This is a genomic window from Nocardioides sp. Root151 (genome assembly GCF_001427925.1).
GTDB lineage: Bacteria > Actinomycetota > Actinomycetes > Propionibacteriales > Nocardioidaceae > Nocardioides.
The window spans coordinates 957,874-1,073,216 of sequence record NZ_LMGG01000004.1; the positions used below are offsets into that span (position 1 = coordinate 957,874).

104 protein-coding genes, 1 pseudogene and 1 riboswitch are annotated in these 115,343 nt (G+C 69.4%); of the genes and pseudogenes, 54 read left to right on the forward strand and 51 right to left on the reverse strand.

Features of this window, described 5'->3' with window-relative positions; genetic code table 11:
• Positions 1-196: hypothetical protein (locus ASD66_RS25260; RefSeq protein WP_235530082.1), on the forward strand; the 196-nt coding region annotated here is incomplete at its 5' end.
• Between the two features lie 378 nt (positions 197-574).
• Here the strand turns inward: ASD66_RS25260 and ASD66_RS13200 are convergent.
• Complete coding sequence (locus ASD66_RS13200; RefSeq protein WP_007079305.1) at positions 575-1,516, reverse strand: GlxA family transcriptional regulator; 942 nt, start codon at positions 1,514-1,516, stop codon at positions 575-577.
• Positions 1,517-1,623: 107 nt separating this feature from the next.
• Here ASD66_RS13200 and ASD66_RS13205 point away from each other — a divergent pair, with 107 nt between their 5' ends.
• On the forward strand, positions 1,624-1,935 hold the full coding sequence (locus ASD66_RS13205) for a putative quinol monooxygenase (RefSeq protein ID WP_006247389.1): 312 nt from the start codon (positions 1,624-1,626) through the stop codon (positions 1,933-1,935).
• A gap of 993 nt (positions 1,936-2,928) precedes the next feature.
• Positions 2,929-4,254: an ISL3-like element ISPfr2 family transposase gene (locus ASD66_RS13210; RefSeq protein ID WP_056891177.1), complete on the forward strand. Its 1,326-nt coding sequence runs from the start codon at positions 2,929-2,931 to the stop codon at positions 4,252-4,254.
• A gap of 102 nt (positions 4,255-4,356) precedes the next feature.
• Here the strand turns inward: ASD66_RS13210 and ASD66_RS13215 are convergent, their stop codons facing one another.
• The 6 genes from ASD66_RS13215 to ASD66_RS13240 form a co-directional block, all read right to left on the reverse strand.
• Positions 4,357-9,573 (reverse strand): ExeM/NucH family extracellular endonuclease, encoded by a 5,217-nt coding sequence (locus ASD66_RS13215; RefSeq protein WP_156388660.1) that lies wholly within the window; start codon positions 9,571-9,573, stop codon positions 4,357-4,359.
• Between the two features lie 231 nt (positions 9,574-9,804).
• Entirely contained in the window at positions 9,805-10,407 is a 603-nt protein-coding gene (pgsA, locus tag ASD66_RS13220; protein ID WP_056678404.1) for a CDP-diacylglycerol--glycerol-3-phosphate 3-phosphatidyltransferase, read from the reverse strand.
• Positions 10,407-11,906 carry a 30S ribosomal protein S12 methylthiotransferase RimO gene (gene rimO, locus ASD66_RS13225; RefSeq protein WP_056891179.1) on the reverse strand — a complete coding sequence of 500 codons (1,500 nt, stop codon included), beginning with the start codon at positions 11,904-11,906 and terminating at the stop codon, positions 10,407-10,409. The genes pgsA and rimO overlap by 1 nt, the downstream gene beginning before the upstream one ends.
• Positions 11,907-12,021: 115 nt before the next feature.
• The gene (locus ASD66_RS13230) at positions 12,022-13,635 is read right to left on the reverse strand and encodes an AMP-binding protein (protein WP_056891180.1); all 1,614 of its coding nucleotides are present in this window, start codon (positions 13,633-13,635) and stop codon (positions 12,022-12,024) included.
• Between the two features lie 100 nt (positions 13,636-13,735).
• Entirely contained in the window at positions 13,736-15,589 is a 1,854-nt protein-coding gene (locus tag ASD66_RS13235; protein ID WP_056891181.1) for a helix-turn-helix domain-containing protein, read from the reverse strand.
• A gap of 26 nt (positions 15,590-15,615) precedes the next feature.
• Positions 15,616-18,192 (reverse strand): DNA translocase FtsK, encoded by a 2,577-nt coding sequence (locus ASD66_RS13240; RefSeq protein WP_082599481.1) that lies wholly within the window; start codon positions 18,190-18,192, stop codon positions 15,616-15,618.
• A gap of 168 nt (positions 18,193-18,360) precedes the next feature.
• On the opposite strand from ASD66_RS13240, the gene ASD66_RS25635 reads away from it, so the two are divergent.
• Both ASD66_RS25635 and ASD66_RS13250 read left to right on the forward strand, forming a co-directional pair.
• Complete coding sequence (locus ASD66_RS25635) at positions 18,361-21,213, forward strand: M4 family metallopeptidase (protein ID WP_056891183.1); 2,853 nt, start codon at positions 18,361-18,363, stop codon at positions 21,211-21,213.
• Positions 21,214-21,441: 228 nt separating this feature from the next.
• On the forward strand, positions 21,442-24,831 hold the full coding sequence (locus ASD66_RS13250; RefSeq protein WP_156388661.1) for an Ig-like domain repeat protein: 3,390 nt from the start codon (positions 21,442-21,444) through the stop codon (positions 24,829-24,831).
• A gap of 67 nt (positions 24,832-24,898) precedes the next feature.
• Here the strand turns inward: ASD66_RS13250 and ASD66_RS13255 are convergent, their stop codons facing one another.
• Together ASD66_RS13255 and ASD66_RS13260 are read right to left on the reverse strand one after the other, a co-directional pair.
• Complete coding sequence (locus ASD66_RS13255) at positions 24,899-25,795, reverse strand: M56 family metallopeptidase (RefSeq protein ID WP_056678428.1); 897 nt, start codon at positions 25,793-25,795, stop codon at positions 24,899-24,901.
• A gap of 1 nt (position 25,796) precedes the next feature.
• Positions 25,797-26,261, reverse strand: a complete 465-nt coding sequence (locus tag ASD66_RS13260; RefSeq protein WP_082599482.1) for a BlaI/MecI/CopY family transcriptional regulator — start codon at positions 26,259-26,261, stop codon at positions 25,797-25,799.
• A gap of 83 nt (positions 26,262-26,344) precedes the next feature.
• On the opposite strand from ASD66_RS13260, the gene ASD66_RS13265 reads away from it, so the two are divergent.
• From ASD66_RS13265 to ASD66_RS13285, 5 genes are all read left to right on the forward strand, one after another.
• Entirely contained in the window at positions 26,345-27,814 is a 1,470-nt protein-coding gene (locus tag ASD66_RS13265) for a cytochrome ubiquinol oxidase subunit I (protein WP_056678435.1), read from the forward strand.
• Between the two features lie 9 nt (positions 27,815-27,823).
• Entirely contained in the window at positions 27,824-28,843 is a 1,020-nt protein-coding gene (gene cydB / locus ASD66_RS13270) for a cytochrome d ubiquinol oxidase subunit II (RefSeq protein WP_056891186.1), read from the forward strand.
• The gene (gene cydD, locus ASD66_RS13275; protein WP_056891187.1) at positions 28,840-32,253 is read left to right on the forward strand and encodes a thiol reductant ABC exporter subunit CydD; all 3,414 of its coding nucleotides are present in this window, start codon (positions 28,840-28,842) and stop codon (positions 32,251-32,253) included. The genes cydB and cydD overlap by 4 nt, the downstream gene beginning before the upstream one ends.
• Before the next feature lie 80 nt (positions 32,254-32,333).
• Complete coding sequence (locus ASD66_RS13280) at positions 32,334-33,137, forward strand: class I SAM-dependent methyltransferase (RefSeq protein WP_056891188.1); 804 nt, start codon at positions 32,334-32,336, stop codon at positions 33,135-33,137.
• Entirely contained in the window at positions 33,134-33,571 is a 438-nt protein-coding gene (locus tag ASD66_RS13285) for a GNAT family N-acetyltransferase (protein WP_056891189.1), read from the forward strand. The genes ASD66_RS13280 and ASD66_RS13285 overlap by 4 nt, the downstream gene beginning before the upstream one ends.
• 87 nt (positions 33,572-33,658) lie before the next feature.
• Here the strand turns inward: ASD66_RS13285 and ASD66_RS13290 are convergent, their stop codons facing one another.
• From ASD66_RS13290 to ASD66_RS13310, 5 genes are all read right to left on the reverse strand, one after another.
• Complete coding sequence (locus tag ASD66_RS13290) at positions 33,659-35,347, reverse strand: ribonuclease J (RefSeq protein ID WP_056678455.1); 1,689 nt, start codon at positions 35,345-35,347, stop codon at positions 33,659-33,661.
• Between the two features lie 10 nt (positions 35,348-35,357).
• Positions 35,358-36,257 carry a 4-hydroxy-tetrahydrodipicolinate synthase gene (dapA, locus tag ASD66_RS13295; RefSeq protein ID WP_056891190.1) on the reverse strand — a complete coding sequence of 300 codons (900 nt, stop codon included), beginning with the start codon at positions 36,255-36,257 and terminating at the stop codon, positions 35,358-35,360.
• 79 nt (positions 36,258-36,336) lie between these two features.
• The gene (locus ASD66_RS13300) at positions 36,337-37,260 is read right to left on the reverse strand and encodes an LLM class F420-dependent oxidoreductase (protein ID WP_056891191.1); all 924 of its coding nucleotides are present in this window, start codon (positions 37,258-37,260) and stop codon (positions 36,337-36,339) included.
• A 41-nt stretch (positions 37,261-37,301) separates the two neighbouring features.
• Positions 37,302-38,198, reverse strand: coding sequence for a dihydrofolate reductase (locus ASD66_RS25280; RefSeq protein ID WP_235530083.1), 897 nt, complete (start codon positions 38,196-38,198; stop codon positions 37,302-37,304).
• Positions 38,199-38,280: 82 nt separating this feature from the next.
• Positions 38,281-39,090 (reverse strand): thymidylate synthase, encoded by an 810-nt coding sequence (locus ASD66_RS13310; protein ID WP_056678465.1) that lies wholly within the window; start codon positions 39,088-39,090, stop codon positions 38,281-38,283.
• Between the two features lie 34 nt (positions 39,091-39,124).
• Here ASD66_RS13310 and ASD66_RS13315 point away from each other — a divergent pair, with 34 nt between their 5' ends.
• A complete protein-coding gene (locus tag ASD66_RS13315) occupies positions 39,125-39,892 on the forward strand; it encodes an acyl-CoA thioester hydrolase/BAAT C-terminal domain-containing protein (protein ID WP_056891192.1) in 768 nt (255 codons plus the stop codon).
• A 472-nt stretch (positions 39,893-40,364) separates the two neighbouring features.
• Here the strand turns inward: ASD66_RS13315 and ASD66_RS13320 are convergent, their stop codons facing one another.
• The gene (locus tag ASD66_RS13320; RefSeq protein WP_056891193.1) at positions 40,365-40,625 is read right to left on the reverse strand and encodes a hypothetical protein; all 261 of its coding nucleotides are present in this window, start codon (positions 40,623-40,625) and stop codon (positions 40,365-40,367) included.
• A 101-nt stretch (positions 40,626-40,726) separates the two neighbouring features.
• Positions 40,727-40,778: riboswitch (cobalamin riboswitch) on the forward strand.
• 105 nt (positions 40,779-40,883) lie between these two features.
• Here ASD66_RS13320 and ASD66_RS13325 point away from each other — a divergent pair.
• From ASD66_RS13325 to ASD66_RS13350, 6 genes are read left to right on the forward strand one after another with little or no spacing between them, the layout of a single operon-like run.
• Positions 40,884-41,615, forward strand: a complete 732-nt coding sequence (locus ASD66_RS13325; RefSeq protein ID WP_056678474.1) for an SCO2322 family protein — start codon at positions 40,884-40,886, stop codon at positions 41,613-41,615.
• 10 nt (positions 41,616-41,625) lie between these two features.
• Positions 41,626-42,750, forward strand: a complete 1,125-nt coding sequence (locus tag ASD66_RS13330; RefSeq protein ID WP_056891194.1) for an energy-coupling factor transporter transmembrane component T — start codon at positions 41,626-41,628, stop codon at positions 42,748-42,750.
• On the forward strand, positions 42,747-44,315 hold the full coding sequence (locus ASD66_RS13335; RefSeq protein WP_056891195.1) for an ABC transporter ATP-binding protein: 1,569 nt from the start codon (positions 42,747-42,749) through the stop codon (positions 44,313-44,315). The genes ASD66_RS13330 and ASD66_RS13335 overlap by 4 nt, the downstream gene beginning before the upstream one ends.
• Positions 44,312-45,112, forward strand: a complete 801-nt coding sequence (locus ASD66_RS13340; protein WP_056678481.1) for an ECF transporter S component — start codon at positions 44,312-44,314, stop codon at positions 45,110-45,112. The genes ASD66_RS13335 and ASD66_RS13340 overlap by 4 nt, the downstream gene beginning before the upstream one ends.
• A complete protein-coding gene (locus ASD66_RS25285) occupies positions 45,109-46,509 on the forward strand; it encodes a bifunctional adenosylcobinamide kinase/adenosylcobinamide-phosphate guanylyltransferase (RefSeq protein ID WP_056891196.1) in 1,401 nt (466 codons plus the stop codon). Before ASD66_RS13340 ends, ASD66_RS25285 begins: the two co-directional genes overlap by 4 nt.
• The gene (locus tag ASD66_RS13350; RefSeq protein WP_056891197.1) at positions 46,506-47,321 is read left to right on the forward strand and encodes an adenosylcobinamide-GDP ribazoletransferase; all 816 of its coding nucleotides are present in this window, start codon (positions 46,506-46,508) and stop codon (positions 47,319-47,321) included. The genes ASD66_RS25285 and ASD66_RS13350 overlap by 4 nt, the downstream gene beginning before the upstream one ends.
• Before the next feature lie 138 nt (positions 47,322-47,459).
• Here ASD66_RS13350 and gcvT read toward each other — a convergent pair whose 3' ends face one another.
• The gene (gene gcvT / locus ASD66_RS13355; protein ID WP_056891198.1) at positions 47,460-48,587 is read right to left on the reverse strand and encodes a glycine cleavage system aminomethyltransferase GcvT; all 1,128 of its coding nucleotides are present in this window, start codon (positions 48,585-48,587) and stop codon (positions 47,460-47,462) included.
• 32 nt (positions 48,588-48,619) lie between these two features.
• Here gcvT and ASD66_RS13360 point away from each other — a divergent pair, with 32 nt between their 5' ends.
• The gene (locus ASD66_RS13360; protein WP_056891465.1) at positions 48,620-50,161 is read left to right on the forward strand and encodes a leucyl aminopeptidase; all 1,542 of its coding nucleotides are present in this window, start codon (positions 48,620-48,622) and stop codon (positions 50,159-50,161) included.
• Positions 50,162-50,216: 55 nt separating this feature from the next.
• Here the strand turns inward: ASD66_RS13360 and ASD66_RS13365 are convergent, their stop codons facing one another.
• Together ASD66_RS13365 and ASD66_RS13370 are read right to left on the reverse strand one after the other, a co-directional pair.
• A complete protein-coding gene (locus tag ASD66_RS13365; protein WP_056891199.1) occupies positions 50,217-51,023 on the reverse strand; it encodes an NYN domain-containing protein in 807 nt (268 codons plus the stop codon).
• A complete protein-coding gene (locus ASD66_RS13370; protein WP_056678488.1) occupies positions 51,020-51,370 on the reverse strand; it encodes a hypothetical protein in 351 nt (116 codons plus the stop codon). The genes ASD66_RS13365 and ASD66_RS13370 overlap by 4 nt, the downstream gene beginning before the upstream one ends.
• Before the next feature lie 76 nt (positions 51,371-51,446).
• Between ASD66_RS13370 and lpdA the strand changes: the two genes are divergently transcribed.
• The 3 genes from lpdA to ASD66_RS13385 all read left to right on the forward strand — a co-directional run bounded on the left by lpdA (position 51,447) and on the right by ASD66_RS13385 (position 55,794).
• Entirely contained in the window at positions 51,447-52,877 is a 1,431-nt protein-coding gene (gene lpdA / locus ASD66_RS13375) for a dihydrolipoyl dehydrogenase (protein ID WP_082599485.1), read from the forward strand.
• Between the two features lie 50 nt (positions 52,878-52,927).
• Positions 52,928-54,757: a 2-oxoglutarate dehydrogenase, E2 component, dihydrolipoamide succinyltransferase gene (gene sucB / locus ASD66_RS13380; RefSeq protein ID WP_056891201.1), complete on the forward strand. Its 1,830-nt coding sequence runs from the start codon at positions 52,928-52,930 to the stop codon at positions 54,755-54,757.
• A 134-nt stretch (positions 54,758-54,891) separates the two neighbouring features.
• The gene (locus ASD66_RS13385) at positions 54,892-55,794 is read left to right on the forward strand and encodes a TIGR01777 family oxidoreductase (RefSeq protein ID WP_056891202.1); all 903 of its coding nucleotides are present in this window, start codon (positions 54,892-54,894) and stop codon (positions 55,792-55,794) included.
• 31 nt (positions 55,795-55,825) lie between these two features.
• On the opposite strand, the gene ASD66_RS13390 is transcribed toward ASD66_RS13385, so the two are convergent.
• Positions 55,826-56,365, reverse strand: coding sequence for a hypothetical protein (locus ASD66_RS13390; RefSeq protein WP_156388662.1), 540 nt, complete (start codon positions 56,363-56,365; stop codon positions 55,826-55,828).
• 106 nt (positions 56,366-56,471) lie between these two features.
• Here ASD66_RS13390 and lipB point away from each other — a divergent pair, with 106 nt between their 5' ends.
• The 5 genes from lipB (at position 56,472) to ASD66_RS13415 (ending at position 61,088) form a co-directional block, all read left to right on the forward strand.
• Positions 56,472-57,188, forward strand: coding sequence for a lipoyl(octanoyl) transferase LipB (gene lipB / locus ASD66_RS13395; protein ID WP_082599486.1), 717 nt, complete (start codon positions 56,472-56,474; stop codon positions 57,186-57,188).
• A gap of 138 nt (positions 57,189-57,326) precedes the next feature.
• Entirely contained in the window at positions 57,327-58,304 is a 978-nt protein-coding gene (locus ASD66_RS13400; RefSeq protein ID WP_082599487.1) for an ABC transporter ATP-binding protein, read from the forward strand.
• Positions 58,301-59,278 carry an ABC transporter permease subunit gene (locus ASD66_RS13405; protein WP_056891204.1) on the forward strand — a complete coding sequence of 326 codons (978 nt, stop codon included), beginning with the start codon at positions 58,301-58,303 and terminating at the stop codon, positions 59,276-59,278. Before ASD66_RS13400 ends, ASD66_RS13405 begins: the two co-directional genes overlap by 4 nt.
• A gap of 90 nt (positions 59,279-59,368) precedes the next feature.
• The gene (gene lipA / locus ASD66_RS13410; RefSeq protein WP_056678508.1) at positions 59,369-60,325 is read left to right on the forward strand and encodes a lipoyl synthase; all 957 of its coding nucleotides are present in this window, start codon (positions 59,369-59,371) and stop codon (positions 60,323-60,325) included.
• A 55-nt stretch (positions 60,326-60,380) separates the two neighbouring features.
• Positions 60,381-61,088: a DUF4191 domain-containing protein gene (locus ASD66_RS13415; RefSeq protein WP_056678511.1), complete on the forward strand. Its 708-nt coding sequence runs from the start codon at positions 60,381-60,383 to the stop codon at positions 61,086-61,088.
• Positions 61,089-61,120: 32 nt separating this feature from the next.
• Here the strand turns inward: ASD66_RS13415 and ASD66_RS13420 are convergent, their stop codons facing one another.
• The 3 genes from ASD66_RS13420 to ASD66_RS13430 all read right to left on the reverse strand — a co-directional run bounded on the left by ASD66_RS13420 (position 61,121) and on the right by ASD66_RS13430 (position 62,944).
• Positions 61,121-61,549: a hypothetical protein gene (locus ASD66_RS13420; protein WP_056891205.1), complete on the reverse strand. Its 429-nt coding sequence runs from the start codon at positions 61,547-61,549 to the stop codon at positions 61,121-61,123.
• A gap of 122 nt (positions 61,550-61,671) precedes the next feature.
• Positions 61,672-62,532: an LppX_LprAFG lipoprotein gene (locus tag ASD66_RS13425; protein ID WP_156388663.1), complete on the reverse strand. Its 861-nt coding sequence runs from the start codon at positions 62,530-62,532 to the stop codon at positions 61,672-61,674.
• Between the two features lie 10 nt (positions 62,533-62,542).
• Positions 62,543-62,944 carry an RDD family protein gene (locus tag ASD66_RS13430; protein ID WP_056891207.1) on the reverse strand — a complete coding sequence of 134 codons (402 nt, stop codon included), beginning with the start codon at positions 62,942-62,944 and terminating at the stop codon, positions 62,543-62,545.
• A gap of 198 nt (positions 62,945-63,142) precedes the next feature.
• Between ASD66_RS13430 and glnA the strand changes: the two genes are divergently transcribed.
• Positions 63,143-64,573: a type I glutamate--ammonia ligase gene (glnA, locus tag ASD66_RS13435; protein WP_056678523.1), complete on the forward strand. Its 1,431-nt coding sequence runs from the start codon at positions 63,143-63,145 to the stop codon at positions 64,571-64,573.
• A gap of 504 nt (positions 64,574-65,077) precedes the next feature.
• On the opposite strand, the gene ASD66_RS13440 is transcribed toward glnA, so the two are convergent.
• A complete protein-coding gene (locus tag ASD66_RS13440) occupies positions 65,078-65,884 on the reverse strand; it encodes a helix-turn-helix domain-containing protein (RefSeq protein ID WP_056680403.1) in 807 nt (268 codons plus the stop codon).
• A gap of 114 nt (positions 65,885-65,998) precedes the next feature.
• On the opposite strand from ASD66_RS13440, the gene ASD66_RS13445 reads away from it, so the two are divergent.
• Together ASD66_RS13445 and ASD66_RS25695 are read left to right on the forward strand one after the other, a co-directional pair.
• Positions 65,999-66,418, forward strand: coding sequence for a nuclear transport factor 2 family protein (locus ASD66_RS13445; RefSeq protein ID WP_082563712.1), 420 nt, complete (start codon positions 65,999-66,001; stop codon positions 66,416-66,418).
• A gap of 148 nt (positions 66,419-66,566) precedes the next feature.
• Positions 66,567-67,100 (forward strand): annotated as a pseudogene (locus ASD66_RS25695) (TIGR03086 family metal-binding protein); the annotation flags it as partial.
• Between the two features lie 69 nt (positions 67,101-67,169).
• On the opposite strand, the gene ASD66_RS25700 reads toward ASD66_RS25695, so the two are convergent.
• A complete protein-coding gene (locus ASD66_RS25700) occupies positions 67,170-68,108 on the reverse strand; it encodes a GlxA family transcriptional regulator (RefSeq protein ID WP_056680397.1) in 939 nt (312 codons plus the stop codon).
• A gap of 114 nt (positions 68,109-68,222) precedes the next feature.
• Between ASD66_RS25700 and ASD66_RS13460 the strand changes: the two genes are divergently transcribed.
• The 7 genes from ASD66_RS13460 to ASD66_RS13490 all read left to right on the forward strand — a co-directional run bounded on the left by ASD66_RS13460 (position 68,223) and on the right by ASD66_RS13490 (position 75,364).
• Positions 68,223-69,062: a dienelactone hydrolase family protein gene (locus tag ASD66_RS13460; protein ID WP_056680396.1), complete on the forward strand. Its 840-nt coding sequence runs from the start codon at positions 68,223-68,225 to the stop codon at positions 69,060-69,062.
• Between the two features lie 39 nt (positions 69,063-69,101).
• On the forward strand, positions 69,102-69,323 hold the full coding sequence (locus ASD66_RS25295; protein WP_235530086.1) for a DUF1330 domain-containing protein: 222 nt from the start codon (positions 69,102-69,104) through the stop codon (positions 69,321-69,323).
• 181 nt (positions 69,324-69,504) lie between these two features.
• Entirely contained in the window at positions 69,505-70,113 is a 609-nt protein-coding gene (locus ASD66_RS13470) for a TetR/AcrR family transcriptional regulator (RefSeq protein WP_056680390.1), read from the forward strand.
• Positions 70,110-72,431, forward strand: coding sequence for an ABC transporter ATP-binding protein (locus ASD66_RS13475; protein WP_200950030.1), 2,322 nt, complete (start codon positions 70,110-70,112; stop codon positions 72,429-72,431). Before ASD66_RS13470 ends, ASD66_RS13475 begins: the two co-directional genes overlap by 4 nt.
• Positions 72,428-74,200: an ABC transporter ATP-binding protein gene (locus ASD66_RS13480; protein ID WP_056680388.1), complete on the forward strand. Its 1,773-nt coding sequence runs from the start codon at positions 72,428-72,430 to the stop codon at positions 74,198-74,200. Before ASD66_RS13475 ends, ASD66_RS13480 begins: the two co-directional genes overlap by 4 nt.
• Positions 74,193-74,981 carry an SDR family oxidoreductase gene (locus ASD66_RS13485; RefSeq protein ID WP_056680385.1) on the forward strand — a complete coding sequence of 263 codons (789 nt, stop codon included), beginning with the start codon at positions 74,193-74,195 and terminating at the stop codon, positions 74,979-74,981. Before ASD66_RS13480 ends, ASD66_RS13485 begins: the two co-directional genes overlap by 8 nt.
• A complete protein-coding gene (locus tag ASD66_RS13490) occupies positions 74,978-75,364 on the forward strand; it encodes a nuclear transport factor 2 family protein (RefSeq protein WP_056680383.1) in 387 nt (128 codons plus the stop codon). The genes ASD66_RS13485 and ASD66_RS13490 overlap by 4 nt, the downstream gene beginning before the upstream one ends.
• Positions 75,365-75,525: 161 nt before the next feature.
• On the opposite strand, the gene ASD66_RS13495 is transcribed toward ASD66_RS13490, so the two are convergent.
• Both ASD66_RS13495 and ASD66_RS13500 read right to left on the reverse strand, forming a co-directional pair.
• On the reverse strand, positions 75,526-76,353 hold the full coding sequence (locus ASD66_RS13495) for an alpha/beta fold hydrolase (protein WP_082563711.1): 828 nt from the start codon (positions 76,351-76,353) through the stop codon (positions 75,526-75,528).
• Positions 76,353-76,772, reverse strand: a complete 420-nt coding sequence (locus tag ASD66_RS13500) for a MarR family winged helix-turn-helix transcriptional regulator (RefSeq protein ID WP_162250934.1) — start codon at positions 76,770-76,772, stop codon at positions 76,353-76,355. Before ASD66_RS13500 ends, ASD66_RS13495 begins: the two co-directional genes overlap by 1 nt.
• 239 nt (positions 76,773-77,011) lie before the next feature.
• On the opposite strand from ASD66_RS13500, the gene ASD66_RS13505 reads away from it, so the two are divergent.
• Positions 77,012-77,503, forward strand: a complete 492-nt coding sequence (locus ASD66_RS13505) for a GNAT family N-acetyltransferase (protein WP_235530087.1) — start codon at positions 77,012-77,014, stop codon at positions 77,501-77,503.
• 183 nt (positions 77,504-77,686) lie between these two features.
• Here ASD66_RS13505 and ASD66_RS24450 read toward each other — a convergent pair whose 3' ends face one another.
• A complete protein-coding gene (locus ASD66_RS24450) occupies positions 77,687-78,346 on the reverse strand; it encodes a TetR/AcrR family transcriptional regulator (protein ID WP_056680374.1) in 660 nt (219 codons plus the stop codon).
• A 184-nt stretch (positions 78,347-78,530) separates the two neighbouring features.
• On the opposite strand from ASD66_RS24450, the gene ASD66_RS13515 reads away from it, so the two are divergent.
• The 3 genes from ASD66_RS13515 (at position 78,531) to ASD66_RS24455 (ending at position 80,850) form a co-directional block, all read left to right on the forward strand.
• Positions 78,531-79,379: an alpha/beta fold hydrolase gene (locus tag ASD66_RS13515; protein WP_200950031.1), complete on the forward strand. Its 849-nt coding sequence runs from the start codon at positions 78,531-78,533 to the stop codon at positions 79,377-79,379.
• 103 nt (positions 79,380-79,482) lie between these two features.
• Entirely contained in the window at positions 79,483-80,343 is an 861-nt protein-coding gene (locus ASD66_RS13520) for a hypothetical protein (RefSeq protein WP_156388665.1), read from the forward strand.
• 330 nt (positions 80,344-80,673) lie between these two features.
• Entirely contained in the window at positions 80,674-80,850 is a 177-nt protein-coding gene (locus ASD66_RS24455) for a hypothetical protein (protein WP_156388666.1), read from the forward strand.
• Between the two features lie 45 nt (positions 80,851-80,895).
• On the opposite strand, the gene ASD66_RS13525 is transcribed toward ASD66_RS24455, so the two are convergent.
• A complete protein-coding gene (locus ASD66_RS13525) occupies positions 80,896-81,162 on the reverse strand; it encodes a metal-sensitive transcriptional regulator (protein WP_010833475.1) in 267 nt (88 codons plus the stop codon).
• Positions 81,162-81,566, reverse strand: coding sequence for a DUF302 domain-containing protein (locus ASD66_RS13530; protein WP_056680366.1), 405 nt, complete (start codon positions 81,564-81,566; stop codon positions 81,162-81,164). Before ASD66_RS13530 ends, ASD66_RS13525 begins: the two co-directional genes overlap by 1 nt.
• 153 nt (positions 81,567-81,719) lie before the next feature.
• Between ASD66_RS13530 and ASD66_RS13535 the strand changes: the two genes are divergently transcribed.
• From ASD66_RS13535 to ASD66_RS13570, 9 genes are all read left to right on the forward strand, one after another.
• The gene (locus tag ASD66_RS13535) at positions 81,720-82,022 is read left to right on the forward strand and encodes a rhodanese-like domain-containing protein (RefSeq protein WP_056680363.1); all 303 of its coding nucleotides are present in this window, start codon (positions 81,720-81,722) and stop codon (positions 82,020-82,022) included.
• A gap of 7 nt (positions 82,023-82,029) precedes the next feature.
• On the forward strand, positions 82,030-83,520 hold the full coding sequence (locus tag ASD66_RS13540; protein ID WP_082563708.1) for an MBL fold metallo-hydrolase: 1,491 nt from the start codon (positions 82,030-82,032) through the stop codon (positions 83,518-83,520).
• A gap of 1 nt (position 83,521) precedes the next feature.
• Complete coding sequence (locus ASD66_RS13545) at positions 83,522-84,346, forward strand: sulfite exporter TauE/SafE family protein (protein WP_056680360.1); 825 nt, start codon at positions 83,522-83,524, stop codon at positions 84,344-84,346.
• A 38-nt stretch (positions 84,347-84,384) separates the two neighbouring features.
• Positions 84,385-86,550: an MMPL family transporter gene (locus tag ASD66_RS13550; protein ID WP_056680356.1), complete on the forward strand. Its 2,166-nt coding sequence runs from the start codon at positions 84,385-84,387 to the stop codon at positions 86,548-86,550.
• Between the two features lie 148 nt (positions 86,551-86,698).
• Positions 86,699-86,866 carry a hypothetical protein gene (locus ASD66_RS24985; protein ID WP_156388667.1) on the forward strand — a complete coding sequence of 56 codons (168 nt, stop codon included), beginning with the start codon at positions 86,699-86,701 and terminating at the stop codon, positions 86,864-86,866.
• Positions 86,863-87,066, forward strand: a complete 204-nt coding sequence (locus tag ASD66_RS13555; protein ID WP_030485876.1) for a DUF2892 domain-containing protein — start codon at positions 86,863-86,865, stop codon at positions 87,064-87,066. The genes ASD66_RS24985 and ASD66_RS13555 overlap by 4 nt, the downstream gene beginning before the upstream one ends.
• Positions 87,063-87,671, forward strand: coding sequence for a class I SAM-dependent methyltransferase (locus ASD66_RS13560; RefSeq protein WP_056680353.1), 609 nt, complete (start codon positions 87,063-87,065; stop codon positions 87,669-87,671). Before ASD66_RS13555 ends, ASD66_RS13560 begins: the two co-directional genes overlap by 4 nt.
• 320 nt (positions 87,672-87,991) lie before the next feature.
• Positions 87,992-88,690 carry a DUF6629 family protein gene (locus ASD66_RS13565; protein WP_056680348.1) on the forward strand — a complete coding sequence of 233 codons (699 nt, stop codon included), beginning with the start codon at positions 87,992-87,994 and terminating at the stop codon, positions 88,688-88,690.
• A gap of 65 nt (positions 88,691-88,755) precedes the next feature.
• Positions 88,756-89,922: a PQQ-dependent sugar dehydrogenase gene (locus ASD66_RS13570; RefSeq protein WP_056891208.1), complete on the forward strand. Its 1,167-nt coding sequence runs from the start codon at positions 88,756-88,758 to the stop codon at positions 89,920-89,922.
• 36 nt (positions 89,923-89,958) lie between these two features.
• On the opposite strand, the gene ASD66_RS13575 is transcribed toward ASD66_RS13570, so the two are convergent.
• Complete coding sequence (locus ASD66_RS13575) at positions 89,959-90,363, reverse strand: MarR family winged helix-turn-helix transcriptional regulator (protein ID WP_056680342.1); 405 nt, start codon at positions 90,361-90,363, stop codon at positions 89,959-89,961.
• 40 nt (positions 90,364-90,403) lie between these two features.
• Here ASD66_RS13575 and ASD66_RS13580 point away from each other — a divergent pair, with 40 nt between their 5' ends.
• On the forward strand, positions 90,404-92,206 hold the full coding sequence (locus ASD66_RS13580) for a chloride channel protein (RefSeq protein ID WP_200950034.1): 1,803 nt from the start codon (positions 90,404-90,406) through the stop codon (positions 92,204-92,206).
• A gap of 36 nt (positions 92,207-92,242) precedes the next feature.
• On the opposite strand, the gene ASD66_RS13585 is transcribed toward ASD66_RS13580, so the two are convergent.
• From ASD66_RS13585 to ASD66_RS13630, 10 genes are all read right to left on the reverse strand, one after another.
• Positions 92,243-92,869: a TetR/AcrR family transcriptional regulator gene (locus ASD66_RS13585; RefSeq protein ID WP_200950036.1), complete on the reverse strand. Its 627-nt coding sequence runs from the start codon at positions 92,867-92,869 to the stop codon at positions 92,243-92,245.
• A gap of 7 nt (positions 92,870-92,876) precedes the next feature.
• Entirely contained in the window at positions 92,877-93,335 is a 459-nt protein-coding gene (locus tag ASD66_RS13590; protein WP_200950037.1) for a hypothetical protein, read from the reverse strand.
• Positions 93,335-94,768, reverse strand: a complete 1,434-nt coding sequence (locus ASD66_RS13595; RefSeq protein WP_056680336.1) for an MFS transporter — start codon at positions 94,766-94,768, stop codon at positions 93,335-93,337. Before ASD66_RS13595 ends, ASD66_RS13590 begins: the two co-directional genes overlap by 1 nt.
• A 96-nt stretch (positions 94,769-94,864) precedes the next feature.
• The gene (locus tag ASD66_RS13600; protein WP_056680321.1) at positions 94,865-96,007 is read right to left on the reverse strand and encodes a sensor histidine kinase; all 1,143 of its coding nucleotides are present in this window, start codon (positions 96,005-96,007) and stop codon (positions 94,865-94,867) included.
• Positions 96,004-96,696 (reverse strand): response regulator transcription factor, encoded by a 693-nt coding sequence (locus ASD66_RS13605; protein WP_056680318.1) that lies wholly within the window; start codon positions 96,694-96,696, stop codon positions 96,004-96,006. The genes ASD66_RS13600 and ASD66_RS13605 overlap by 4 nt, the downstream gene beginning before the upstream one ends.
• The gene (locus ASD66_RS13610; protein WP_156388668.1) at positions 96,671-97,168 is read right to left on the reverse strand and encodes a hypothetical protein; all 498 of its coding nucleotides are present in this window, start codon (positions 97,166-97,168) and stop codon (positions 96,671-96,673) included. Before ASD66_RS13610 ends, ASD66_RS13605 begins: the two co-directional genes overlap by 26 nt.
• Positions 97,165-98,316, reverse strand: a complete 1,152-nt coding sequence (locus ASD66_RS13615) for a molybdopterin-dependent oxidoreductase (protein WP_056891210.1) — start codon at positions 98,314-98,316, stop codon at positions 97,165-97,167. Before ASD66_RS13615 ends, ASD66_RS13610 begins: the two co-directional genes overlap by 4 nt.
• Positions 98,313-98,966, reverse strand: coding sequence for a class I SAM-dependent methyltransferase (locus ASD66_RS13620; protein ID WP_056891211.1), 654 nt, complete (start codon positions 98,964-98,966; stop codon positions 98,313-98,315). Before ASD66_RS13620 ends, ASD66_RS13615 begins: the two co-directional genes overlap by 4 nt.
• The gene (locus tag ASD66_RS13625; RefSeq protein ID WP_056891212.1) at positions 98,963-99,619 is read right to left on the reverse strand and encodes a DUF2064 domain-containing protein; all 657 of its coding nucleotides are present in this window, start codon (positions 99,617-99,619) and stop codon (positions 98,963-98,965) included. Before ASD66_RS13625 ends, ASD66_RS13620 begins: the two co-directional genes overlap by 4 nt.
• Complete coding sequence (locus ASD66_RS13630; RefSeq protein ID WP_082599488.1) at positions 99,616-100,362, reverse strand: glycosyltransferase family 2 protein; 747 nt, start codon at positions 100,360-100,362, stop codon at positions 99,616-99,618. The genes ASD66_RS13625 and ASD66_RS13630 overlap by 4 nt, the downstream gene beginning before the upstream one ends.
• 180 nt (positions 100,363-100,542) lie before the next feature.
• Here ASD66_RS13630 and ASD66_RS13635 point away from each other — a divergent pair, with 180 nt between their 5' ends.
• Complete coding sequence (locus ASD66_RS13635) at positions 100,543-101,841, forward strand: hypothetical protein (RefSeq protein ID WP_056891213.1); 1,299 nt, start codon at positions 100,543-100,545, stop codon at positions 101,839-101,841.
• A 38-nt stretch (positions 101,842-101,879) separates the two neighbouring features.
• Here the strand turns inward: ASD66_RS13635 and ASD66_RS13640 are convergent, their stop codons facing one another.
• From ASD66_RS13640 to ASD66_RS13655, 4 genes are all read right to left on the reverse strand, one after another.
• Positions 101,880-102,914 carry an NAD-dependent epimerase/dehydratase family protein gene (locus tag ASD66_RS13640; protein ID WP_056891214.1) on the reverse strand — a complete coding sequence of 345 codons (1,035 nt, stop codon included), beginning with the start codon at positions 102,912-102,914 and terminating at the stop codon, positions 101,880-101,882.
• Entirely contained in the window at positions 102,911-103,720 is an 810-nt protein-coding gene (locus ASD66_RS13645; protein WP_056891215.1) for an S-methyl-5'-thioadenosine phosphorylase, read from the reverse strand. The genes ASD66_RS13640 and ASD66_RS13645 overlap by 4 nt, the downstream gene beginning before the upstream one ends.
• Positions 103,721-103,798: 78 nt before the next feature.
• Positions 103,799-104,269, reverse strand: coding sequence for a DUF1772 domain-containing protein (locus tag ASD66_RS13650; RefSeq protein ID WP_056891216.1), 471 nt, complete (start codon positions 104,267-104,269; stop codon positions 103,799-103,801).
• On the reverse strand, positions 104,266-105,102 hold the full coding sequence (locus ASD66_RS13655; protein ID WP_056891217.1) for a hypothetical protein: 837 nt from the start codon (positions 105,100-105,102) through the stop codon (positions 104,266-104,268). Before ASD66_RS13655 ends, ASD66_RS13650 begins: the two co-directional genes overlap by 4 nt.
• Positions 105,103-105,185: 83 nt before the next feature.
• Between ASD66_RS13655 and ASD66_RS13660 the strand changes: the two genes are divergently transcribed.
• The 3 genes from ASD66_RS13660 to ASD66_RS13670 all read left to right on the forward strand — a co-directional run bounded on the left by ASD66_RS13660 (position 105,186) and on the right by ASD66_RS13670 (position 107,905).
• On the forward strand, positions 105,186-106,151 hold the full coding sequence (locus ASD66_RS13660) for an AraC family transcriptional regulator (protein ID WP_056891467.1): 966 nt from the start codon (positions 105,186-105,188) through the stop codon (positions 106,149-106,151).
• 102 nt (positions 106,152-106,253) lie between these two features.
• Entirely contained in the window at positions 106,254-107,378 is a 1,125-nt protein-coding gene (gene ald, locus ASD66_RS13665) for an alanine dehydrogenase (protein WP_056891218.1), read from the forward strand.
• Between the two features lie 80 nt (positions 107,379-107,458).
• Entirely contained in the window at positions 107,459-107,905 is a 447-nt protein-coding gene (locus ASD66_RS13670; RefSeq protein WP_056680285.1) for a DUF1801 domain-containing protein, read from the forward strand.
• A 6-nt stretch (positions 107,906-107,911) separates the two neighbouring features.
• Here the strand turns inward: ASD66_RS13670 and fdhD are convergent, their stop codons facing one another.
• From fdhD to ASD66_RS13705, 7 genes are all read right to left on the reverse strand, one after another.
• The gene (gene fdhD / locus ASD66_RS13675) at positions 107,912-108,736 is read right to left on the reverse strand and encodes a formate dehydrogenase accessory sulfurtransferase FdhD (RefSeq protein WP_056680282.1); all 825 of its coding nucleotides are present in this window, start codon (positions 108,734-108,736) and stop codon (positions 107,912-107,914) included.
• Positions 108,737-108,738: 2 nt separating this feature from the next.
• A complete protein-coding gene (locus tag ASD66_RS13680) occupies positions 108,739-111,015 on the reverse strand; it encodes an FdhF/YdeP family oxidoreductase (protein WP_056891219.1) in 2,277 nt (758 codons plus the stop codon).
• A 14-nt stretch (positions 111,016-111,029) separates the two neighbouring features.
• The gene (locus ASD66_RS13685; RefSeq protein WP_056680275.1) at positions 111,030-111,371 is read right to left on the reverse strand and encodes a DUF1801 domain-containing protein; all 342 of its coding nucleotides are present in this window, start codon (positions 111,369-111,371) and stop codon (positions 111,030-111,032) included.
• A gap of 70 nt (positions 111,372-111,441) precedes the next feature.
• Positions 111,442-112,443, reverse strand: coding sequence for a glycine betaine ABC transporter substrate-binding protein (locus ASD66_RS13690; protein ID WP_082599489.1), 1,002 nt, complete (start codon positions 112,441-112,443; stop codon positions 111,442-111,444).
• 1 nt (position 112,444) lies between these two features.
• A complete protein-coding gene (locus ASD66_RS13695; RefSeq protein WP_235530088.1) occupies positions 112,445-113,359 on the reverse strand; it encodes an ABC transporter permease in 915 nt (304 codons plus the stop codon).
• Positions 113,352-114,584: an ABC transporter ATP-binding protein gene (locus tag ASD66_RS13700; protein WP_056891220.1), complete on the reverse strand. Its 1,233-nt coding sequence runs from the start codon at positions 114,582-114,584 to the stop codon at positions 113,352-113,354. The genes ASD66_RS13695 and ASD66_RS13700 overlap by 8 nt, the downstream gene beginning before the upstream one ends.
• Positions 114,581-115,222, reverse strand: a complete 642-nt coding sequence (locus ASD66_RS13705) for an ABC transporter permease (protein WP_056891221.1) — start codon at positions 115,220-115,222, stop codon at positions 114,581-114,583. Before ASD66_RS13705 ends, ASD66_RS13700 begins: the two co-directional genes overlap by 4 nt.
• Positions 115,223-115,343: the final 121 nt, after the last annotated feature.

Sequence of the window (115,343 nt, forward strand, 5' to 3'; positions counted from 1 at the left end):
GTGGGTGGTGTCGAGACAGTCGCAGAGCGACTTCCTCAACCAGCGAAGGGTGCCGGGTGGGGTGGTTTCGAGACGGACGCTGAGCGACTTCCTCAACCACCGAGCCACCAAGGATCCGGTGTTCGCGCATCAAGAACACGCGGTTCGCGCATCAAGAATGCACGGTTCGCGCATCAAAAAGGCTCTTCCCAGATGAGGGTGTAGGTCGGCCGGGCGCGTCGGTCCGCAGATAGACGTCGAGGTCTCCCGACGATGGAGGTTCCTACGCCATCCATCCGAAAGACCTCGACGTGACCGACGCTACCCCGCAGGCCGGCTTCGGCCGCCCTGACCTGACCGCCTTCGCGTCTCATCCCAATCGACCCTGATCGGGTCTGCTGACCCCCTCGACGAGAACGCAGCGACATCACAGCCACCCAACCCCGACCGGCCGGGAAGCCGGGGCACGTCACATGGCCTGTGCTGCGGGCGTGTCGAGTGGGTCGTCCAGGGGCGACGCAGGAGCGTCGACGCGACGTGCTGAGAGGTGGTTCCAACCGGGCGCTAGGACACCGGCTACAGGCATGGCGATAGGTCAGGAACGGCGTCGCTCCCTGCGCAGGAGGGAGCGCAGAGTCTCGGCGTTCGCGTAGCCGACCCGTAGCGCGATCTCGGCGGAGGTGAGGTCCGTGGTTGCTGAGAGGTGCCGAGCTCGTTCGATGCGAAGCCGTTGGACGAAGCCGAGCGGAGTGAGGTTGAGCGCCGCACGGACTCGTCGTTCGAGGGTGCGCCGGCTGGTGCCGAGCGACTGCGCGACGAAGGCGACGTTGAACGGTTCGTCCAGGCGGGCGCGCACGAAGCGTTCGAACTCGACGACGATCGGGTCCTCGTGCCGGAGATGTTCGTAGGCGACGAAGGCCGCCTGCGACGGACGCTCGTCGATGATGAGGAGCTTGGCGACATGTTGGGCCAGGTCGGGGCTGATCGATCGCACGAGTGAGAGCGCGAGGTCGATGTGGGCGAACGCGGCGCCGGCGGTGACGAGGTTCCCGTCCACGACGACCATGGTGTCGAGATCGAGGGCGACGGTCGGATAGCGCTTCAGGAACTCCGGCCCCAGGAACCAGCTGGTCGTCGCCCGCCGATGATGCATCCGTCCGGTCTCGGCGACGGCGAACACGCCGGTGCACGCCGCGGCGATTCGGGTGGTCGCGTCGTCGAGGCGCCCGAGCGAGGCGATGACCGAACGAGCATCTCGGCTCTGGAGGGCGTCGTTGGTAGCGGCGGCCGTGAGGGTTCCAAGCGCAGGGACGACGACCACGTCGAACTCTCCGGACTCCGACAGCGGGTGGTCAACCGACAGGGTCATCGATGCCGTCGTGGTCACTCGCCGTTTCGGTCCGAGGATGGCGAGTTCGATCGGGTCGATCCGCGGGTCGATATCGCCGCGGGCTCCGTCGGCCACCCGCACGATGTCGATGACCGACGCGACAGCCGAACCGAAGCAGCCGTCGATCGCGATCAGTCCGATACGCATGGCGCGAACAATAGCAATACTGTCGTATACGCCACTCCCCATCGGCCCTCGCTCGTCATACGCTGAACTCGCCCCACGAAGAACCCCGACTTCAAGGAGAACCCCTCATGTCCACACCCGCATCACTTCCGTATGCCTTCGTCGCCAAGATCGTCGCGGCCGATGGACAGCACGACGCGCTCGCCGATCTGCTCGCCGGCGCTGTCGCACTCGCCAACGAAGAAGTGGGAACGATTGTCTGGTTCGCGGCTAGAACCCACGCCGACACCTTTTGGATCTTCGATGCATTCCCCGACGAGGCCGCTCGCGACGCCCACGCCAACGGCGCCATCGTCGCAGCCCTGATGGCCAACCAGCACCTCCTCGGCGCAGCACCCGAGATCCTGGCGGCCGACGTCCTCGCGTCCAAGCTCCCGTAGTCCGCCAACGCACGAGACGATCGCGCCCCGCCGAGCCGTCGGACCCGACCGCCTCGACACCCGCACCACGTTGACGATCCCCGACGGGCCGATCACGAGGGGGGCCAGGCAACACCAGGCGCAAGCCTGGAGCGGCACTGGTTCACCGGTGGTCATCGAGAGAGCCAGCGCGGTTCCATGGCAGCGCAACTGTGTCAACTTGCCCTCCGTCCCGCTAGGCGCCGTGGGCGGGTCTTGGTTGCGATCCGTTGCCGTGACGGGAGACGCGTTGCGCGTCGCAGCGATGACGGGTCGTTGGCGTTCCGGGGCGTTGCGTTCGTGCGCGTCGCCCGTGCGGCATGGAACATCTCGCTGCGCACACAACGATCGCTGCGCCGACGCACCGTTGACACCTCGCACGTCCAGGTCGCGACACAACGCCACGCCGCGTTGCCGAGCGGAGCGAGGCCTATCGGCACACGGACAGGATGCCGGCCGCGAGCGCTCAGCCGGCGAGGGGTCCGTCGCAGAGGAGAGCGACGTCGGTGTCGGGCAGAGCCGTGAGGCCAGCGCGTCGCGCGACCACCAGAACCGAACCGCCCCTGCCCTGCGTTTCCGCAGGTCAGGGGCTGTTCGCCAGAGCCGCCTGTCGGAATCGAACCGACGACCTAATCACGTCGGCTTTGCGTCTATCGCTTGATGCGCCCACTGGGCGAACGAGCCGCTGACCTGCGCAAACGCCGAGAGTGGGGGGGCGCCGCCATCCGGTGGTGACCGACGACGACCGACCAGTACCGACCGTTTCACCGGAGCTTGCGGCGGCGTCGAAGCCGAGCAAGCTCCATTCTTTTAGCTCACCGCGCCCTCCTCCTAGCCGGTCCCGTCGTCGTCGAAGACGTTTCAGGGGTCTTCCCAGATGACGGTGTAGGTCGGCCGGGCGCGTCGGTCCGCAGATAGACGTCGAGGTCTCCCGACGACGGAGGTTCCTACGCCATCCATCCGAAAGACCTCGACGTGTTCGACGCTACCCCGCAGGCCGGCTTCGGCCGCCCTGACCTGACCGCCTTCGCTCGACTCGACGGCCTCGGTCTGAGCGTGACCGGGCAACGACTTGAACCGGATCGTGCGGTCCTCGCGTGCCGCGTGGTGGAACCAGATCAGTGGTGCCGACGGTGCGGCAGCGAAGGCGCTGCTCGTGACACCGTGATCCGGCGGTTGGCCCACGAGCCGCTGGGCTGGCGACCGACCGTGCTGGAAGTTGTAGTGCGCCGCTACCGCTGTGCCGACTGCGGACACGTGTGGCGCCAAGACACCAGCGCCGCGGCGGAGCCACGCGCGAAGCTCTCGCGCACCGGGCTGCGGTGGGCGCTGGAAGGGATCGTGGTCGCACACCTCACCGTCGCCCGTGTCGCCGAGGGACTCGGGGTCGCGTGGGACACCGCCAACAACGCGGTCCTGGCCGAAGGCAAGCGGCTGCTGATCAACGACCCCACGCGGTTCGAGGGCGTGAAGGTCATTGGCGTCGATGAGCACGTCTGGCGCCACACCAGGCGTGGCGACAAGTACGTCACCGTGATCATCGACCTCACCCCGGTCCGCGATGGCGCCGGCCCAGCAAGGCTGCTGGACATGGTCGAGGGCCGGTCGAAGGCGGCGTTCAAGACCTGGCTCGCCGACCGCGACGACGCCTTCCGTGACGCGGTCGAGGTGGTCGCGATGGACGGCTTCACCGGGTTCAAGACCGCCGCTGCAGAGGAGATCCCGGACGCGGTCACGGTGATGGATCCCTTCCACGTCGTGCGCTTGGCCGGTGACGCCCTCGACAGGTGCCGGCGCCGGGTCCAACTCGCGATCCACGGGCACCGTGGGTTCAGGGACGACCCGCTCTACAAGTCGCGGCGCACGCTGCACACCGGCGCGGACCTGCTCACCGACAAGCAGAGCGACAGGCTACGCGCGCTGTTCGTTGATGACGCTCACGTCGAGGTCGAGGCGACCTGGGGTGTCTACCAGCGCATGATCGCCGCCTATCGCCACGAGGACCGGCAACGTGGCCGCGAGCTCATGGAGAAGCTGATCACCGACCTCAGCGCCGGCGTCCCCAAGGTGCTCACCGAGCTCACAGCCCTGGGCCGGACCCTGAAGAAGCGAGCCGCTGACGTGCTCGCCTACTTCGAACGACCCGGCACCAGCAACGGGCCGACCGAGGCGCTCAACGGACGGCTCGAACACCTGCGCGGCTCCGCACTCGGGTTCCGCAACCTGACCAACTACATCGCCCGAAGCCTGCTCGAGACCGGCGGCTTCAGACCCCAACTTCTACACCCCCGATTGGGATGAGCCATCAAAAACACACGGTTCGCGCAGAAGACAGCCGGCGCCCGGGAGAGGAGATCCCCCGGACGCCGGCTGGGTGGTGCTACAGCGTGACCATCTGCGTGACTACTTCACGACCCGGATCGTGACCGTCTTGCTCACCGGGTTGTTGAGTGCGTTGCCGGCGTACTTCACGACCGCCTTCTTCGCACCCGTGGTCGGGAACTTCGCCAGCGTGATCGTGGCCCGGCCGCCGGAGAGCGACCTGGCGTACGTCCTGCCGCCGACCTTGACCGTCACCTTGCCGGCCACGACCTGCCCGGCCGCCTTCAGCGTCACGGTGACGTTGGCCGCCGTCCTCTTCGCGTGGATCACGCGAGGCCCGACGGTGACGGTCATCCTGGGCGTGGCCTTCACGACGGTGACCTCGTGCAGGGTGTACGCCGACTTGGTGTGGTCGTCGCCGATGTAGAGCACGTGGATCGTGTGCTTGCCGACCGTGTTGAACGGGTTGACCGCCAGGCGCGCCTTGCCGTTGACCAGTTCGGCCGCCGTGGTGAGCTCACCGTCGACGTACACACCCACGTAGCCGGTCGGCGTGAAGCCGAGCGCCGTGACCGTAGTGTCGATGATGATGCGACCCGACTTGACCACCGGCTTGGTGGTGCTCAGCTTGCTGGTCACCAACGGAACGGCCTTGGTGACCTTCACCTGGATCGTGGTCTCGGAGGCCAGGTTCTGCTCGTCACCCGCGAAGCGGACGGTGAGCGTGTTGTTGCCCATGTCGAGACCCAGGGTGTCGAACTGCACCGTGGCCGAGCCGTCGGTCAACGTGCCGGTTCCGATGACCTCGTCGTCGAACAGCACCTCGACCTCGCCGGTCGTGGGGTTGGCGGAGGTCAGTTCGGCGACCACCTCACCCGTGCTGCCGTAGGCGACGTCGTCGGCCTCTGCCGTGATGCTGGTCGGCGTGGGAGCCAACGGCAGACCGACCTGGGTCAGCGTCGGGTCGGCAACCGCGCCGACCGTCCACGTGCCCTGGAGGTCGGCCGGAGCGGTGAACGCCACCGTGGCCGAACCATCGGTCACCGGGAACGTGCCCATCGGCACCGAGTCGGTGTCGTTGCGCAGGAACACGCGCAGCTCGGTGTTGTCCGGGCTGCCACCCGACGTCAGGTCGAGGTTCGACAGCGTGAACGAGACCTCGTCACCGGCCGAGACGCTGGCGGGGAGGCCGCTCTCGACGACCTGCTGACGCGCGAAGTCCGGGGCGACCGGCTTGTGGCCCTGGAGGTAGCTGATCCACAGGTCGCGGTCGACCAGGCCGGTGTCGCTGGCCTGACCGTCGGTGAAGGCGAAGAAGTTGTCTCCACCTGCCGCCAGGAACGAGAACGTCGACACGGTGTACGTCGCCGTGGGGTCGAGTGCCACACCGTCGATGATCACCGACGTGATGCGCGAGCCTCGCGGCTTGGTGGCGTCCTGCGTGACCCGGACGTTGTCCGAGAGGCCCAGCGCCAGGAACGGACGCGAGGCGCCGTCGGGCTGCCACTGCTGCTCGAGGATCTCCTTCAGCTGTGCACCGGTCACGTCGACCAGCGACACGTTGTTGACGAACGGCAGCACGGCGTTGGCCTCGGCGTAGGTGACCACGCCATCGGTGTTGGCCGGGTTGCCCGCCGTGTTGCCGGCGTACGTCATGTCGGCACGCAGGCCACCCGGGTTGACGATGCCGAGGTCGGCCTCGAAGTCCGAGGGCAGGCCGTCGCGCAGGGCGTTGCCGACCAGGCCACCGAGCGTCGACTCAGCGGCACGGTCCTCGGCCCCCGCCGGGGTCTTGGCCCGGGTGATGTCGGCGGTCACCTCACCGACCGGCTGGTTGCCGATCTCGGCGGCGTGCGCGATGGCGGCGTCGACGATCGTCTTGACCTGGGCCACTCGCGGGTACGCCGCGACCAGATCGGCGTCCGGCACGGTCGTGCGGGCCACGTTGCGCGACTGGTAGGAGACGACGTCGCCGGTCACGGAGTCCACCGTGAGCGAGACCTGGCCCACGTTGTCGGCGTACTGCCCGGTCTGGATGATCGGGCGGGTGACACCGGCCTGGCCGGGGACCGGAGCGTCCCAGGCGTAGGTCTGGTGCGTGTGGCCGTTGAAGATCACGTCGACGGACGCGTCGAGGTTGGCCATCTCGGCGAACTCGCCGCCCTTGGCGATCTCGTCCTCGTAGCTGGAACCGACACCCTGCGTGGCGCCCGCGTGGAAGCTGGCGATGATCACGTCGGCCTCCCCGTTGGCGTCGTCGCCGTCGCTGAGCTCACCGGCGACCCGGTTGACCGCCTCGACGGGGTCGCCGAAGTCGATGTCGACGATGCCGGCGGGGCTGACCAGCGAAGAGGTCTCCTCGGTCACGGCACCGACCACGGCGACGGTGACACCGTCGACCTCGAAGGTGGCGTACTCCGGGAGCACCGGGTCGGTCGTGCCCTTGGCGTAGACGTTGGCGCCGAGGTAGTCCCAGTTGGCGTTGCGGGCGTTGTCCGGACCAATAACCCGGTCGCGCAGGTCGGGCCAGCCCTTGTCGAACTCGTGGTTGCCGACTGCCGAGGCGTCGAGGCCGAGCGCGTTCATCACGTCGATGGTCGGCTGGTCGCCGTCCACCGCCGACGCGAACTCGGAGGCACCGATGAGGTCACCGGCACCCACCATCAGCGTGCTGTCGGCACCGCCCTGCTCGGTCAGCTGCTCGACCGTGCCGGCCCACTTCACCGTGTTGGCGTTGATGCGGCCGTGGAAGTCGTTGACCCCCAGCAGGTTGAGCGTGACCTCGCCCGCGACCGGGGTGTCGTCGGCGGAGATGCCGACGATCTCGGGGTCGTGGTCGGAGCTGCGGTAGACGTTGGGCTCGTAGAAGTCCGTCACGTTGTAGTTGTGACGGCTGTACTCGAAGGCCACCGACTCGCCGGAGTTGATGTTCCAGACGTCGGCGCCCTGGACGGTCGCGAGAGCGGCGTCGTTGGCGAGCACGTGGTCCAACGAGCCGGAGAGCCCGCTGAAGCTGTACGTCGACTCACCGGGGGTGTTCGACTCGACGTTGGTGAACCCGCCGTCGTACAGCACGTGCATCGGGTCTTCTTCGGTGTAGGAGTTGAAGTCTCCGGTGAGGAAGACCTTCTCCGTGCCGCGGGCGGCCGCGAACTCGTCGGCGAACGTCAACAGCGACGCGGCCTGACGGGTGCGGTCGCCGTTCCAGCCGCCCTGGCCGTCACCGGAGTCGGCGTTGTCGCCAGTGCCGGGGCTGCCCTTGGACTTGAAGTGGTTGACGATCACCGCGAACGCGGCGGAGTCTGCAGCGCCGGCGGGCTTGAAGGCCTGGCCCATGGGCTCACGAGCGTTGGCGAAGTCGGCGTTGCCGACCAGCACCTCGGAGGCACCGACCAGGTCGACGCTCGCGGGCTTGTAGATGAACGCCGTGCGGATCACGTCCTGCTCGGCGGTCGGCGGCAGGTCGGCCGCCGCGGGCGACGGGGCGAAGGCCCAGACGTCGGAACCGGCGGCGGCGTTCAGCGCGTCGACCAGGGTGGAGAGGGCGTCGTCACGGTCGGCCTCGCCGAGGGCGACCGAGTTCTCGATCTCCTCCAGTGACACGACGTCGGCGCCGAGGGCGTTGATGGCGGCGACGATCTTCGTCTGCTGGCGCTCGAGGTCCTCGGCCTCGGCGGCACCACGCGGACCGTTGTTGGCGCAGGTGTTGTCGGTGACGGGGTCACCGGCGCGGTCGTTGTAGTAGGTGCAGCCGGGAGCCCAGTCGACACCGAGCGTGTTGAAGTAGTTCAGCACGTTGAAGGTGGCGATGTGCAGGTCGCCGTCGACGGCCTCGGGGGCCGGCGTACGCGTGTTGGTGAAGGTCGCCGTGGAGGCACCGTTGTCGGTGACCTGTGCGGTCGGCTGGAACTTCCACACGTTGTTGCGGTACTCGAGGATCACCGGGCCGGTCAGGGTCGCGGTCGCGCCGACCCGTACCGGGTTCGCCTTCGAGATCCACGGCAGGGCGGTCCCCTGGTTCTCCGCGCTGAAGAAGTTCAGGCTCGCTCCGTCGTCGAGCACGACACCGCGGGCGAGGTTGTCGGCCTTGACGGCGTCAGCCTCCGGGGTGCCCGGGCGGGCGACGTCGGTCCACTGGATCAGCGGCTTGGTGCCGGTGGCCAGGCCGAGCTCGCCGTACTGGTTGGAGGAGTAGGTGTTGGAGACCGTGAACGTGTCGGTGGGAGCGAGCAGCTCGCCCTCGTGTGCCTCGCGGTCGGCCTCCGTGGTCGGGTACGCCGCGGCGAGCGGGGTGACCGGGTCGTGTGCGTCGGGCAGCACCGTCACGTCGGCCGCAGCCGCCGGGGTGATCTCGGTCGTGCCGCTGAACTCGGAGACCAGGCCCTTGACCTCGACCAGGTCGCCCACGGCGAGCGTGGACTCGTCGACGTTGGGCCCGTAGACGAAGACCGCGTCGGAGGCGCCCGGGGTGGCGTCGGTGGCGCCTCCGGTGCCGGCGGTCTGGATGTAGAAGCCGTTCAGGCCGCCCGCGGGGTACGTCGCGGTGACGACGCCCCGCGTGGTGGCGATGTCGCCGACGTGCGGCGAGGTGGCCGTCGTGCCCTGGACCTCGGCGATGCTGGCGTCGACCTCGGCCGGCGGCTCGGGCTCGACGTAGACCGTGCCCGGCGTCGGGACCGAAGCGATGAAGTCAGCCGAGTTGTCGTTGGTGTCGGCGTTCTCAGCGCCGCGGGTGGCGGACGTGCCGTTTGCCGTGGCCGGCGCCTTCGCGGTCTCGAAGCTCGTGGTCGTGCTCCCCCAGCCGAGGAAGTCGACGACCGCCGGGTTCGTGACGTTGCCGGTACCGGGATCGATGCCCGTGGTTCCGTCAGCGAGGAAGACCTGCCCGCCGGTGCCGGAGAGGTTCAGCGTCGACGTGGCATCGGGAGTGTTGGGCAGGGCGACGCCGTTGGCGCCACCGCCTCCTTGAACCACGTAGTACCCGCCCGCGGGGACGTTCGCTCCCGCGGGGAAGGGGAAGACATTGCCCGAAGCCGTCGTGCTGGTGGCGGAACGGTACTGAAGGCTCTTGCCGGTCAGCACGATCGGTTCGGCGGTCGGGTTGTGGATCTCGATGAAGTCGACGTTGTAGGCGGCGCCGGAGTTGCCGCCTCCGCCGTACGCCTCGCTGATGACGAGGCCGCTGCCGTCGGGGGCGGCGGATGCGGACGGGGCAATGGCAAGCGTCGTACCCACCAGTGCGAACGCGGAAATGGCAGCCAGCGCAGATATGCGCGGCCGCCGGGTCAGGCCAGACAATGGGACTCCCAGGAACGTCTCGGACAGAACGGTCAGGGGAAGTGCCAGCCCGAACTGGCATATGACCGGGATTGGTCATGTTGCCCCATCATCCGCAACGTGACCAGCGTTACCGGCAAACTTTCGGTAACACCCTGATGCACGATCAATCTTCCGGGACCGGCCTGGGTTCATCACCGGGAGAAGCACGACAATTGCGGCAAGGTCTGCCCTTGACAGGGCCCTGCGAGCTCAGGCAGAGGTGCGCATCTGGTGCCGTTGGCGCCAGGCGTCACGGAAGAACTCGTAGCCCGACCAGAGCGTCATCGCGACCGCACCCGCCAGCAGCACCTGGCTGATGTAGAACAGCACGTCGCCGGGCACGTCGAGCGCACCGTCGACCTGGCGCAGGGGCAGGCAGAGCCCGGAGAGCGCGAGGGCCTGCAGCACGGTCTTGATCTTGCCGCTCTGGGCGGCGGCGATGACCACGTTCTTCATGATCGAGAGCCGGAGCAGCGTGACGCTCCACTCCCGGACCAGCACCACGATGGTCACGATCCACCAGATGTCGCCGACGACCGAGAGCCCGATGAAGGCCATGCCGGTGATCGCCTTGTCGGCGATCGGGTCGGCGATCTTCCCGAAGTCCGTGACCAGGTTGCGGGCCCGCGCGATGTCACCGTCGACCTTGTCGGTGATCATGGCGGCCACGAACAGCGCGAAGGCGACCAGACGCCACGTGATCGAGTCGCCGCCGTCGTGGAGCAGTGCCCAGCCGAAGAACGGAACCATGAGGATCCGCAGGGTGGTCAACGCGTTGGGCACGTTCCAGTTGCTGGCGGTGGCGTCGGTCATCAGGCCCCATCCTTAGTGCCGCTCGTCGTCGCAATCAGGTCCACGCCGTCTGTGCGGATGACCGTCGCTGTGATGATGTCACCCACCGCCACACCCGCGGGCGCCTGCTCGATCAGGGTCGTGCCGTCGACCTCGGGTCCCTGGTGCGCTGCCCGGCCTTCGGCGCCGCCGTCGACCAGGGCCTCCACGAGTACGTCGACGGAGCTGCCGATGCGCTCCTCGGCCCGTTGGCCGTTCAGCTCCTCGACCAGCGCGGTCACGTGCTCGGTGCGCTCACGGACCTCGTCGGGGTCGAGCTTGCCGTCGAAGGACTCGGCCTCGGTGCCGTCCTCGTCGGAGTAGCCGAAGACGCCGGTCACGTCCATGCGCGCGGCCTCGAGGAAGTCGCACAGGGTCTGGAGGTCGTCCTCGGTCTCGCCGGGAAAGCCGACGATGACGTTGGACCGGACGCCGGCCTCGGGGGCGATCTCGCGGATCTGCTCGAGCAGGCCGAGGAAGCTCTCGGGATCACCGAAACGACGCATGCGCCGCAGGACGCTGGCGGACGCGTGCTGGAAGGAGAGGTCGAAGTAGGGCACGACGCCCGGGGTGCCGGCGATCGTCTGGATCAGTCCGGGTCGCGTCTCGGCCGGCTGCAGGTAGGAGACCCGCACCCGCTCGACACCGTCGACCGCAGCGAGCTCGGGCAGCAGTGTCTCGAGCAGGCGGAGGTCGCCGAGGTCCTTGCCGTAGGACGTGGAGTTCTCGCTGACCAGGAAGAGCTCCTTGACGCCCTGGCCGCCCAGCCACTGGGCCTCCTGCAGCACGTCGCTGGGGCGGCGGCTGACGAACGAGCCACGGAAGCTGGGGATCGCGCAGAACGAGCACCGACGGTCGCAGCCGCTGGCCAGCTTCAGTGGTGCCATCGGTCCACCGTCGAGGCGTCGGCGTACGGCACGGGGACCGGAGGCGGGTGCCTGGTCGGCGATCAGGTCGGGCGCGTCGATCGTCGGGGCCGCACCGTGCCCGGGGACGCTGACGGCAGAGGCATCGCGCTCCACCGGACTGATCGGCAGCAACAGGCGACGGTCGGACGGTGTGTGTGCCGCGTGCGACTCCCCCGCCACGATCGAACGGAGTCGGGCCGCGATGTCTGGGTAGTCGTCGAAGCCCAGGACCGCGTCGGCCTCGGGCAGGCTCTCGGCGAGGTCCTTGCCGTAGCGTTCGGCGAGGCAGCCGACGGCGACGACGGCCTGGGTGCGGCCACCCTTGCCGGCCGACGCCTTGAGGTCCGCGGCCTGGAGGAGGGTGTCGACGGAGTCCTTCTTCGCCGCCTCGACGAAGCCGCAGGTGTTGACCACGACGGTGTCGGCGTCCTCGGGGTCGTCGACGAGGCGGAAGCCGTCGGCTTCAAGTCGTCCGGCCAACTCTTCGGAGTCGACCTCGTTGCGGGCACAACCGAGGGTCACCATCGCCACGGACAGGAGTCCGTCGCCTGGGCGGGTCTGTGAAGTCGTCATGGTTGGCTCCGAGTATGCCGGTCCGGAGCGGTCCGGGCACCTTTCCGGCCCCCCTCCACCACGGTGAGGACGGTCACGCGGCATACGACGACGGCCCGGCAGGGACTGCTTCTCGCTAGGAACCGAGGCCGAGCTGCTGGATCGCATGCTCGCGCATCTCGACCTTGCGCACCTTGCCGGTCACGGTCATCGGGAACTCGTCGACCACACTCACGTAGCGCGGCACCTTGTAGTGCGCCAGCTTCCCCTTGCAGAACGCCCGCAGGGACTCGGCATCGAGCGGCTCGGCACCTTCCCGCATCCGCAGCCAGGCCATCAGCTCCTCGCCGTACTTCTCGTCGGGTACGCCGATCACCTGGGCGTCGAGGATGTCGGGGTGGGTGTAGAGGAACTCCTCGATCTCACGCGGGTAGATGTTCTCCCCGCCACGGATCACCATGTCCTTGATCCGGCCGGTGATGGCGAGGTTGCCGTCCTCGTCCATGACCGCCAGGTCGCCGGTGTGCATCCAGCCGTCGATCAAGACCTCGTCGGTCTTCACCTGGTCGTTCCAGTAGCCGAGCATCACCGAGTAGCCCTTGGTGGCGAACTCACCTGTCTCGCCACGGGGCAGCGTCTCGCCGGTGACCGGGTCGATCACCTTGACCTCGAGGTGCGCGCCCACACTGCCCACGGTGCCGACCTTGACGTCGAACGGGTCGTCCGGCGTGGTCTGCGTCGAGACCGGCGACGTCTCGGTCATGCCGTAGCAGATCGTCATGTCGCGCACGCCGGCGTCGAGCACCTTGCGCATCATCTCGGCGGGGCACGGCGAACCGGCCATGATGCCCGTGCGCAACGACGAGATGTCGTACGTCGAGAAGTCCGGCAGCGACCACATCGCGATGAACATCGTCGGTACGCCGTACAACGACGTACAGCGCTCGGAGTCGACGGCGTGCAGGGTGAGCTCCGGGTCGAATCCAGGAGCCGGGATCACCATGCAGGCGCCGTGCGTGGTGGCCGCGAGGTTGCCCATCACCATGCCGAAGCAGTGGTAGAAGGGCACGGGAATGCAGATGCGGTCCTGCTCCGTGTAGGCACAGCCGCGGCCGACGAAGTACCCGTTGTTGAGGATGTTGCGGTGGCTGAGCGTCGCACCCTTGGGGAAGCCCGTCGTGCCCGAGGTGTACTGGATGTTGATCGGATCGGTGGGCGACAGGGTCGCCTGCACCTCCGCAACCCGGTCCGGCTCGACTTCGGTGGCTCCGGCGACCAGGTCGTCCCACGAGGACTGGCCGATCACCACGACCCGCTCGAGGCTGGCGCAGTCACCACGAACCTCGTCGACCATCGCCGGGTAGTCGCTGGTCTTGAACGACTCGGCCACCACCATCGTGGAGATGCCGGCCTGGTTGATCACGTAGGCCACCTCGTGGGTGCGGTAGGCCGGGTTCACGTTGACCAGCACGGCACCGATCTTCGCGGTGGCGTATTGCACCATCGTCCACTCGGGACAGTTCGGAGCCCAGATGCCGACCCGGTCACCGGTCTGCACACCGGCGGCGAGGAGACCACGTGCGAGCTCGAGGACGGCCGAGGAGAACTCGGCGTAGGTCCACCGACGGCCGCTGGCCACGTCGACCAGGGCATCGCGTTCGGCGTACGTCGACGCGGTGGCGTCGAAGTTGTCGCCGATCGTCTGCTCGAGGAGTGGCACCGAGGTCGACCCGACGGTGTGGCTGGGCACGGGAGATGAAGTTTCCTGACTCACGGCTTCATCCTGCCCCAGACCCTCGACGGCGCAACAGCAACTGCCGCGCCGTCGAGGCAATATGTCCAGAAGTTGATCAGTTCTGGACGCGATAGGTCTTGTTGGTGGCCTTGCCGTCCGGACCCAGGGCACCGCGTTCCTTGCCGTCGATCTCGACGTCGATCGCTCCGCCGTCGGAGGCCTCGACCCGCACCGGCGCGAGCACGTCGATGCGGTGCACGTCGCCGTAGACCACGTCGTCGTCGAAGATGACCTTGCCCTTGCCGTTGCGCACCTTCAGGTGGGCCGACCCGTCGGCGGTCACCTTGAGCGTCACGTTCTCGACGGTCGGAGTGGTCTGGTTGGGGCCGTCGGAGCCGTTCAGGATCGGGGCCGGGCTCTGCAGCTCGACCGGGGTGTCCATGATCAGCCGGGCGATCGACCAGGCCAGCACGAGCGTCATGATCGCCGCGATCAGGATCGACCAGTTCGGCCCGCCCCTGGTGGACCGGATGCCACCGCTCGAGCCGGTCGCGAGGTCCGCCTCGAACACCTTGCGCGGGTTGATCGGGGCGTTGGCGTAGCGCTCGTCGTAGGCAGTGAGCAGCGGCGCCACCTCGAGCCCCAGGACACGGGACAGGGTGCGGAGGTGGCCCCGCGCGTAGAAGTCGCCACCACACGGCACGAAGTCGTCGACCTCGATGGACTCGATGACGTGTGGCCGGATGCGGGTGCGTTCGGCCAGTGCGTCGACGGTCAGGCCGATGCGGGTGCGGGCCGCGGTGATCTCGGGGCCGATGACCGGCTCCACGGCCGGCTCGACTGTGAAGTCGTCGATCACCAGTGGCTCGATGTTGTGCTTCATCGTGGCGATCGGGCGCACCCGGTCACCCCAGACACTGTTCTCCTCGACCAGCGGCACACTGCCCTGGCGTCGGAGCTCGCGACCCTCGGGCAGCTCGCCGGTCGTCTCGTCGTCAGCGGTGTCACGCGCGGTGGCGCCGTCGACCCTCAGCCCGTTGAGCCCGGGGTTGCTACGGATCTCGACGCGGGCCACTGGGGCCGGGTCACGCAGCGGGGACGGGGTGGCGCTGGCAACCAGGGGCTGGGTCAGCTCCTCGTCGTCGAACGGTGCGTCGTCGTCGACACGCGCCTCACGACGCCCCGCGACCCGGTCGGCCAGTCCTGCCTTGAAGGCGCCGAATGCCGTGGCCATGCGGGAACCGAGCGGCTCCCGGTCGGTGTCGTCGTCTTGGTCGGCCTCGTTCTCGAGTGCGACCTCGGGGGTCTCGTCGTACGACGAGAGGTCGGCGTGGTCTTCGGTCTGTTCGTCTGCTGCCTCGACCGGATACTCGTCGGAGCCGTCGAGCTCGTCCTCGACGTCCTCGACGACGGGCTCGGGCTCGACCACGCGGGTCGCTCCCCCGGCGAGCTGGCGCAGCGCCGTGGTGAGGTCTTCGGTGAGTCCGGGGACCCGGGTCGTGAGCCCCAGGGGCAGGGCGAGAGGTGCGCCATACAGCTTCTCGCTGATCAGGCTCTGCCGGCGGCCGGGACCGTCGAGCTCGGCACGCACCCGCTCGGGGTTGTGCGGCACCAGCACGAGCTTGCCGTCGCGCAGCAGTCCACGGCGCGGTGTGTGCTCGATGGCGGCGAGGGCGCCCCAGGGCAGCCCGCGCCAGGCCTTGCCCAGCCGGAGTCGGACGCCTTGGCTGTCGGCGACCATCAAGGGCGTGCGGGCGTCGACGAAGGCGTGCAGCCACACGCCGCCGACCAGTGCCATCACGGCGAAGATCACCCAGTCGAGGGTCGCGCCGGTCTGCACGGCACGTCCGAGATAGGCGATCGCGACGGCCGAGGCCACCGCACCGATCAGTGCCGCCAGGCCGCCGTTGCGCCGCACCTCGACCACGTCGGGGGCGGCCCCCAAGACGCTGCCGGTGGTGTCGTCCACGTCGGTGGCGAACCTTTCTACTGCGCTCACATCTCCCCCTGCAGGGTCGCGATGACTCCGTCGATCTCATCCGGCTTGACCAGCACGTCGCGGGCCTTGGATCCCTCGCTGGGACCGACCACGCCGCGACTCTCCATGATGTCCATCAGGCGACCCGCCTTGGCGAAGCCGACCCGCAGCTTGCGTTGCAGCATCGAGGTGGACCCGAACTGCGTCGAGACCACCAGCTCCACGGCCTGCACGACGAGATCGAGGTCGTCGCCGATGTCGTCGTCCAGGTCGCGCTTGCTCTGCGCCGGCGCCGTGACGTCCTCGCGGTACGACGGCTCCAGCTGCTGCTTCACGTGTGAGACGACCGCGGCGACCTCGGCCTCGGTGACCCAGGAGCCCTGCACACGCACGGCCTTGCTGGCGCCCATCGGCAGGAAGAGCCCGTCACCCTGGCCGACCAGCTTCTCGGCGCCCGGCTGGTCGAGGATGACCCGACTGTCCGAGAGCGACGAGGTCGCGAACGCCAGGCGGGACGGGACGTTCGCCTTGATCAGGCCGGTGACCACGTCGACCGAGGGCCGCTGGGTGGCGAGGATCAGGTGGATGCCCGCCGCACGGGCCAGCTGGGTGATGCGGACGATGGCGTCCTCGACGTCACGCGGGGCGACCATCATCAGGTCGGCGAGCTCGTCGACGATCACGCACAGGTAGGGGTACGGCGTCAGCACGCGCTCGCTGCCCGGCGGCACCTCGACCTTGCCGGCACGGACCGCCTTGTTGAAGTCGTCGACGTGGCGGAAGCCGAAGTTGGCCAGGTCGTCGTAGCGCATGTCCATCTCGCGCACGACCCACTGGAGCGCCTCGGCGGCCTTCTTGGGGTTCGTGATGATCGGCGTGATCAGGTGCGGAATGCCTTCGTAGGCGTTCAGCTCGACCCGCTTCGGGTCGACCATGATCATGCGCACCTCGTCGGGCGTGGCCCGCATCATCAGCGAGGTGATCATCGAGTTGATGAACGACGACTTTCCGGAACCGGTGGCACCGGCGACCAGGAGGTGCGGCATCTTCGCGAGGTTGGCGACGACGAAGCCGCCCTCGACGTCCTTGCCGAGCCCGACCACCATCGGGTGGTGGTCGCTGCGCGCCGTGTTGGAGCGGAGCACGTCGCCGAGGGAGACGATCTCCTTGTCCACGTTGGGGATCTCGACACCGATCGCGGACTTGCCGGGAATCGGGCTGAGGATCCGGACGTCGGCCGACGCCACGGCGTAGGCGATGTTCTTCGACAGCGCGGTGACCTTCTCGACCTTGATGCCGGGCCCGAGCTCGACCTCGTAGCGCGTCACGGTCGGGCCACGCATGTAGCCGGTCACCTGCGCGTCGATTCCGAACTCGTCGAGCACCTGGGTGAGCCGGTCGACCACCGCGTCGGAGGCCTTCGACTTCGCCTTGTGCACGGAGCCCGGCTTGAGGTCGTCGCTGCTGGGCAGCGAGTAGGTCACGTCGCCGGAGAGGGCCAGCTGCTCGACCCGGGCCGGCAGCTGGGCGTGCGGCGGGGGCTCGAGGTCTCCCTTGGGGGCAGGCTCCTCTGTCGGCTCGTCGAACGGGATCGGGGTGGGCTCGTCGTCCTGCTGGGCCACGTCGAGGGCGTCGAGCTTGCGCCGACGCTTCTTGACCTCGCGGTCCTCCAGGACCGGGGAGTCATAAGCCGGGTCGCCCATCTCGGCGTCGATCTCGTCGGTGGCGGACTTGCCGCGACGCTTGCGGATCGGCTCCGTGGCCGGCTCGCCGTCGGAGTCGGGCTCCGGGCGGTTGCGACCGAGCATGCGGTCGCGCGCCTCGGCCAGCCTGGCGGGGATCTGGTAGACCGGCGTCGCCGCGATGACCAGCACACCGAAGAGCGCCAGCAGCACAAGAAGGGGTACGACGACGAACGGTGAACGCAGCAGGTCCAGCAAGAGGCTGGAGATCACGAACCCGATGGCTCCGCCGGCCTGCTGGAGGCGCTCGGTGTCGCCCATGACCGGACGCGGGCTGCCGTTGGCGATGTGCACGATGCCGAGCACGCCGAAGGACAGGGCGGCCCAGCCGATCAGCTGGCGACCGACGGGTCCGTTCTGCTCGGGGTCGCGCATGTTGCGCCAGCCGACGTAGACCAGGAGCAGCGGCACGAACCAGGCGAGCTTGCCGACCGATCCGGCGACCGCCGTACGCACGCCGTCCATGACGCCACCCGGGAGCTGCCACCAGACCCCGGCCGCGACGACCACGGCGAGCCCGAAGAGGAACAGGCCGGCGCCGTCACGGCGCTGCTCCGGTTCGAGGTCGCGGGCACTGCGGCCGATCGAGCGCGCGGTCGCACCGAGGGCGTGGGCGATGCCCAGCCACACGGCCGCGACGGCACCGCCGATCGCCACGAAGGCGCGCGAGATGGGGCCAGGTCCGTTGCGAACTGCTCGAGGTGCCGGGCGCTTCGCCGTGGAGGGCTTGCGCTTCGGGGTCGGCTTTCGTTTGGCCTGGCTGCCGGTACTCCGGGTCCGGGTGCTCGAGCCAGTCCTTGCAGACGTGCTCTTGCTCCGCGAACCCGGCGGGGAAGACGTACGGGTCGCCATGCTCAGGACTCTAGGCGATCGCCACTCCAGTCACATGGATAACAGGATGCGTGTCGCACGATTCGACTCCCGCCCATCTCTGGACCGACAGGCTCCAACCTCTTAGTGTGACGTGGGTCACGACACACCCCCAGTCGTGACCCCGACCTCGAACTGGAGGGCACCACAGTGAAGTTCCTCAGGCAGGGCCTCGCCCTGGCCGTCGCGGGAGCCGGCCTCGCCGCGCTACCCGGGCTGAGCGCGAGCGCATCCCCCGCTCCGACAGTCGACGACCGCTCGATGGTCCAGAAGATGAAGGATGAAGCCGACGGGCGAGTCAGCTTCACCAAGGAGACGTCAACCGGGAGGGTCGGCTTCGTCAGGGTGGCCCGCACGGGCGACCTGCTGCCCTCCACCGATGTCAAGGCAACCGACAAGTCGCGTGCGTACCTCGACAAGTACGCACCCGCGTTCGGCGCCACCAGCGACCAGCTGGTGCAGACGCAGGTGGTGCGCAACCGCTACGGCACCACGGTCTCCTATGCCCAGCGCTACAAGGGGCTCGACGTCTTCGGATCCATGGTGCGCGCCCACCTCGACAAGCAGGGCGACCTCACCTCGGTCAACGGCTTCGCCGCCCCCGGCCTCGACCTGTCGGTGACTCCGCGGCTGAGTGCCGGCAAGGCAGGTCAACGCGCCGTGGCCGCGGTCAAGGCCGACCCGCCCGCCCATGGCGGAGAGAAGGCCGACGCAGCGGGCGTCAAGGCAGTCAGCACGGACCTGGTCGTCTACCGCACCGGCTCGACCCGCGGCGCCGACGGCAGCAACGTCCTCGCCTACGTCGTGGAGGTCTCCAACGGTGCGAACATCCGCGACATGGTCTTCGTCGACGCGAACACCGACAAGCTCGTCAACCGCTACTCGATGGTGCACGACGGACTCGAGCGCCACGTCTACGAGCAGAGCTACGCGCCCGCCTCGCAGGTGTGGCAGGAGGGTGACCCCTATCCGGGCTCCCTCAACGAGGACCAGAAGAACATCGTCGACGCGACCGGTGAGGCCTACTGGTTCTTCCGGAACGGCTTCAACCGCGACTCCTACGACGCGGCGGGGCACAAGATGGAGATCGTCAACAACGACCCCCGCATCTCGTGCCCGAACGCCAACTGGAACGGCACCACCACCAACTACTGCAACGGGGTGACCTCCGACGACGTGGTCGCCCACGAGTGGGGCCACGCCTACACCGAGTACACCCACGGCCTCATCTACCAATGGCAGCCCGGCGCCCTCAACGAGTCCTACTCCGACATCTGGGGCGAGACCGTCGACCTGATCAACAACCGCATGGACGAGGACGAGGGCGACATCGACACCAAGCGTCCCGACAACATGTGCTCCACCCACTCTCCCCTGCCGACCGTCGTGACGATCAACTCCCCTGCGGAGATCGCGAAGGTCTGCGAGGCCGGGCCGGCGGCGTTCGGTCCCGAGCTGACCGAGGCCGGCATCACCGGTGACGTCGTGGTCGGTCTGGACGACACTGCTGCTCCCGGCCCGTCGACGACCGACGCCTGCTCCCCGCTGAGCAACGCCTCCGCCGTCGCCGGCAAGATCGCGCTCGTCGACCGAGGCGGCTGCGCGTTCACCATCAAGGTCAAGAACGCCCAGGTCGCCGGTGCCACCGGTGTCCTGGTGGCCGACAACGTGGAGGCAGCACCGTCGGGCATGTCCGGTGTCGACGACACCATCACGATCCCGTCGGTGCGCATCCGGCTCAGCGACGGCAACATCATCAAGGGCGGCCTGGCCAACGGGCCGGTCAACGTGACCATGTCTCTCGCCCAGGACGAGCGCTCGGACTCCTTCCGCTGGCTCATGGGCGAGGACAGCCCGGCCTTCGGCGGCGCGATCCGTGACATGTGGTCCCCCACCTGTTACGGCGACCCCGGCAAGGTCTCTGACGCGCAGTACTACTGCGCGCCCGACGACGGCGGCGGGGTGCACAGCAACTCGGGTGTGCCGAACCACGCCTACGCACTGACCGTCGACGGTGGCGAGTACAACGGAGTGAGCGTGACCGGAATCGGCCTCACCAAGGCCGCCGCGGTGTACTTCCGCGCCATGGCCGAGTACCAGACACCCGCCACCGACTTCACCGACCACGCCGACTCGTTGGCCCAGGCCTGCACCGACCTGGTCGGCCAGCCGATCAACGAGCTCAGCACGGACCCGGACACCACCGCGGTGTCCGACCAGGTGATCTCCGCGACCGACTGCGCCACGTTCGACCAGGTCGCCTCCGCGGTCGAGCTCCGCGAGGAGCCGGTCCAGTGCAACTTCCAGCCGCTGCTCGACCCGAACGCCCCGTCGCTGTGCGGCGCGGACGCGGAGACGGTGACGGTCTGGTCGGAGGACTTCGAGGACGGACTGGCCGGATGGGACACCGACTCCGAGGTGGTCTACCCGGGTGCCACGGGAGCTCCGTGGGAGGCCACCACCGAGGCACCTGACCACACCGGCACCGCGGCGTACGGCGTGGCCGACGACCGCGGCCAGTGCGACGGGTCGGCGCAGGACTTCTCGACGCGCGACTCGATCATCAGCCCGGTGATCACGCTGCCGAAGGGCAAGCTCGCGGGGCAGAAGCTGTCCTTCGACCACTACGTGGCCACGGAGACCGGCTTCGACGGCGGCAACGTGAAGTACCGGGTCGGCAAGAAGGCCTGGAAGGTCGTCCCCGCGTCGGCGTACGTGTTCAACGCGCCGAGCACGCTGGCGACCGCCGAGGCCGGGAACACCAACCCGCTGGCCGGTGAAGACGGGTTCACCGGCACCGACGGTGGCGTGGTGAACGGGTCCTGGGGCCAGTCCCAGATCAACCTGGCGGCGCTGAAGATCAAGGGTGGGTCGTTCCAGATCCGCTTCGACATCGGCCGCGACGGTTGTGGCGGGATCGACGGTTGGTACGTCGACGACGTCCGAGTGACCCTGTGCCAGGTCCAGAAGGGCATCAAGCCGGCCACCGGGAGGACCGACTGACACACCCTCTCCAGCACAGCGGGCCCCCGCCGGACCTCTTCCGTCGGGGGCCCCGCTGTGTCGAGCCGAAGGAGGGAGCGTCCGGCGTCCGGGAGATTCAACGGTGACCAACCCGTTATGCGGAATCTTCTGTGCGCTCTAGACCTTGGTAGCCACAACTTCTAGTGTGACGCAGGTCATGGGCACACCCCCGCCCTGACCTCGGAATGACTATTGGAGGGCACCATCGTGAAGTTCCTCAGGCAGGGCATCGCCCTAGCCGTCGTCGGGGCTGGCCTGGCCGCGGTCCCAGGGCTCAGCGCAACCGCCTCACCCGTGCCGGCCCAGGACGACAAGTCCCTGGTCCAGCAGATGCGCAGCACCGCTGACGGTTCCACCAAGATCAGCGCTGAAGACGCCACCGGCAAGGTCGGCTTCGTCCGGGCCGCTCGCGGCGGCGACCTCATGCCGACCCAGAACGGCACACCGGCCGCGAAGGCCGACGCCTACCTCGACAAGTACGCCGAGGCGTTCGGTGCCCCGCGTGGCCAGCTGGTCCGCGACAGCATCGCCAAGAACGACCTCGGCACGAGCGTGGCCTACGTCCAGGAGTACAAGGGTGTGCCCGTGTTCGGCACCCTGGTCCGGGCGTTCGTCGACAAGGGTGGCGACCTCACCAGCGTGAACGGCGAGGCAGTGCCCGACCTCAACCTCTCGGTGACCCCCAAGATCACCGAGGCAGAGGCAGGCAAGCGCGCGGTCACCCTGGTCAAGGCGCAGCCGCCGACGTCCGATGGCAAGTCGAACACCACGGGTGTGAAGGCCAAGGCCGCCACGCTGCTCGTCTACCGAAGCGGCCTGGTGCAGGGCGTCAAGGGCAAGAGCCAGCTGGTCTACCAGGTCGAGGTCACCAACGAGAAGAACGTGCGCGACATGGTCTTCCTCAACGCCGACACCGGCAAGGTCGTCAACCGTTACTCCACGGTCGACAACGCCCTGGACCGCGAGCTCTACGAAGCCGACGCGAACCGCGACCTCACCCTGGTCTGGAAGGAAGGCGACGACCTCCCCGGCACGTTGAACACCGACCAGGAGAACCTCGTCCGCTCCACCGGCGAGTCCTACTGGTTCTTCAAGAACTCCTTCGGCCGCGACTCCTACGACGGCAACGGCGCGACGATGCGCACGATCAACAACGACCCCGCCATCGCGTGCCCGAACGCCAACTGGAATGGCATCACCACCAACTACTGCGACGGCGTCACGTCCGACGACGTCGTGTCCCACGAGTGGGGCCACGCCTACACCGAGTACACCCACGGCCTGATCTACCAGTGGCAGTCCGGTGCGCTCAACGAGGGCTACTCCGACATCTGGGGCGAGACCGTCGACCTGATCAACAACCGTGAGGACGAGGGCGAGGGCGACCTCACCAAGCACCGCACCGTCGGCCTCTGCGCCGAGAACGGTCCGCGCGCCGTCCAACTGGTGATCAACAGCCCGGCCGACGTCAAGAAGATCTGCCTCGCCGGTCCGGCAGCCTGGGCAGCCGTTCCGGACACCACCGGGTTCACGAACGACATCGTTGTTGCCACTGACGAGGCCAACCCCGAAGGGCCTGCGACCAACGACGGGTGCTCGTCGCTGACCAACGCGGCCGACGTGTCGGGCAAGTTCGCCCTCGTCTACCGCGGCACCTGCGCGTTCACCCAGAAGGCGCAGAACGCCCTGGACGCCGGTGCTGCTGGCGTCATCATCGGCAACTCGCCCGGTGGCGGCCCGTTCGGTCCCGGTGGCGGACTCGAGGAACCCCTCGAGATCCCGGTCATCGGCATCTCGCACGACGACGCCAACCGCATCAGCGGTGCAACCGGTCCGGTCAACGGCACGATCCGCCTCTCCGGCTCGGCCGAGACCAACGAGTCCTACCGCTGGCTGGTCGGTGAGAAGTCGACCGCCTTCGGTGGCGCGATCCGCGACATGTGGATGCCGACCTGCGCCGGTGACCCCGGCAAGGTGTCCGACGCCGAGTACCACTGCTCGACCGACGACAATGGTGGCGTCCACGGCAACTCGGGCGTCGTGAACCACGGCTACGCGCTGCTGGTCGACGGTGGTACCTACAACGGCACCACGGTCAAGGGCCTCGGCCTCGACAAGGCAGCAGCCATCTACTACCAGGCGATGACCGTCTACCAGACGCCGGTGAGCAACTTCACCGACCACGCCAACTCGCTCGAGGCCTCCTGCGCCGACCTGACCAACAAGGCGATCAAGAAGCTCTCGACGCGGGAGAACGACTCGACGGTCAACTACGACAAGATCACCGCCGACGACTGCGCACAGGTCGCGGCGATGACCAAGGCCGTCGAGTTCCGCCTCGACCCGACCGAGCAGTGCGGCTGGCAGCCCCTGCTCGACCCGAACGCCCCGGCCGTGTGTGGCGAGGGCTTCGAGACCCAGGAGATCTTCTCCGAGGACTTCGAGTCGGGCATGGACGGCTGGACCCTCTCCGGCGAGTCCGTCAACGGGCCCTACCCGGACCCGGCCGACTGGGCGACCACCTCGGAGTACCGCGGTGACCACACCGGTTCGGTGGCCAAGGGCAACACCCCCGACCAGGGCGACTGCGCCGACAACGACATCTCCAGTGCGAACTACATGACGAGTGACGCGATCGCGATTCCGGACGACGCCTCGGCGCCGCGGATGACCTTCGAGCACTACATCGCGACGGAGACCGGCTTCGACGGCGGCAACGTGCGGATCAGTGTCAACGACGGGGAGTTCGTGCCGGTTCCGGCCGAAGCATTCACCTTCAACGGTCCCCTGCAGATCTCCACGGTGGCTGAGCAGAACACGAACCCGCTGGCCGGCGAGCCGGGCTTCACCGGCACCGACCCGGGTACGCCGTTCGGCAGCTGGGGCGAGTCGCAGATCGACCTGGCCGCGGCCGGTGTCTCGGCCGGCGACTCGGTCAAGCTCCAGTTCGCGATCGGCCGCGACGGCTGCGGCGGCGTCGACGGCTGGTACGTCGACGACATCAAGGTGCTCACCTGCGAGATCGCCGCGGACATCACCGCGACCGTCTCACCGGCCAAGCCGAAGTACGGCACGGCGGCTTCGGTGAAGGTCAACGTCACCTCGATCGGCGACGACATCCCCACCGGTGACGTCACCGTCACCGAGGGCGACACCGAGCTCGGCACCGCCACGCTCAACGGCATCGCCGCCGCATCGATCGCCCTGCCCAAGACCCTGTCGGTCGGCAAGCACACGCTGACCGTCACCTACTCCGGTGACGACAACTTCAGCGAGTCGACGGCAACGTTGGACGTGACGGTTGCCAAGGCCACGGGCGTGGTCAGCGCGACGGCCAAGCCGTCGACCATCCGGAAGGCCCAGACCAGCACCGTCACGGTGACGGTCAAGGCTGCCGGCGTCTCGCCGACGGGCAAGGTCACGATCGTCAAGGGTGCCAAGGTGCTCGGCTCGGCCACGCTGAGCTCCGGCAGGGCGACGATCAGGGTCGCGGGCTCCAAGCTCGTGATCGGCAAGAACAAGCTGACCGCCAAGTACGCCGGTTCGGCGACCGTGGCGGCCGGCGCAAGGGCCTTCGTCATCACGGTCACTCGATGACCGCATGACGGCCTGACGCATTGGCGCGTGGCCCCGCCGGATTCGTCCGGCGGGGCCACGTGGCATTTCAGGCGAGGGAGTTGAACCACGGGACGACGACGAACGCCGTCGGCAGGGCGAGCACGCCGGACGCCGCCACCACGAGCAACGTGGCCTGGAAGCGGTGCTCCCCCACGTCGCGCAGCAACGTGACCCTGGTGACCAGGCTCGAACCACTCGCCGCGGAGCTCCCGCCGACTGCCACTCCCGACGCACCGAGAGCCGCCGCAGGGGCACGCCCCTCGGCGAGGGCGACCAACGCACGGGCCAACGGCATGGCACCGGAGACCCGGGCCGCCGCACGATCGGCGAGCACCTCGGCCAGCAGCTGCACCTCGGCCAGCGCCGCCTCGCTCGAGACCCAGCGCGGGAAGGCGCGATGCAGCACGCTGAACGCCTCCAGCACCAGGTCGTGCCGGGCCCGGAGGTGGGCGCGCTCGTGGGCCAGCACCGCCTCCACCTCGCCGGTCTCGAGGCGATCGAGCGCCCCGGCCGAGACCACGACCCGGGCGCCGTTCATGCCCGGCACGCAGTAGGCCACCGGCACGTCGTGCTCGAGGACACGCGCCCCCGGGCCGTCGTACGACAGCAGGTCGAGCTGCCTGCGGTGCCGCCGGCGCAGGGCGCGCAGCGTCGTACCGACCTGATGTCCGCTGAGCAGCAGTCGGCCGACGACGATGACCGTGAGGGTCAGCGCGACTCCGGCGACGACGAAGCCGAACACGCTCGGCTCCTGGCGCCACGCGTGGTCGGTGACCAGGGAGAGCCCGGCACCGACCGCCGCGAGCACCGCGCCGAGCGCGACGCTCTGCCACAGCAGCATCGCGGCCCGCGGCGTGCGACGCAGCACGTGCCACCGAGCCATCAGCGAGGGCACCGGGCCGGCGAGGAGCACGGCCAGGGCACCCAGGACCAGGGTGGTCATGTCAGGAGTCGGCCGAGTCGACCCGCGAGAGCTCGGCAAGGGCCTGCTTGAGGGCCGCGATGTCGTCGGCGCTGGCCTCCTCGACGAAGGCGACGAGCGCGGACTGGCGGCTGTCACGGCCGAAGTCGGTGAGCGTCTCGCGCATCAGCTCGGCGGTCATGCTGCCCCGGGACGCGGCAGCGCGGTAACGGTACGCCCGACCGTCACGCTCCTGGTGCACGACGTCCTTCTTGGCCAGCCGGTCGAGCACGGTCATCACGGTCGTGTAGGCGATGTCGCGAGTGCCGGCGAGCTCGGCGTGCACCTCGCGCACGGTGCACGACTCCTGCTCGGGTCGCGACCACAGCACCTCCATCACCGCACGCTCGAGGTCACCCAACCGTGAAGGCGGCCGGGCGGCCTGGCGCTGGCGTGAGGGTTCGCCGGACGTGGGGCGGGCGACGGCGCGTCGTTTCGCTGCGGGCATGGAAACGATTGTACCTACGGCTCCAGTCGTACTACGCTCGGTAGTACCTACTACTCGTTGTCGTAGAACAGGGAGTCACCCGCATGGACGTCGTCGACATCGCACGCTGGCAGTTCGGGATCATCACCGTCTACCACTTCCTGTTCGTGCCGATCACGATCGGTCTCTCCGCGATGATCGCGATCTTCGAGACGATGTGGATCCGCACGAACAACCCGACGTACCTGCGACTGACGAAGTTCTTCGGCAAGCTCTTCCTGATCAACTTCGCGATCGGCGTCGTGACCGGCATCGTCCAGGAGTTCCAGTTCGGGATGAACTGGTCGGACTACTCGCGCTTCGTCGGTGACGTGTTCGGCTCGTTCCTGGCCATCGAGGGACTGCTCGCCTTCTTCCTGGAGTCGACGTTCCTCGGCCTGTGGATCTTCGGCTGGGACAAGCTCCCCCGCTGGATGCACGCCGCCTGCATGTGGATCGTGCACATCGGCACCCTGCTGTCGTCGTACTTCATCCTGGCCGCCAACTCGTGGATGCAGCACCCGGTCGGCCACACCTACAACCCCGAGACGGGTCGCGCGGAGCTCACCGACTTCTGGGCGGTGATGTTCAACAAGGTGCAGGTGGTCGCGTTCCCGCACGTGATCACCGCCTGCTACCTGACCGGTGGCGCGTTCGTGCTGGGCATCTCCGCGTGGCTCTACCTGCGCCGCCGTACGCCGGACGAGGACCGGCCGGTCTACCTCACCGGCGCCCGCATCAGTGCGTGGATCGTGCTCGTCGCCGGGGTCGGCGTGGCGATCACTGGCGACCTGCAGGGCAAGGTGATGACCGAGGTGCAGCCGATGAAGATGGCCGCCGCCGAGGGGCTCTACGAGACCTCCGAGTCGTGCGCGCCGTTCTCGGTCTTCACCGTCGGTACGCCGGACGGCCGGCACGAGAAGTTCGCGGTCACCGTGCCCTGCCTGCTCTCGTTCCTCGGCACCGGCACGTTCGACGGCAAGGTCGAGGGGATCAACCCGCTGCGCGAGAAGTACGCCGAGCAGTACGGCACCGACCCCGGTGCGACGTACTACCACCCGGAGGACTACGTGCCGGTGATCCCGGTGACCTACTGGTCGTTCCGCTTCATGATCGGGCTCGGCATGTCGGCTGCCGCCGGCGCCGCCCTGCTGCTCTGGGTCATGCGTGGCGGACGACGTCCGCGTTCGAAGTGGTGGGGCGTGCTTGCGCTGTCGCTGCCGTTCCTGGCCGTCTTCGGCAACTCCTTCGGCTGGATCTTCACCGAGATGGGCCGCCAGCCCTGGGTGGTCTACGGGTTGATGACCGTCGACAACGCGGTCTCCCCCGGTGTCTCGGTCGGCGAGGCGCTGACCTCGGTGATCGTGCTGACCTCGCTCTACGCAGTGCTGGCGGTGATCGAGTTCGGGTTGCTGGTCAAGTACGCCAAGGCCGGCGCCGAGCCGTTCGTCGAGCCACCGGACCCGAGCCTGCGCGGACCGTCGAGCGGTTCCGACGGCTCCGACGACGACGCACCCCTGACGTTCGCCTACTAGGAGACGACCATGGAACTCACCACCGTCTGGTTCATCCTGATCGCCGTCCTGTGGATCGGCTACTTCACCCTCGAGGGCTTCGACTTCGGCGTCGGCATGCTGCTGCCGGTGCTGGCCCGCGACGACACCGAGCGCCGGGTCATGATCAACACGATCGGCCCGGTCTGGGACGGCAACGAGGTGTGGGTGCTGGTCGCCGGCGGCGCCACGTTTGCCGCGTTCCCGGAGTGGTACGCCACGATGTTCAGCGGGTTCTACCTGCCCCTGCTGGTGATTCTCGTGGCGCTGATCGTGCGCGGCCTGGCCTTCGAGTACCGCCACAAGCGGCCGGAGGCACAGTGGAAGGCCAACTGGGACCGGGCGATCATCTACGGCTCGCTGGTGCCGGCATTCGTGTGGGGTGTCGCGTTCGCGAACATCCTGCGCGGTGTGCCGCTGGACGCCGACCACGAGTTCACCGGATCCGTGCTGACCCTGCTCAACCCGTTCGGCCTTCTCGGCGGGTTGACCACCACCCTGCTCTTCCTGACCCACGGCGCGATGTTCGTGGCGCTCAAGACCGACGGCGAGATCCGGCACCGGGCGCGGGCGCTCGCCTGCCGCCTCGGCGCGGGCGCAGCCGTCGTCGCCGTCATGTTCATGCTCTGGGCCCAGTCGTTGAGCGGAACGACGGGCAGCGCGGTCGCCTTCACCGTCGCGGCCCTCACGTTGCTGGCGGCACTGGTGGCGGCGGCTCGCGGCCGCGAGGGCTGGGCGTTCACGGGCACCTTCGTCACCATCGGCCTCGCGGTGACCGGATTGTTCCTGGCGCTCTTCCCCGACGTGATGCCCTCGAGCACCGACGCCGCGTTCTCCCTCACGTCGACGAACGCAGCGGCCACGGCGTACACCCTGAAGGTGATGACGTGGGTCGCGGTGATGTTCACGCCGCTCGTGATCGGCTACCAGGCGTGGAGCTACTGGGTGTTCCGCAAGCGGATCGCGGTGTACCACATCCCGACACCGGCTCCCGAGACGGCCGCGTCGTGAGGCCACTCGATGCGCGGGTCCTGCCTCACCTGCGTCCGGCCCGGCTGCCGCTGGCGGTGGTCGTGGGTGCCAGTGCGCTCGGCGGCGCCCTCGTCGTGGCGCAGGCGTTCGCGGGTGCCGCCCTGGTCGCCGGGGTCCTCGCCTCCCCGTCGGGTGAGGGTTGGCACCGGGCTGCCTGGTGGTTCGCGGGCATCACGGCCGCCCGAGCCGTCGTCGGCCTGCTGGTCGACACGGCGGCGAGCCGGGCCGCCGGTCGGGTGGGCAACCGGTTGCGGCGCCTGGTCCTCGAGGCGACCCTGCGCCTGTCGCCGGGTGATCTCGGCCGGCGACGTCGCGGCGAGCTCACCACCCTGGCCACCCGCGGCGTGAGCGCCGTCGAGCCCTACCTCACCCGCTACCTGCCGGCCTTGGTGCTGGCCGCCGTGCTGCCGGTGCTGACCCTTGCCGCCATCGCCACGCAGGACCTGCTCAGCGCGCTGATCGTGCTGCTCACCCTGCCGCTGCTCCCGGTCTTCGCGATCCTGATCGGTCTCACCACCCGCGACAGGGCCGACCGGCAGTGGCAGGCGCTGGGCACCCTTGCCGGTCACTTCCTCGACGTGGTGCGCGGACTGCCCACGCTGGTCGCGCACCGCCGGGCCTCCGCACAGGTGCCGCAGATCCGCGCCGTGACCGAGCGCTACCGGCGCACCTCTGCAGACACGCTCAAGCTGGCCTTCGCCTCGTCGGCCGCCCTCGAGCTGATCGCGACCATCTCGGTGGCGCTGGTCGCCGTCAGCGTCGGGCTGCGTCTCGCCGGTGGGTCGATGGACCTCCGGACCGCGCTCGTCGTACTCCTCCTGGCGCCGGAGGCCTACTGGCCGCTGCGTCGCGTCGGCGCCGAGTACCACGCCGCCGCCGAGGGCACCGCCACCTTCGACGCCATCTCCTCCCTCACACGAACCGGCAACTCTTGTGCCGCGAACCGTGGATTCTTGATGCCCGAACCGGCAATTCTTGATGGCTCGCCCCGGACCATCCGACTCGACGAGGTCGCGCTGGCCTGGCCCGACCACGAACCGGTCGTGAGCGGCCTGACCGCCCGCCTGCTGCCGGGAACCATCACCGCGATCGTCGGGCCCTCGGGCTGCGGCAAGAGCACGCTGGTGGAGGCGCTGCTCGGTGAGCTGCCGCTGGCCGGCGGCATGGTTCGGGTCGGACCCGATGACCTGTCGGCGGTCGACCGTACGGCGTGGCGCGGTCGCGTCGCCCACCTGCCACAGCGCCCCTGGCTGTTCGCCGACACGATCGCGGCCAACCTCCGCATCGGCCGGCCCGAGGCCAGCGACGCGGATCTGTACGCCGCACTCGCCGCCGTCGACCTCGCAGAGTGCGTCGCGGACCTGCCCGACGGACTCGGGACACGGCTCGGCGAGGAGGGCCTCGGGCTCTCCGCCGGACAGCGCGCCCGGCTCGGGCTGGCCCGGGTGGTGCTGGCTGCACGGCCGTACGTCGTGCTCGACGAACCGACCGCGCATCTTGACGCGCACACCGAGCGCACCATGCTCGATGTGATCCGCCTGCTGGCCGAGACCAGCACGGTGATCGTGGTCGCGCACAAGGACGCGGTGGTCGACATTGCCGACCAGGTCATCGACCTCGGGCCGCTCGCTCGAGTGCCGGCGGCCGAACTGGCGACGGGTCGGCGCGAACTGGCGACAGGTCGGCGCATCTCGTCAGAGGGCGAACTCGCTGCGCCCGCCCAGCCGGTCGGGGCTGCCGGATGGTCCACACGCATCCCCGTGCCCACTGCCCTCAGGTGGGCGCTCGTCGTCGTCCTGGCCACGCTCGCCGCGTCGTCGGGCGTCGCGTTGACCGCCACGGCCGGCTGGCTGATCGCCCGCAGCGCCGAGCAGCCACCGGTGCTGATGCTGACCGTCGCGATCGTCGGAGTCCGCACGTTCGGCCTGGCCCGTCCGGCCCTGCGCTACGTCGAACGCCTGCTGGGCCACGACCTCGCCCTACGCACCCTGGCCAGCCGCAGGAGTCGCATCTTCGAGCAGCTGATCCCGCTCGTCCCCGGCCGACTGGGCCGCCACGGCGATGTGCTCACCGGGGTCGTCGACGACGTCGACGCGCGTCTCGACCACCTGCTCCGGGTCCGTCTGCCGTTGGCCACCTGGCTGGGTGTCTCGGTGTTGTCCGGGATGCTCGCCTGGATCGTGCTGCCACGCGCCGTGGCGCCGGTGCTGGCGGTGGCACTCATCGGTGGCAGCTGTTCACTCGTGATCGGCTGGGCCGGTGCCAGACGGCACGAGCCAGGCTTCGTCGAGGCGCGCGCCGACGTCGGCCGTCGCGCGTCCGACGTGGTCGGCTCGGCCAGGCAGCTCGTGCTCTGGGGCGCAGGCACGACGACCCTCGACCGGGTGGACCGCGCCGCGACGCAGCTCGCCCGGCACTCCCGGGCCAGTGCCACTGGCGTCGCACGTGGTCGCTCGATCGCCCTGCTCAGCGCCGGTCTCGGCACGGTGGCCGTGGCCGTCGTGGGGTCCCCGGCGATGGCCGAGGGCCGGCTGAGCGGCCCGATGCTGGCCCTGCTCATGCTCCTCCCCCTGGCGCTCGCCGAGGTGACGTCGCCGCTGGCCGACGCCGGGGCCCTCTGGGTGCGCACCCGGGCCGCCGAGCAGCGCCTCACAGCACTCACCGCAACGCCGCCGGCCGTCGTCGACCCCGAGGTCGCCGCGCCACTTCCGCAGTCGACACACACCGTCACCCTCGCCGACGCCTCGATCTCCTGGCAGGAGGGCGTGGACGCCGTACGACACCTGTCCCTCGACCTCCCACCCGGCGCGCTGGTCGGCGTCACCGGTCCCTCGGGCTCCGGCAAGTCGACCCTGGCGCTCGCGCTGATGAAGCTGCTGCCGGTCACCGCCGGCACGCACACGATCGACGGGGTGCGGGTCGCCGACCTCGCCGGGGACGACGTACGCCGGGTGGTCGGCCTGCTGGACGACGATCCGTACCTGTTCGGGTCCACGGTCGTCGAGAACGTACGCCTGGCCGAGCCGGCAGCCACTGACCTGGAGGTCGAGCTGGCCCTGCGCGCGGCCCACCTGGGCGACTGGATCGACACCCTCCCCGACGGCCTGCACACCCGCATCGGCGACAGCGGGGTCGAGGTCTCCGGTGGCGAGCGCGCCCGGATCGGCCTGGCCCGCGCGGTCCTCGCCCGCCGCAACGTGCTGGTGCTCGACGAGCCGACGGCTCACCTCGACACCGCGACCGCACGGGCCGTGGCCGCCGACCTGCTGGCCGCCAACACCGGCCGCAGCCTGGTCTGGATCACCCACGACACCGTGGGCCTCGACGCGATGGATCACGTCGTGCGGTTGGGCGATGCGGCCGAGGCGCCCGTCGGGGTGGCCGGCTGAGCGCTCCGCGGTGGCCCAGCGTCGTAACAGGTCCGTTGAACGACGCAGGGCCACCGCTGGAGGGCACTAGGGTGGCGCCGATGACCACCGACACCCGCGGATCCCGCCACTGGTCCGGCCTGGCCGGCGCCTACGCCGACACGTTCGCGCACTACTGCGCCGGCACCATCCCGGCCGTCCTCGAGCGCACGGCCGTCCCAGGTGCCTGCGACGTGCTCGAGGTGGGAGCCGGCACCGGCCTGTTGTCGGCCCGGCTCGTCGAGACCGGCGTCCGGCTGACCGCCACGGAGCCGGACGCGGACATGCTGGCGATCGCACGGGACGCTCTGCCCGACGGCACCAACCTGATTCGTGCCGGGCTGCCGGAGTTGCCGTTCCGGACCGGGCTGTTCGACGTCGTGATCGCCAACTTCGTGATCAACCACGTGGGCGATCCGCGCGCCGGAGTGGCGGAGCTGGCGCGCGTCGCGCGACCCGGCGGCCGGGTGCTCTTCACCGTGTGGCCCTCAGGCCCCACGGTCCAGGCCGAGCTGTTCGCCCGCGTGCTGGCGGAGGAAGGGGTGACTCCCCCGCCCTCCGACATGTTGCCGCCGCACCTCGACTTCGAGCGCTCCCCTGAAGGCGTCGCCGCGCTCTGCGACGACGCCGGCCTGGCCGATGCCTCCGTCACCGAGGTCGCGATCCGCTGGCGGATCCACCCCGACGACTTCTGGCGCGGGATCGAGGCCGGCATCGGCGTCATCGGCAGGACCGTGCAGTCACAACCTGACGAGGCGCGTGCCCGCCTGCGCGCGTCGTACGACGACCTCAGCCGCGACCTGCTCGACGGCGACGACCTGGTGTTTCCCGCAACCGCACTGCTGGCCGAAGGAGAGAAGGCATGAGCGTCACCGTCGGCCCCCTGGAGGCGGGAGACCGCGCCCAGTGGGAGTCCCTGTTCACCGGCTACCTCGAGTTCTACGAGTCGGCGTTGCCCCAGCAGGTCTACGACCGCAACTGGGAGGCGTTCGCCGCGGACGACACCTTGCATGCCCTCGGTGCGCGGATCGACGGACGGCTGGTCGGCATCACGCACTTCCTCACCCACGCCGACACCTGGGGTGACGACGTCTGCTACCTCGAGGACCTCTTCACCGCCTCCGACGTACGCGGCAAGGGTGTGGCGCGGGCGCTGATCGAGGCGGTCGCCGCGTGGGCCTCCGCGCACGGCTGCGCCAAGCTCTACTGGCACACACACGAGACCAACGCGACGGCGCGGCTGCTCTACGACAAGGTGGCCGAGAACCGCGGGTTCATCCGCTACCAGCGCGCGCTCTGACCCAGGGCGAAACGCAGGACGGAGCTCGGGACGTCCTGCGTTCCGGCTGCCGGGGCAACCACGACGCAGGACGTCCTGACGACGCGGTCAGGCCTCGATGACGACCGGGACGATCATCGGACGGCGGCGGTGCTTGTTGCTCACCCAACGCCCGATGACCCGGCGGATCGACTGCTGCAGCTGGTGGCTGTCGTTGACGCCCTCGGCCATCGCCTTGTCGAGCGCGTCGATGATCGGCTTCTTGATCGCGTCGAACGTCGAGTCGTCCTCGGCGAAGCCACGCGCGTGGATCTCGGGGCCGCTGACCACCTTGCCGGACTGCGAGTCGACGACCACGATCACAGAGATGAAGCCCTCCTCGCCGAGGATGCGGCGGTCCTTGAGCGACGACTCGGTGATGTCGCCCACCGACGTGCCGTCGACGAAGACGTAGCCGCACGGCACCTTGCCGGCGATCTCGGCCTTGCCGTCGATCAGGTCGACCACGACGCCGTCCTCGGCGATGACGACGTTCTCGACGCCGGTCTCACGGGCCAGGGCGGCGTTGGCGCGCATGTGCCGGATCTCGCCGTGGATCGGCAGCACGTTCTTCGGCTTCACGATGTTGTAGCAGTAGAGCAGCTCGCCGGCGCTGGCGTGGCCGCTGACGTGGACGAGGGCGTTGCCCTTGTGCACGACGTTGGCGCCCCACCGGGCGAGTCCGTTGATCACCCGGTAGACAGCGTTCTCGTTGCCGGGGATCAGCGACGAAGCCAGGACGACGGTGTCGCCCTCCTCGATGTGCACGAAGTTGTGATTGCGCTGGGCGATCCGCGACAGGGCACTCAGCGGCTCACCCTGGGAGCCGGTCGAGATCAACACCTGCTTGTGCGGCGCGAGGTCGGCCAGCTCCTTGGCGTCGACGATCACGCCCGGCGGCACCTTGAGGTAGCCGAGCTCCTTGGCGATCGCCATGTTGCGCACCATCGAGCGGCCGACGTACGCGACCTTGCGGCCGTGGGCCACCGCGGCGTCGAGCACCTGCTGCACGCGGTGGATGTGGGAGGCGAAGCAGGCCACGATGATGCGTTGGTCGCGCGACTTGTGGAAGACGCTGTCGAGCACCGGCCCGATGCTCTTCTCGGTCGTCGTGAAGCCGGGCACCTCGGCGTTGGTCGAGTCGGTCATGAAGAGGTCGACGCCCTCGTCACCGAGCCGGGCGAACGCGTTGAGGTCGGTGATCCGGCCGTCGAGCGGCAGCTGGTCCATCTTGAAGTCGCCGGTGTGCAGCACGAGACCGGCGCCGGTACGGATCGCCACGGCCAGCGCGTCGGGGATCGAGTGGTTGACCGCGACGAACTCGAGGTCGAACGGCCCGAAGGTGATCGTGTCGCCCTCCTTGACCACGTGGTGCACCGTCTCGCGGAGGCGGTGCTCGCGCAGCTTCGAGCCGAGCAGCGCCAGGGTCAGCTCGGAGCCGACCAGCGGGATGTCGCCGCGTTCGCGGAGGAGGTACGGCGTGGCACCGATGTGGTCCTCGTGGCCATGGGTCAGCACGAGCGCCTCGACCTGGTCGAGGCGGTCACGGATGGACTCGAAGTCGGGCAGGATCAGGTCGACGCCGGGGTGGTGGTCCTCGGGGAACAGGACGCCACAGTCGACGATCAACAGGCGGCCGTCGTACTCGAAGACCGTCATGTTGCGTCCGACCTCGCCGAGGCCGCCCAGCGGGGTGATCCGCAGTCCACCCTCCGGCAGGTCGTGCGGTGCGGAGAGCTCGGGGTGCGGATGGCTCAAAGGGTGCTCCTCAGATGAGACCGGAGGCCGCGAGCCCGGTGCGAAGTGCGGCGACTTCGTCGTCGTCGAGTTCGACGAGGGGGCTGCGGACATGCCGGTTGTCGATGACGCCGAGCAGCTGAAGTGCTGCCTTGGCGGTGGTCGCTCCGTAGTTGGGGACGCCCATGACGGCGTCGATCGCGGGGAGCAGGCGCGTGAAGATGGTGAGGGCCTCAGCCGTGTCGCCGGCCAGGTAGGCGTCGACCAGGGCCCTGGTCTCGTTGCCGGCAGCGTGAGCGACGACCGAGACGACGCCGACGGCGCCATGGGCCAACCAGCCGAGGTTGGCGATGTCGTCGCCGGAGTAGACCGCGTAGCCGAGCTCGCGCAGGCGTACCCCGCGTGCGAAGTCACCGACCGCGTCCTTCACCGCGATGACCGACTTGATCTTGATCGCCTCAGCATAGGTTTCGAGGGCAATCTGGGTGGCAGTGCGACCCGGGACGTCGTACAGCATCACCGGCACGTCGGTGGCCGTGGCCACCTGCGTGAAGTGGTGGAGCACGCCCTTCTGGGACGGCTTGTTGTAGTAGGGGGTGACCAGCAACAGGCCGTCGGCGCCGTTCTTCTCGGCCTGCTTGGCCAGCTCGATCGAGTGCACGGTGGTGTTGGTGCCAACGCCCGCCACCAGCTTGATGTCGGCTCCGACCGCGTCACGGACCGCCGCCAGGATCTGGCCGTCCTCCTCGACCGTGGTCGTCGGCGACTCGCCGGTGGTGCCGGAGACCACGATGCCGTCGTGGCCGTTGTCGACCAGGTGCTTGGCGATCTTCTGGGTGCCCTCGAAGTCGACGGAGTCGTCGTCGTGGAACGCAGTGGCCATCGCGGTGAGCACGCGACCGAAGGGCGCGTCGGGGGCAGCGGAGGTCATGGGGACAGGCTATCGCTCCCCGGCCCGGACTCCACGCACGACCCGACCGCCATGGGACGTGAGGCTGGTCTCCGAGACCTCAGACGTGCGGCATGACCTCGGCGGCCACGACCTCCAGGTGGTCGAGGTCGGCCAGGTCCAGCACCTGCAGGTAGATCCGCTCCGCGCCGAGCGCCTCGAAGCGCTTGATCTTGGCGATCGCCTCGTCAGGCGTGCCGGCCAGGCCGTTCTCACGGAGCTCGTCGGGCTCGCGACCGATCGCCTCGGCCCGCCGCTTGATCTCGGCCTCGTCGCGGCCCACGCAGAGCACCAGCGCGTTGGACCAGTGCAGCGAAGCGGGGTCGCGGTCGATCGCCTCGCACACTGCGCGGACGCGGCCGAACTGGGTCGCGGTGGTCTCCTCGTCGACGAACGGCAGGTTGAACTCGTCGGCGTAGCGCGCGGCCAGCTCCGGCGTACGACGCTTGCCGAGGCCGCCGATCAGCACCGGCGGCTTCGCCTGCGCGGGCTTGGGCAGCGCCGGGGAGTCGGTGATCGGCCAGGTGGCGCCGTCGTACGAGAACCGCTCCCCCACGGGCGTCGCCCACAGGCCGGTGATGATCGCGAGCTGTTCCTCGAAGCGGTCGAACCGCTCCTTCGTCGACGGGAAGGGAATGCCGTACGCCGAGTGCTCGGCCTCGAACCAGCCCGCCCCGATGCCGAGCTCGACCCGCCCTCGGCTCATCTGGTCGACCTGCGCCACCTGGACCGCCAACGGGCCGGGGTGCCGGAACGTCGCCGACGTCATCAGGGTGCCGAGCCTGATGGTCGTGGTCTCGCGGGCCAGGCCGGCCAGCGTGGTCCACGCGTCGGTGGAGCCGGGCAGGCCCTCGGTGCCCATGCCGAGGTAGTGGTCCGAGCGGAAGAACGCTCCGAAGCCGAGTCGCTCTGCGGCCAGGGCGACCTTCAGGAGGTCGTCGTACGTCGCGCCCTGCTGGGGTTCGGTGAAGACACGGAGTTCCATGCGTTCACCCTGTCATGCGTGCCCCAACGGACGTGGCGCGCTCAGGCCGGGAAGCGCTCGCGCAGCAACGGCAGCACGTGGTGCTCCAGCAGCGGCGCGAGGTCGTCGTACGCGTCGTCGAGGCCCATCCAGCGCATCTCCTCGATCTCGGAGGCGATCACCGGTTCGGCGTCAGGCGTGGTCAGGAACGCGTCGGACTGCACGAGGTGACCGGGCTCGTTGGCGGCCAGCGCGAGAAAGCTGCCGAGCGGAAGCAGCTCGCCGGGCCGGAGTCCGACCTCCTCCTCCGCCTCACGACGGGCGGCATCAATCGGCGCCTCCCCCGGCTCGAACTTGCCGCCCACCAGCATGAACCTGTCGGTGCCTCGCTTGCGGACGGTGAGCACCTGCCGGTCGCGGACGAAGGCGACCGCCGCCACCTCGATCGTGGGCGGCGGCGCGATGCGTTCCCACCAGACCCAGTCGAGCCCGGGGCCGGGGACCCGCTCCTTCTCGGCCCATTCGGCCGGGTCGAAGTCGGGGAAGTGCGCGTCGCCCTCGGGCTCGAGGTCGATCTCGGTGAGCACCTGATGGGTGGCCAGCGGCATCGCCTGCTCGTAGATCTGGGTGCCGCCTGCGATCACGGTGTCGCCGGGTTGGCCGGTGGCCAGGGCCAAGGCCTCCTCGAGCGAGTGCGCGACCAGCACCTGGTCGGCGTACTCGCCGGCGGTCCAGTCACGATCGCGGGTGACCACGATCGTCGTACGCCCGGGCAGTGGCCGGCCGATCGAGTCGTACGTCGCCCGCCCCATCACCAGGGTGTGACCGAGGGTGACCCGCTTGAAGTGCGCGAAGTCCTCGGGGATGCGCCACGGGATCTCGCCCTTGTTGCCGATCACCCGGTTGCCGGCGTACGCCGCCACCATGACCACGCGCCGGTCGGCACCGCAAGGATCCACGATTGGCGCATCAAGAACTGCCGGTTCGCGCATCAAGAATCCACGGCTCGTGTGTGAGCTGCTCGGCGAGGGTGACGTCGCGTCATACGGCGATGGGGGCCTTGATGCCCGGGTGCGGGTCGTAGCCCTCGATCGAGATGTGGTCGAGGTCGAACCCGTCGATCTCGGTCACCGAGCGGTCGAGGTGCAGCGTCGGCAGCGCGCGCGGCTCGCGGGTCAGCTGCAGGCGGGCCTGGTCGAGGTGGTTGGAGTAGAGATGCGCGTCGCCGAGGGTGTGCACGAAGTCGCCGACCTCGAGCCCGGCCACCTGGGCCACCATGTGGGTGAGGAGGGCGTAGGAGGCGATGTTGAACGGCACGCCCAGGAAGACGTCGGCACTGCGCTGGTAGAGCTGGCAGCTCAGACGGCCCGGCCCGTCGTCCTGAGGGGCGACGTAGAACTGGAACATCGTGTGGCACGGCGCCAGCGCCATCTCGGGGATGTCGGCGACGTTCCACGCAGAGACGATGTGGCGGCGGGAGTCAGGGTTGGTGCGGATCTGGTCGATGACCTGCTTGATCTGGTCGACGTGGTGGCCGTCGGGCGTGGGCCAGGAGCGCCACTGGTAGCCGTAGACCGGACCGAGGTCACCGTTGTCGTCGGCCCACTCGTCCCAGATCGTGACGCCGCGGTCCTGGAGCCACTTCACGTTGGTGTCGCCACGCAGGAACCACAGCAGCTCGGCGAACACCGAACGGGTGTGGATCTTCTTCGTGGTCACCATCGGGAAGCCGGCGGAGAGGTCGAAGCGCATCTGGTGCCCGAAGACGCTGCGAGTGCCGGTGCCGGTGCGGTCGTCCTTCTCGACGCCGTCGTCGAGGACACGTTGGACCAGATCGAGGTATGCCTGCACCCCTGCAGCCTACGACGCGTGCTTCCATGGATGGGTGACCCACACCGAACTCGGACTACTGGTCCTTTCCGGATCCTCCGGACGTCTCGAGACGCAGCGGTGCGAGGTGCTCCGCTCCCACGGCATCGCCGCCGAACCGGTCCAGTGGTTCGGCGGCCCCGGCCAGCCCGCCACACCCCGCCGCATCCCCCTGGAGACCTTCCGGGAGCCGCTCGACCGGCTCGCCGGGCAGGCCCGTCGCATCGGCGTCCTGGGTACGTCGTTCGGCGCGGAGGCCGCACTGCTGCTGGCGATCCGCGACATCCGCATCTCCGCTGTCGTGGCGCTCTCCCCCACCTCCGTCGTGTGGGAGACCTCGGACATGGTCGATGACCGGCCGGTGCACGATGCCAAGTGGACCTGGCACGGCGAACCCCTGCCCGGGGTGCCGTACGTCGAGCAGGCCGGACGCGACCTCGCCGACACGTGTGCCCTGCACGAGGCCAGCCTGGCCGAGCTGAACGGGCAGCGTGACGAGGTCACCATCCCGGTCGAGAAGATCGACGCCGACGTGCTCGTCGCTGCCGGAGGGGACGACCGGGTCTGGCCGGCGGGCCGGTTCTGCGAGGAGATCGTCTCGCGCCGGTCCCGGCACGGCCAGGACACGACGTACGTCTTCCACCCGAAGGCCGGCCACCGCGTCGTACTCCCCGGGGAGGTCGCACCCGTCCCGCGGGCCGACCTGCCGCCCGGTGGCACCACCGACGCCGAGCGCGAGCACGGCGAGCAGGTCCTGGACGCACTGCTGGCCCTGGCCCGCTGACCAGTCGCCGGTTCGTGCCAACCCGTCGCCAGTTCGACCGCAGCCGACCTGCTGCCTGTGGAGGGACGTCGGGATTCTGTGGACAACCCACACCGGCTCTGTGGACGACACGCGCATTACCTGTAGAACCAAGGGAATGTTCCCGGAAACCCTTGCGTGGCGCGGGTCACACGACATAGAACTGTGCCTACGCACTTCCTCCGGGAAGAGCGGGACAGTCCGGAAGCAAGGTTCACACGTCGGGGCAACTCGACGCAGTGACTGGGTGACGAAGTCACTGGGGCCGGACACAAAGGACTGTCGATCGGTTTGCGTCACCGGTACCGGTCAAACGAAGGGCCCTTGCAACTCATACTTGCGAGGGCCCTTCACCTATTTCTGCACTTTAACTTCCCTGTACCCCGCGCAGGCCAACGCCGTACGGCGTGTCGCCGAACAGTCAGGGCACCAGCACCGCGTCAGGCGTGCAGGGTCAGGCGTGCAGTGACATCGGGCCGTAGACCTCACGCTCGGCCTCGAACAGGGTCACCGCGTCGACACCCTCGGCGGCCAGCTCGGCGTAGAACTCCCCCACCCACGACTCCGCGTCCGCCTGGCTGGAGAACGTCTGGCCGGCCAGGTCGCCGGTGATCTCCACCACGGCGCCCGTGGCGTCCTCGAGTCGCCAGACCCACGGAGTGGGCGGCTGGGGGCTCGGCTTGAAGGTCGGCGGCTCTTCGGGAACGTTTGCCATGGGGTGAGACTAGCCGGACCATCTTTGACGAACGGGGGCGGCGGTGGCAGATTTCGGCGTGGTACCCCGCGGCAACGCGTCGTACTGCACGTCCCGCTCTGGGGAAGCCGGTGAGAGTCCGGCGCTGACCCGCAGCCGTAAAGCCGGAACACCGGACGGGATGGTGGCTCCACCCGTCGAGGTCTGCGGATCGGGAGCCGGACGCTCCGGGTCCGGTTCAGCTCCGTGTGCCCCACTCATCAAGAAGGGCTCCCGCCCATGCGTTCGCTCCGCTCCTCGATCGCCACCGCGATCTCGCTGTTCCTTGCCGGACTGGTCATCGCTGCCACGCCCGGCAGCGCCCACGCCGCCGACGTCTACCGCTACTGGGCCTACTACACGGTGACCGACGGTGCCTTCGTCACCCAGGAGACCGGACCGGCCGGTGCGACGCCGGCCGACGGTTCCGTCGAGGGCTACCGCTACGCAGCCCCGGCGGACTTCAAGAAGCCCAACCTCCCGCGCGCCGACCTCGCGACGGTCAACTTCGACTCGGTCTGCGGCGACAAGGAGGCCGCTGCCGGCGAGAAGCGCGTGGCCGTGCTGATCGACTACGGCGTCGAGGCCGACGCCAACGGCGCCGAGGTCCCCCAGCCCGAGGCGCTGTGTGCCGTCGTGCCCGAGAAGGCCAACGGCCTGCAGACCCTCCAAGCAGTAGCGCCCGACCTGCGCACCAAGAAGTCGTCGTTCGGCCCGCTGCTGTGCGGCATCAGCGGCTACCCCGCCACGGGTTGCGCCGACGAGAAGGCCGACGCCGGAACGCCTGCCGACGAGGGCAACGTCGAGTTCGCCACCGCGTCCTCCGACGACAAGGGCGCCTCCGACTCGTCCAAGGCCAATGACGACAAGGACGACAGCAACACCGGCGTCCTGCTCGGCGTCGGCGGCCTCATCGTGGTGCTCCTCGCCGGCGGCTTCTACCTGAGCCGTCGCAACCGCTCAGCCGCCTGATCGACACCCCGTGCGCCCCCACCACCTGATCACCTACCCGCGTGCCCTGCACCCGGGCGCGTGGTGGTTGTGGGCAATCGGGCTGGCCGCCGCCGCGAGTCGTACGACGAACCCGGTGCCGCTGCTGTTGATCATGGCGGTCACCTGGTTCGTCGTCTCGGCCCGACGTGGCGACACCCCGTGGGCGTCGTCGTACGCCCTGTTCTTCCGGCTCGCGATGCTGGTCATCGTGATCCACCTGGTCTTCCAGACCCTGCTCTCGGGCAACACCCAGGGCACGACCGTGATGTTCACGCTGCCGGAGATCCCGCTGCCGGACTCGACCGGCATCCAGCTCGGTGGGCCAGTCACCCTCGAGGGCCTGCTCACCGCGTTGTACGTCGCCCTGCAGCTGGCCGCCATCTTCTGCTGCATCGGTGCCGCCAACGCCCTCGGCAGCGCCCGGCAGCTGCTCCGCTACGTGCCGGCCGCCCTCTATGAGATCGGCGTGGCCTGCATCATCGCGTTGACCTTCGCCCCGCAGCTGGCCACCGACGCCCGCCGGGTGCGCGACGCGGCGCGACTGCGCGGCGGCAGCAGAGGGCGGATCCGCCGCTTCGGCCGTCTCGCGATGCCGATGCTCGAGGGTGCCCTGGAGCGGTCGGTCGCCCTGGCCGCGGCGATGGACTCGCGTGGCTACGGACGCACGACGGTCTCCGACCCGCGCCAACGACGCCTCACCTCGGCCCTTGTCGTCACCGGCATGGTCGGGGTCTGCCTGGGCATCTACGGCATCCTCAACGGCACCGCGTCCAGCTGGATGGGCCTGCCCGCACTGGCCGTCGGGTGCCTCCTCGGAGTGGCCGGACTGGTCGTCGGCGGGAAGCGCACCGGCCGCACCCGCTACCGCCCCGACCCGTGGGCGTTGCCCGAGCTGCTGGTCGTGGCCAGTGGGCTGACGGCCGCCGTGCTGACGTTCTGGCAGGTGCGCGTCGATCCGACGACGCTCGTGCTTGCATCGGTGTCGGACGTGCCGCCGGTGCCGATGCTGGCCTGCGCCGGAATCCTGGTCGGCCTGCTGCCGGCGTTCGTCGCGCCACCGCTGCCGTTGCCACCGCCCTCCCGTCGAGAGCGCGATCTCGAGGTGGCCGCATGATCGTCTTCGACCACGTCACGATCACCTATGCGAGCGCCCCCACGCCCACGCTGACCGACGTCGACCTGCACATCCCCGAAGGTGAGATGGCACTGGTGATGGGGCGCACCGGCAGCGGCAAGTCGACCTTGCTGCGCGCGGTCAACGGGCTGGTGCCGCACTTCAGCGGTGGCACCCTGCGCGGACGCGTCGTGGTCGACGGCCGCGACACCGCGACGCACCGCCCCCGGGACCTGGCCGACGTGGTCGGCTTCGTGGGCCAGGATCCGCTCGCCGGCTTCGTCACCGACAACGTCGAGGACGAGCTCGCCTACGGCATGGAGTCGCTCGGCATCTCTCCGGCGACCATGCGCAAGCGCGTCGAGGAGACCCTCGACCTCCTGGGCCTGGCCGACCTGCGCGGCCGTCCGCTGACCCACCTGTCCGGCGGGCAGCAGCAACGGGTCGCGATCGGGGCCGTGCTCACCACTCACCCGCGCGTCCTCGTGCTCGACGAGCCCACCTCGGCCCTCGACCCGCTCGGCGCCGAGGACGTCCTCGCCACCCTGCAACGACTCGTCCACGACCTCGGCATCACCGTGCTGCTGGCCGAGCACCGGCTCGAACGGGTGGTGCAGTACGTCGACCGCATCATCCACGTTCCCGGAAACGGCTCACCGGTCGAGTCAGGCCTGCCCGCCGACATCCTGGCCCGTACGCCGATCGCGCCGCCGGTCGTCCAGCTGGGGCGGGTGGCCGGCTGGAGTCCACTGCCGCTGACCGTGCGTGATGCGCGCCGCCGCTCGGTCACGTTGCGCGAGCAGCTGGCCGACGTACAACCGCCGGCGCACCGCGCCTCGACCCTCGGGGACGACGTGGCCGTGGTGCGCGACCTGGTCGCCGGCTATCCGAGGCGACCGGTCCTCCGCGGCATCACGGCCACGGTGAAGGCCGGCGAGATCGTCGCGCTGATGGGCCGCAACGGATCCGGCAAGTCGACGCTCCTGCGCACGGTCGTCGGCCTGCACAAGCCGACATCGGGTCGCGTCTTCGCCGATGACGTCGGCCTGGTGCCCCAGGTGCCGGCCGACCTGCTCTATGCGGCGACGGTCGCCGACGAGTGTGCGATGGCCGACCGTGATGCCGGAGTGGACGGCGGCACCACGCGCAAGCTGCTCGACCGGCTTGCCCCGGGCATCCCCGACGACCAGCATCCGCGCGACCTCTCCGAGGGCCAGAAGCTCAGCGTGGCCCTGGCGATCGTGCTCGCCTCGGAGCCGCGCCTCCTCCTGCTCGACGAACCGACCCGCGGGCTGGACTACGTCGCCAAGCACCAGCTGGTCGAGATGCTGCACCAGCTGGCCGACGCCGGACACGGTGTCGTGTTCGCCACCCATGACGTCGAGCTGGTCGCCGAGGTCGCCTCGCGGGTCGTCGTACTCGCCGACGGCGAGATCGTGGCCGACGGCGCCGCCCCCGACGTGGTGGTCTCCTCCCCCGCGTTCGCCCCCCAGGTGGCGAAGGTGATGGCCCCGCAGCCCTGGCTGACCGTGCACGACGTGGCCACCGCGCTGGGGCAGGCATGAGTGACGTCACCGCGGTCCGGGTGCACGCCTCCGCAGCCGTCGCGCTGATGCTGGCCAGCATCGTCACGCTCGGCGCGTTCGGCTGGCCGTTCATCTTCCAGCCGGGCGGCGGGGTCGAGGCGTCCTCGCACGGCAACGACGCGCCGTGGATCTTCGCCTTGATCCTGCCGCTGCTGGCCGCCATCGTGCTGGCCGAGCTCAACGCCGGCGGCATCGACTCGAAGGCGATCGCCCTGCTGGGCATGCTCTCCGCGGTCGGTGGCGCACTGCGTGCGCTCTCCCCCGGCGTCGCCGGACTCGAGCCGAGCTTCGCGCTGATCATGCTCGGCGGCCGGGTCTTCGGCCGCGGGTTCGGTTTCGTGCAGGGCTGCCTGTCCCTGTTCATCGGCGCCCTGATCACCGGAGGGGTCGGCCCCTGGCTGCCGTTCCAGATGATGGCCGCGGGCTGGGTCGGCTTCCTGTCCGGATGCCTGCCGCGCCGGCAGGGCCGCTTCGAGGTGGTCACCCTGGCCGTGCTCGGCTTCGGTCTCGGCCTGCTCTACGGCGCCTTGATGAACCTCTGGTTCTGGCCGTTCGGGCAGTACGGCGACGGGCTGAGCTTCACCGAGGGAGCCTCGACCGCGACGAACCTGGCCGCCTACGCGCGCTACTACGTGACCACGTCGGTGGTCTGGGACCTGGCCCGCGGCATCTTCACCTTCCTCCTGGTCCTGCTCGTCGGCACTCCCCTGCTGCGCGCACTGAGACGCGTCTCCCGGCTGGCCGCCTTCAATCCCGACGTGAGGTTCGAGCGATGAGCATCCGGATACTGGGCACGGGCTCGGCCGACGGTTGGCCCAACCCGTTCTGCACCTGCGCCTCCTGCACTTCAGCCCGTACGGCGGGCGAGGTGCGGGCCCAGACCTCGGCCCTGGTCGACACGTTCCTGCTCGACTGCGGCCCCGAGACATTGCGCACTGCCGAACGCCTGGGCGTGCCGCTGTCCGGCGTACGCCACGTGCTGCTCACCCACGACCACCCCGACCACACGGCTCCGGCGTTCCTGCTCTACCGCTCGTGGGTCACCTCGCCGGACGAACCGCTCGACGTGGTCGGGCCGGCGTCGGTGATCGACTCGGCGCGGCAGTGGCTGGCACCCGACACCCACGTGCGCTTCCACGCGGTGGCACCCGGCGACGTCCTCACGCTCGACGGCGGGGTGGTCCGCGTGCTCGGCGCGAACCACACCAGCGACGCCGTGCTCTACGACGTCACTGCGCCCAGCGGCCGGGTGCTGTATGCCACCGACACCGGGCCGCTGCCGTCCTCGACCGTCACGGCCGTCGCCGATGCGGCGTACGACGTGGTGCTGCTCGAGGAGACGTTCGGCGACTTCCTCACCCACGGCACCGCCCACCTCGACCTGCCGTCGTTCGCCGAACAGGTGCGGCTCCTGCGTGCGGCCGGTGCCATCACGTCGGACACCGATCTGGTCGCGGTACATCTCTCCCACCACAATCCGCCCACGCCCGAGCTGTCGCGGCGACTTTCGGCGCACGGCGCCCGCGTGGTCGCCGACGGGACCGAGTTGGGCACCAACAAGAGGGGCGACACGGAACAAGGATCCGGATCGCAGTCACCCGGTGACAGCAGATCGCATCCTTCCGGGCGATCGGGCACCGGACCCGGCCGAACCTTGGTGATCGGCGGGGCCCGCAGTGGCAAGTCGACCGAGGCCGAGCGCCTGTTGGCCGACGACGACGTGACCTACGTGGCCACCTCCTACCCCCGCTCGGACGACCCGGAGTGGGTCGAGCGGGTGCGAGTCCACCAGCAGCGGCGACCCCAGCACTGGAGCACTGTCGAGACCCTCGACCTCGTCGCACTGCTCTCGGCCGACGGCGGGCCCCTGCTCGTGGACTGCCTGACGCTCTGGCTGACCCGGATCATGGATCGGCACGACGCCTGGGACGACGCCATCTGGGCCGCGGGCGCGGCCGACCTGGTGACGGGCGAGGTCACAGACCTCGTCGCGGCCTGGCGTACGACGAACCGCCGGGTCGTCGCCGTCACCAACGAGGTCGGTCAGGGGCTGGTGCCGGACCGTGCGTCGCTGCGGCGGTTCCGCGACGAGATGGGGCGACTGAACAGCCGCCTGGCCGCCGAGACCGAGGACGTGCGCTGGTGCGTCGCCGGACGCGTGGTGGAGCTGTGAACGCGGTCTGGTTGATGCTCGGCACCCTCACCTCGCTGCGGGTGCCACCGCCGTCGCGGGTGGACCGGCAGGTAGCCGGCCGCGCCATGGTGCTGGCTCCGCTCGGCGGTGGCCTGCTGGCCCTGTTGACCGCCGGGCCACTGTGGTTCGCCGTCGACCGCGACGTCGGCCTCGGCGCCTGGGTGCTGGCCGTCATGGTGCTCGGGGCGTTGGCGTGGCTGACCCGCGGCATGCACCTCGACGGGCTGGCCGACGTGGCCGACGGGCTCGGTTCCGGGCGCCGCGGCGAGGGCGCCCTGGCCGTGATGAAGCAGTCCGACATCGGCCCGTTCGGCGTGGTCACGCTCGTCGTGGCCCTGATGCTGCAGGCAGCTGCACTGCAGCAGGCGATCTGGCTGGGTTGGGGTCCCCCGGCGCTTGCCGTCGCCCTCGTCGTCAGCCGCGGCGTGCTGCCGTTGCTGTGCACCCGCTGGTTCCCCGCGGCCCGTCCCGACGGGCTGGGTGCCACGGTCGCGACCAGTGTCGGTCTCGGGGGTGCCGTTCTCGGACTGGTCCTGGTCGGCGCAGCCGCCTCGGCCCTGGTCGCCCTGTCAGACCTCGCCCCGGGCTGGGGCGACGGGATCGGTCTCGGGCTCGATCCCGGGCTCGGAGTTCGACTCGCGGTGGCGAGTGCCGCATCGCTGCTGCCCGGCGTACTCCTCGCGCTGCGGGCCCGCAACAGGTTCGGCGGCGTGACCGGTGACGTCTACGGTGCCGGCGTCGAGATGACCTTCACCGCCAGCCTGCTCCTCACCCTCCTCGCCCTCTCCTGACCGCGCGAACCGTGCCTCATTGATGCGCGAACCGTGGGTTGTTGCGCTTCGAGCCGTGGATTCTTGGTGCGGGACCGCAAGGATCCACGGCTCGGACGTCAAGAATCCACGGTTCGCGCATCAAGAGTGCACGGTTGGTCAGGACTCGCGGACGGAGGTGTCGACGAACGGGGGCTTGACCACGGTGAAGACCTCGCGCCGACCGCGGACGTCGACCGCGACCTCGGAGCCGTCTTCGACGAACTTCGGGACCAGCGCCAGGCCGATGCCCTTCTTCAACGTCGGGGAGAACGTGCCGGAGGTGACCTCGCACAGCGGGACGTCGGCGGTCAGCCGGACGGACATGCCGGGGCGCGGGATGCCACGGCCGACGGCGACGAGACCGCGCAGCAAGCGGTCGACACCCTTCTCGCGCTCGGCGAGGAGCACGTCGCGGCCCCAGAAGGCGTCCTTCTTCCAGCCGACCGCCCAACCGACCCGGCCCTGGCTGGGGGTGACGTCGAGGGAGATGTCCTGGCCGTGGAGCGGGTAGCCCATCTCGGTGCGCAGAGTGTCGCGGGCACCGAGCCCACAGGCCAGCAGGCCGAACTCCTCGCCGGCCGCGACGAGGGCGTCCCAGAGGGCGCCGGCGATCTCGTTCTTCGCGATCAGCTCGTAGCCGCGCTCGCCCGTGTAGCCGGTGCGGCAGACCACGACACCGAGGCCCTGGAACTCGTCGCCGGCCAGCTTCGCCTCGACGAACGACATGTAGTCGTGACCGGTCGGCAGGCCGACCTTCTCGAGCACCTCGTCGGACCTGGTGCCCTGGACGGCGAGGACGGCGTACTCCTTGTGGTGGTTCGTGACGTGCACCCCCTCGGGTGCGCCGGCCTGCAGGCGGCGTACGACCTCGGCGGTGTTGGCGGCGTTCGGGACCAGCAGGATGTGCTCGTCGTCCTGGTAGTACGCGATCAGGTCGTCGACGATGCCGCCGGTGGCGTCGTCGCAGCAGAGCGTGTACTGCGCCTTGCCGGGGGCGATCCGGCCGAGGTCGTTGGAGAGCGTGGCATTGACGTAGGCCGCGGCACCGGGGCCGGTGACCATGGCCTTGCCGAGGTGGCTGACGTCGAAGATGCCGACCGCCTCACGGACGGCGGTGTGCTCCTTGACCACGCCGGAGGAGTACTCCAGCGGCATCGACCAGCCGCCGAATTCTGCGAACTTCGCGCCAAGGGCAATGTGCCTGTCGTGGAGGGGTGAGGTGAGCAACGAGGATGCGTCGGACATGGGCCGAACCTATCCCAACTACAGTGCTCGATGTGACGACGTACACACTCCGCAGCGCCAGCCCCGCCAAGACCCGAGCCGACGTGGTGATCGTCGGTGTTGCCAGGAACGGCAAGGGCCCGACCATCGCCACGGGCGGAGAGGACGTGGCCACCGCCTACGGGCGCAAGTTCCGCCCCCTGCTGGCCAGCCTCGGATTCACCGGGAAGGTCGGCGAGACCGCCAAGATCCCCACCAGCGGCACGATCAACGCCCCGCTGCTGCTGCTCGTCGGGCTCGGTGACCAGCAGAAGCTGACCCCCGCCGTCGTACGCCGGGCAACCGGCGCCGCGTCACGTGCGGTGACCAACGCGGCGTCCGTCGCCCTGGCCCTGCCGGCCGAATCGCCGGAGCTGGTGCGCGCCGTGACCGAGGGCTACCTCCTGGGCGGCTACACGTTCACCGACTTCAAGCGCGACTCGTTGCCCGAGAGCACCGCGGCCGGCGAGATCGTCGTGCTCAGCAGCATCGCCCGCCAGCAGGAGGCCGTCGCCGCGTTCGACCGCGCGCAGCTGTTCGTGGAGGCCCAGAACCTCACCCGCCAGTGGGTCAACCGTCCGGCCAACGACCTCAACCCGCCGTCGTTCGCCGAGGAGGTCGTGGCCCAGCACGCCGCCCTGACCAAGGGTCGGGGTGCCCCGAAGATCGACCTCAAGGTGTGGGACGAGAAGGACCTCGCGGCCGACGGCTGCGGCGGCATCCTCGGCGTCGGCGGCGGGTCGGAGACTCCCCCGCGCATGGTCAGGCTGACCTGGTCGCCCGAGGGTGCGACCGGCCACGTGGCGCTGGTCGGCAAGGGCATCACCTACGACTCGGGCGGCTACACGATCAAGCCGGCCAACTCGATGGTGACCATGAAGGAGGACATGGCCGGTGCGGCCAGCGTCATCCAGGCGCTGTTCCTGATCGCGAGGCTCGGCCTGCCGGTCAAGGTGACTGCGTGGGCGCCGATGGCGGAGAACATGATCTCCGGTGCCGCGATGCGCCCCGGCGACGTCCTGACGATCCGGGGCGGCACGACGGTCGAGGTCACGAACACCGACGCAGAGGGCCGGCTCATCCTGGCCGACGCACTCGTGATGGCCGCCGAGGAGAAGCCCGACACCATCATCGACATCGCCACCCTGACCGGCGCCATGGTCGTCGCGCTCGGTGAGAAGGTTGCGGGCCTGATGGGTTCGGACGACGTCGTCGCCGACGTCGAGGCGGCCGCCCAGTCCACCGGCGAGGCGTTCTGGCACATGCCGATCCCCGACGAGATGGCCGAGCGCATCAAGAGCAGCAAGGTCGCCGACATCGCGCAGCACGACTGGGTGCGCTGGGGCGGCGGGCTCTTCGCGGCCGCGTTCCTGCGAGAGTTCACCGACGGCATCCCGTGGGCGCACCTCGACATCGCCGGTCCCGGCTACAACACCGGCGGCGCCCACGGCCACACGCCGCCCGGCGGGACGGGCTTCGGTGTCGCCACACTCGTGGAGTACGTCGCCGCCCGCGCCGAGGCCGCATCCGCCGAGGCAGCGTCCGGCGACGCCTGAGCACACCGACGACACGAACGGGTCCACGCCGCTTCGGCGTGGACCCGTTCGTCTTTCAGGCCTTCTTCGCCTGGGCCTTCTTGGGCTGGGTCTTCTTCGCCGGGCCCTGGACGCCCTGGTGGCGCCGATCGCGGAACGACACCGCCGAGGTGGAGTCGTCACGGCTCTCGAAGAGCTCGGTGGCCCGCAGCAGGTCGGTGACCCGCTGGTAGCCGTAGTTGCGGGGATCCATCGACGACTGGTTGCGGATCCGTTGCCCGACCGCCGAGGCCCGCGCCCAACCCGACTCGTCGGCGGTGCCCGACACCGCCTCACGGAGGAGCTTCACGAGGGCCGCGTCACCGCGAAGCTTGGGAGTCGGGACCCGGGTCGGCGGCGCCGAGGTCGCGGCATCCGACGGTTCGTCGACGTCGTCGGAGGAGACGATCTTGTCGAGGTGGAGGAACTTCGTGCAGGCGTTCACGAACGGGGCCGGTGACTTGGAGTCGCCGTACCCGAAGACGTCGGCGCCCCGCTCACGCAAGTGCATCACCAACGGGGTGAAGTCGGCGTCGCTGGACATCAGGCCGAAGGCGTCGGGCTGGTCACGATGCAGCAGGTCCATCGCGTCGACCACGAGCGCGATGTCGCTGGCGTTCTTGCCCTTGGTGAGGGCGTACTGCTGGACCGGTCGGATGGCCCGTTCATGGAGGACGGCCTTCCAGTGGTTGAGGTGCGAGTCGTCCCAGTCGCCGTACGCCCGTCGGGTGCGCGCCTCGCCTTCGTTGGCGAGGTCGTCGAGCACCACGTCGACCTTGCTGGCCTGGGCGTTGTCGGCATCGATCAGGAGCACGATGCGGCGCCGTTCGCCGGTGTCGCTCACTGGTTCTTCATCCGGCGGTTGTAGTCGCGCATGCGCTGCGGGATGCCGACCACCGCGGCGTCGTACGACGGCACCTGGTGCTTGTTGGCGAAGCTGTGCGCCCACTGCACCGACGCCACCCGGCGGCGGGTCCACTCACCGTCGTGGGCGACCAGGAGCAACGTGACGTCACTGACCGCGGTGCGTGGTTCCACGAAACCCTCGACCCCCCGACGCGAGGTGACGAAGTCGCGCAGGTGCTGCTCGTCGGCGGCGCTGGCCGCGCGCACGCTCGTCGAGCCGGTGCGTGCACCGCCGGTGGGGCGGCTGCTGCGCGAGCCGCGTCGGAATCGGTCGAACAAACCCATGCGGACAGTGTGACGCACGGGTCGACATCTCGTCCGCAAGAAGGGTGGTGTCGGCCCGGTTGGAGTTAGTGCAAGGATGGGCGGCGTCGTTTCATCAGGAGTGGAGGACAACGTGGCAGACGCGGCAACACCGCAGGCCGGCAACACCTTTGACGTGGTCATTCTCGGAGCCGGTTCGGGCGGCTACGCCTGCGCCCTGCGCGCGGCTCAACTGGGCCTCACGGTGGCTCTGGTCGAGAAGGGCAATCTCGGAGGCACCTGCCTCCACGTCGGGTGCATCCCGACCAAGGCCCTGCTGCATGCAGCAGAGGTCGCCGAAAGCGCTCGAGAGGCCAGCCAGTTCGGCGTACGGGCCACGCTCGAGGGCATCGACATGGCCGGGGTCAACGCCTACAAGGACGGTGTCGTCTCCCGTCTCTTCAAGGGGCTGACCGGCCTGATCAAGTCCCGCGGCATCACCGTGGTCGAGGGCGAGGGAAAGCTGACCTCCCCGACGACGGTCGAGGTCGCCGGAACGACGTACACCGGCAAGAACGTGGTGCTGGCCTCCGGCTCCTACTCGCGTTCCCTGCCCGGCCTCGAGATCGACGGCGAGCGGGTGATGTCCTCCGAGCACGCCCTGCGTCTCGACCGGGTGCCGGCCTCCGCGATCGTGCTCGGCGGCGGCGTCATCGGCTGCGAGTTCGCCAGTGTCTGGAAGTCCTTCGGCGCCGACGTCACCATCGTCGAGGCACTCCCCCGGCTCGTCGCCGCCGAGGACGCCGCCTCCTCCAAGGTGCTCGAGCGCGCGTTCCGCAAGCGCAAGATCAACTTCCTCACCGGCACCCGTTTCGAGTCGGTCAAGACCACCGACTCCGGCGTCGTGGTGACCGTCGAGGGCGGCAAGACGATCGAGGCCGAGATCCTCCTCGTCGCGGTCGGCCGCGGGCCGACCACCGACGGGCTCGGGTACGACGAGGTCGGCGTCGCCATGGACCGCGGCTTCGTGACCACCGACGAGCGGCTGCGCACCAACGTGCCCGGCGTGTACGCCGTCGGCGACATCGTCCCGGGCCTGCAGCTCGCCCACCGCGGCTTCCAGCAGGGCATCTTCGTCGCCGAGGAGCTCGCGGGACTCTCGCCCCAGGTGATCGACGAGTCCGGTATCCCCCGGGTCACCTACTCCGACCCCGAGCTCGCCTCCGTCGGCCTCACCGAGGAGCAGGCCCAGGAGAAGTACGGCGAGGTCGAGTCGCTGACCTACGACCTGGGCGGCAACGGCAAGAGCCAGATCCTCAAGACCCAGGGCTTCGTGAAGCTGGTCCGCCGCAAGGACGGCCCGGTCGTCGGCGTGCACATGGTCGGCGCCCGCGTCGGCGAGCTGATCGGTGAAGCCCAGCTCATCTACAACTGGGAGGGATACGCCGAGGACGTCGCTCCCCTGGTGCACGCCCACCCGACCCAGAACGAAGCGCTCGGCGAGGCCCACTTGGCCCTGGCCGGCAAACCGTTGCACGCGCACGCCTGACCACCCCAAGATCTGTACAGACCCACAGAAGATTCGAGCGAAGGAAACACATGGCCACCGAAGTCACCCTCCCGGAGCTGGGCGAATCCGTCACCGAAGGCACCGTCACCCGCTGGCTGAAGCAGGTTGGCGACTCGGTGGCCATGGACGAGCCCCTGCTCGAGGTCTCGACCGACAAGGTCGACACCGAGATCCCCTCGCCGGTAGCCGGCACCCTGCTCGAGATCAAGGCCAACGAGGACGACACCATCGAGGTGGGCGGGCTCCTGGCCGTGATCGGCGCTGAGGGTGAAGGTGGTGGCGCAGCTCCTGCTGAGGAGGCCCCCGCCGAAGAGGCACCTGCTGAGGCACCCGCTGCCGAGACTCCGGCCGCGGAAGCGCCCGCGGCCGAGGCTCCGGCCGCTGAGGCACCGGCTGAGCCCGCTGCCCCCGCCGAAGCCCCCGCCGAGCCCGCTGCTCCCGCCGCGTCCGGCGGCTCGGGTGCGGGCACCGAGGTCAAGCTCCCCGAACTGGGCGAGTCGGTCACCGAGGGAACCGTCACCCGCTGGCTGAAGAACGTCGGTGACGACGTGGCCGTCGACGAGCCGCTGCTCGAGGTCTCCACTGACAAGGTCGACACCGAGATCCCCTCGCCGGTCGGCGGCACGCTCCTCGAGCAGAAGGTCGCCGAGGACGAGACCGTCGAGGTCGGCGCCGTGTTGGCGATGATCGGTGACAAGGGTGCCGCCCCGGCAGCAGCCGAGGCACCGGCCGCTCCCGCCGCTGAGGCACCCGCGGCTCCCGCCGCTGAGGCACCCGCGGCTCCCGCCGCTGAGGCACCCGCCGCTCCGGCGGCTGAGGCTCCTGCCGCTCCCGCCGCTGAGGCACCCGCCGCTCCGGCGGCAGAGGCTCCTGCCCCCGCAGCGCCCGCAGCGCCCGCCGCCTCGGCCGCCAGCTCCGGCAACGAGGACGCCGGCTACGTGACCCCGCTGGTGCGCAAGCTCGCCAACCAGCACGGTGTCGACCTGGCCAGCGTCACCGGTACCGGCGTCGGTGGCCGGATCCGCAAGCAGGACGTGCTCGACGCCGCCAAGGCCAAGGAGGCGCCGGCACCGGCAGCTCCCGCCGCGGCCGCTGCTGCACCTGGTGCCTCCGCTCCTGCTGCGTCAGCCGCACCCACGCCGTCCCCGCTCCGCGGCAAGACCGAGCCGCTGAGCCGCCTGCGCAAGGTGATCGCCAAGCGCATGGTCGAGTCGCTCCAGGTGTCGGCCCAGCTCACCCAGGTGGTCGAGGTCGACGTCACCAACATCGGTCGCCTCCGCGACTCGATCAAGGCCGACTTCGTGGCCCGCGAGGGCGTCAAGCTCTCGTACTTCCCGTTCTTCGCCAAGGCGACCATCGACGCGCTCAAGGCCCACCCGGCCCTGAACTCGCAGGTCGACGTCGAGAAGGGCGAGGTCACGTACTTCGACGCCGAGCACCTCGCCATCGCGGTCGACACCGAGCGCGGCCTGCTCAGCCCGGTGATCCACAACGCCGGCGACCTCAACGTGGCCGGCCTGGCCCGCAAGATCGCCGACCTCGCCGACCGCACCCGCAACAACAAGGTGAAGCCGGACGAGCTCTCGGGTGGCACGTTCACGCTGACCAACACCGGCAGCGTGGGCGCCCTCTTCGACACCCCGATCATCAACCAGCCGCAGGTCGCGATCCTCGGCACCGGCACGGTCGTCAAGCGGCCCGTGGTCATCGACGACCCGAACCTGGGCGAGACCATCGCGGTCCGCCAGATGGTCTACCTGTCGCTGACCTACGACCACCGCATCGTCGACGGCGCCGACGCGGCCCGCTTCCTCCAGGACGTCAAGCAGCGCCTCGAGGCAGGTTCGTTCGAGGTCTGAGACCCCAGCACGAAGCGCAGACGGCGCGCGTCACCCGGAGACCGGGGACGCGCGCCGTCGCCATTTCCACTGCGTGGCTCGATCCGCGGGATGGCCTCGTTGGCGCGTGACGGGGACCGTGACAGGCTTGGGCCATGGACGTCGTCATTGCCGGAGCATCCGGATTCCTGGGCACCCATCTGACCCAGAGCCTGCGCACCCGCGACCACACGGTGACCCGGCTGGTGCGACACCCGGCACAGGCCGACGACGAGTCGCAGTGGGACCCCTACGCCGACCAGGTCGACCAGTCGGTCATCGACGGAGCCGACGTCGTGATCAACCTCGCCGGGTCTCCCCTGCTCGGCAACCCGCACTCGACGAAGTGGGCCGACGACCTGGTCCGCAGCCGAGTCGCGACCACGCGCGTGCTTGCCGACGCGGTCGCCCGCAGCCAGGCCACCGGACACCCCACCGCGTTCCTGGCCGGCAACGGCATCTCGTTCTACGGCGACCACGGCGAGTGCGTGATCACCGAGGAGACCGAACCCGAGGGCGAGGCCTTCCTGACCGGCGTGACCAAGCTCTGGGAGGAAGCCGCCTCCCCCGCCGTCGACGCCGGCGCGCGGGTGTGCGTCCTGCGCACCGCACCGGTGATGGACCGTCGCAGCTCTCCCCTGAAGCAGATGCGCATCCCGTTCAGGATCGGGCTCGGTGCCCGGATCGGCAACGGGCAGCAGTACTTCCCGATGATCTCCCTGCGCGACTGGCTCTCCGCCGTCGTGCACCTGGCCGAGAGCGACTCGGCCTCGGGACCGCACAACCTGTGCTGCCCGGTGACCCCGACCAATGCCGACTTCACCCAGGCCCTCGCCAAGGCGTTGGGAAGCCGCGCCTTCGTCGCCGTGCCGTCGATCGTGCTGGACAAGGCCGCGGGGCGCATGGCACCGGAGATCCTCGGTTCCGTCCGTGCCGAGCCGGCCGCCCTGCTCGCCGAGGGCTTCGAGTTCGCCGACAACGACGTCCGCGACGTTCTCGCAACCGGCCTCAGGCACTGAGGTCGTCGGTCTCTCGTCGAACCGGCCCCGGTCAGCGGACCTGGCCGACCAGCCAGGCACCCCGGCGTCTCACCAGCGTCACAATGCGACGATCGGCACTGTCGGCAGGCAGGGCCAGCCGTTGACCGCGACCGACCGCCACGGCCCCGACCAGCCGATCGGTGACCTGCACGACGAGGCGCCTGGGCTCACGGTGCACCAGGCGGAACGCGAGCACCTGCTGGCGCAGACCTTCGACGTGCAGGCCGCGGGCGGCATAGGCGCGCAGCAGGCGTACGTCGTCGACGCCGGCACCCTCGGCGTACAGGCGACGGAGCGCCAGCGCATCACCCGCGGAGTACGCCGCGGCGCGCCGTGCGTCCCAGGCCGAAAGGATGCGCCGGGCCTCGACCTCCCACGAGCCGGCCGAGACGGTCGCCCGGGCCGCCGACGTGACCGGCTCCGCCACCCCCGCCGTGTCCTCGACACGATGCGTCGAAGAGCTGGCCCGGGCGAGCACGAGCACACCACCGACCGCGGCCGCCACGAACAAGGCGGCCACGGCGCCGAGCACCACTCCCCGGAGGTTCACCCCACCACCCTGACCCAGCGCGGACAATCGCGCATCCGGTCATCCACAGGCGCTCGACGGCTGGGCACATCCGGCGTCGTACCGCCCCGGGAGTAAGGTCGAATCCGTGCCAATCGAGTTCCGTGAAGCAGGCCTGGGCGCCGACGCCGTCGACTACCGCGAGGCGTGGGAGATGCAGGGCGAGGTCCATGCCGCAGTCGCCGACGGCGCCGACGACGTCGTACTCCTCCTGGAGCACCCGCCGGTGTTCACCGCCGGCACCCGCACCGACCCCCACGAACGTCCCGCCGATCCCGGCGGCGCGCCGGTCATCGACGTGAACCGCGGCGGCAAGATCACCTTCCACGGGCCCGGCCAGCTGGTCGGCTACCCGATCGTGAAGCTGCCCGAGCGGGTGAAGGTCGTCGACTACGTGCGTCGCGTCGAGGAGGCCCTGATCGCGGTCTGCGCCGACTTCGGCGTCACCACCGCACGCATCCCCGGACGCAGCGGTGTCTGGCTGACGGCCGACGAGAAGGGCCCGGAGCGCAAGATCGCGGCGCTCGGGCTGCGCGTCTCGCGGCGGGTCACGATGCACGGGTTCTCGCTCAACTGCAACGTCGACCTGGCGTGGTATGACCGGTTCGTGCCGTGTGGCATCGCCGACGCCGGGGTCACCTCCCTGAGCCGTGAGCTCGGCCGCGACGTCGAGGTCTCCGAGGTGATCCCCAGCGTCGAGAAGCACGTGGCCGACCTGCTCGCCTGGAACGACTACACGCCGACCCCCGACTACGAGCCCCGGCCCGAGCCACCGCGACTCAACCTGATCCGCCCCGGCACCTGACGCCTCGGTGGTCGAGGAGCGAGGGACGAGCGTCTCGAAAGCACCCGGCGAGGCTCACGCCGTACGACGGCCGAGAGTGGGAGCCTGATCCCCGCGACCCGCACGAGGTGGGACGAACAGCGGGACGGGGACAGGCACATGGCCGAGATGGTGATCGAGACCCAAGGTCTCCAGAAGGTGTTCCACACCAGGCGCGGAGGTCGGCGCATCGCGGTGCGCGACCTCGACCTGCAGGTGCCGGCCGGTGGCGTGCACGGCTTCCTCGGCCCCAACGGCTCGGGCAAGACCACGACGATCCGGATGCTGCTCGGGCTGGCGTCGGCCACCTCGGGCACCATGCGCCTGTTCGGTCGCGACGTGCCGCACCACCTCGCCGAGGTGCTGCCGCGCATCGGCGCGGTGGTCGAGTCGCCCAAGTTCTCCCCCATGTTCTCCGGCCGCCAGAACCTCCAGCTGCTGGCCGGAACCATCGGCGTGCCGACGACCCGGGTCGACGAGGTGATCGAGACGGTGTCCCTCACCGGGCGGGACGGCGACCCGTTCCGGGCCTACTCGCTCGGCATGAAGCAACGCCTGGCCATCGCCGCCACGCTGCTGAAGGATCCTGACCTGCTGATCCTCGACGAGCCCACCAACGGACTGGACCCGTCCGGGATCCGCGAGATCCGGGAGACGATCCGCGACCTCGGGGCCCGTGGCGTGACCGTGCTGCTGAGCTCGCACATCCTGGCGGAGGTGCAACAGGTCTGCGACTCCGCCACGATCATCGGACAGGGCCGCATGCTGGCCACCGGCAAGGTCGACGACCTGATCGGTACGGGCACCTCGTGGCGGGTCGGCGTACCCGATCGGGCCGAGGCACTCCGCGTCCTCGCCGAGGGCGGCCTCACCGGGCGGATGGCCGCCGGCGAGATCATGGTCGACACCGACGACCCGCAGGCGATCACCCGCACCCTGGCCGCCGCCGGCATCTACCTGACCGAGCTGGTCGCCGAGCGCGCCGACCTCGAGTCGGTCTTCCTCCAGCTGACCGAGGGAACCAGCCTCGACGACACCGCGAGCCACCCCGACCCAACCGCGGACACGACGTACGACGAGGGCGAGGCCCGCGCATGAACCTCCTCAAGGTCGAGCTGACCCGCCTGCGCTGGCGACGCGCCGCGCTCCTGATCCTCCTGGCCGCCGTGGTGCTGCCGATCATCTTCATCGCCGCCACCGCCTGGAACACCCGACCGTTCAGTGACGCCGACGTCGCCGACGCCGAGTCCCAGATGCAGATGCAGCAGCAGTACGCCGAGGAAGACATCGCGAACTGCATGGCACATCCACGCCAGTACGGCTTCGAGGCCGATGAACCAGACCTCGAGTCCCTCTGCAGCCAGAGCATGGTCCCGCCTGACGACATCTCCAACTACCTCTACCGCGACCAGCTGAGCACGCCCTACGCCCTCGACGGTCCGGGCCTGTCCGCGGCCACCTTCATGGTGCTGCTCGCCCTCATCCTCGGTACGACGTTCGCCGGCGCCGACTGGGCGTCCGGCTCGATGAGCAACCAGCTGCTCTTCGAGTCGCGCCGTCCCCGCCTCTGGCTGGCGAAGGCCGCCGCAGCGGTGATCGGCGGAGCCCTCCTCGCCGTGGTGGGGCTGGTGGTGTTCTGGGCGTCGTACGCCGGCCTCGCGGGCTTCCGTGACGTGGAGCTGGCCGGGTACGCCGACGACATCGGCACCCAGGTGCTGCGCGGCACCCTCTTCGCCGGGGCCGCCGCACTGGGTGGCTTCGGGGTCACGATGCTGTTCCGCAGCACGGTCGCCAGCCTCGGCCTCCTGCTCGCGGGGGCGGTCGGCGGGTCGATGCTGATGGCGGTGCTCCCCTTCGACGACCCCGAGCGGTGGATGTTCCACTCCAACGCCGCGGCCATCCTGCAGAACGGGTACGAGTACTGGCCCTCAGGCGGCTACTCCTGCATGGACGACTGCAGCGACATCATGCTGCACCTCTCACTCACCCACGGCGTGGTCTACTTCGCGGTCGTCCTGGCAGTCCTCACGGCCGTGTCGGTGTTCTCGTTCCGCAGTCGCGACGTGCCCTGATTCCGCGGTGCACGGATGCCCGTCGGTCGGCGTACTGACGGGTTCACGGCGGATTGGGGTGGCCTTCCTCACGGGCGTAAGGTTGCGGCTGTGACGCAAGCTCCCGCCGCCCCGACCTCACCCACAGCTCCCAACGGCCGCAAGCTGCTCCGACTCGAAGTGCGCAACGCGGAGACCCCGATCGAGCGCAAGCCCGAGTGGATCAAGACCAAGGCCAAGATGGGCCCCGAGTACAACGAGCTGATGAAGCTCGTGAAGTCCGAGGGCCTGCACACCGTCTGCCAGGAAGCCGGCTGCCCCAACATCTTCGAATGCTGGGAAGACCGCGAAGCCACCTTCCTCATCGGCGGCGAGCAGTGCACCCGACGCTGCGACTTCTGCCAGATCGACACCGGCAAGCCGCAACCGCTCGACCGCGACGAGCCCCGCCGGGTCGCGGAGTCGGTGCAGAAGATGGACCTGCGCTACGCCACCATCACCGGCGTCGCCCGCGACGACCTCCCCGACGGCGGCGCCTGGCTCTACGCCGAGACGGTCCGCAAGATCCACGAGCTCAACCCCGGCACCGGCGTCGAGAACCTGATCCCCGACTTCAACGGCAAGCCCGACCTGCTCGCCGAGGTCTTCGAGTCCCGCCCCGAGGTCCTGGCCCACAACGTCGAGACGGTCCCGCGGATCTTCAAGCGGATCCGTCCCGCATTCACCTACGAGCGCTCCCTCGGCGTGATCACCGCGGCCCGCGAGTTCGGCCTGGTCACCAAGTCCAACCTCATCCTCGGCATGGGCGAGACCCGCGAGGAGATCTCCCAGGCACTCACCGACCTCCACGAGGCCGGCTGCGAGCTGATCACCATCACCCAGTACCTCCGCCCCTCGCTGCGCCACCACCCGGTGGAGCGTTGGGTCAAGCCGCAGGAGTTCGTCGAGCTCATGGAGGAGGCCGAGGACATCGGCTTCTCCGGTGTGCTCTCCGGGCCGCTCGTGCGGTCGTCGTACCGCGCCGGCCGCCTCTACAAGCAGGCGATGGAGCGGCGCGAGCTCGTCTGACGTAGTCTCCACCCCGCACTGATTCGAACTGATTGATATCCAGAAGGCCAAACACATGTCGACCCCTGTGGCACCCGAGAACATGAAGCGCCGTCAGCAGCTCGTGCAGACGTACAAGATGGCGAAGAAGTCCGACACGAAGATCGGGCTCTGGATGCTCGGCGCCTTCATCGTCGGCGCCGCCATCGGTTTCGGCCTCTTCTACATCCTCCCCGGATCGGGCGTGCTCGGCCTGGTCATGGCCATCGTCGGGGCGCTGCTGTTCGGCATCCTCTTCATGATGATCGTGTTCGGTCGCCGGGCGCAGAAGGCCGCGTTCAACCAGATGGACGGCCAGCGTGGCGCCGCCGCAGCAGCCCTGGGCATGCTCCGCCGTGGCTGGAAGACCGACCCCGCAGTCGCCTTCACCAAGCAGCAGGACGTCGTGCACCGCGTCATCGGCCCGCCCGGAATCGTGCTCGTCGGCGAGGGCTCCCCCGCCCGTGTCAAGCAGCTGCTGATCAACGAGCGCCGCAAGCACGAGCGGGTCGCCTCCGAGACGCCGATCCACGAGATCGTCTGCGGCAACGGCGAGGGCGAGGTGCCGCTGCCCAAGCTGGTCAAGCACGTCACCAAGCTCGGCAAGAACATCAAGGGTGCCGAGATGACCGACCTGCTCTACCGGATCAAGGCACTCGACGCGAACCGCTCGAACATCCCGCTGCCCAAGGGCCCGGTGCCGACCAACATGAAGGGCCAGCGCGGCAACCTGCGCGGTCGCTGACCCCGCCGAGCCACTCGCGTGTGCACCCTGCCTCAGGCAGGGCAGACAGTGTTCATCGCGGCGCCCGCCCAGACCCCGAGCATCTCGTCGGCCAACGTCGAGCCGGCACCGAAGTACTCCAGGCCCTTGCCATTGGCGCCGTTCGGGTTCATCTTCCCCCCGTCCTTCGGGTCTCCGATGGTCCGCGTCTCCATGAGCTTGATCGCGACCGGGAGCCCGGCCTCCCGCAGGGCGGCGTAGCCGGCGTCGACCTGCTCGTCGCACGACGGGGTGAAGATGCCGAACATGGCGGCACCCTCCTCGGCGTTGATCACCAGCCAGTTCGCCGAGGTCGGTCCGTTGAGGCTGTACATCGGGATGTAGCAGTGGTGTGCGCTGGCGCTCGTGGTGCCGAGTGCGACGGCGGCCACGACGCCGGCACCCGTGATCACGCTTCGTCGAATGATCCTGCTGGCGTTCATAGGGCGACTCCTCCGTCCAGACCCCGGCCTGTCCGGGATCGGCCTTCGAGTCCACCAGACCCGCCAGCGCACCCACATCACTCACATTGGTGAACCGGTGGATGGGGTTCGTCGTACGCCGGTCAGGGCTTGGCGGCACCCGTCGGGTAGGGCTGGACCTTGCTCGCCGGCGGAGCCACGATCTTCACCGGCTCGCCCCACTTCGACATCTTGAGCTCCATGGAGCCCTGCGCGTCGAGCTCGGCGGTCATCTTCGCGAGACGGCCCTCGTCGTCGAGCCACACGTCGTAGTCGAGGGTGTCGGGCACCTTGCCGGCCTGGTCGCCGAGCGTCTTCTTGAACGCCTCGGTGTTCGTGGTCAGCACGTAGTGCCGGGTGTGCGCGCCGTCGACGGAGTCCTCGCCGACCAGGGTGACCTTCTCCAGCCCCTGGCCGAACATCTCGACCGTCGACTTCGGGTCGAACGACGAGAGTCCGCCGAGGCTGGCGGCCATCGGGTTGTTCGGGTCGTCGAGGTCGATCTTGTAGAAGACGTCCTCGGTGCCGGCGCCCAGCATCGGCATCGCCAGGTACATCCCGTCGTCGACGACGCGGGCCTGGATCGACTGCTCACCGAAGGCAGGGGCCGACATCTCCATCGACATCCTGGGCTTCTCGCCCGTGTAGTCCACCTGGCCGGTGGCGGTCATCACGAGGCCGGCGTTGACCAGCTCCATGGTGATGTGCGCGGTGTCGATGCCCTTGAACGCCGACTCGATCTCCTTGGCGAACTCCTTGGCGTCGACCTCCTCGCCCACCGGGGCCACGCTGCTCGACGTACCGCCGTCGCCGGAGGAGTCGACCGACGCCGAGGTGGACTCCTCGGAGGAGCCCGCCTTGCCGTCGTCGTCGGGTCCGCAGGCGGTGACGCCGAAGATCAGCAGCGGGACGACCGCGGCGGGCGCCAGACGGTGCCGGGCAGGGCGACGGTGAAGAGTGCGCATGCGCACCAATCTAACGGCGGTCCCCAAGATCGCCGGAAGCGTCTCGCAACAGCACCGTGGACGTGCCAGCCACCATGTCGTGGAGGCCGCGGCCGTCCGGGCGGAACACCAGCGGCGGGATGAACAGGGCGATCATCACGCTGCGGATCAGCGCGTGCAGCAGGTCGACAGGTGCCCCGCTCCCGTCGAAGCGTACGACGCGCAACCGGGCCACCTGCTTGCCGAACGAGCCGCCGACGAACGCCGTGAGCACCGTGCTCTCGAGGATGAACACCGCCATCGTGTAGAGCCCGGAGAACCGGTCGCTGCTCCAGTCCTCGATGCCCATGAAGAGCATCACGACCAGGGTCGAGGCGATCCAGTCGATGAGGAGGGCGAGCATCCGCTGGGCCCAGGAGGCGGTTTGTGGCACGGCGAGAACCCTACCTGCGGCGGATTGGGTCTCATTCCCGGCTCAGGTGTTACATGCGCGAAACAAACCGGATACGGTCAAGAAACTGCCTGTGGCTACTTTTACGGGCAACCACTGGTGCAGTGCCGCACCGGAAATCTGATCCGCTCGAAAACTTGCGGTCGCACCAGTCTCCTGGGCTGCGGCCAAGGAGGACGAATGTTCGCGAATAGCGACGAGCTTCTGAAGTACCTCAAGGACGAACGCGTCGAGATGGTCGACGTGCGCTTCTGCGACCTGCCCGGTGTGATGCAGCACTTCACTGTGCCGGTCTCGTCCTTCGACCAGTCGGTCTTCGACGACGGCCTCGGATTCGACGGCTCCTCGATCCGCGGGTTCCAGGCGATCCACGAGTCCGACATGCAGCTGTTCCCGGACCCGACCACGGCGTACCTCGACCCGTTCCGCGTCGCCAAGACGCTGGTCGTGAACTTCTTCATCCACGACCCGATCACCGGTGAGGCCTACTCGCGCGACCCGCGCAACATCGCCCGCAAGGCGATGGCCTACATGGCCAGCACCGGCATCGGCGACAAGGCGTTCTTCGCCCCCGAGGCCGAGTTCTACGTCTTCGACAAGGTCCGCTTCGCGACCAATGCGAACGAGGGCTTCTACCACATCGACTCCGAGGCGGGCGCCTGGAACTCCGGTTCCGTCGGCACCGAGGAGAGCCCGAACCGCGGCTACAAGGTCAAGTACAAGGGCGGCTACTTCCCGGTCGCGCCGTACGACCACTTCGGTGAGCTGCGCGACGAGATGGTCATCGAGCTCGAGAAGTCGGGCCTGCTGGTCGAGCGTGCGCACCACGAGGTCGGCACCGCCGGCCAGGCCGAGATCAACTACAAGTTCGACGAGCTGCTCAAGGCCGCCGACGACGTGATGAAGTTCAAGTACATCATCAAGAACGTCGCCTGGCGCAACGACAAGACCGCGACCTTCATGCCCAAGCCGATCTTCGGCGACAACGGCTCCGGCATGCACGTGCACCAGTCGATCTGGAACAACGGTGAGCCGCTGTTCTACGACGAGACCGGGTACGGCGGCCTGTCCGACATGGCCCGCTACTACATCGGCGGAATCCTGAAGCACGCCCCGGCGCTGCTGGCGTTCACCAACCCGACGGTGAACTCCTACCACCGCCTGGTGCCCGGCTTCGAGGCCCCGATCTCGCTGGTCTACTCGCAGCGCAACCGCTCGGCCTGTGTCCGCATCCCGATCACCGGCTCGAACCCGAAGGCCAAGCGCATCGAGTTCCGTTGCCCCGACCCGTCGGCCAACCCGTACCTCGCCTTCTCGGCTCTGCTGCTGGCCGGCCTCGACGGCATCAAGAACAAGATCGAGCCCGCGGACCCGATCGACAAGGACATCTACGAGCTGCCGCCGGACGAGATGGCCGACATCGCCCAGGTCCCGACGTCGCTCGACGCGGTGCTGAAGGCCCTCGAGGAAGACCAGGACTTCCTCACCGTCGGGAACGTCTTCACCCCCGACCTGCTCGAGACCTGGATCGACTACAAGCGGACCCAGGAGATCGCGCCTGTGCAGCAGCGTCCGCACCCGCACGAGTTCGAGCTCTACTACGACATATAGTCACTTGTGCACGTAAAGCTCGAACTCACCGTTCGAGAACGAGGGCTCCGGTTACCCGGGGCCCTCGTTGCATCTCAGCTTTCGACGTGGCGACATCGACCTTCGCAGACAGGTGCCACTCCCCGGCCGCCGTTGCCGAAGTGCCCGTTCATGCGGTTCGAAAACTCCTCACTCGCGCACCCGCAACCCTGAACGGACGCCGCCGCAAGACCCTCGGATGGCGAAGAGCCAGCAGAGGCCTTCGATGAGCAACTACGTTCACTCCAACAGACTGGTGTTGCTTCCACCGGTTGAGCCCGCCGGATCTACGGATGCTCGAGATCCAGGACCACGTATTCGGAGGTTGGGTCCCCTGACTCCGGGAGTGCGTCACCCACACATGCCCGTCGAGCGCGGCCTCCTCACGAGACTTCGACCGGTGCGCCGACGCCAGGAGAGCGAACCGTCACTCAGCTAGGCCAAACCCGACCCCAGTCCAGAAGTACCGAACAGGTGGCGCGGCTCCTAGCAATCAGGCTGAGGAGCCGTCGTCGAAGAAGAGAAGCGGTCAGCCGTGGCGGCGTCAGCGGGGACGAAGGTTTCGAGGTGGAGGCCGTCGAGCGTGAGGTCGGTGGCCATCTCCAAGCGCGCCGAGACGCTGAAGAGCCGCAGCACGTGCTCACCCTGGTCGATCTCCATGGTGACGACCGGACCCGGCCTGACCGACTCGGGTCGGACGGCACCGAGCCACGATTCGGCCTCGGTCAGCAGGGCGCCGAGCCGCGGGTCCCGTGTCTGCTCCGCGCGATGACGGAGCTGGCCGACCAGGTGGCCGCCCCATTCGCCAAGATTGCGGATGCGAGGAGCGAGACCGCGCGGGTCCAGGGTGATGCGGATGGCGTTGACGGGCGGCTCTAGGAGCTCGGGCGCACACCCGACCAGCAGGGCGTCCACCGCCGCATTGCTGTCCACGACGTCCCAGTGGTCGTCGAGCAGCAGTGCCGGCCAGGGTAGGTGGGCGTCGAGAAGCCGACGCAGCCCGTCCAACACGGGAGCGAGGTCTTGGTCGTCGATGCCCCGCTCGGCGTGAGGCGGCGCGAAGCCGGCCGCGAGGAAGAGCTGGTTCTTGGCGCGCAACGGGACCTCGAGGTGGTCGGCGAGCGTAGCGACCATGCCGCGCGTCGGTGCGGACCGCCCGTTCTCCACGAAGCTGAGGTGCCGGGTGCTGACCGACGCCAGGTTCGAGAGCTCCAGCTGGCTCAGCCGGCGCCGTCCGCGCCACTCCCGGAGGAGGTCGCCGACCGTGTGCTCGCGCGTCGTCACTGGAGACATGGACACAGACCCTAGTGGCGGCTCTCGCCTCGACCATGACGTCGGAGGTAATCGCCACGATGCACGGACTCCCGTCAGGCTGCACCTCAAACGCATCCAGACGAGAGGGAAACCATGAAGACCGCCAGCAACACCACCGCTACGGGCACCACGACCGACAGCGTGACGAACACCAGGAACGTCCAGGAGGTCGTGCGGGCCTACCTGGCTACGTGGAACGCGACCGAGGAGCAGGAGCAACGGCGGTTGCTCGGGCAGCACTGGTCCCCCGCGGTGACCTATGTGGATCCCTTGGCGGCCGTGCAGGGTCACGACGGCCTCCGGGCGGTGGTGTCCGGCGTCCACGAGCAGTTCCCGGGATGGGTGTTCTCGCTCGTCGGCGACATCGACTCGCACCACGACCAGCTCAGGTTCCAGTGGGGGCTCGGTCCCGCCGGAACCGAACCCGTCGTGATCGGCTTCGACGTTATGGTCCTCGACCAGGAAGGGCGCATCCTCGACGTGCGTGGCTTCCTGGACCGGATCCCGCAGTGACCGCCCTACCGGCGCCCTCCCGTACCGACTTCCTCGACAGACCGGAGCTTCGCATGACTGACGACGCCATCGCCCACCTGCACGACGCCGATCCGCACCCAGAGGTGGCCGAGTACATGGAGCGGATCACCAGCACGTTCGAGCCCACGTGGAGTTGATCAGCGCAGCGTCGGCAGAGTTCGAACGGGCTGTCCGCCAACTGCCCCCGGACTCATCTGAAGAGCCGACGTCGTCGGGAATCTCGGTACGCGAGTTGATTGAGCACGTGGTGGTGGGGAACCGCTTCACCGCACTGCTGCTCGCAGGCGTTGACCGCGACGAGGCCCAGACCATGCTCGCTGGTGCCCAGGTCGGAGATGATCCAGTCGCCGACGTGCGTGAGTCCACACTGCGCCAGGCACAGGCGTTCTTCGCGACATCGCCCGGGCAACAGGTCGCGGGCCCGAACGGCGACGTTCCCGTCGCTGCCTACGTGCGATTCCGTCTCGTCGACCTGGTGGTCCACGCGTGGGACCTCCTGCGTGCCGCGAATCTCGACGACACCCTTGATGCGCAGGTTGTTGTCGGCGTGCTGAAGACGGTCGAGCCGCACCTGGACGAGATGCTTGCCTTCGGAGCGTATGGCGCCGGTCCGAGCGGAACGCTGCCTGCTGACGCGTCGCCACAGACTCGGCTGCTCGACTCGTTCGGGCGACGGCCAAAGCCGAACATCTGCGATCACTCGAACGGCCGCGCCGATGGCAGATGTCGTTCAGTGGGCGGGCGTGCGCTGTCCGCGGACTGTCCGGGGGCTCATGCCGAGTTCTTGGCTCATGGCACGTCGAAGAGCCGTTGGGTCGCCGAACCCGACTGCGTGGGCGATTCCGGTGACGGCGAGGTCGGTGTTGTGCAGAAGCTCGACAGCTCGCTCGACACGCAGGCGTCGCAGGAAGCGAGCAGGTGGCATACCCGTGGCTTCGCTGACTCGGCGGGTGAAGGTGCGCGGACTGAGGTGTGCAGCAGCGGCCAAGTCCTTCACTCCTATGCGTGCGTCCAGGTGCTGGAGCGCCCACGACCGCGCGATTGCGACATCGCTGTCGGCGCCCTCGATCGTCTCGGGCATCACGTAAGGAGACTGCGACTGACGACGGTCCACCGCGAGGTACCTGGCGCACTCCCGGGCAAGCGCCTCACCACCGTGACGCCCTACGAGCGTCAGCATCAGGTCCAGGTGCGCCAAGGCTGCCCCTGCGGTTGTCACCGGGCCGTCGGTGACGACGAGATCGGCAGGCGTCAACCGAACTGCGGGGTACCTGCGGGCGAACAGCGGCGCCGGCCACCAGGTGGTAGTCGCACGTCGCTGATCGAGGATGCCTGCTTCGGCGAGGAGGAACACTCCGGCGCACGAGGCTGCGATCTCGCTACCCGCTGCGGCGGCGGCGTTCAGGTAGTGCGCCCCCGCTCTTGCGTCGGGCGCTGCGAGTCGGCTGCGAACCTCTTGCGTGTTTCTCATCCCGAGGCCAGGGACGACCACGAGATCGACCTGATCCGTGGCGTCTTCATGGTCGAGACCGACCCCGCGCTGGACGTCGAATTGATCGGCCTGTCCCGATCGGTGGGCCAACCGGTTCGCGGTGTCGAGGACATCAACCGTGATGGCCACGGAGGTGGCCATCGCTCCCTCGAGATCTAGGACGCGCACCGAGGTCATGTCTCGAACCGCCCGAATCGTGGCCGGTCTCGCTCTCCCCAGGACTTCATCGTTGACCCATCGTAATCACCAGATCACCCGCACTCCGCGACGACCCATGCCAGAGGGATCTCCATGACGAATCACGACGTGACCCGAGACGACGACCTCGCCGACTTCACGATTCGGTCCATCTCGCTCCTTGGTGAAACGCGTCGCGTGTATGTCAGCGGCGACGGTCCCGGCGTGATCGTGATGCACGAGATGCCCGGCATCAGCCCCCACGTCGCTCGGTTCGCCCGATGGGTCCGCGACAGCGGTATGACGGTCTACCTGCCTTCCCTCTTCGGCACCGACGGCGCCCTCGGCGACGCCGAGAGCGGGGCACAGGTGTTTCGTCGTCTGTGCGTCGCGAGGGAGTTCCGCGCACTCGGCGGCGGCGAGTCGAGCCCCATCACGACATGGTTGATGGCCCTCGCTCGCCTGGCGCACCAGGAGTGCGGAGGAACGGGTGTGGGCGCAATCGGGATGTGCTTCACCGGCAACTTCGCCATCACCATGATGCTCGAGAGCGCCGTCGTAGCCCCGATCGCCTGCCAGCCGGCCCTGCCGGTCGATGAGCCTGCCGCCTTGGAGATCAGTGACGCCGAACTCGCCGCCGTGAAGGAACGTCTCGACCGCGACGGTCTCACCGTCCTGGCCTACCGATTCGAGGGCGACAAGGTCTGCACCAAGGCACGCTTCGATGCCTACGCGCAAGCCCTGGGTGACTCCTTCGTCAGCCGCGAGCTCCCCGACACTGCCGCGAATCCCGATGCACCGCCGTTCTTCGCCGCTCACGTCGCCTATCCCCACAGCGTCGTCACTGTTCACCTCATCGATCGCGAGGGCGAACCGACCGCCATCGCACGCGACGAGATCCTCGACTTCCTTGTCCACAGGCTTCACGGCCACGCCACCTCGCCACGCGACTGACGCTCGCCGAACCGACCCCTCACCAGATAGGAACCTCCTATGACCGCCTACGCCATCGCCCACCTGCGCGACGCCGAGCCGCACCCGGATGTCGCCGAGTACATAGAGCGGATCGCCGGCACGTTCGAGCCCTTCGGGGGTCGCTTCCTCGTGCACGGCACGCCACCGGAGGTGAAGGAGGGTGCATGGGCCGGACACGTCGTGGTGATCGGCTTTCCGGGGATCGACGAGGCCAGGGAATGGTGGGACTCACCCGCCTAACGGGAGATCGCACCTCTTCGTTCGCGGCACATCGAGGGCGACATCATCCTCGTCGGCGGGGTCCCCCAGGACTACGACCCGAGTGCCACCGCGCAGGCCATCCGAGAGGTGCCGGCATCGCACTGAAGCCCTGACACCAGAGCCGTATCGCGGAGTCGTACGATCGTGCTAATCTTCGTACGTGCGTACGAACCCTGCGTCCACCCCGTCGCCCGGCGGCCAGGCCCGGAAGGCCCAGCTGGTCGACTGCGCGGTCGACGCCCTCGTCGAGCGGGGTTTCGCAGGAACATCGGTCGCCGAGGTTGCGCGCCGCGCCGGCGTCAGCAAGGGCGTGGTGACCTACCACTTCCGGACCAAGGAGGACCTGTTGGGCGAGGTGGTGACCTCCCTCTACCGCGACGCGGGACAACAGATCACCGAGGCGACGGGAGACAGCGACTCGGTCATCGGCGAGCTCGCGACCTACATCAGGAGCAACCTCGCCTTCGTCGCCGACCATCCGAGGCACGTTCGCGCGGTCATGGAGGTGGCGGCGAACATACGACCCCACGGCGGAGTCCCAGCAGAAGAGGATCCCTTGAGCGCTCAACTGCGGAAGCTGATCGAGCGAGGGCAGGCGACCGGTGAGGTCACGGAGGTGGACGCCAGGGTGCTTGCCATGACGATCCGGGCCTCGATCGACGCCGCAGCTGCCCGCGCCGCCGTCGATCCGACGGCTGATCCACGAGGCCATGCCGAGCACCTCGTCCTCATCGTTCGACGAGCGCTGCAGGCCACGGAGACACCATGAAGACGCCGAGAAGCGGTCCGGCCACCTTCACGGGTTTCCTCCTCATCGACCTCGTCATTCCTCTCTCGTCCTACTACGTGCTCCGCGCACTGGGCGCATCCGTCTGGACAGCACTACTCGTCGGGGCCGCGCTGCCGGTGCTCCGCCTGGGCGTCAGCCTGGTGCTCCGCCGGAGCGTCCCCGGAGCGAGCCTCTTCACCCTCGGGCTCATCACCGCGGGGACTGCGATCGGTCTCATGACCGCCGACTCACGGCTGCTGATGGCCCGCGAGAGCTACCTGACCGGCTTCGTCGGAGGCTGGATCCTGCTGTCCCTGCTGCGGGCACGACCGCTCGTCTTCACCGCAACCGTCGGTTTCATGCCACCGGCGGCGGCCGAGGACTGGCACCGGTCCTGGGAGACGAGCGAGACCTTCCGCAGAGCGATGCGAGGGATGACCTGGGGCTTCGGACTGGCCTTCCTCATCGACGCTGCGGCCAGGGTCGTGATGAGCTACACGCTGCCCCTGGACCTCGTCCCGGCGGCCTCTGCCGCGCTTCTCGCCGTGATGCTGGCCGTCGTCGTCCAGACGGGCAAGGCCTGGGGACGCCGACACATGCGCCAGAGCACCGCGTCGCCTTCGCGCCCCTACACCCGTGGCCCGTGGTCGTACCTGGCCTGGCTCGTGTCACGGCAGAGCGGCCGGGTGACGCTGGGAGCGGTGCTCGGCAGTGCTTGGATGGTGGGGCTCGCGCTGCCGCCGTACGTGATCTCGCGTGCGATCGACAGCCTTGCCGACGGCCAGCGGAACGTCGTGCTGGGGTGGACGGCTGTCCTGCTCCTGGTCGGGGGCGTCCTGGCGGGCCTGAGCATCTGGCGGCATCGCACCATGACCCGGGTGCGCATGGACGCCGCGCTGCGGACAGTGTCCGAGGTGAACGCCCATGGCATCCGTCTGGGAGACACCATGACGCGCCGCTCGCTCACCGGAGAGGTCGTGGCCATCGGAGGTGGGGACGCGTGGACGATCGGGCGCAGCCTCACCGCGACCGGGCCGGGGGTCGGCGCGGTGCTCGCCTACGCGGTGATCGCGGTGCTTCTGCTGCGGATCTCGGTGCCACTGGCTGTGGTCGTGCTGGCAGGGGTCCCGGTCCTGGCCCTGGTCGTCGGCCCGGCGACGGGCCGGCTCCGGACGGTCGGTACGCCGTACCGCGAGCAGCAGGGTCGGGTGACGGGCCGGATCGTGGACATCGTCGCGGGGCTGGGCGTCCTGAACGGGTTGGGCGGCAAAGCGGTGTACGCCGACCGCTTCCGCGCGGAGTCGCAGCGGCTGCTGCACCACGGCTACCGGGTCGGCCGCGTCACGAGCGTGATCCAGGCAGTCGGTCTGGGCCTGCCGACGCTGTTCTCCGCCGTGGTGGTCTGGCTGGCCGCTCGGCTCGCGGTCGAGGGCAGCATCACGGTGGGCGAGCTGGTCGCGGTCGCCGGCTACGCCGCGGTGCTGGCGGTGCCGGTGGCCTCCTTCATCGAGGGCGCGCTCGATCTCAGCCAGGCTCTCGTGGCCGCACGGCGGGTGACCGACTTCCTGGCCGTGCGCCCCGAGAGCACCGGCACGTCAGTGCCCCGGGGACGGGGAGACCTGGTCGACGAGACCACCGGGTTGCGGATCACGCCGGGGTCGTTCGCCGCGGTCGCCACTGCCCAGCACTCTGATGCCGTGGCGCTGGTCGACCGACTCGGCGGCTTCCGCCCAGGTGCGACCTGGGCCGGGCAGCCGACCTCCGAGCTCGATCCTGCCCAGCTGCACGAGCAGGTGCTGGTCGCCGACAACGATGCCGCCCTCTTCGCCGGGTCCCTGGCCCAGGTGGTGGCCGGGCGTCTCGACGTCGACGACCTCGGTGCGGCCGCGCTGCTGGACGCGCTGCACACCGCCGCCGCCGACGACGTGGTGCGGGGCCTCCCCGACGGCCTGGGTTCGGGGATCGACTCGGGGGGACGGAACCTCTCGGGTGGTCAACGCCAACGCGTCCGGCTCGCCCGGGCGACGATCGCCGACCCGACCATCCTGCTGGCGGTCGACCCCACCTCGGCGCTCGACGCGGCCACGGAAGCCACCATCATCGACCGTCTCACCCGCCACCGTCGCGGCCGGACCACGCTGGTCACCTCGACGTCCGCGCTCGTGCTGCAAGGCGCCGACGAGGTGCACCTGCTCGCTGACGGTCGGGTGGTGGCCAGTGGCAGCCACACCGCCTTGCTGGCCAACCCCGCCTACGCCGCACTGGTCCACCGCGGAGCACCGCCTGCCGGCGCCCATGACCCCGAGGTCCCAGCATGAGCGCGCAGGCGTTGCCGGTGGCAGAGTCCGGTGAGGTCCGCCGTGCTGCCTGGCGACTCATCCGCTCCGACTACGCAGCGTTCATCGTCGTGCTGCTCACCAACTGCGCGGCGGCGGGCGCAGGCCTGGTCGCGCCGTGGCTGATCGGGCAGATCGTCAACGAGGTGCAGGCCGGAGCCGAGGTCGCGACCATCGACCGCTGGGGCCTCCTCGTGGTGCTCGCCGCGGCCGCGCAGCTCCTGATCGGGCACCAGGCCCGCCGCCTGGGCTACCGGTTCGGTGAACGGACCGCCGCCCGCCTGCGCGAGCAGCTGGCCGACCGGCTCATGCGGATCCCTGCCCGAGCTGTCGAAGGGGCGGGGGCCGGCGACCTCACCTCACGGGCCACCACCGACGCCGCACTGGTCTCGTTCGCTCTGCGCGACGCCGCCCCGGAGATGGTGTTCGCCCTGGCCCAGGCGCTGATCATCATCGTCGCCGTCGTCCTGCTCTCCCCCGTCCTGGGCCTCGTCGGACTGGTCGCTCTCGTCGCCATCCCCGTCGTCCTGCGCTGGTACCTGCGCCGCGCCCGGTCGGCCTACCTGGCCCAGGCCGCCGCGCAAGCCGAGGTCGCCGACGTCCTGGCCGGCACCGCCGCTGGTGCCCGGACGGTGGAGGCGCTCGGCCTGCAGGAGCGGCGAGCTGCCGACTGCTCGGCCGCGATCGCTGCCGCGACCGCCGCGCAGCTGCGCACCCTGCGGCTGCGGAGCGTGTTCTTCCCGACCATCGACGCCTCCACCGCCCTTGCCGTCGGCGCCGCGTTCGGCGTGGGTGGACTGCTCTACCTCGACCACCAGCTCAGCCTCGGCACCGTCGTCGCGGTCGTGCTCTACCTGCGCCAGCTCACCACCCCGATCGACACGATCCTGGTCTGGGTGGAGACCTTGCAGAGCAGCGCCGCCTCGTTCGCCCGCATCGAGGGCCTCGCCTCGTCAGCGGAACCGGCACGACGCAGCGCCGAGGACGTCACGGTCGTCCCCACCAACCAGGACATCGTCGTCACCGACGTCCGCTACGCCTACGACGGGGCCGACGTCCTCCACGGTGTCGACCTCGACGTCCGAGCCGGCGAGCATCTCGCCGTCGTGGGAACGTCGGGAGCAGGCAAGACCACCCTGGGCCGCCTCATTGCCGGCATCGACCGTCCCCGATCAGGACGGGTCACCGTGGGCGGGGCGGACGTCGCCGACCTCGGACCCGAGCAGCTTCGCCAGCACGTCGTCCTGGTGACCCAGGAGCACCACGTGTTCGCCGACCCGCTGCGCGACAACCTCACCATCGCGGCACCTCACGCCACCGACGACGAGCTCCTCGAGGCACTCGACGTCCTCGGCGCAGACTGGTTCGAGGACCTACCCGACGGGCTGGACACCGATCTCGGCACCCATCGGCTCGGCGGCGCCCAGGCCCAGCACGTCGCGCTCGCCCGCGTCCTGCTCGCCAATCCCCACACCCTCGTCCTCGACGAGGCCACCGCCCTGCTGGACCCGAGGACCGCTCGCCGTACCGAAGAAGCCCTCGCCGCCACCATCCAGGGCCGCACGATCATCGCCGTCGCCCACCGACTCCAGACAGCCCGGGACGCTGACCGCATCGCCGTCATGGAGGAGGGCTGCATCACCGAGCTCGGCCACCACGACGACCTCGTCGCCACCGCGACCTCCTACGCATCCCTCTGGGCGGCCTGGAGTGCAGACACCAGCCAGAACAGGACCGACGACCATGAGTGACACACGAACCCGACCCGCGGGACCGGGATCCCTGGCAGTCCGTCCGCTCACGATCGTCACCGGCGGAGCGCGAGGGATCGGCGCCGCCACCGTCGCGCATCTGGCGCGCGCAGGGCACGACGTGGTCGTCGGCTGCCGCGACGACCGTGCCTCCGCCACGAGGGCTGTCTCGGCGGCACAGGTCCACGGCGTGCGTGCCATTGCCGTAGCCGGCGACGTCACCGACGAGGACGACGTTGCCGAGCTGTTCGCCGCTGCCGCGGAGCTGGGTGCCGTCACGGGGCTGGTGAACAACGCCGGACTGACCGCACACCTCGGCGACCTGGCGGACACCCCCGTCGAGGTGCTGCGCCGGGTCGTCGACGTGAACCTCGTCGGCGCACTGCTGTGCGCACGAGCGGCGGTCCGGGCGATGTCCACCGCCCGCGGCGGGCACGGCGGGGCGATCGTCAACGTCTCCTCGGCCGCAGCCACGCTGGGCTCGGCACACGACTACGTCCACTACGCCGCAGCCAAGGCCGGGGTCGAGGCCATGACCGTGGGCCTGGCCAAGGAGGTCGCCGACCAAGGAATCCGGGTCAACGCCGTGGCGCCGGGCACGGTGCACACGAGGATCCACGCCGATGCCGGCGATCCGGACCGTCCCGCGCGCGCTGCCGCACGCATCCCGATGGGCCGAGCCGGGGAGCCCGACGAGATCGCCCCAGCCATCGCCTGGCTGCTCGGCCCCGAGGCCAGCTACGTCACCGGAGCCAGCATCCGGGTAGCTGGTGGACTGTGACCCGCTCAGCGCCCGACAGTGACGACACGCCGTCGACATCCACCCGATCGCAAGAGCTCCGCGAGCTGTACGAGGCATTCAACGCCCGTGAGATCGATCGGGTCCTCGCGGCCATGACCGCCGACGTCCAGTGGCCCAACGGCTGGGAAGGCGGACAGCTCGAGGGGCGGGAGTCGGTCCGCGACTACTGGACTCGCCAGTGGGACGAGGTCCGGCTGTCCCTCACGCCTGTGCAGTTCCGGCAACGGGGCGACGGCCGAACCGAAGTGGCGGTCAGGCTCGTTGCTCGCGACCCGGGCGGTTCCGTCCTTGCGCGAGAAGACGTTCGTCACGTGTACGAGTTCGAGGGTCGTCTGGTCCGTCGCATGCAGGTCGAGCAGTAGTCGGCGATCGCCCGAATCCAGTCACGGTTCAGCGTCGCGTGGCTCCCCGGCAGCGCCTCAGGGCATCGGCCGGACCGACTCCGGTGGGCCGAGCACGACGCGTGGCGAGGGGCGGGCAGCCGTGCTCGATCGGGGCGGTGGACTGTCCAGAGCTGCTACGCCTACTCGGCGGCGGGGCTGGGAATGCCGAGGTCGGCCAGGAAGCCGTCGACGATCCGCGCCCACTCTTCGGGGCGCTCGAGGTTGGGGTAGTGCCCGGCGCCTGCGATCGTGGCGACCCCGCGGCCGTCCCGGACCGTGTTGACGGCGCTGTGGGTCATCCGGTGGTGGTCGGCGGAGTCCTCCTCCCCCACAATGCCCAACACGGGAACGGTCACCTCGACGAGCCGGGACCAGGACTCGGCCACCGGAGTAGGCGGGGTGACACCAGGGACGACCACATGGGTCGATGCGAAGTGCTCGTGCATCGCACGCAGCCGGGCCACAATGCCCGAGTCCATGGCCCCGAGGTTTCGCCGTGGTCCCGCCGCGAAGTCCAGCTCCGCCTCGATCCAGGCTGCAGCGTCCATCTCGGCGATGGCCCGCTCGAGGCGGCCGAGGATCTTCAGTGACCAGGGATCCTCAAAGGTTAGTTCGCCGGTCCCGGCGCCGCTGATCACGACGCCCCGTACGCAGTCGGGGTGCTCGATGGCGGTGTCCAGCGCGGCGCTGGCGCCCATGCTGATCCCGACCAGGATCGCCGGTCCCGCGTCGAAGTGGCGTATCAGCGCGGCCACGTCGTCGCAGTGCCGGAACGGGGCGATGGCCGTCGAAGAGAGGCCGTGCGTGCGCGCGTCCGGAGCGACGACCCTGCATCGTCTCGCGAGGTGAGTGATCTCGCGCTCCCACATGGTGTGGTCGACGAAGCCGGCATGCAGCAGCACCACGAGCTCTCCGGAGCCGGCTTCTGTGTAGGCAAGGTGCCCTCCGGGCAGGTCGATCCGCTCCATCACTGGTCCTCCATCGTCGGGGTGAGCAGGGCGTCCAGCGCGCCGAGCTCGTGCACCAAGTGCGCCAGCACCCGCACACAGGCATTGATGTCACCGGCGTCCAGACCGGCCGCGATCCGGTCCAGCCGGGTCAGCTCTTCGTCGTGCAGCGACGCGTAGACCGCCCGGCCTGCCTCGGTGGCAGCGATCAGGTGCGAGCGCTTGTGCTCCGGGTTCGGCCGGGCCTCCAGGTAGCCCAGCTCCTTGCCCTCGTCGACCAGTCTCTGCACGCCCTGGCGGGTGATCCACAGCGCGCGGGCAATCTGTGGGACTGTCCGCGGCCCGGCGTCATGGACGTGCTCGATGACGGCCCTCACCGGCATGGACACGTCGCGGTGCGCCAGCCCCGCGGCGACCACCCGAGCCGAGAGCTGATGCACCGGCCGAATGTGACGAAACACTTCGTAGAGTTCTGCACCGGTCTCGGACATGACAACTAGCATGTCAACATAGCAATCTTGTTGTCAAACTCTCCCGCGGAGTGCAGAGTGTGCGGCATGACGCATTCCAAGGAACCGACCACGAGCCGCGGCACCCAGCGTGCACGCGCTTCCGGGTGCACCGTGAGCCCCGCGGCATGCGGATGGACTCCCCCGCGTCCATCCGCTCGGGGGAACCAGTGACGTACGTGATCCGAGAGCGACGGGCCTGTGATCTCGACACCTGCGTCGCGCTGCTCGCTCAGGTGCATGGCACGCAGCGCTATCCCATCCGATGGCCCGACGACCCTCGGGTCTGGCTGACGCCGCCGGACGCCGCTGGCGCCTGGGTGGCGACGCTTCGCGACGAAGTCATAGGCCACGTCTGTGTCGTCAGCAAAGACCTGGTGCGGTCGGAACTGACGCTTGAACGGCTCTTCGCGTCGCCCGACGCGGCAGGCAGCGGTGTGGGTCGAGCCCTGATCAACCATGCAAGCGACTGGGCGGCCGGGCGCCGGTCCCGCTTGACCCTCGACGTCGCCGACAACTGCGCCAAAGCCATTAACCTCTACAGCCGGCTCGGTTGGCGCCTGACCGGACAGACGCCGATCGACTGGGGCGACGACGCGGCGGACTCGCTACTTCATTTCGAGGCCCCCGCCGGGGAGTTTCGCGCGACGAGTCAACCATGAGCAGAGTCGCGCTACGGGCGATCTTTTGCGGAGTGGGCGAATCGGGTCAGCAGCAGACGGCGCGATGGGCGTAGGTGCGGCAATCATGGTCCTCGGCGACGCAGCGAGGCACTCCCAGGGGGTCATCTCTGTCGCTGCGGCGTTCCACGAGGACGGTGAAGGAGGACTCGGTGGCGTCGGCGCTCAGTCGTCGATGAGGAGCAGTCCGGTGATCACGCGCCGCAGGATGCGGTCGAACTGGTCGTCGGTGGGAGCGTTGTCGGCCAGGGCTGCGGCCAAGTGGGGGTATGACCCCGTGGACGCAATTGCCGTCAGGTGGACGGTAAGCGCGGTGTCCTCGCGGGCCTCCGCTCGGGCTGCGCGGCGCTGTTCGTGCTCTTGCTTGCAGAGCATCCGCACCAGGCCGGTGAACACGCCCACTGCCTCCAGCTTCGTGCGGCCATCGGCGCCGGTGGGGGCCAGGACCGCCAGCGTGTGGTCGAGGTAGGCGTATCCGTTCCCCCCGAGCGCCGGCGTGGTGTCCAGCGCCTCAAGCATCCAGGGGTGCCGGCGGTAGATTCCCCGCGCCTGTCGGGCCAGGTCGAGCATGTGATCCACCCACGACCAGGTGGCTGCGGCCTGGAGGTCGAACTCGCCGTTGACCTCCTCCACCATGAGATCGATGAGCTCGTTGCGGGTGCTGACGTAGCGGTAGAGCGAGGCAGCACCGGTGCCGATGTCCCCCGCGACTGCGCGCATGGTGACGGCGGACAGCCCGTCGCGGTCGGCCAGGGCGATGGCAGCCTCGGCAATCTCGCGGCTGCTTCGCGACGGAGTCCGGCCACGACGAGCGCCTATCGCCATTCGACTCGACCCCCGTTCTGCTGGCACGTCACAACCCCCTCCTCGGACCGATCCCCAATTTTGCGAACATCGTACGCAAACTCTATCGTGGCCAATGACGCGAACGTCGTTCGCGAATGAAGGGAGCGCTCTGATGGTCGGTGCTGTTGAGTGGAGCCGGACGCGATACGCCCGCAATGGAGAGGTGGAGATCGCCTGGGACCAGCTCGTCGGGTCCCAAGGGGACCCGTTGCTGCTGGTCATGGGATTGGGAACGTCACGGTTCTGGTGGCCGGCCGGGCTGTGCCGGAGCTTCGCAGAGGAGGGCTTCCAAGTGGTGCGCTACGACCAGCGCGACGCGGGCCAGTCCACCCGGATGCCGGATGTCAGTGTCACCAACCCGGTCACCGCTCTGTTTCGCAAGCGCGGGGACGCCTACACCGCCGAGGACATGACCGACGACGCTGTCGCCGTCCTCGATGATCTCGGCTGGTCGGCCGCGCACGTTTTCGGTCACTCCCTGGGTGGTGCCATCGCCCAACGCGTCGCTCTTCGCCATCCTGACCGGGTTCTGAGCGTGGTGTCCTCTGCCGCGCTGCCCAGCGACGTGTCCGGCGTTAAGGTGGCCCGCTATCTGCGCTTCGGACTGCTCGCCCGACTGGCCCGCACGAAGTTCCCCGAGGGTCGCGAGGGTGACATCGCTGCGAGCCTTGCTGTGGCGCGGGGAGTGGCTTCCCCGGCATACCCGTTCGACGAGGCCGCAGCGCGGGAGTGGATCGAGCGTGAGGTAGACAGCGGGCCCCGCGACAGCAAGGCGCAAAGTCGCCAGATCGGTGCCCAGTGGCACGGTCCGCGGCTGCCGAAGCTGAACAAACCGACCCTCGTGATGCACGGGGACGCGGACCCGATCCTGCGTCTTTCGGCCGGACGCGCCACCGCTGCCCGCATCAGCGGAGCACGGATGATCACGTGGCCCGGGGTCGGGCACGACCTGCCTGAGCCGTTGTGGCCGCAAGTGGCACACGCCGTTCGAGAGCTGGCCGACTCTGCATAGCGCTCAAGCCTCGAGGCACAGGGCGATCCCCATCGCCGACTCCTGGCCGGTCCACGATCGCGAAGGACGACCCGGTAAAGTCCCAAGTCACCCGGAGAGCAATGTGAGTTATCACCATTTGGCTCGCTTCGCGCGGGGCGCCGCCGTCGCCGTGGTGGCCGCCGAAGTGGTGCTGCTGTTTGTCGGGCGGGTCAGTCTCGGTGCCGCAGTCGGCGTCTTCCTCGCAGTCGAGGCCGCCTTGGCCGCCGTGATCTTGACCGTTGCGTGGCGGGCGGCGCGTACGTCCCGCGGCGACCGGGTCACAGCTGCGGTGCGCGCGATCCTGCCGGGCCCGATCGCCACGCTGGTGCTGCTCGAACTCGGTCAGCTTCGCGCGCTGTGTTTGCTGGTCCGCAGCCGCACCGCTACCGAAAACCCAGAGGACGTGACGATCTCCTACGCCGCCGGGCGAGGTGGCGTCTACCTGATGATCGGGGTGGTGTGCGTAATCGAGCTGCTCGCCGTCCACCTCATCCTCCCCTGGCACCGCCTGGGGGCCGGGTCCTGGCTGCAATGGGTGGCGTTCGCACTCTCTGCCTATGGTGCGGTCTGGCTCCTGGCCTGGTGGGCCGCTCAACGCACGCACCCTCACCTGATCACCGGCGACGAGCTCGTCCTGCGGAACGCCACTGTCGTGACCTTACGAGTCCCGCTCGACCGGATCGGGCACGTGTCACCGCGACGGCGAGGGCTCGGTTCCGAGGGCCGCCTCATGCTCGGCGGCTCAGGCGGTGGCACGAACCTCGACATCGACTTGGTCGAACCCGCGCCGTGGCGCAGCTTCACCGGGCGCCGCAGCCGCGAAGTCACCGCAGTGTCGCTCGAAGTCGACGACCCCCGTCTGGCCGCACAGCTTCTCACTCGAGCAATGCGACGGCGGACTCAACTCGGGCCGGCCACGGACCTTGGCGGCTCCGACTGGTAGCTGCAGGGCGGTGGCTAAGTCATTGATCGCCTCCTCGACGGCCTGCGAGCACTTCGGGGTGGCCGCGCGCCAACTGACCTCGCTCACGAGCCCTGACCGGACAGTCAGGGCCACGGTCGTTACAAACGTGGTACAAGTAGTCGAACATCCTCGACGTTTGCGCAGGTCAGCATGGGTCAGTCAGTCAGTACTACGACATATAGTCACTTGTGCACGTAAAGCTCGAACTCGCCGTTCGGGTACCGAGGGCCCTGGCTTAGCCGGGGCCCTCGTTGCGCCTCCGCGTCGTCGCGGGCAAGCCCTGGCGAAGGGCTCAGCAAGGCGTCGCACGTGGAATTGGAGTTCACCGCCCAACAGACGGTCGCGACGTGGGCCGCCGCGGCGCCGGACTGGCTGTTGCCCGCAGTCATCCTGCTCGGGGCACTGACGGTCGCTTGGCGCCGACGCCACGGCAACTCGCAGAATGATGACCCGGCGTCCACCCCGAGCCTCGAGAAGATCGACTAGGACATGCGCTCCCGATAGCACCCCAGCGCGCCGGGTGGGGCCGCCTCAGGCAAGGGCGAGAAAGAGCTTCTCCATCTTCTTGACGTCAACGTCGTCAAGACCCTCGTCGGACTCGGTGAGGCACTGCTGCAGGCCGGTGGCGACGATGGCGTAGCCGGCGCGGGAGAGCGCCTTGTTGACGGCGGCCAACTGTGTGAGGACGGACTCGCAGTCAGAGCCTTCCTCCATCATCCGGATCACGCTGGCAAGGTGCCCGTTGGCGCGCTTCATGCGGGTGATGATCGCCTTGATCTCGGTGGGTTCGAGGTCCATCAGTTCTTCTCCAGTGCGGCCAGGGCCGCGGTCAGCCGCTGTCGTGCGTCGGTCGCGACGGTGCGGAGGGTGTCGCCGGCGTGACCGGCGAGGGACATCATGGCGTCGGGGTCGAAGGCCTCGACGACCGTGGTGGTGTCGTCGAGGGCGCGGACGACGACGTTGCAGGGCAGCAGTGCGGCGATGGAGGGATCGGCCTGTAATGCCTGGTGCGCTAGCTGGGGGCGGCAGGCACCCAGGATGACCTGGGGTGCGACGTCGACGTCGAGCTTGGCCTTCAGCGTGGCCTTCAGGTCGATCTCGCTGAGGATGCCGAACCCCGCAGTCGCGAGCTCAGCGCGCACCGCCTCGACGGTCTCGTCGTAGGGGCGGCGCACCGTCGTTTCGAGCGTGTACTGCGTCATGGGTCTCTTCCTCTCGGGTACCGATCACGAGGTCCGTGGCTGGGCTGCACCCACAACTGTACAACCCCCCTGGGGGATGTGTTAATGTTTGGGCATAACCCCCCCGGGGGTTGCGTTTGGGTAGTTCGACATGCCAGCAAAGGAGTCCCCTCTATGCGTGAAACCACCATCGACCAGCTCGCTGCGGCGCTCGATCAGGGCGCGTCGGTGGTCGACGTCCGTGAGCCTGCGGAGTTCCGCGAGGGTCACGTGCCAGGTGCGACCAACATCCCGATGGGTCAGCTGACAGCCCGGCTGGGCGAGATCGAGCGGAATCGACCGGTGCACGTGGTGTGCGCTTCTGGCAACCGCAGCAGCGCGATGGCCGACGTCCTGACCGCCAACGGCTTCGAGGCGATCAACGTCGCCGGCGGCACCAGCGCCTGGGTCCGCTCCGGGCGACCGATTGAGAAGTGAGGCGAACATGACTGACGACACCACCACCGAGACACCCGCACCGGCCTCGGCGACCGAGGAGGCCCAGCAGCGGCCGGCCGAGGGACTGACCGTCCGCACCCTCGAGACCTCATCGCTCGGGGACCGCACCTACGTGGTCCACGACGGCGAAGCCGCCCTGGTGATTGACCCTCAGCGCGACATCGACCGGGTGCTGGAGGTGCTCGAGGCCGACGGCGTCCGACTGACCCACGTCTTCGAGACCCACATCCACAACGACTACGTCACCGGTGGCCTGGCGCTCGCGCAGGCAACCGGAGCGGCATACCTGGTCAACGGCGAGGACGAGGTGTCCTTCGACCGCACCTCGATCGCCGACGGCGAGGTCGTCGAGGTGGGCGACCGTATGCGCGTCCGTGCGATCGCCACCCCCGGTCACACCTTCACCCACCTGTCCTACGCGCTCTCTGTCGACGGGCCTGACGGCGAGGAGCCGTACGCCGTGTTCACCGGCGGCTCGCTGCTCTACGGCGCCACCGGTCGACCCGACCTGCTCGGCGAGGAGCACACCGACGCCCTGGTGCGTCACCAGCACGCATCGGCGCACAAGCTCGCCGAGCAGCTGCCCGACGAGGCCGAGGTCTACCCGACTCACGGGTTCGGGTCGTTCTGTTCGGCCACGCAGTCCGATGCCACGGCCTCGACGATCGGCGAGGAGAAGCGCTCGAACCCGGTCCTGACCCAGGACGAGGAGACCTACGTCCGCGAGTTGCTGGACGGCCTCGGTGCCTGGCCGGCGTACTACGTGCACATGGGACCCGCCAACGCCGCCGGTCCCTCCGCGCCCGACCTCTCCCCGGTGCAGGAGGCAGACGCGACCGAGCTGCGGCGCCGGATCGACGCGGGTGAGTGGGTGGTGGACCTGCGCAATCGCAAGGCCTTCGCCGCTGGGCATGCCCCTGGAGCGTTCAACTTCGGACTCGACGGTGCCTTCTCGACCTACCTGGGCTGGCTGATCGAGTGGGGCACCGCCGTGACTCTGCTCGGCGAGACCGCCGAGGACGTGGCCACCGCCCAGCGTGAGCTGGTCCGGATCGGCATCGACCGGCCCGCAGCCCAGGCCACCGGCGGTCCGCAGGACTGGACCGACGGTGAGCTCGGCAGTTTTCCCACCGCCACCTTCGCCGACCTGGCGCAGGTGCGCCATCACCGCGACGTCGTCGTGCTCGACGTGCGCCGCGCTGACGAGTACGAGGGCGCAGCGATCGCCGGGGCGGTCAACATCCCGATCCACGAGCTGCCCCGCCGCGTCGGCGAGGTGCCGACCGGTGAGGTGTGGGTGCACTGCGCCAGCGGCTACCGCGCCTCGGTCGCCGCCTCGTTCGTCGCCGCCGCCGGCCGCACCCCGGTCGCGGTCGACGACTCCTTCGAGAACGCCGAGAAGGTCGGCCTGCACCTGGTGAGCCCCGAAGGCGACTCCTCTGACACCACCCACGGCGCCGACGGGCCCGACGCCTGATATGACACTGCTCCTCGCCGTCGCCGCCGGCGCGCTCATCGGCCTGTCCCTTGGAGCACTCGGCGGCGGCGGCTCGATCCTGGCCGTGCCGGTGCTGGTGTACCTGCTCGATCAGTCCGCCTCCCAGGCGACGACCGGGTCGCTGGTGGTCGTCGGCGTCACCTCCCTGATCGGGGCGATCGCCGCACACCGCGCCGGCAACGTGCTGCTCGGCCACGGCCTGGTCTTCGGCCTGGTCGCGATCGGCGGGGCGGTGGCGGGAGCGGAGGCGTCCATCCGGGTCCCCGAGGACATCCTGTTGGCCGCCTTCGCCGCCTTGATGCTGCTGGTCGGCGGGATGCTGGCCTGGCGCCAGCTACGCCACCGTCGCGGAGACGACCCTCGGCACGTCGCGCGGCCCACCCTGGACGACCCGATCATCACGTTCAGCCCGACCTTCGCCTGCCAGTGCCCCCGGGCCCTCAAGGTGCTGCTGACCGCGACCGTCGTCGGGGCACTGACCGGCTTCCTGGGCGTGGGCGGCGGCTTCCTCGTCGTTCCCGCCCTCCTGCTCGCCCTCGCGCTGCCGATGGAGTACGCCGCCGGCACGTCACTGGTGGTCATCACCATCACCAGCGCCGCAGCGCTGACCGTCCGGGCCGGCTCTAACGCCGCGCCGGACTGGACGTCCGTCGCCGTCCTCACCGCAACGTCGGCGGCAGCAGCCGTTGTAGGGGCACGCCTCGCCGACCGTGTCGGCACCAACCGCCTCCAGGCCGCCTTCGCCGTCCTGGTCCTCGGCGTCGCCGTCTACACGGCAGCCCGGGCGGCTCCCGCCCTTCTCTGATCACACCCACCGCTCAACCCTCATCGAACGGAACACTCATGAGCACCACCACCGCCCGATCGAAGGGCGCCTCCCCCGACTTCACTCCCGGCTTCCGCCCCGGCCCCCTCGGCCGCCTCGGCCTGTGGGTCACCGACCACGCCAAGCTCGTCACCGGCGTCTGGCTGCTGCTCATCGTCGGCCTGGGCGCCTTCGCCCCCCAGGTCGAGCACAACCTGTCCGGCGCCGGCTGGCAGGCCGACGGATCGGAGTCCGTCGCCGCACGCGAGCTCGCCCAAAAGAGCTTCGGCGGCAACGCCTCCTCGGCCATCCAGGTCGTCGTGCACTCCACCGACGGACCCGTCACCGAGGGCCCCGGCGCCGAGGTCCTCGCCCAGGTCACCCGGATGCTCGAAGCCGAACCACGCATCGCCGACGTGATCGCGCCGATGCCCGGCGCGACCATCAGCCAGGACGGCAGCACCGCGATCATCCTCGCGGGCGCGGGTGCCGACACCAACGAGATGGTCCGGGTCGCCACCGACGTCAAGGGCGACCTCCAGGACCTTTCCGTCGAGGGCATCCAGGTCAACCCGACCGGCTCCTCGCTGCTCTGGTCAGACTTCAACGAGGCCAACCTCGAAGCCATGCTGAAGTCCGAGATGGTCTCCTGGCCCGTCACCATGGCGATCCTGGTGCTCGCCTTCGGCGCCCTGGTCGCCGCAGGCCTCCCCCTGATCCTGACCCTCGCCGGCCTCGTCGCCTCCGCCGGCTCCCTGGTCCTCATCAATGAGCTCGTCCCGGTCTCCATCTGGGCGATGAACTTCGCGATGATGTTCGCCCTCGCGCTCGGCATCGACTACGCGCTTTTCCTCGTCGTCCGCTACCGCGCCTCCCGCATGGGCTCGGGCAACTCCGCCAAGCAGGCCATCGCCGAGACCATGGACACCGCCGGCAAGGCCGTCCTGCTCTCCGGCGCCACCGTCCTGATCTCGCTGTCGGCCGTGATGCTCGTGCCCTCGCCCTCGTTCCGCTCGATGGCCGGCGGGATCATGCTCTCGGTCGTCTTCGTCCTGGCCGCCACACTCACCCTGCTCCCGCTGGTGCTGTTCAAGCTCGACCACAAGATCAACAAGCTGTCCCTGCCCTGGGTCAAGACCGGGGAGCACCGCTCCCCGAAGTTCGCCGCATGGGGCGAGCGACTCTGGAAGCGCCCCCTCGTCTGGGGCCTGGGCGCGCTCATCGTGCTGCTCGCACTCGCCGCACCCATCATCGGCCTCAAGACCGCCATGCCCTCCATCAAGGTCCTGCCCGAGGACGCCAGCGCACGCGTCGGCTACGACCTCGTCCAGGAGTCGTTCGGCGAAGGTGCGCCCGGCACGCTGCAGATCGTGATGAAGGCCTCCGACGCCGACGCCGCGAAGACCGTGCTCGCCTCCGACCCCGGCATCGCCGGAGCAATGCCCTCAATGCCGGCAGCCGACGACAGCGGACTGGTCCTGATCCAGGCCGTGCCGACCGTCGACCCGTCCGACCCCGCTCTCAACGACACCGTCGACCGGCTGCGCGCCGACCTGCCGTCGAGCGCCCTAGTCGGAGGCGCGGCGGTGGAGAACCTCGACCTCAAGGCCCAGCTCGACGAATCTACGCCGCTCGTGATCGGGGTCGTGCTCGTGCTCGGGTTCCTGCTGTTGCTGGTGGCGCTCCAGGCGCCGCTGATCTCGTTGCTCGGCACGCTGGCCAGCCTGCTGTCGACGGCTGCTGCGTTTGGCGTGGCCCGCCTGGTCTTCCAGGAAGGCATCGGCGCTGACTTCTTCGGCTTTGAGAGTCAGGGCTTCCTCGACGCGTGGGCCCCGGTGTTCTTCTTCGCCATGATCTTCGCGATCGCGATGGACTACACGGTCTTCCTGCTCGCGTCGGCCAAGGAGCACTACGAGCACTCGGGCGACCCTAAGGACGCGATGGTCGGCTCGCTCGCCCACTCTGGACGGGTCATCTTCGCCGCCGGCGCGGTCATGGTCGCGGTGTTCTTCACCTTCGCCCTCTCCGGCCCGCTGCCCCCCAAGGAGATGGGCATCGTGCTCGGCGTCGCTGTGCTCCTCGACGCCTTCCTCGTGCGGCTCGTGCTGCTGCCGGTCATGCTGCGCCTGACCGGCAAGGCGGCGTGGTGGTCGCCGGCCTGGCTGCGCCGTGTGTTGCCGACCATCACGTTCTCGCACGGCTGAGCGCTCCTCGACCGCCGCGGCGTATCCCCCTGCGCCGCGGCACGTGGTCCGGGCGCCCGACCCCACGGGGGTCCGGACCACACCTCCCCTTCCAGACTCACCACCCTCACCCCTCCCGCACGATCACCCGAACCAAAGGAGCTCCACCATGTGCCGAGCAGTCACTTGTAAGAAGTGCGGCAAGACCACCTGGGCCGGCTGCGGCCAGCACGTCGACCAGGTCCTCGCCCGCGTCCCTCGCGCCGACCGGTGCGCCGGCCACCCCCACGAGCCCGGCACCGGGTTCTTCAGCCGCCTCTTCGGAGGCAAGGCATGAACCTCGACCGCGCCGTGCTCCTCCTCGCCGGCACCATGACCCTGCTCAGCGCTCTGCTGGTGGCCCTCGTATCACCGTGGTGGCTGCTGTTGACCGCCTTCGTCGGGCTCAACCTGCTCCAGTCGTCCATCACCGGCTTCTGCCCCGCGGCCGTCATCTTCCGCCGACTCGGCGTCAGCAACGGGTGCGCCTTCCGATGAGCGACGACAGCGCTGACCACTGGGATGCTGTCTTCGCGTCGCGCGACCTCGACGCGGTCTCGTGGTTCGAAGAGACGCCCGCCCACTCTGTGGAGCTGCTACGCCAACAGCCCGGCTCGGTGATCGACATCGGAGCCGGCGCGTCCAGGCTCCCCGACGCACTCCTCGCCGACGGTCGCGAGGACATCACCGTGCTCGACATCTCCCAGGAGGCGCTCGCAGTGACGCGCGAGCGGCTCGGCTCCGCAGAGGGGCGGGTCGCCTACGTCGTCAGCGACGTCCTCGCCTGGGAGCCCGCGCGCACCTACGACGCCTGGCACGACCGCGCCGTGCTCCACTTCCTCACAGAACCGGCACACCAAGCGGCGTACGTCGACCTGGCCGCCCGCGCCCTCTCCCCCGGTGGCCTGCTGGTCGTGGCCACGTTCGGCCCCGACGGACCCACCTCTTGCTCGGGACTGCCGACGTCCCGTCATTCGGCCGACGACCTCGCCGCGCTCTTCGCGCCCACCTTCACCCTCACTCGTGCGGAGATGCGGATGCACCGCACTCCCGGCGGCGCCGAGCAACAGTTCACGTGGGTCACGGCGCGGCGCACCAACTAGAGAGTGGCCAGAATCTAGGCGAATCTAGACCTGTTCACCCGCTCAGGGTGCCCCGTTGCAGGAGGTAGCCTGTTACAAGCCCGGTACAAACGGCCGGGAAATCTCGACGTTTGCGCAGGTCAGCATGGGTCAGTCAGTCAGTACTACGACATCTGATCGTCGTACGACGGCCCCCGACCTGCACCACGCAGGTCGGGGGCCGTTCTGTCTGTCGGCAACTGCGGCAGTTGGGCGGCGGGCCGAGCCTCCTCCCGCTGCCGACCCACGTCCGGGGCGTGAACTGCCGCAGTTCGCCACGCGACCCTTGCTAGGTTCACGTCGTGTGCTTCTCCCCCGAGATGGATGTCGTCGCCGGTGTGGTCGTGACCGGGATCGGCATCGACTGCCTGCGCCAGGTGACCTCACGCAGGCAGGTCGCCCTGGCCGCCGTGCCGGTCGTCTTCGGGGTTCATCAACTGATCGAGACGCTCGTCTGGTGGGAGCTGCAGGGAAGGGTCGGCCAGTGCACCGGCGACGTGGCGACGTACTCCTACCTGGTCATCGCACTGCTGGTGGTCCCACTGCTGATCCCGTGGGCGTTCCTCCGCCTCGGAGTCGGCCGCTCGCGAGTGGCCGACGTCGGCTTCGTGGTTGCCGGTCTCACTGCGGTTGCCATCTGCGGAAATCTGCTGGGACTTGATGCTCCGGACCGTCGAGTCGACGGACACCAGATCACCTACTTCGCCGGCGAGTACATCCCCGATCACGTCCTCCCGGTCTATGCCGTTGCCTGTCTGGGACCACCACTGCTCGCCCGGGCACGCTCACTCCAGCTCTTCGGTGTGCTCAACCTCGTCGTCGTGCTCGGCCTGGCTGCCCTCAACCAGGGTGGTGTCATCTCCCTGTGGTGCGTGTGGGCCGCCGTCACGAGCGTCCTGGTCAACCTGCATCTACGTCGGGTCCGGTCGAGCCGCGACTCCGTCGACCAGGCGGGCGTGGAAGTGCGGCCAGGCAGGGGCGCCAGAGCCCGAACGCCGTGAACGCCCGTGGCGAACTCAGCCGGCGTTCGCCACCTGCGCGACAAGCCAGGCGTAGCGTGGGCGTCATGCGCCGAGCCGCCGCACTGTCCGTGGTCCTCTTCCTCGCCCTGCTCGCGGGGCTGACTCCCCCGGGCTCGGCCGACCAGTCCGCAGAGGAGAGCAAGCCACGAGCGGCGGCGGTGGTCCCCTCGCTCCAGGTGACTCGCCAGGTGCGCAACCTCCAGCAACCGTGGGATGTCAAGGCGATCGGCGGCGGACGCCTGCTGATCACCGAGCGGGACACCCGGCGGCTCCTGCTCTACTCGCGCGGGCGACTGCGCAGCCTCGCCTACCCGAAGAGCTCGGTGTGGGTCAGTGGCGAGACCGGACTGATGTCGCTGGCGATCGATCCGGGCTTCGCGCGCAACCACCGCTTCTACATGTGCCAGGGCGGCAATGCCGGATCCGGCCGCCACGACGTCCGCGTGGTCGCCTGGACCCTCGACTTCACCCACGGCAGAGCGGTCCGCAGCCGGGTACTGCTCTCGGGAATCCAGGCCACCTCCGGGCGTCACGGCGGCTGCCGGTTGCTGATCGGCCGTGGTGGTGACCTTCTGGTCGGGACCGGTGACGCCGCCGTGGGCACCAACCCACAGAACCTCAACTCGCTCAACGGCAAGGTGCTCCGACTCAACCGGATGACCGGGAAGCCGTGGCCCACCAACCCCTTCCTCACGTCCACGAACCTGAAGCGGCGCTACGTGCTGACCTACGGGCACCGCAACGTGCAGGGCCTCGCCCAACGCGCGGACGGGTCGCTGTGGTCCGTCGAGCACGGGAGCTACCGCGACGACGAGGTCAACCGGCTGCGCACGCGGGGCAACTACGGGTGGAACCCCGTGCCCGGCTACGACGAGAGCGTGCCGATGACCGACCAGTCGCTGCCGGGCACGCAGATCAACGCGCGGTGGCGCTCGGGCGACCCCACGATCGCCACGTCCGGTGCCGCGAGGGTGCGGGGCAGCCGATGGGGTGTCTACAACGGCACCCTGGCCGTGGCGGCACTGAAGGCAGAGCGGGTGCTGTTCATGAAGTTCACCGCTGCAGGCACGTTGGTGTCGGTCCGCATCCCGTCCGCGCTGCGCAGCTTCGGACGGCTCCGCTCGGTCACCAGCGCTCCCAACGGCGACCTCCTGATCACCACGGCCAACGACGGCAACGACGCGGTGCTCCGGGTCAGGCCGAGAAGCTGAGGCACCTCGGCCCCAACGCTGTGAAAACGACCTCAGTCAGGTCCCCGACGTGGGTGGGGCGAGCGGATCGAGCAGTCCCGAGAGCCGTCGCAGCTCCTCGACGTGTACGGCGGTGAGTTCCTCGAGCACGCGAGCACCGGACGAGGTCAGGCGGAGCTGCACGCGGCGAGCGTCCTCAGTGCTGCGCGACCGCTTCAGAAGGCCGAGCTGCGCCGTACGGTCGGCCAGCTCACTGGCAGTGTGGTGCCGCACCAGCAGGGCATCGGCGACCTCGCCGATCGACGGCCCCCCGTCCGTCGTGCTCCCCCTGATCGCGAGCAGGAGCTGATGCTGGGCATGGGTCAGCCCGTGCTCCTCGGCCGCCTGCCTGCTCCACTGCTCGAAGCGCCGCAAGGTGGTGCGGAACAGCAGGAGGCGCTGGTACTGCTCATCGGTTGACACACCCTCAGCCTAATATGTCGTGTTCCGATACTTTTTCCCCATGAGCAATCCCTCCAGCAACGTCGCGGTCCGGGACGTGCGCCACCTCGGCGACTTCACCGTCACCCCGCGCATGGTCGTGATCGCCCTGCTTGCCCTGCCGGTGGGCGCCGTCGCCGCCCTGGCCGCGTGGTCCCTGTTGCAGCTGATCGGCCTGATCACCAACGCGGTCTTCTACCAACGCACCTCGACCGAGCTCGTCGCGCCCGGCGGCGGGGATCACCCCTGGTGGCTCGTGTTGCTCGCGCCGGTCGTCGGTGGCCTGGTCATCGGCGTGATGGCGCGCTACGGCTCGGAGAAGATTCGTGGCCACGGCATGCCCGAGGCAATCGAGGCGATCCTGCTCGGTGGCAGCAAGGTGCAGCCCCGCGTCGCCGTACTCAAGCCCACGTCATCGGCGATCGCCATCGGCACCGGCGGTCCGTTCGGTGCGGAGGGCCCGATCATCATGACCGGCGGGGCGCTCGGCTCGCTGCTCGCACAGTTCCTCCACCTGACCGCCGACGAACGCAAGACGCTGCTGGTCGCCGGTTCCGCGGCCGGGATGGCGGCCACCTTCAACTCGCCACTCGCGGCCCTGTTGCTGGCCGCAGAGCTGCTGCTCTTCGAGTTCCGGCCCAGGAGCCTGGTCCCCGTGGCCGGAGCCGTCGCGGTCGGCACCGTACTCCGACACCACCTGCTCGGCGAGGGAGCGGTCTTCCCGGTCACCGGCGCCCTGCACCTGCACGACGTCGACTACGCGCTGTGCGTGGTGTCCGGCCTGATCGCCGCACTGCTCGCCTTGGTCGCGACCGTCCTGGTCTATGCCTCGGAGGACGCGTTCCGCCGCCTGCCGATCCACTGGATGTGGTGGCCGGCGATCGGTGGCGTGCTGATCGGCCTGGGCGGGCTCCTCGTCCCCGAGGCGCTCGGTGTCGGCTACGACGTGATCGAGGCCGAGCTCAGCGGCGAGATCGGCCTGGGCCTGATCGTGGGCATCCTCGTCGTCAAGACCCTGGTCTGGTCGCTGTCGCTGGGCTCGGGCACGTCCGGCGGCGTGCTCGCACCGATGTTCATGATCGGTGGAGCCCTCGGTGCGCTCGAGTCGCACCTCTTCCCCGCGGTCGGCCCCGGCTTCTGGGCGCTGGTCGCGCTCGCCGGAGTGCTCGGCGGCGTGATGCGCTCCCCGCTCACCGGGGTCGTGTTCGCACTCGAGCTGACCCATCAGTGGGACGCGATCCTGCCGGTGATGATCGGCTCCTTCACGGCGTACGGCGCCTCGGCACTGATCCTCAAGCGTTCCGTGCTGACGGAGAAGATCGCCCGACGCGGCTACCACCTCAGCCGCGAGTACGACGTCGATCCGCTCGAGATCACCTTCGTCAGCGAGGTGATGACCAGTGAGATCGTCGAGTTCACGCCCGACCTGCCGATCGCCAGTGCCCTCACCGCCCTCGAGGAACCTGCCGACGACCACGCGGCCTGGCGACAGCAGCTCTATCCGGTCACCGATGACGGCGCGTTCGCGGGCGTGGTTGCCCGCGGGGCGCTGCTCGGCAGTGCACGGACACCGGGTGGCACGATCGGCGACCTCCTGGTCCGCGACCCCGTCCACACCCACAGCGACCAGACCCTTCGTGCCGTCGCCGAGACGATGGCGGTCGACGGGATCACCACCTTGCCGGTGCTGGACCGCGACGATCCCGACGTCGTTGTCGGCGTGGTCTCGCTGCCCCAGCTGCTCGCCGCACGGCGCCGTGACCAGCAGGAGGCCCGCGACCGCGAGCGGGTGCTCAGGGTCCGACTGCTCCGGCCGACGCCCTGACGATCCTTGGCCCCCTGGTCCCGCGCCCCCGCGGGGTCAGCCAGCCGGATCGGGGACGACTCCCCCGGCCGGGGTGGTGACGCCGAGCATCGCGGCGCTGATCATCCGCGGGCCGTCAGCTGCGTCGAGATCACCGGCATGTACGGCGGTCACCGCGGCGTGGGTGACCGAGTGCAGCACGGTGACCAGCCACGACACGGGCAGGTCCTTGCGGAACGCCCCCGAGCGCTGGCCACGCTTCAGCAGCCGCTCGGCCCGTGCGCGCAGGTCGGCGTGAGCCTGGTCGACCTGCTCACTCGGAAGGGCGCGTTCGGCGGCGACCACCAGAGCGCCGTACCGGTGGGTGACCGCCCAGGTGGCCTCGATCAGGCGCTGGAGTGCGGCGACCGGATCTCCGGCGAGGTCGACGTCCTTGAGCACGGAGTCCGCCTCGGCCATCGCCCGCTCGGCGACCGCCGCGACCAGGGTCGCGCGGGAGTCGAAGTGCCCGTAGAGGGTCACGCGTCCGACGCCTGCAGCCTTGGCGACCTGGTTGATCGTCGCATCGGGATCACGGGCCAGGCACTCGGTCGCCGCATCGAGGATCGCGGCGATGTTGCGTCGTGCGTCCGCGCGGGGCGGCCGCTTCTCCGCGGCACCTGCAGACTGTCCGGTCGTCGTCACAATGCCTTCATCCTAGGTCGACGCGTTCCACGGCCCCGGAGCCTGCGAGCCGTGTCGCATCGCCGTGGTGGGCGTGCGTGCCGACGTACTCCTCGCTCCGCCAGAGCATGGCCACGAACATGAGGAGGAACATGAGGACGTGGCCGAGCACCATCACGCCGTCCTCACCGAGCAAGCCGGCCCACAGGAACGGGAAGAGTACGACGAACCCGGCGTACATCACGCCACTCATCTCCAGGACCGGGCGCCAGGCGTGGCCACGGAACCGCATCCACGCCCCCATCGGGACCGCCATGGTGGTCGCCATGGCCAGGGAGTCGACCTCCACCGAACGGAGCACGCCCTGTGGGTCGGTGCCGGACACTGCGAGCGTCCACAACGGGTGGAGCGCCATCATCCCGATCACCATGGCCAGCACCATCTCGCCGTAGTGCAGGGCGAACCTGCGCACCTCGCGCGACGTCATCACCACTCACCTCCGTCGGCGACGGTGGCAGCCTGGGCTGGCCGGCCCGGAACCAGGAACATTGCGACGAGGCCGGCCGCCACGGCGACGGCGGCTCCGAGGGTGAAGCCGTCGACGAACCCGTCAGTGCCACTGCCGGCGATGCTCGCCGCGGCGACGCTCGAGACCACCGCGGCCCCCAGGGAGGCACCGAACTCGTGGAAGGTGCTCACGATGCCGGACGCGATGCCTGACTCGTGGGGAGCGACCTGGCCGAGGGCCGTGGCCGCGGCCACGACGAAGAGGACCCCGAGCCCGACGGCGCCGATGGTCAGACCGACCACGACAGCCGTCGTGCCGAGGCCGACGGCGGCCACCGTGAACCCGAGCGCCGCGATGCCGAACCCGAGTGCGGTGAGCAGTCGGCCACCGACGGCGGCGAGCTGCTGCCCGGCGACCGTGGCACCGGCCATGGTGGCCAGCGCGATCGGCAGGAACAGCACTCCGGTCAGCAGGGCTCCGAGGTCGGCGTGGTGCTGGAGGTAGAACGTGCCCAGGAAGAAGGCGGCCACCATCAGGGAGGTCGCACTGACCACCAGGAACGTGCCGGCTGCCACCGGTCGACGGGCCAGCAGCGCAAGGTCCATGAGGGGCACGGCCGCCGTACGCTGCCGCAACCCGAACAGCACGTAGAGCAGCACCGCACCCAGCAGGAGCAGCAGGGTCGTGCGGTCGGTCCAACCCCGGTCACCGGCGCCGATCAACGCGTAGATGGCGGTGCCGGTGGCGGCGGTGACCAACCCGGCGCCGATGACGTCCAGGCTCCCCCGTCGCATCCCGGTGGCTCCAGCACCCGGAGCCACAGGCAGCACGCGCAACAGGACAACGGTCACGACGACGCCGATCGGCACGTTGACGTAGAACACCCAGGGCCAGCCGGGCCCTGCGGTGAGCACGCCGCCCAGCAGTACGCCGACCGCGGCCCCCGCCCCGCCGAGTCCGGACCAGATGCCGAGCGCCTTGTTGCGCTCCTCTCCGTCGAAGAGCTGGACCACGGCCGAGAGTGCGGCCGGCGAGAGCAGCGCCGCACCGACTCCCTGCGCGACCCGGCCACCAAGCAGCGCCGTCGAGCTGTCCGCCACACCGGAGACCAGCGAAGCGACGGTGAACACGGCCAGTCCCGCGATCACGACGTTGCGTGATCCCAGCAGGTCGGCGATGCGACCGCCCAACAGCATGAGTCCCCCGAAGGCGAGGGTGTAGGCGCTGACCACCCAGGTGGTCGCCTCGCGGTCGAGCCCGAGGTCGGCGCCCATGTGTGGCAACGCGATCGCGACCACCGTGACGTCGATGATCAGCATGAACTGGGCGACTCCGAGGAAGCCCAGGATGGTCCAGCGGCGAGGGTCGGCCACCGGGCCGTCCGCCACCGTCGTGCGTGGTTCGTGTGCCATGGCCGAAACCCCTTCCGATGCAAGATGAACACTGATGTTCGAGATGTTAACTCGAACATCAGTGTTCAACAAGAGAGTTTCGTCAATGGCCCGGCGTCAGACCGCGGCGACCTCCGGTGACGAGGGCAGCCGGATCAGGAACCGGCACCCGTCGGCGGACTCGAGGTTCTCGACGCCGACCACCCCGTCGTGGGCCTCGACGATGCCGCGCACGATGGCCAGCCCCAGCCCGGCCCGGCCGCCCAGGTCACGGTCCGGCGTACGGGCCGACGAGCCCTGCCAACCGACCTCGAAGACCTGGGTCATGTCGTGCTCGGCGATGCCGCCGCACTGGTCCGCGACACTGAGCACGACGCCGCCCTCGACCTGCTCGGCACGCACCTGCACCTCGCCCGAGGGCGGCGTGTGCCGGATCGCGTTCATGATCAGGTTCGAGAGGGCCCTCGAGAGGGCCGCCGGGTCGGCCGAGACACAGATGCCGTCCTGGACAGCGCCACCCACCCTGACGTCGCGCGTGCGGGCGACCGGGTCGAGGCTGGCGATGGCCTCGCTGACCAGGTCGTGCAGCAGCACGGTCTCGCGCTGCGGCACCAGCACGCCGGCGTGGATCCTTGACAGCTCGAAGAGGTCGTCGACCATCGTCGCCATCCGGTCGACGTCCTGCCGGATCTGGGTCAGGTAGCGCTGCGGGTCGGCGGCCATGCCGTCCTCGAGGGCCTCCGACATCGCCCGCAGCCCGGCCAGCGGGGTGCGCAGGTCGTGGGAGACCCACGAGACCAGGTCGCGCCGCGACTGGTCGAGCAGCTGCTCGCGTTCGCGCGACGTGGCCAGCTCCCGGCGGGTCTCGTGCAGTGCGGTGCTGAGGTCACGGAACTCCTTCGCACCGCTGGGCGGTGCGAGCTCGCCGTCCCCACCGAGTTGCCGGACGTTGCGCTGCACGGCGCCCGACCACTGTCCGATGGCCAGGCCCAGCCCGATCGCAACTCCGAGGGTCACGACGGCCGCGACGATGCCGACGTACGTCGCCACGGCAAGGTCGTGGCCCGAGAAGAACATCATCCGGGTCACCGCGATCAGGCCCACCAACGGAGCCAGCACCGCCACCAGGGCAAGGATCGCGAGGTGCCAGACCAGCGACCGCTGCCTGACCAGCCAGCTGGCCGCGAAACCGAGCATGCCGACCACCGCAGCCGAGAGCGAGGCGACCAGCACGATGGTCCAGAACGCGTCGCCGGTCATCGGTCGCCTCCAGACGCGGACCACAGGTAGCCGACGCCCCACACCGTGCACAGGCGCACCGGGTGGGTCGGATCGGCCTCGACCTTCTCCCTGACCCGGCGCACGTGCACGGTCACGGTCGAGCGGTCGCCGAAGCTCCAGCCCCAGACCAGCTCGAGGAGCTCTTCACGCGAATAGGTCACCTCGGGGTGCGCCACCAGGAACCGCAACAGGTCGTACTCGCGACCGGTCAGCGTCAACGGCGCACCGGCCCGGGTGACCTGACGGCGCGGGTGGTCGATCACCAGGTCACCGTCGGTGAGTACGTCGGGCAGGGTCGGCGTACGACCCGAGGTGCGGCGCAGCACCGACTCGACCCGCAGCGCCAGCTCGCGGGGGCTGAACGGCTTGCTCACGTAGTCGTCGGCGCCGAGCTCGAGGCCTACCACCCGGTCGGTCTCGCTGCTCCGGGCGGTCAGCATCACGATCGGCACCTCACTGGTCAGGCGGAGCTGCCGGGCGACCTCGAACCCGTCGATGCCGGGCAGCATGAGGTCGAGGACGACGAGGTCCGGCGTACGCCGCATCGCGGCCTCGACGGCGGACTCACCGTCGGCGGCCTCGACCACGTCATGCTTGTTGGCGCGCAGGTAGCTCACCACCACCTCACGAACCGTCGCGTCGTCATCGACGACCAGGACGTTCGCCATCATCACCATCCTCTGCCGGTGCCCGTTCCGGGGCACCGATCTCTGTCATTCGCGATCGTACGACGGCAGCGGCCACGAGCACGCCGACCAGGATGCCGCCGGCCACCACGAACCAGCCTGCGGTGTAGTCCCGGTCGAGCAGCGTCGGGTTGTCGGGTCGGCGCCCCCACCCGCCGAGCACTGGCACGGCCACCAGGGTCAGCGCACCGAGCAACACGGCGCCGACGACGACCGGACCCCTGAACCAGGGCACGACGCGCGCCGCGGAGCAGCCGAGCACGAGCACCACCGGCGCCAGCACGGCGTCGTGCAGGAGCACGCCACCGGCCAGCCAGACCAGCAGGTTCGGCCAGCGGTCCCACGGCGTCGCGTCGTACAGCAGCCAGGCGCCCCACGCACCTGCTGCCACCCCGGCCGCCACCAACATCCCCCGGCCGATCATGAGGGGCCGAGCCACGGGAGGTGCGGTCATGGGAGCACCTCCAGCTCGTTGACCCATTTCGTCTGCAGCACCCCGGGCCGGTTCGGCGCGATGAGGCGCGCCGGGTAGCCGTGATCGAGGTCCAGCGTCTCGCCGTTCAGCTCGAGCGCCAGCAACGTGTCGTCGTGGTCTGCGTACGACCCCGGGAGCACCGACTGTGCGTAGCCGCCGCGACGTTGCAGCGACCGCACCAGTACCTCGGTGTCGGACGGTGCCTCCACGAGGTCGAGGAGGTCACGGACCCTCACCCCGGTCCAGGTGGCACCGGCACTCCATCCCTCGACGCAGGCGATCGGCAGGTCCTCGGTGCGCTGCGGGAGAGCCTTGAGGTCGGCGAGGCTGAGCTCACGTGAGCGGTCTCCGTGGCGCACCACCAGCCGGTAGGCCTCGCCCGTCGCGGCCGGATCGATCGCAGCGGCCCGCGCCGAGCGGTTGACCGGCACGCCCTGCGGCCCCTCCCCGGTGCGCACGGCGAAGAGCGAGACCCGGCGCAGCCACGGCACCGTGGCTCCTGCGGTCAACAACACCGCGGCGCCGGCACTGACCCACGTCGTGCGCAGGACCGTACGACGACTCACCGCGCCGGGCACCGAGGCTTCGGGCCGGTCGAGCTCCGTCGACTCCAGGGGCGCGCCCAGGGCCTCCCGGATGACCGGCAGCTTGACGGCGATGTGCACGGCCAGCGCTCCGATCGCGATCCAGGCCAGCGCGTAGTGCGAGCTGCGGAACGGGAACTGCCACGGGTACCACTGCGCGGAGTTCGCAAGGCCGGTCGCCAGCTGGAAGATCGACGCCGACACCAGGACGGCGATCGACCCCCGTTCGAGGGCGGTGAGAAGGCCCGTGCGCAACGACCTGGGCAGCGCGGCGAAGAGCTTCGGGTACACGCACCACAGCTTGACCAGCAGCAGCGGGATCGCTGCCGTGCCCGAGGCGACGTGCAGGCCCTGGGTCAGCCGGTAGCCCCATGACGGCGACGTCGGCAACGGCACGATCGGGTGCGGCAGTTGGGCGTAGTGGCTGATCACCCCGGTCACGAACGCCACGGCGAAGCACACGCCGAGCCAGACACCGATGCGGGCGGCGACCGCAGGCGACCTCAGCCGTGAGGTGAAGTCGGCCTCGGCCGGGGCCCTCATGAGCGGCGCTCCCCGCGCACCAGGACGGCCACCCACCGGCCGCCGATCTCGTGCACCTCGCTGACGACCAGGTCACTCGCTGCGGCCGCGTCGGCCAGCCCGTCCACGCCGAGCACGGCCCAACGGAACGGGCGCGATCGGTGCTTGCCGCCCTGCGACTCGAGGACCGCCCAGACGGTGCGCGACTCGACCCCAGGCTCGGCCACCTCGACCACGGCACGGCCTCCGGGCGCGAGCAGGTCCCCCGCCCGACGGAACAGCGCCACCGGGTCGCCGCCGATGCCGATGTTGCCGTCGGCCAGGAGCACGGTCCCCCATCTGCCTTCGGCCGGCACCTCGGCGAACACGTCGCGTTGCAGCGCCGAGGCACCACGGCGCCGGGTCTGGGCGACAGCCTCGGCCACGACGTCGATACCGAGCGCGATACGACCCGTCTCCGCAAGGGCCATCGCCATCCGGCCGGGGCCGCACCCGATGTCGAGCGTGGGACCGTGGCACAGCGTCAGGATGCGCTTGTCGTCCTCGTCGGCCGGTGCCGACCAGCGCTCGACCGGGATCGGTGTCGGAGAGCTGTCCACCCCGACCACGACCGTGGGGTGACCGGACAGCAATGCCGAGAACGCCGAGGTGAACGACACGTCGGTGCTCATCGGACCGGGCTCCTGACAGGCAGTTCGTGCCAGCGACGGCCGAACCTCGTGCCCGGTGCCAGCCGCGCCACGATCTCCGCATCCTCCGCGGTGTCGACGTCGCGCAGTCGGCGTACGACCTCGATGCGAATGCCGGCACCCAGCAGGGCCCGGGCCGTGCGCGTGCCGGTGTCGGCTTGCGACATCGGGACGTCGGTGAGGACGCCGGCCCGCGACGGGTCCTGCAACCCGAGCAGCCACCACCCGCCGTCGTCCGCGTGGCCCAGGACGGCCGGGCTGTCCTCCAGTGCCGCGTCGGCGGCGGCGAGGTCGTCGGCAGTGACCTGCGGGGTGTCCATGCCGACCTGCACCACCGGTCCGGCGATCGTCGCGTGGGCGTGCGCGATGCGCTCCGCCAGACCGTCCCCCTGCTGCGCGAAGATCCTCCACCCGATCAGGGACCGGCGGAGCTCGTCCTCGAGCACCACCCCTGCGAGGTCCCCGGCCAGGGCCAGGTGGCACCGCTCGGACGCCGCGCTGCAGGCCGCGATCGTGTCGAGCAGGCACAACGCGGCGAGCTCCGCAGCAGCGTCGTCGCCGACGGTGGCGGCCAGTCGGGTCTTCACCAGCCCGGGACGCGGCGCCTTGGCCAGCACCAGCGGTTGCGCCCTCATGCCCGACTCCCGTCGAGAGAGGTTCCGCCCGTACGGCGGCCGTCGGCTCGACCGGCGCCGGGGCCGTCGTGGTGGCCGTCGGCGAGCACCCGGCGGAAGTCCCGCGCCGTCCGCACGGTGCCGAGGAACGAACCGGAGACCTTCGAGCGGGTGCCGGCCGCGCGCGGCCCGTAGGAGACGTCGTGCTCGGAGAACCGCCAGTCGGCATGCACCGCGGACTGCAGGAGCTCGACGGGGTAGCCGAACCGTCGATCCTGGATGTGGAGTTCGAGCAGTGCCTCACGGCGCACGACGCGCATCGCGGCGAGGTCGCTCAGCGGCAGCTCGATCCGTCGGCGCAGCCACCACGCGATCAGCGCGTTACCGAACCGGGCGTGCCACGGCCAGACACCCCTCGCTGCCGGACGTCGACGTCCCGCGGCGAGGTCGACGCGTCCGGCGACCACGTCGGCGACGAGCTCGGTGAGGTCCGCCGGGTCGAAGGAACCGTCGCCGTCCATGAAGGCCACGATGTCGGCGGTGGCCGCGTCGAGTCCGGCCGCAACGGCAGCGCCGTAGCCGGCCTCGGGCTCGGTCACGACCGTGGCCCCGAGGTCTCGGGCCACGTCGGCGGTGGTGTCGGTGGAGCCGTTGTCGACCACGATCACCCGCATTCCGTCAGGGATGCGGGGCAACAGTGCCGTCAGCGCCGGTGCCTCATCACGGCAGGGCAGCACCACGTCGATGGAGGGTGTTGAAGTCATGTGATTGACGCTAGGCCGCGCAGCGGTCGCTGAACCGTCCCTGCTGCTTACGAAGTGATGACGTCACCTGCCCGACCCGGGGCGAGGCCGTTTCGCGAACCTAGACTCGCGATTGTGACCCGAACCGCCCCAGGACCGCGCCCTTCAGGGGCGCACGCGTCACGCCCGGCATCACCCCGCGTGGGCTCGTCGGGTGGGGTCGCTCCGTGGCTGGGACTCGCCGCCGGACTCCTGCTCGTCGCCGCGGCGATCCTGGCGCCGTTGCTGACCGGATGGGAGGTGCACTCGCGGTTCAGTCCGCCCGAGGGCTTCCCGCCCTGGCAGGGCTGGCTCGATCCACGCGTCGGTCCGGGAACGCTGCCGGCACTCGTGATCGCGGCACTCGTCGTGACCCGAGGCGCTTCCCTGGCGCAACGCCTGCCCTTCGCCCGCCTGGCGGTCGCCACCTTCCTCGCCTCCCTGGCGTGGCTGGTGTCCCTGGCCACGATCGACGGCACGTCCGGCATCTCCGGCGTGCTCGGCGAACCGAACGAATACCTGGAGACCGCGCGTTCGGTGCACGACGTGCCCGTCTTCCTCGGCGAGTTCGTCGACAGGGTGCCACTCGACGCCGCGGACAACTGGCCGGTGCATGTCTCGGGCCATCCGCCCGGGATGACCCTGTTCTTCGTGTTCCTGGCCCGGATCGGGCTGGGCGGAGACCTCGCCGCCGGGCTCGTGGTGACCGTGCTGGCGGCGACGATCGTGCCCGCCGTGCTGGTCACGCTGCGCGCCCTCGACGCCGATGAGGTCGGTCGCCGGGCGGCGCCGTACCTGGTCCTGACGCCGGCTGCCCTGCTGCTGGCCGTCAGTGCGGACGCCGTGATGGCGACGGTGGCGGCCTGGGGTCTGGCCGCGCTTGCCCTCGCCGCCTCCCGGTCACTGTGGTGGAGCGTCCCCGCCGGCCTCCTGTTGGGCAGCCTGGTCCTGCTCTCCTACGGACTGGGGCTCTTCGGGTGCCTCGCCCTCGCCGTGCTGTTCACGGCCCGATCGTGGAGGCCCCTGTTGCCGACGGCGCTGGTGGCGCTGGCGGTGCCCTTGTCCCTGGCGCCGTTCGGCTACTGGTGGCCGGAGGGCTTCACGGTGCTGCGTGAGCGCTACTGGGACGGCGTCGCGTCGCTGCGCCCCGCGAGCTACTGGTTGTGGGCCGACCTCGCGCTGGTGGTGGCCGCTGTGGGGCCGTGGGCGACGGCCGGACTCGCCCGGCTGCGCGGTCTCCCCCGGGCTCTCCTGGCCCTGGTCGTCGGGGCGTTGGCCGCGATGGTCGTGGCCGACCTGTCGTTGATGAGCAAGGCCGAGGTGGAGCGGATCTGGCTGCCGTTCATGCCCTGGCTGACGCTGGCCGTGGTCGCCCTCCCGAAGCGGTGGCTCGGGCCGGCACTCGTCGGGCAGGCCTGCTGGACGCTGTTGTTGGCGCACCTGGTCAACACCGGCTGGTGACCAGGCGCGAGTGGTTCGGCCGCCGGGCGCTCCGGAGTTCAGTCGCGCAGTGGCGCGGTGGCGAAGTCGGCGATGCCCTCGTCGGGGTGGACCAGCGCGGTGAAGCCCAGTTCCCGGGCGACCTTCTCGGGTGAGGCGACCACGTGGCGCACGTCGCCGAGGCGGTACTGCCCGGTGACGACGGGACAGGGCCCGTCGGGACCGGCGAGCCGGTCGGCCACCTCGGCAATGGAGATCGGTCGGCCGGAGCACACGTTGTACGCCGCGAAGGGCGCCGGCTCGGCGACCACCGCGTCGAGGGCGGCCAGGTTGGCGCGGGCGACGTCGTCGACGTGCACGAAGTCGCGCATCTGCGCGCCGTCCTCGAAGACCCGGGGTGCCGCTCCACGTTCGAGACTCGAGCGGAAGATCGCCGCCACTCCGGCATAGGGGGTGTCACGGGGCATGCCAGGTCCGTAGACGTTGTGGTAGCGAAGGGCGATCGCGTGCGCATCCGCGTGGCGTGCCCACGCCGAGGCGTAGTGCTCCTGCGCCACCTTACTGGCGGCGTACGAGCTGCGCGGATCGACGGGCGCCGCCTCGTCGACCAGGGTCCACCGCAACGGCTGGCCGCAGACCGGGCAGGCGTGGTCGAACCGACCTGCGTCGAGGTCCTCGGTGCTGCGGGGTCCGGGAGCCTGGGGCCCGTGCTCGGGGCATTCGTAGGCGCCCTCGCCGTAGGCCACCATCGAGGAAGCCAGCACCAGTCGGCGTACGCCCGCCTCGTGCATGGTGGCCAGCAGCACAGCGGTGCCGAGGTCGTTGTGCGACGCATAGACCGGCAGGTCGGCGACGCGTACGCCGGCTCCGACGACGGCGGCCTGGTGGCACACCGCGTCGACACCGCTGAGCAGATCGGCCCACGCATCGGCGTCGCGTACGTCGAGCCGGTGCGTGCCAACGGGTGGAGTCGTGGCGCCGTGGGCCAGGTCGAGCATCACGTCGACCGCGACCACCTCGTCACCACGTTCCTCGAGCCGACGCTTCACTGCGGAGCCGATGAAGCCCGCGGAGCCGGTCAGCAGGACCTTCACGACGGTGCGCCGGTGGGCGAGGGATAGGTCAACTCGATCTCGTCGGCCCAGGTGGCACACGCGCATCCGGTCGGATCGGGCAGCTCGGTGATCGCGGTCCGGAGCAGCGTGCCGAGTCGGTCGAGGTTCGACCGGAACAGCGCGAAGACCTCCGCCTGGCCGACCCCGCTGCCGGTGTCGTCCCCCGCGTCCATGTCGGTGACCAGGGCCAGCGGGGCGTAGCAGAGCCGCAGCTCGCGAGCCAGCACGGCTTCCGGATGGCCGGTCATGTTCACCAGCGACCACCCGGACTCCGCGTAGCTGCGCGACTCCGCGCGCGTGGAGAACCTCGGGCCCTCGATGACGACCATGGCGCCGCCGACCATCACGTCGGGCGATCCGGCGGCCAGGGCCTTCGTCACGCCCTCGCAGTAGGGATCCGCGAAGGGCACGTGCACGGCGCCGGTCTCGACGAAGGTCTGGATACGGCCCTGGGTCCGGTCCACCAGCTGGTCGGGCACCACGATGTCTCCCGGACGCACCTTCGTCCCCAGGCCGCCGACTGCGCACGGCGCCAGCACCTGGCGTACGCCGAGTGAGGCCAGCGCCCACAGGTTGGCCCGGTAGTTGATCCGGTGGGGTGGGTACTCGTGGTGCAACCCGTGCCTGGGCAGGAAGGCCACGTTGCGCCCTTCCACGGAGCCGATCGTGATGGGTGCCGACGGGGCGCCGTACGGCGTGGTGACGGTGGCGGTCGGGGCGTCGTCGAACAGGGCGTAGAAACCCGTGCCACCGATCACGGCTACATCTGCGCGGAGCTCAGTCATGTCGCCCACGCTGCCAGCGCAGCCGCCTGCGGAGAAGGGTGTGCGCCGGGTCGTAAGCGCCTCGTAAGAAGCCCTCCCTCACGCGCGGAGGGCGGCGCCGATGCAGCAGGCGAAGGACGCGACCACGCCGATGGTGCGGATCAGGTGCAGCCGGTTCCACGGGTCCTCGAACGCCTCGCGGGCGGCCCGGAGCTTCGACGCGTCGTCGCTGAGCCCGGCCGCCATCAGCGCGTCGTTGAGCGGGATGTTGCCGGCCATCGTGATGCCGAACGCGACCACGTAGAGCACCAGTGCGGCGATCACCCACGACCGCGAGGGGCCGGTGATGACCGCGACCCCGAGCGCGGGCAGCGGTGCCATGAAGAGCAGCAGGAAGACCGGGTTGAGGATCGCGACGTTCAGCTGCTGCATCGCGTCGACGAAGGTGCGGTCGTCGGTGTGCGCCAGGCCCGGCATGACCGAGGTCGAGAAGGCGAAGAACACGCCGGCGATGAGCCCGGTGCTGACCGTGCCCGCGATCAGGGCCGACTGTCCCAGCACCCCGGTCATGACGCCGTCGCCTCGCGGCTCCAGGCACCCGCGGTCACTGCCCGTCGGGCGTAGTCCGCGAAGTCGCGCGCCGGGCGGCCCAGCGCCTCCCGGACCCCGTCGGCGAGGTGGGCGTTGTGACCGTCGAGAATCTCGCCGAACAGCTCCGCCAGTCCCCCGGCCTCGTCGCGCGGCAGCCCGGCGCCGACCAGGTCCGCGACCAGCTGCTCCGCGGTGACCTGCTCGTAGGTGATCGGTTGTCCGAGGGCTGCCGCGATGTCGGCGGTCGCCTCGGGGAACGTCAGCAGGCGCGGCCCGGTCAGCTCGTAGGCCCGGTCGGCCGGTGCCTCGCCGAGCATCAGGGCGACGGCCACCTCGGCGACGTCGTCCAGGTCGACGAAGGGCTCACTCACCTCTCCCGCGGTGAAGGCCAGGTGCCCGGCTGCCAGCGGCTCGGCGAACAGGCTCTCGTCGAAGTTCTGCATGAAGAAGGCACAGCGCACGACGCCCCAGCCGGCGCCGTACCTCTGCGCGGCCGCGGCGACGAGGTCCTCCGCCCGCTGGGCCTGGGCCTCGCCGCGTCCGGAGAGCAGCACGATGCGCCGTACGCCGGCCCGGGCCATCCGGTCGGCCACCTCGGCGACGGCCTCGGGTGCGCCGGGGAAGGTCAGGTCGGGAGCGAAGGTGAGGTACGCCGAGTCGGCCGGCCGCTCGACCGAGGACCAGGTGGCCGGGTCATTCCAGTCGAACGTGGGTCGCGAGAGCGACGTGACCGGGAGACCGCGGTCGTGGAGGAGGGACGCGACGCGACGGCCGGTCTTGCCGGTGCCGCCGATGATCAGGTGAGTTGTCATGTCTCCACTTCACCGCGACTTGGTGAGACTTTCCATGGTCTGAAGTCTTGATTGCATGCGTGATCGTCCAGCATGCTGGCTTCATGGATGGTCTCGAACACCTGCTCTCCGGTCCACGCGCGCGCCAGGCCTTCCTGCTGCGCATGGTGATGGAGCCGCCGTGGGCGGTGCGGATCGAGGACGACCCGGCGCTGACGCTCTTCGCCGTGGCCAGCGGGTCGACCTGGATCACCGGGGAGCTCGGCGAGCCGCTCGAGCTCCGGGCCGGTGACGTGGCCGTGATCCGGGGCGGCCCGGCCTACACGGTCGGCGACGCCCCGGGCACCGAGCCGAAGGTGACCATCCTGAAGGACAACGTCTGCGTCGACCCCGAAGGGCAGCTGCTGACCCAGCGGATGGCGCTCGGCGTACGCACCTGGGGCAACAGTCACGACGGCTCGGCGGTGACGCTGGTCGGCACGTGGGAGGCCGAGACCGAGGCCGGCCGCCCGCTGCTCGCCGCCCTGCCACCCCTGCTCGTACGCCGCCGCGGCGAGGCCGACTCTGCACTGGTCGACCTGCTGGCCGCGGAGATGGTGCGCGAGGAGCCCGGCCAGGAGGTCGTCCTCGACCGACTCCTCGACCTCGTGCTGGTGACCGTGCTCCGCTCCTGGCTGGCAGGCGAGGAGCAGGTGACCCGCGGCCTGGCCCCGGCCGACCCGACCGTCGGCGAGGCACTGCGGCTCATGCACCACCACCCCGAGCACGCCTGGACCATCGCGTCACTGGCCCGCGAGGTCGGGGTCTCGCGGGCCGCACTGGCCCGCCGCTTCGGCGTGCTGGTCGGCGAGCCCCCGATGACCTACCTCACCCACTGGCGGCTCGCCCTCGCAGCCGACCTGCTGGTGGCCACCGACGACGCGATCGACCGGGTCGCCAGGCAGGTCGGCTACGGCAGCGGCTTCGCATTGAGCGCCGCCTTCAAGCGGGTCCGTGGGGTCAGCCCGCAGCAGCACCGCACCGCGGCGCGTACGCCGACCGCCCCAGCAGCCACGACCAAGTTCGCGTAGTCGACGCCCGTCGGACAGCACGCAGGTAAACGCGTGCCAAGCCGAACGCAGTGGTGGCACAGTGGCCGGCAGGGCCCTGGTAGCAGACGAAGGAGCGCAGCGATGAAGGTCGGCGTACCCAAGGAAGTCAAGAACCACGAGTACCGCGTCGCGATCACACCGATCGGTGTGCACGAGCTGACCGCGCACGGGCACGAGGTGGTCATCCAGCAGGGTGCCGGGGTCGGCTCCTCGATCAGCGACGAGGAGTACGTCGCGGCCGGCGCCACGATCGCCGCAACGGCCGAGGAGGCGTGGGGCACCGACGGCGGCGTCGACCTGGTGCTCAAGGTCAAGGAGCCCGTCGCCGAGGAGTACCACCGCATGCGGGAGGGCCAGCTGCTCTTCACCTACCTGCACCTCGCCGCCGACAAGCCCCTCACCGACGAGCTGCTCGCCCGCAAGGTCACCGGCATCGCCTACGAAACCGTCCAACTACCCAGCGGCGGGCTGCCCCTGCTCTACCCGATGTCCGAGGTCGCCGGCTGCCTCGCACCCCAGGTCGGCGCACACTCACTGCTCAAGGCCCAGGGCGGGCGCGGCGTCCTCATGGGCGGCGTCGGCGGCGTCGCCAACGCCAAGGTCGTCATCATCGGCGCCGGCGTCTCCGGACAGAACGCCGCCAACATCGCCCTCGGCATGGGCGCCGACGTCACCCTCCTCGACACCGACCTCGACAAGCTGCGGATGTCGTTCTGGCGCTACAACAACCGCGTCCACGGCCTCGCCTCCTCCAAGCTCGCCATCGAGCAGCAGGTGATGGAGGCCGACATGGTCATCGGGGCCGTGCTGATCCCCGGAGCCGCCGCACCCAAGCTCGTCTCCAACGACCTGGTCTCCCGGATGAAGCCCGGCTCGGTACTCGTCGACATCGCCGTCGACCAGGGCGGCTGCTTCGAGGACACCCACGCCACCACCCACGCGGACCCCACCTACCAGGTCCACCAGTCAACCTTCTACTGCGTGGCCAACATGCCCGGTGCTGTGCCGAACACCTCCACCTACGCCCTGACCAACGCCACCCTCCCCTACGCCGTCGCCCTGGCCGACAAGGGCTGGCACCAGGCCTGCCGCGACGACCACTCACTTGCCCTCGGCCTCAACACCCACGACGGCCGGCTCACCAACAAGCCGGTCGGCGAGGCCACCGGCATCGCCGCCGTCAGCCCCGACGAGGTCCTCGGCTGAAGCGATCAGGAATCGAGAAGCACCACGGCCGGGGCCTTCCTAGGATCGAGGACACACCGACCACGAGGGAAGGACCAGCGATGAGCAGCGACACGTCGTACGACGGATTCACCAAGGAAGAGCGCGCCGCGATGAAGGAGCGCGCGGCCGAGCTGAAGTCGGCCAAGAAGCGCAGCACCAGCCCCAAGAAGGCGGAGGCCGACCGCGCGGACCTGGCGGAGAAGATTGCCGCGATGACCGCCGACGAGCAGGCCATCGCCACGAAGCTCGACGAGATCGTCACGGCCAACGCGCCCGACCTGCTGGCGAAGACCTGGTACGGCATGCCCGCCTGGCACCGCGACGGCAAGATCATCCTGTTCTTCAAGAACGCCTCGAAGTTCGACGTGCGCTACTCCGAGGTCGGGTTCAACGAGCACGCCGCCCTCGACGACGGCGACATGTGGCCGACCTGCTTCGCGGTCACCACGACGAACGCCACCATTGAGAAGGCGCTCACCGAACTGGTGAAGAAGGCCGCGGGCTGACCCGCCTCAGACGTCGATGCGGCCGGCGCCGGCGTACACGTTCATCGATGCGCCGCGCAGGAACCCGACCAGGGTCAGGCCGCTCTCCTCGGCGAGCTCGACAGCGAGCGACGAGGGCGCGGACACCGCGGCCAGCATGGGGATTCCGGCCATCACCGCCTTCTGGACCAGCTCGAACGACGCACGGCTGCTGACCATCAGGATGCTCTCGCGCAACGGGAGCGTGTCGGAGCGCAGGGCATCGCCGACCACCTTGTCGACGGCGTTGTGCCGGCCGACGTCCTCGCGCACGCACCGGAGCTCACCAGCCGCGGAGAAGAGCCCGGCGGCGTGCAGCCCGCCGGTGCGCTCGAAGACCCGTTGGGCCTCGCGCAGGGCCTCGGGCAGCGTCGCCAGAAGCTCGGGTCCGACGCGCAGCGGGTCGTCGGAGACCGACCAGGTGGCCGTCGTGCGCACCGACTCGAGGCTGGCCTTGCCGCACAGCCCACAGGACGAGGTGGTGTGGAAGGTGCGCTCCAGCGACGGGTCGGGGGCTGGTACGCCGGACGCGAGCTGCACGTCGACCACGTTGTAGGTGTTGGTGCCGTCGGCCGTGGCACCCGCGCAGTAGCGCACGGACGTCACGTCGGACGACGCGTGGACCACGCCCTCGCTGACCAGGAACCCCACGGCCAGGTCGAAGTCGTCACCGGGCGTGCGCATCGTGACGGTGAGCGTGCGGCCGTTGACCCGGAGCTCCATCGGCTCCTCCGCGGCGATGGTGTCGACGCGGTGGTCGGCCACGCCGTCACGGACGCGCAGCACCTTGCGGCGGGCGGTGACGCGGCCCATCGTCAACCCACCGGTTCGAGGCGGACGATGACTTCCTTCGACGTCGGTGTGTTGCTGACGTCGGCCACGCTGTCCAGCGGGACCAGCACGTTCGTCTCCGGGTAGTACGACGCCGCCGAGCCGCGCGCGGCCGGGTAGGCGACCACCGTGAACCCGCTGGCGCGTCGCTCGGTGCCGTCGTGCCAGACACTGACGATGTCGACCACGTCGCCGTCGGAGAGGCCACGCTCGGCGAGGTCGTCGGGGTTGACCAGCACCACGTGGCGGGCGTTGTGGATGCCGCGGTAGCGGTCGTTGCCCGAGTAGGGAATGGTGTTCCACTGGTCGTGCGAACGCAGCGACTGCAGCACCAGGTGGCCCTCGGGGGGACGCGGCATGGTGAGCTCGTTGCTGGTGAAGACCGCCTTGCCGCTCGGGGTCGGGAAGACGCCCTCGTTGACCGGGTTGGGCAACCGGAACCCACCGGGTCGGCGTACCCGCGCGTTGAAGTCCTCGAAGCCCGGAACGACGCGGGCGATGCGCTCGCGGACCAGGTCGTAGTCGCCCTCGAAGGACTCCCACGGGATCGCGCTGTCGGGCAGGAGACGACGGGCCAGGCGGCTCAGGATCGCGACCTCACTGAGCAGGTCGGGCGAGGCCGGGTCGAGCTTGCCGCGGGACTGGTGCACCTCGCTCATCGAGTCCTCGACGGTGACGAACTGCTCCCCTGTCGCCTGGACGTCGCGGTCACTGCGGCCCAGGGTCGGCAGGATCACCGCGGTCTCGCCGACCACGGTGTGCGAGCGGTTGAGCTTGGTCGAGATCTGCACGGTGAGCGAGCAGTTGCGCAGCGCCTGCTCGGTGACGTCACTGTCGGACATGGCGCGCACGAAGTTGCCGGCCACCCCCACGAAGACCGAGGCCTTGCCGTCGCGCATCGCCCGCACTCCGTTGACGGAGTCGAAGCCGTGGCTGGTCGGCGGCGTGAAGTCGAACTCCGCACCGAGGGCGTCGAGGAACGGCTGCGGCATCTGCTCCCAGATGCCCATCGTGCGGTCGCCCTGCACGTTGCTGTGCCCGCGCACCGGGCACACTCCGGCGCCCGGCCGGCCGAGGTTGCCGCGCAACATCAGGAAGTTGACGATCTCGCGGATCGTGGGCACACCGTGCTTCTGCTGGGTGAGTCCCATCGCCCAGCACACGATGACCGACTTGCTCTGCAACACCCGGCGGTGCAGCTCCTCGACCTCGTCACGGGTCAGCCCGGTCGCGGTGAGTACGTCGTCCCAGGTGATCGCCTCGACGTTCTTCGAGAACTCCTCGAAGCCGATCGTGTTGCGCTCGATGAAGTCGTGGTCCAGCACGGTGCCGGGCGCGGCGGCCTCGGCCTCCAACAGGAGCTTGTTGAGCATCTGGAAGAGCGCCAGGTCCCCGCCGGGGCGGATCAGGAGGAACTGGTCGGCGATCGTCGTGCCCCGACCGATCACGCCGCTGGGCTTCTGCGGGTTCTTGAACCGCTTCAGGCCGGCTTCGGGGAGCGGGTTGATCGCCACCACCTGCCCGCCGTTGTGCTTGGTCTCCTCGAGGGCGCTGAGCATGCGCGGGTGGTTGGTGCCCGGGTTCTGCCCGGCCACCAGGATCAGGTCGGACTCGTGGATGTCGTCGAGCGAGACGCTGCCCTTGCCGATGCCGAGGCTCTCCCCCAGCCCGGAGCCGCTCGACTCGTGGCACATGTTCGAGCAGTCGGGCAGGTTGTTCGTGCCGAACGACCGGGCGAGCAGCTGCAGCAGGAAGGCCGCCTCGTTGTTCAGCCTCCCGGAGGTGTAGAACATCGCCTCGTCCGGCGACCCCAGGCCGTTCAGCCCGTCGGCGACGAGGTCGAAGGCGTCGTCCCAGCTGATCGGCTCGTAGTGGGTGGCACCGGGCCGCTTCACCATCGGCTCGGTGAGGCGCCCCTGCTGGTTGAGCCAGTAGTCGGACTTCCCGTCGAGCTCCGCGACCGGGTGCTGGGCGAAGAACTCACGGGTCACCCGCTTGGTGGTGGCCTCGTCGTTGACGTGCTTGGCGCCGTTCTCGCAGTACTCGTTCTTGTGCCGGTGGCCGGACGGGTCCGGCCACGCGCACCCGGGGCAGTCGATGCCCTCGGTCTGGTTCAGCGCGAACAGGGTCAGCGCGGTGCGCTTCGCCGACGTCTGCGAGAGGGAGTACTCGATCGCGTGCGCCACAGCAGGTACGCCGGCCGCCCACTCCTTGGGCTTGGTGACCTTCAGGTCGTCCTTGGGATCCTCGTTCGAACGCATGTCGTCTCCGCCCTTCAGGACCTGTTCAGTGCAACGGCTTCGCGGACCAGCTCGGCGAACGCGTCCTCGTCGAGCTGGTCACCCTCGCGGAGGTCGATCGCACGCCGGGTGCCGGCGTCGAGGCTGGCGTTGAACAGCCCGGTCGGGTCGTCGAGAGCGGCGCCCTTGGCGAAGGTCAGCTTCACCTTGTCCTTGTAGGTCTCGACCGTGCAGATCAGTCCGGACGACGAGAACGTGGGGACGCCGTCGGGGTTGGAGGCCTTGCGCCACTTGGCCTCCTCCTCGACGTCGGGCTCCGCCGTCACGATGAGTGACCGCACCTTCTCGACCGTGTCGGATCGCCAGTCTGTGCTCATGCTCGCGAGTCTAGCCACGCTCGGGCGGCCCAGGACCCCGGGGCGATCACCAGCTGGCGGGCCGGGCTGGTCACTTGATGAAGCCCTCGTCCTTGAGCCAGTCGTAGGCCACGTCGACCGGCTCCTGTCCGTCGACGTCGACCTTCGCGTTGAGCTTGAGCAGGACCTCGTTGGTGAGCTTCTCGGTGATCGGGGCGAACAGCTTCTCGATCTGCGGGTACTCCTTGAGCAGGTCGTCATCGACCACCAGGGAGACGTTGTACTTCGGGAAGTACTCCTTGTCGTCCTTGAGCACCGTCAGGTCGAGCGCCACGATGCGGCCGTCGGTGGTGAACACCTCACCGAAGTTGCACTCGCCCTTCGCGGTCGCGCTGTAGACCGCGCCGGTCTGGTAGGTCTTGAGGTTCTTCTCGGGAACCCCGTTGCCCTGGCCCTGCGGGATGCCGTACGTCTTGAGCATTCCCGGCAGCCCGTCGGGCCGGTTGGTGAACTCCGACTCCACGCAGAACGTGCGGTCCTTGAACGGGACGTCCTTGATCTCGGAGAGCTTGGTGATGCCGAACCGCTTGCTGACCGCCTGGGTGATCGCGAAGCCGTAGGTGTTGTTCATCGGCGCCGGGGGCAGCCAGACCAGGTCGTTCGTCTTCAGGTCCTCGTCGCGGACCGCGACGTACTGCTTCTGCTCGTCGGGGATCGGCTTGGTGTGACCGAGGTAGGTGATCCAGCCGGTGCCGGTGTACTCCCACATCGCGTCGATCTGGCCCTCGAGCTGCGCCTGCCGGGCGGCGGCGCTGCCGGGGATGTTGGTCAGGTCGGTCACGTCGGCGCCGGCCGAGGCCAGCAGGGTGACTGCCATCTTGCCGAGGATGATGTTCTCGCTGAAGTTCTTGGACCCGATCGAGATGTCCAGCCCGTCGAGGGGCTTCACGTCGGCCACCGGGCCGGCCAGATCGCCCTTGCGAATAGGGCCGGCCGCCGTGCCCAGGAAGCAGCTGCTCAGCAGCAGGGACATCGCCGACATGGTGCTGACCAGGGCGAGCAGGGAACGGCGACGGCGCAGCGCGTCGTACATGTCAGATCCCCTTCGGTCGGGTGAGCAGCTCCAGGACGCGGCCCAGCCACTCGATCAGCAGGGCCAGCAGCGCGATCAGGACGGCGCCGGTCACCATCAGTGAGAACTTGAACAGGGAGATGCCCGTCTGCAGGATCTCGCCCAGGCCGCCCGCGTCGATGAAGCAGGCCAGCGACGCGGTGCCGGCGATCAGCACCAGCGACGTGCGTACGCCGGCCATGATCACCGGGACCGACAGTGGCAGCTCGATCTTGAACAGCGTCATCACGCCGGTCATGCCGATGCCGCGACCGGCCTCGACAAGCGTGGGGTCGACCCCCTGGATGCCGACGATGGTGTTGCGCAGCACCGGCAGGATCCCGTAGAGGCTGAGCGCGAAGATCGCCGTCCAGAAGCCACCGTCAAGCCAGAGGAAGAGCAGCACGATCAGTCCCACGGAGGGTGCCGCCTGGCCGGCGTTGGCGATGCCGACGACGACCGGCGCCAGGACCCGGAGGCCACCGCGGGTCAGCATGATGCCCAGCGGTACGGCGATCGCCACGACGATGATCGCGGAGACGACGGTGAGCAGGACGTGCTCCCAGATCAACCCCTGCAGCAACGGGCCGTCGTACCAGCTGGCCGGGTTCCAGCTCGGGAAGGGGGCGTGCCAGTCGGCCGGGTTCCAGCTCGGGAACACCTCGTGGAAGTGGCTGTCGAACAGCAGGCTCCAGCGCAGCTGGTTCGCCTCGACCACGTCGAGCTCGGCGGTCTGGCGCCACCACACGAAGCCACCGAAGACCGCGGCCACCAGGATCGGCGGAAAGGTCAGCATGATGACCATCTCGCGGGTGATCACCCGCGCGCCACGCTTGCCGGTCGGCTCGTGGCCCTCGGGGACCGGCTCGTCGAGAACGGCAGGGCTGGGCTCAGCCATGGCTGCCTTCCTGCTGCTCCGTCACTGTCTGTGCCTGATCCTGCTGTGCCAGCTCGACATGCTCCGCCGCCTCCCGTTCGGCCTGGCGCATGTGGTCGGTGACCGTCTCGAAGTCGAGGACGCCGAGGTAGCGGTCACGGTCGCCGGTGACGATCACCTTCGAGTGTGTCGAGGTGAGCATCGTGTCGAGCGCGTCGTTGAGGGTGGCCGCGTGGTCGATGGTCAGCAGGTTCTCGCGGGGTTCGCCGCGCACCGTCGGGTTGTGGCGCATCTGCCTCAGCCAGGGCCACGCGACCGGGCGCTCCCGGTCGTCGAGCACGACCACGGTCTCGTCCCCCGCCGCCTCAGCCTTCTGCACCACGGGTCGGGTGTCCTCGCCCACCCGCGCGGTGGTCGGCTGGTTCAGGTCGAGGGCCCTGACCCGGGTCAGCGAGAGCTGCTTGAGGGTCGATCCGGCTCCGACGAAGTCGGCCACGAAGTCGTTGGCGGGAGCGGCGAGGATGTTCTCGGGGGTGTCGTACTGCGCGATGTGCGCGCCCTCCTGGAGGATCAGGATGCGGTCGCCCAGCTTGATCGCCTCGTCGATGTCGTGGGTGACACAGACGATGGTCTTGCCGAGCTCGCGCTGGATGCTGATCAGCTCGTCCTGGAGCCGCTGCCGGGTGATCGGGTCGACCGCACCGAACGGCTCGTCCATCAGGATCACCGGCGGGTCCGCGGCCAGGCCCCGGGCGACGCCCACGCGCTGCTGCTGGCCACCCGAGAGCTCGCGGGGATAGCGGTCGCGGTAGCGATCGGGGTCGAGGCCGACCAGGTCGAGAAGCTCGTCGACCCGGGCACTGATCCTGGCGGAGTCCCAGTCGAGCATCTTCGGGACGACGCCGACGTTGGTGGCCACCGTCATGTGCGGGAAGAGGCTGCCGCCCTGGATGACGTAGCCGATCTTGCGGCGCAGGCTGGTCGCGCTGTCCGCCTTGATGTCCTGGCCGTCGATCAGGATCGTGCCGGCGGTCGGCTCGATCAGCCGGTTGATCATCTTCAGGGACGTGGTCTTGCCACAGCCCGAGGGCCCGACGAACGTGACGATCTCTCCGGCCGGAACGGTCAGCGAGAGCGACTCGACGGCCGGAACCTTCTGGCCGGGGTAGCGCTTCATCACGCCCTCGAGGCGGAGTTCCGCTCCACTGATCGCCCGCTCGTTGTCGGCGGCGCCGGTCTGGGTCATGCGCGGATTCCCTTCGAGATGGTGATGCGTCCGAGCAGGAGCATCAGCAGGTCGGCGATGAGGGCGACGATCACGATGCCGACCGTGCCGACCAAGGCGTAGCGGACGGCGTTCTCGTTCCCGGCCTGCGAGAGGCCGGTGAAGATGTAGCCCCCGAGCCCGGGGCCGAGCACATAGGCCGCGATGGCGGCGATCCCCATGGACATCTGCACCGAGGTGCGGACACCGGCGTGGATCACCGGCCAGGCCAGCGGAAGTCGCACCCGCATCAGGATGCCGACCTCGGTCATGCCCATGCCCTTGGCCGACTCGAGCAGGGTGGCGTCGACCTGGCTGAACCCGACCACCGCGTTGCGCAGGATCGGAAGCATCGCGTAGAAGGCGACGCAGATGAAGGCCGTCGTCGCGCCGATCTTCGTCACCGGGAGGAGCAGGCCCACCAACGCGAAGGACGGGATGGTCAATCCGATCGCGGACAGCGTGTTGGCCACCGACTCGAGCATCCGGAACTTGTTGACGACCACGGCCAGCAGGATGGCCACGACGGTCGCGACCAGCACGGCCTGGAAGACGAGGTTCGCGTGCTGCAACGCGTTGTAGAGGATGAGGTCCCAGCGGTCCTTCACGAAGTCCCACATGCCTGCGAATCACCCCGGTTGCATCGAATTTGACCTTCTCAACACAAGCACAGATGCTGCTCGATCGCGTTCTGTCGGCGTGTCGCGGCGCGCTCGTGAAGGTCCGGCGGTACCCGACAGT

Coding starts and splice junctions, on each gene's coding strand:
- ASD66_RS13700 (WP_056891220.1), bottom strand. CDS start 114,584: ATGACCCAGACCGGCGCCGCCGACAACGAGCGGGCGATCAGTGGAGCG.
- ASD66_RS13690 (WP_082599489.1), bottom strand. CDS start 112,443: ATGTACGACGCGCTGCGCCGTCGCCGTTCCCTGCTCGCCCTGGTCAGC.
- gcvT (WP_056891198.1), bottom strand. CDS start 48,587: ATGTCCGACGCATCCTCGTTGCTCACCTCACCCCTCCACGACAGGCAC.
- ASD66_RS13650 (WP_056891216.1), bottom strand. CDS start 104,269: ATGACCGGGGTGCTGGGACAGTCGGCCCTGATCGCGGGCACGGTCAGC.
- ASD66_RS13255 (WP_056678428.1), bottom strand. CDS start 25,795: ATGACCACCCTGGTCCTGGGTGCCCTGGCCGTGCTCCTCGCCGGCCCG.
- ASD66_RS13620 (WP_056891211.1), bottom strand. CDS start 98,966: ATGAGCACCGACGTGTCGTTCACCTCGGCGTTCTCGGCATTGCTGTCC.
- ASD66_RS13670 (WP_056680285.1), top strand. CDS start 107,459: ATGAGCAGCGACACGTCGTACGACGGATTCACCAAGGAAGAGCGCGCC.
- ASD66_RS13425 (WP_156388663.1), bottom strand. CDS start 62,532: ATGCGCACTCTTCACCGTCGCCCTGCCCGGCACCGTCTGGCGCCCGCC.
- ASD66_RS13405 (WP_056891204.1), top strand. CDS start 58,301: ATGAACCTCCTCAAGGTCGAGCTGACCCGCCTGCGCTGGCGACGCGCC.
- ASD66_RS13630 (WP_082599488.1), bottom strand. CDS start 100,362: ATGACTTCAACACCCTCCATCGACGTGGTGCTGCCCTGCCGTGATGAG.
- ASD66_RS13475 (WP_200950030.1), top strand. CDS start 70,110: ATGAAGACGCCGAGAAGCGGTCCGGCCACCTTCACGGGTTTCCTCCTC.
- ASD66_RS13200 (WP_007079305.1), bottom strand. CDS start 1,516: ATGCGTATCGGACTGATCGCGATCGACGGCTGCTTCGGTTCGGCTGTC.
- ASD66_RS13570 (WP_056891208.1), top strand. CDS start 88,756: ATGCGCCGAGCCGCCGCACTGTCCGTGGTCCTCTTCCTCGCCCTGCTC.
- ASD66_RS13610 (WP_156388668.1), bottom strand. CDS start 97,168: ATGACCGCACCTCCCGTGGCTCGGCCCCTCATGATCGGCCGGGGGATG.
- ASD66_RS13460 (WP_056680396.1), top strand. CDS start 68,223: ATGACGAATCACGACGTGACCCGAGACGACGACCTCGCCGACTTCACG.
- ASD66_RS13320 (WP_056891193.1), bottom strand. CDS start 40,625: ATGGCAAACGTTCCCGAAGAGCCGCCGACCTTCAAGCCGAGCCCCCAG.
- ASD66_RS25285 (WP_056891196.1), top strand. CDS start 45,109: ATGAGCATCCGGATACTGGGCACGGGCTCGGCCGACGGTTGGCCCAAC.
- ASD66_RS13480 (WP_056680388.1), top strand. CDS start 72,428: ATGAGCGCGCAGGCGTTGCCGGTGGCAGAGTCCGGTGAGGTCCGCCGT.
- ASD66_RS13540 (WP_082563708.1), top strand. CDS start 82,030: ATGACTGACGACACCACCACCGAGACACCCGCACCGGCCTCGGCGACC.
- pgsA (WP_056678404.1), bottom strand. CDS start 10,407: ATGACCGACGCCACCGCCAGCAACTGGAACGTGCCCAACGCGTTGACC.
- cydB (WP_056891186.1), top strand. CDS start 27,824: ATGGAACTCACCACCGTCTGGTTCATCCTGATCGCCGTCCTGTGGATC.
- ASD66_RS13645 (WP_056891215.1), bottom strand. CDS start 103,720: ATGACTGAGCTCCGCGCAGATGTAGCCGTGATCGGTGGCACGGGTTTC.
- ASD66_RS13600 (WP_056680321.1), bottom strand. CDS start 96,007: ATGACCGGCGACGCGTTCTGGACCATCGTGCTGGTCGCCTCGCTCTCG.
- sucB (WP_056891201.1), top strand. CDS start 52,928: ATGGCCACCGAAGTCACCCTCCCGGAGCTGGGCGAATCCGTCACCGAA.
- ASD66_RS24450 (WP_056680374.1), bottom strand. CDS start 78,346: ATGGCGATAGGCGCTCGTCGTGGCCGGACTCCGTCGCGAAGCAGCCGC.
- ASD66_RS13485 (WP_056680385.1), top strand. CDS start 74,193: ATGAGTGACACACGAACCCGACCCGCGGGACCGGGATCCCTGGCAGTC.
- ASD66_RS13560 (WP_056680353.1), top strand. CDS start 87,063: ATGAGCGACGACAGCGCTGACCACTGGGATGCTGTCTTCGCGTCGCGC.
- ASD66_RS13530 (WP_056680366.1), bottom strand. CDS start 81,566: ATGACGCAGTACACGCTCGAAACGACGGTGCGCCGCCCCTACGACGAG.
- ASD66_RS13385 (WP_056891202.1), top strand. CDS start 54,892: ATGGACGTCGTCATTGCCGGAGCATCCGGATTCCTGGGCACCCATCTG.
- ASD66_RS13420 (WP_056891205.1), bottom strand. CDS start 61,549: ATGAACGCCAGCAGGATCATTCGACGAAGCGTGATCACGGGTGCCGGC.
- ASD66_RS13440 (WP_056680403.1), bottom strand. CDS start 65,884: ATGTCTCCAGTGACGACGCGCGAGCACACGGTCGGCGACCTCCTCCGG.
- ald (WP_056891218.1), top strand. CDS start 106,254: ATGAAGGTCGGCGTACCCAAGGAAGTCAAGAACCACGAGTACCGCGTC.
- ASD66_RS13340 (WP_056678481.1), top strand. CDS start 44,312: ATGAGTGACGTCACCGCGGTCCGGGTGCACGCCTCCGCAGCCGTCGCG.
- glnA (WP_056678523.1), top strand. CDS start 63,143: ATGTTCGCGAATAGCGACGAGCTTCTGAAGTACCTCAAGGACGAACGC.
- lpdA (WP_082599485.1), top strand. CDS start 51,447: ATGGGCGGCGTCGTTTCATCAGGAGTGGAGGACAACGTGGCAGACGCG.
- fdhD (WP_056680282.1), bottom strand. CDS start 108,736: ATGGGCCGCGTCACCGCCCGCCGCAAGGTGCTGCGCGTCCGTGACGGC.
- ASD66_RS13205 (WP_006247389.1), top strand. CDS start 1,624: ATGTCCACACCCGCATCACTTCCGTATGCCTTCGTCGCCAAGATCGTC.
- ASD66_RS13605 (WP_056680318.1), bottom strand. CDS start 96,696: ATGGCGAACGTCCTGGTCGTCGATGACGACGCGACGGTTCGTGAGGTG.
- ASD66_RS13680 (WP_056891219.1), bottom strand. CDS start 111,015: ATGCGTTCGAACGAGGATCCCAAGGACGACCTGAAGGTCACCAAGCCC.
- ASD66_RS13590 (WP_200950037.1), bottom strand. CDS start 93,335: ATGACGTCGCGCGAGGTGCGCAGGTTCGCCCTGCACTACGGCGAGATG.
- ASD66_RS13335 (WP_056891195.1), top strand. CDS start 42,747: ATGATCGTCTTCGACCACGTCACGATCACCTATGCGAGCGCCCCCACG.
- ASD66_RS13685 (WP_056680275.1), bottom strand. CDS start 111,371: ATGAGCACAGACTGGCGATCCGACACGGTCGAGAAGGTGCGGTCACTC.
- ASD66_RS13495 (WP_082563711.1), bottom strand. CDS start 76,353: ATGGAGCGGATCGACCTGCCCGGAGGGCACCTTGCCTACACAGAAGCC.
- ASD66_RS13370 (WP_056678488.1), bottom strand. CDS start 51,370: ATGGGTTTGTTCGACCGATTCCGACGCGGCTCGCGCAGCAGCCGCCCC.
- ASD66_RS13325 (WP_056678474.1), top strand. CDS start 40,884: ATGCGTTCGCTCCGCTCCTCGATCGCCACCGCGATCTCGCTGTTCCTT.
- ASD66_RS24985 (WP_156388667.1), top strand. CDS start 86,699: ATGTGCCGAGCAGTCACTTGTAAGAAGTGCGGCAAGACCACCTGGGCC.
- ASD66_RS13580 (WP_200950034.1), top strand. CDS start 90,404: ATGAGCAATCCCTCCAGCAACGTCGCGGTCCGGGACGTGCGCCACCTC.
- ASD66_RS13525 (WP_010833475.1), bottom strand. CDS start 81,162: ATGGACCTCGAACCCACCGAGATCAAGGCGATCATCACCCGCATGAAG.
- ASD66_RS13695 (WP_235530088.1), bottom strand. CDS start 113,359: ATGGCTGAGCCCAGCCCTGCCGTTCTCGACGAGCCGGTCCCCGAGGGC.
- dapA (WP_056891190.1), bottom strand. CDS start 36,257: ATGACCTCCGCTGCCCCCGACGCGCCCTTCGGTCGCGTGCTCACCGCG.
- ASD66_RS13260 (WP_082599482.1), bottom strand. CDS start 26,261: ATGCCCGCAGCGAAACGACGCGCCGTCGCCCGCCCCACGTCCGGCGAA.
- ASD66_RS13280 (WP_056891188.1), top strand. CDS start 32,334: ATGACCACCGACACCCGCGGATCCCGCCACTGGTCCGGCCTGGCCGGC.
- ASD66_RS13535 (WP_056680363.1), top strand. CDS start 81,720: ATGCGTGAAACCACCATCGACCAGCTCGCTGCGGCGCTCGATCAGGGC.
- ASD66_RS13555 (WP_030485876.1), top strand. CDS start 86,863: ATGAACCTCGACCGCGCCGTGCTCCTCCTCGCCGGCACCATGACCCTG.
- ASD66_RS13550 (WP_056680356.1), top strand. CDS start 84,385: ATGAGCACCACCACCGCCCGATCGAAGGGCGCCTCCCCCGACTTCACT.
- ASD66_RS13300 (WP_056891191.1), bottom strand. CDS start 37,260: ATGGAACTCCGTGTCTTCACCGAACCCCAGCAGGGCGCGACGTACGAC.
- ASD66_RS13625 (WP_056891212.1), bottom strand. CDS start 99,619: ATGAGGGCGCAACCGCTGGTGCTGGCCAAGGCGCCGCGTCCCGGGCTG.
- ASD66_RS13415 (WP_056678511.1), top strand. CDS start 60,381: ATGTCGACCCCTGTGGCACCCGAGAACATGAAGCGCCGTCAGCAGCTC.
- ASD66_RS13655 (WP_056891217.1), bottom strand. CDS start 105,102: ATGACAACTCACCTGATCATCGGCGGCACCGGCAAGACCGGCCGTCGC.
- ASD66_RS13240 (WP_082599481.1), bottom strand. CDS start 18,192: ATGGCGACCCGTACGTCTTCCCCGCCGGGTTCGCGGAGCAAGAGCACG.
- ASD66_RS13705 (WP_056891221.1), bottom strand. CDS start 115,222: ATGTGGGACTTCGTGAAGGACCGCTGGGACCTCATCCTCTACAACGCG.
- ASD66_RS13400 (WP_082599487.1), top strand. CDS start 57,327: ATGGCCGAGATGGTGATCGAGACCCAAGGTCTCCAGAAGGTGTTCCAC.
- ASD66_RS13285 (WP_056891189.1), top strand. CDS start 33,134: ATGAGCGTCACCGTCGGCCCCCTGGAGGCGGGAGACCGCGCCCAGTGG.
- ASD66_RS25295 (WP_235530086.1), top strand. CDS start 69,102: ATGACCGCCTACGCCATCGCCCACCTGCGCGACGCCGAGCCGCACCCG.
- ASD66_RS13445 (WP_082563712.1), top strand. CDS start 65,999: ATGAAGACCGCCAGCAACACCACCGCTACGGGCACCACGACCGACAGC.
- ASD66_RS13265 (WP_056678435.1), top strand. CDS start 26,345: ATGGACGTCGTCGACATCGCACGCTGGCAGTTCGGGATCATCACCGTC.
- ASD66_RS13615 (WP_056891210.1), bottom strand. CDS start 98,316: ATGAGGGCCCCGGCCGAGGCCGACTTCACCTCACGGCTGAGGTCGCCT.
- rimO (WP_056891179.1), bottom strand. CDS start 11,906: ATGACGACTTCACAGACCCGCCCAGGCGACGGACTCCTGTCCGTGGCG.
- ASD66_RS13660 (WP_056891467.1), top strand. CDS start 105,186: ATGGATGGTCTCGAACACCTGCTCTCCGGTCCACGCGCGCGCCAGGCC.
- ASD66_RS13595 (WP_056680336.1), bottom strand. CDS start 94,768: ATGGCACACGAACCACGCACGACGGTGGCGGACGGCCCGGTGGCCGAC.
- ASD66_RS13545 (WP_056680360.1), top strand. CDS start 83,522: ATGACACTGCTCCTCGCCGTCGCCGCCGGCGCGCTCATCGGCCTGTCC.
- ASD66_RS25700 (WP_056680397.1), bottom strand. CDS start 68,108: ATGACCTCGGTGCGCGTCCTAGATCTCGAGGGAGCGATGGCCACCTCC.